General features: G+C 36.0%; 101 protein-coding genes and 1 tRNA gene (2 of these 102 cut by a window edge). 48 read left to right on the forward strand and 54 right to left on the reverse strand.

Annotation, left to right across the window (positions count from 1 at the left end; translation table 11 throughout):
• The 3 genes in view from GS03_RS07245 to GS03_RS07255 are tightly spaced (at most 10 nt apart) and all read left to right on the forward strand, a layout consistent with a single transcriptional unit that may run on beyond the window.
• On the forward strand, window positions 1-958 hold the 3' portion of the coding sequence (locus tag GS03_RS07245) for an FAD binding domain-containing protein (RefSeq protein ID WP_136151878.1). The gene continues 449 nt to the left of window position 1, outside the view; the window shows 958 of its 1,407 coding nt (coding positions 450-1,407); its start codon lies off the left edge, out of view; the stop codon is at window positions 956-958.
• Complete coding sequence (locus tag GS03_RS07250) at window positions 955-3,204, forward strand: xanthine dehydrogenase molybdopterin binding subunit (RefSeq protein WP_136151879.1); 2,250 nt, start codon at window positions 955-957, stop codon at window positions 3,202-3,204. Before GS03_RS07245 ends, GS03_RS07250 begins: the two co-directional genes overlap by 4 nt.
• 10 nt (window positions 3,205-3,214) lie before the next feature.
• Window positions 3,215-3,778, forward strand: coding sequence for a DUF4256 domain-containing protein (locus GS03_RS07255; RefSeq protein ID WP_136151880.1), 564 nt, complete (start codon window positions 3,215-3,217; stop codon window positions 3,776-3,778).
• Window positions 3,779-4,070: 292 nt separating this feature from the next.
• On the opposite strand, the gene GS03_RS07260 is transcribed toward GS03_RS07255, so the two are convergent.
• The 5 genes from GS03_RS07260 to allB form a co-directional block, all read right to left on the reverse strand.
• Window positions 4,071-5,405: a DUF6986 family protein gene (locus GS03_RS07260; protein ID WP_136151881.1), complete on the reverse strand. Its 1,335-nt coding sequence runs from the start codon at window positions 5,403-5,405 to the stop codon at window positions 4,071-4,073.
• 89 nt (window positions 5,406-5,494) lie between these two features.
• The gene (gene uraD / locus GS03_RS13375; protein ID WP_210726605.1) at window positions 5,495-6,337 is read right to left on the reverse strand and encodes a 2-oxo-4-hydroxy-4-carboxy-5-ureidoimidazoline decarboxylase; all 843 of its coding nucleotides are present in this window, start codon (window positions 6,335-6,337) and stop codon (window positions 5,495-5,497) included.
• Window positions 6,338-6,344: 7 nt separating this feature from the next.
• Window positions 6,345-7,763 carry a urate hydroxylase PuuD gene (locus GS03_RS07270; protein WP_210726606.1) on the reverse strand — a complete coding sequence of 473 codons (1,419 nt, stop codon included), beginning with the start codon at window positions 7,761-7,763 and terminating at the stop codon, window positions 6,345-6,347.
• Between the two features lie 3 nt (window positions 7,764-7,766).
• Window positions 7,767-8,786 (reverse strand): allantoicase, encoded by a 1,020-nt coding sequence (gene alc, locus GS03_RS07275; RefSeq protein ID WP_136151882.1) that lies wholly within the window; start codon window positions 8,784-8,786, stop codon window positions 7,767-7,769.
• Window positions 8,768-10,093: an allantoinase AllB gene (gene allB, locus GS03_RS07280; RefSeq protein ID WP_168710284.1), complete on the reverse strand. Its 1,326-nt coding sequence runs from the start codon at window positions 10,091-10,093 to the stop codon at window positions 8,768-8,770. Before allB ends, alc begins: the two co-directional genes overlap by 19 nt.
• A gap of 202 nt (window positions 10,094-10,295) precedes the next feature.
• Here allB and GS03_RS07285 point away from each other — a divergent pair, with 202 nt between their 5' ends.
• The 15 genes from GS03_RS07285 to GS03_RS07355 all read left to right on the forward strand — a co-directional run bounded on the left by GS03_RS07285 (window position 10,296) and on the right by GS03_RS07355 (window position 23,147).
• Window positions 10,296-10,721, forward strand: coding sequence for a response regulator (locus GS03_RS07285; protein WP_136151884.1), 426 nt, complete (start codon window positions 10,296-10,298; stop codon window positions 10,719-10,721).
• A 54-nt stretch (window positions 10,722-10,775) separates the two neighbouring features.
• Window positions 10,776-11,684, forward strand: a complete 909-nt coding sequence (locus tag GS03_RS07290; RefSeq protein ID WP_136151885.1) for an XdhC family protein — start codon at window positions 10,776-10,778, stop codon at window positions 11,682-11,684.
• Window positions 11,681-12,850: a molybdopterin molybdotransferase MoeA gene (locus GS03_RS07295; protein ID WP_136151886.1), complete on the forward strand. Its 1,170-nt coding sequence runs from the start codon at window positions 11,681-11,683 to the stop codon at window positions 12,848-12,850. The genes GS03_RS07290 and GS03_RS07295 overlap by 4 nt, the downstream gene beginning before the upstream one ends.
• Window positions 12,851-12,895: 45 nt before the next feature.
• Window positions 12,896-13,642: a sulfite exporter TauE/SafE family protein gene (locus tag GS03_RS07300; RefSeq protein WP_136151887.1), complete on the forward strand. Its 747-nt coding sequence runs from the start codon at window positions 12,896-12,898 to the stop codon at window positions 13,640-13,642.
• The gene (locus tag GS03_RS07305) at window positions 13,642-13,884 is read left to right on the forward strand and encodes a MoaD/ThiS family protein (protein ID WP_136151888.1); all 243 of its coding nucleotides are present in this window, start codon (window positions 13,642-13,644) and stop codon (window positions 13,882-13,884) included. Before GS03_RS07300 ends, GS03_RS07305 begins: the two co-directional genes overlap by 1 nt.
• 12 nt (window positions 13,885-13,896) lie before the next feature.
• Entirely contained in the window at window positions 13,897-14,925 is a 1,029-nt protein-coding gene (locus GS03_RS07310) for a HesA/MoeB/ThiF family protein (RefSeq protein ID WP_136151889.1), read from the forward strand.
• Entirely contained in the window at window positions 14,912-15,358 is a 447-nt protein-coding gene (locus tag GS03_RS07315; RefSeq protein WP_136151890.1) for a molybdenum cofactor biosynthesis protein MoaE, read from the forward strand. Before GS03_RS07310 ends, GS03_RS07315 begins: the two co-directional genes overlap by 14 nt.
• 1 nt (window position 15,359) lies before the next feature.
• Window positions 15,360-16,274, forward strand: coding sequence for a bifunctional molybdenum cofactor biosynthesis protein MoaC/MoaB (moaCB, locus tag GS03_RS07320; protein WP_136151891.1), 915 nt, complete (start codon window positions 15,360-15,362; stop codon window positions 16,272-16,274).
• The gene (moaA, locus tag GS03_RS07325; protein ID WP_136153088.1) at window positions 16,261-17,268 is read left to right on the forward strand and encodes a GTP 3',8-cyclase MoaA; all 1,008 of its coding nucleotides are present in this window, start codon (window positions 16,261-16,263) and stop codon (window positions 17,266-17,268) included. The genes moaCB and moaA overlap by 14 nt, the downstream gene beginning before the upstream one ends.
• 354 nt (window positions 17,269-17,622) lie before the next feature.
• On the forward strand, window positions 17,623-18,330 hold the full coding sequence (aqpZ, locus tag GS03_RS07330) for an aquaporin Z (protein WP_136151892.1): 708 nt from the start codon (window positions 17,623-17,625) through the stop codon (window positions 18,328-18,330).
• A gap of 74 nt (window positions 18,331-18,404) precedes the next feature.
• Window positions 18,405-19,007 (forward strand): alpha-ketoglutarate-dependent dioxygenase AlkB family protein, encoded by a 603-nt coding sequence (locus GS03_RS07335; protein ID WP_136151893.1) that lies wholly within the window; start codon window positions 18,405-18,407, stop codon window positions 19,005-19,007.
• Between the two features lie 33 nt (window positions 19,008-19,040).
• Complete coding sequence (locus GS03_RS07340; protein ID WP_136151894.1) at window positions 19,041-19,865, forward strand: sterol desaturase family protein; 825 nt, start codon at window positions 19,041-19,043, stop codon at window positions 19,863-19,865.
• A gap of 107 nt (window positions 19,866-19,972) precedes the next feature.
• Entirely contained in the window at window positions 19,973-20,245 is a 273-nt protein-coding gene (locus tag GS03_RS07345) for a TIGR03643 family protein (protein WP_136151895.1), read from the forward strand.
• A gap of 135 nt (window positions 20,246-20,380) precedes the next feature.
• Complete coding sequence (locus GS03_RS07350; protein ID WP_136151896.1) at window positions 20,381-22,294, forward strand: M61 family metallopeptidase; 1,914 nt, start codon at window positions 20,381-20,383, stop codon at window positions 22,292-22,294.
• Window positions 22,295-22,430: 136 nt separating this feature from the next.
• Window positions 22,431-23,147 carry a DUF4369 domain-containing protein gene (locus tag GS03_RS07355; RefSeq protein ID WP_136151897.1) on the forward strand — a complete coding sequence of 239 codons (717 nt, stop codon included), beginning with the start codon at window positions 22,431-22,433 and terminating at the stop codon, window positions 23,145-23,147.
• 26 nt (window positions 23,148-23,173) lie between these two features.
• Here GS03_RS07355 and GS03_RS07360 read toward each other — a convergent pair whose 3' ends face one another.
• The 5 genes from GS03_RS07360 to GS03_RS07380 form a co-directional block, all read right to left on the reverse strand.
• Window positions 23,174-23,671: an SRPBCC family protein gene (locus tag GS03_RS07360; protein ID WP_136151898.1), complete on the reverse strand. Its 498-nt coding sequence runs from the start codon at window positions 23,669-23,671 to the stop codon at window positions 23,174-23,176.
• Complete coding sequence (locus GS03_RS07365) at window positions 23,668-23,988, reverse strand: ArsR/SmtB family transcription factor (RefSeq protein WP_136151899.1); 321 nt, start codon at window positions 23,986-23,988, stop codon at window positions 23,668-23,670. The genes GS03_RS07360 and GS03_RS07365 overlap by 4 nt, the downstream gene beginning before the upstream one ends.
• Before the next feature lie 127 nt (window positions 23,989-24,115).
• Complete coding sequence (locus GS03_RS07370) at window positions 24,116-24,517, reverse strand: DUF1801 domain-containing protein (protein ID WP_136151900.1); 402 nt, start codon at window positions 24,515-24,517, stop codon at window positions 24,116-24,118.
• A 19-nt stretch (window positions 24,518-24,536) separates the two neighbouring features.
• Complete coding sequence (locus GS03_RS07375) at window positions 24,537-25,526, reverse strand: hypothetical protein (protein WP_136151901.1); 990 nt, start codon at window positions 25,524-25,526, stop codon at window positions 24,537-24,539.
• Window positions 25,527-25,959: 433 nt separating this feature from the next.
• Entirely contained in the window at window positions 25,960-26,253 is a 294-nt protein-coding gene (locus GS03_RS07380; RefSeq protein ID WP_136151902.1) for a putative quinol monooxygenase, read from the reverse strand.
• 399 nt (window positions 26,254-26,652) lie between these two features.
• Between GS03_RS07380 and GS03_RS07385 the strand changes: the two genes are divergently transcribed.
• From GS03_RS07385 to GS03_RS07395, 3 genes are all read left to right on the forward strand, one after another.
• Window positions 26,653-28,839 (forward strand): B12-binding domain-containing radical SAM protein, encoded by a 2,187-nt coding sequence (locus GS03_RS07385; RefSeq protein ID WP_136151903.1) that lies wholly within the window; start codon window positions 26,653-26,655, stop codon window positions 28,837-28,839.
• 115 nt (window positions 28,840-28,954) lie between these two features.
• Window positions 28,955-31,063, forward strand: a complete 2,109-nt coding sequence (locus tag GS03_RS07390; RefSeq protein WP_136151904.1) for an ATP-binding protein — start codon at window positions 28,955-28,957, stop codon at window positions 31,061-31,063.
• Window positions 31,050-31,925: a TorF family putative porin gene (locus GS03_RS07395; RefSeq protein ID WP_136151905.1), complete on the forward strand. Its 876-nt coding sequence runs from the start codon at window positions 31,050-31,052 to the stop codon at window positions 31,923-31,925. The genes GS03_RS07390 and GS03_RS07395 overlap by 14 nt, the downstream gene beginning before the upstream one ends.
• Here GS03_RS07395 and rimO read toward each other — a convergent pair.
• The 3 genes from rimO to GS03_RS07410 all read right to left on the reverse strand — a co-directional run bounded on the left by rimO (window position 31,922) and on the right by GS03_RS07410 (window position 35,910).
• Window positions 31,922-33,223, reverse strand: a complete 1,302-nt coding sequence (gene rimO / locus GS03_RS07400) for a 30S ribosomal protein S12 methylthiotransferase RimO (protein WP_136151906.1) — start codon at window positions 33,221-33,223, stop codon at window positions 31,922-31,924. The genes GS03_RS07395 and rimO overlap by 4 nt on opposite strands.
• A 117-nt stretch (window positions 33,224-33,340) precedes the next feature.
• On the reverse strand, window positions 33,341-34,891 hold the full coding sequence (locus GS03_RS07405; protein ID WP_136151907.1) for an OmpP1/FadL family transporter: 1,551 nt from the start codon (window positions 34,889-34,891) through the stop codon (window positions 33,341-33,343).
• Between the two features lie 77 nt (window positions 34,892-34,968).
• A complete protein-coding gene (locus GS03_RS07410) occupies window positions 34,969-35,910 on the reverse strand; it encodes a hypothetical protein (protein WP_136151908.1) in 942 nt (313 codons plus the stop codon).
• Window positions 35,911-36,010: 100 nt separating this feature from the next.
• Here GS03_RS07410 and proS point away from each other — a divergent pair, with 100 nt between their 5' ends.
• The 3 genes from proS to rpsT all read left to right on the forward strand — a co-directional run bounded on the left by proS (window position 36,011) and on the right by rpsT (window position 38,045).
• Entirely contained in the window at window positions 36,011-37,489 is a 1,479-nt protein-coding gene (gene proS / locus GS03_RS07415) for a proline--tRNA ligase (RefSeq protein WP_136151909.1), read from the forward strand.
• 78 nt (window positions 37,490-37,567) lie between these two features.
• Window positions 37,568-37,639 (forward strand) — tRNA-Glu (locus GS03_RS07420).
• A 154-nt stretch (window positions 37,640-37,793) separates the two neighbouring features.
• Window positions 37,794-38,045, forward strand: coding sequence for a 30S ribosomal protein S20 (gene rpsT / locus GS03_RS07425; RefSeq protein ID WP_136151910.1), 252 nt, complete (start codon window positions 37,794-37,796; stop codon window positions 38,043-38,045).
• A gap of 53 nt (window positions 38,046-38,098) precedes the next feature.
• Here the strand turns inward: rpsT and GS03_RS07430 are convergent, their stop codons facing one another.
• Both GS03_RS07430 and GS03_RS07435 read right to left on the reverse strand, forming a co-directional pair.
• The gene (locus GS03_RS07430; protein ID WP_136151911.1) at window positions 38,099-38,509 is read right to left on the reverse strand and encodes a response regulator; all 411 of its coding nucleotides are present in this window, start codon (window positions 38,507-38,509) and stop codon (window positions 38,099-38,101) included.
• Between the two features lie 7 nt (window positions 38,510-38,516).
• Window positions 38,517-40,238 carry a PAS domain-containing sensor histidine kinase gene (locus GS03_RS07435; RefSeq protein ID WP_136151912.1) on the reverse strand — a complete coding sequence of 574 codons (1,722 nt, stop codon included), beginning with the start codon at window positions 40,236-40,238 and terminating at the stop codon, window positions 38,517-38,519.
• 162 nt (window positions 40,239-40,400) lie between these two features.
• Here GS03_RS07435 and typA point away from each other — a divergent pair, with 162 nt between their 5' ends.
• Window positions 40,401-42,197 (forward strand): translational GTPase TypA, encoded by a 1,797-nt coding sequence (gene typA, locus GS03_RS07440; protein ID WP_136151913.1) that lies wholly within the window; start codon window positions 40,401-40,403, stop codon window positions 42,195-42,197.
• Window positions 42,198-42,363: 166 nt separating this feature from the next.
• On the opposite strand, the gene GS03_RS07445 is transcribed toward typA, so the two are convergent.
• The 10 genes from GS03_RS07445 to GS03_RS07490 all read right to left on the reverse strand — a co-directional run bounded on the left by GS03_RS07445 (window position 42,364) and on the right by GS03_RS07490 (window position 56,803).
• Window positions 42,364-43,275: an alpha/beta hydrolase gene (locus GS03_RS07445; RefSeq protein WP_136151914.1), complete on the reverse strand. Its 912-nt coding sequence runs from the start codon at window positions 43,273-43,275 to the stop codon at window positions 42,364-42,366.
• 7 nt (window positions 43,276-43,282) lie between these two features.
• Complete coding sequence (locus GS03_RS07450; protein ID WP_136151915.1) at window positions 43,283-45,301, reverse strand: T9SS type B sorting domain-containing protein; 2,019 nt, start codon at window positions 45,299-45,301, stop codon at window positions 43,283-43,285.
• Window positions 45,302-45,330: 29 nt separating this feature from the next.
• Window positions 45,331-50,454 carry a T9SS type B sorting domain-containing protein gene (locus GS03_RS07455; RefSeq protein WP_136151916.1) on the reverse strand — a complete coding sequence of 1,708 codons (5,124 nt, stop codon included), beginning with the start codon at window positions 50,452-50,454 and terminating at the stop codon, window positions 45,331-45,333.
• Between the two features lie 84 nt (window positions 50,455-50,538).
• Window positions 50,539-51,378 (reverse strand): ABC transporter permease, encoded by an 840-nt coding sequence (locus tag GS03_RS07460; protein ID WP_136151917.1) that lies wholly within the window; start codon window positions 51,376-51,378, stop codon window positions 50,539-50,541.
• Between the two features lies 1 nt (window position 51,379).
• Window positions 51,380-52,276, reverse strand: coding sequence for an ABC transporter ATP-binding protein (locus tag GS03_RS07465; protein WP_136151918.1), 897 nt, complete (start codon window positions 52,274-52,276; stop codon window positions 51,380-51,382).
• A 51-nt stretch (window positions 52,277-52,327) separates the two neighbouring features.
• Window positions 52,328-52,588, reverse strand: coding sequence for a hypothetical protein (locus tag GS03_RS07470; protein WP_136151919.1), 261 nt, complete (start codon window positions 52,586-52,588; stop codon window positions 52,328-52,330).
• Between the two features lie 136 nt (window positions 52,589-52,724).
• Entirely contained in the window at window positions 52,725-54,563 is a 1,839-nt protein-coding gene (locus GS03_RS07475) for a BamA/TamA family outer membrane protein (RefSeq protein ID WP_136151920.1), read from the reverse strand.
• Between the two features lie 145 nt (window positions 54,564-54,708).
• Window positions 54,709-55,767, reverse strand: coding sequence for a nucleoid-associated protein (locus GS03_RS07480; protein WP_136151921.1), 1,059 nt, complete (start codon window positions 55,765-55,767; stop codon window positions 54,709-54,711).
• A gap of 46 nt (window positions 55,768-55,813) precedes the next feature.
• Entirely contained in the window at window positions 55,814-56,173 is a 360-nt protein-coding gene (locus GS03_RS07485; protein WP_136151922.1) for a four helix bundle protein, read from the reverse strand.
• 93 nt (window positions 56,174-56,266) lie between these two features.
• Window positions 56,267-56,803 (reverse strand): plasmid pRiA4b ORF-3 family protein, encoded by a 537-nt coding sequence (locus GS03_RS07490; protein WP_136151923.1) that lies wholly within the window; start codon window positions 56,801-56,803, stop codon window positions 56,267-56,269.
• Window positions 56,804-57,216: 413 nt separating this feature from the next.
• On the opposite strand from GS03_RS07490, the gene GS03_RS07495 reads away from it, so the two are divergent.
• The 8 genes from GS03_RS07495 to GS03_RS07525 all read left to right on the forward strand — a co-directional run bounded on the left by GS03_RS07495 (window position 57,217) and on the right by GS03_RS07525 (window position 63,581).
• Window positions 57,217-59,358 carry a TonB-dependent receptor gene (locus GS03_RS07495; RefSeq protein WP_136151924.1) on the forward strand — a complete coding sequence of 714 codons (2,142 nt, stop codon included), beginning with the start codon at window positions 57,217-57,219 and terminating at the stop codon, window positions 59,356-59,358.
• A gap of 191 nt (window positions 59,359-59,549) precedes the next feature.
• Window positions 59,550-60,170, forward strand: a complete 621-nt coding sequence (locus GS03_RS07500) for a tetratricopeptide repeat protein (RefSeq protein ID WP_136151925.1) — start codon at window positions 59,550-59,552, stop codon at window positions 60,168-60,170.
• Between the two features lie 25 nt (window positions 60,171-60,195).
• Window positions 60,196-60,369 (forward strand): hypothetical protein, encoded by a 174-nt coding sequence (locus tag GS03_RS13345; RefSeq protein ID WP_168710285.1) that lies wholly within the window; start codon window positions 60,196-60,198, stop codon window positions 60,367-60,369.
• Window positions 60,370-60,390: 21 nt separating this feature from the next.
• Window positions 60,391-61,722: a 2TM domain-containing protein gene (locus tag GS03_RS07505; RefSeq protein ID WP_136151926.1), complete on the forward strand. Its 1,332-nt coding sequence runs from the start codon at window positions 60,391-60,393 to the stop codon at window positions 61,720-61,722.
• 90 nt (window positions 61,723-61,812) lie between these two features.
• Window positions 61,813-62,112: a 2TM domain-containing protein gene (locus GS03_RS07510; protein ID WP_136151927.1), complete on the forward strand. Its 300-nt coding sequence runs from the start codon at window positions 61,813-61,815 to the stop codon at window positions 62,110-62,112.
• On the forward strand, window positions 62,105-62,425 hold the full coding sequence (locus tag GS03_RS07515; protein ID WP_136151928.1) for a 2TM domain-containing protein: 321 nt from the start codon (window positions 62,105-62,107) through the stop codon (window positions 62,423-62,425). Before GS03_RS07510 ends, GS03_RS07515 begins: the two co-directional genes overlap by 8 nt.
• Entirely contained in the window at window positions 62,418-62,729 is a 312-nt protein-coding gene (locus GS03_RS07520; RefSeq protein ID WP_136151929.1) for a 2TM domain-containing protein, read from the forward strand. The genes GS03_RS07515 and GS03_RS07520 overlap by 8 nt, the downstream gene beginning before the upstream one ends.
• A gap of 96 nt (window positions 62,730-62,825) precedes the next feature.
• Window positions 62,826-63,581 (forward strand): LytR/AlgR family response regulator transcription factor, encoded by a 756-nt coding sequence (locus GS03_RS07525; RefSeq protein WP_136151930.1) that lies wholly within the window; start codon window positions 62,826-62,828, stop codon window positions 63,579-63,581.
• Between the two features lie 4 nt (window positions 63,582-63,585).
• On the opposite strand, the gene GS03_RS07530 is transcribed toward GS03_RS07525, so the two are convergent.
• Entirely contained in the window at window positions 63,586-64,137 is a 552-nt protein-coding gene (locus tag GS03_RS07530) for a dihydrofolate reductase family protein (RefSeq protein ID WP_136151931.1), read from the reverse strand.
• Window positions 64,138-64,338: 201 nt separating this feature from the next.
• Between GS03_RS07530 and GS03_RS07535 the strand changes: the two genes are divergently transcribed.
• Both GS03_RS07535 and GS03_RS07540 read left to right on the forward strand, forming a co-directional pair.
• Window positions 64,339-64,824: a TlpA family protein disulfide reductase gene (locus tag GS03_RS07535; protein WP_136151932.1), complete on the forward strand. Its 486-nt coding sequence runs from the start codon at window positions 64,339-64,341 to the stop codon at window positions 64,822-64,824.
• 6 nt (window positions 64,825-64,830) lie between these two features.
• Window positions 64,831-65,436 (forward strand): thioredoxin family protein, encoded by a 606-nt coding sequence (locus GS03_RS07540; protein ID WP_136151933.1) that lies wholly within the window; start codon window positions 64,831-64,833, stop codon window positions 65,434-65,436.
• A gap of 62 nt (window positions 65,437-65,498) precedes the next feature.
• On the opposite strand, the gene GS03_RS07545 is transcribed toward GS03_RS07540, so the two are convergent.
• The 5 genes from GS03_RS07545 to GS03_RS07565 all read right to left on the reverse strand — a co-directional run bounded on the left by GS03_RS07545 (window position 65,499) and on the right by GS03_RS07565 (window position 77,434).
• Window positions 65,499-72,209: a choice-of-anchor D domain-containing protein gene (locus GS03_RS07545; RefSeq protein ID WP_168710286.1), complete on the reverse strand. Its 6,711-nt coding sequence runs from the start codon at window positions 72,207-72,209 to the stop codon at window positions 65,499-65,501.
• A gap of 353 nt (window positions 72,210-72,562) precedes the next feature.
• Complete coding sequence (locus GS03_RS07550) at window positions 72,563-73,582, reverse strand: COX15/CtaA family protein (protein WP_136151935.1); 1,020 nt, start codon at window positions 73,580-73,582, stop codon at window positions 72,563-72,565.
• A gap of 2 nt (window positions 73,583-73,584) precedes the next feature.
• On the reverse strand, window positions 73,585-75,006 hold the full coding sequence (locus GS03_RS07555) for a CCA tRNA nucleotidyltransferase (RefSeq protein ID WP_136151936.1): 1,422 nt from the start codon (window positions 75,004-75,006) through the stop codon (window positions 73,585-73,587).
• 13 nt (window positions 75,007-75,019) lie between these two features.
• Complete coding sequence (locus GS03_RS07560) at window positions 75,020-75,586, reverse strand: L-threonylcarbamoyladenylate synthase (RefSeq protein ID WP_136151937.1); 567 nt, start codon at window positions 75,584-75,586, stop codon at window positions 75,020-75,022.
• 3 nt (window positions 75,587-75,589) lie between these two features.
• Window positions 75,590-77,434, reverse strand: a complete 1,845-nt coding sequence (locus GS03_RS07565) for an LTA synthase family protein (protein ID WP_246034022.1) — start codon at window positions 77,432-77,434, stop codon at window positions 75,590-75,592.
• 394 nt (window positions 77,435-77,828) lie between these two features.
• On the opposite strand from GS03_RS07565, the gene GS03_RS07570 reads away from it, so the two are divergent.
• The 4 genes from GS03_RS07570 to GS03_RS07585 are packed head-to-tail and all read left to right on the forward strand — an operon-like array spanning window position 77,829 to window position 81,805.
• Entirely contained in the window at window positions 77,829-78,644 is an 816-nt protein-coding gene (locus tag GS03_RS07570) for a glycosyltransferase family 2 protein (protein ID WP_136151939.1), read from the forward strand.
• Window positions 78,645-78,672: 28 nt separating this feature from the next.
• Window positions 78,673-79,488, forward strand: coding sequence for a glycosyltransferase family 2 protein (locus tag GS03_RS07575; RefSeq protein ID WP_136151940.1), 816 nt, complete (start codon window positions 78,673-78,675; stop codon window positions 79,486-79,488).
• 8 nt (window positions 79,489-79,496) lie between these two features.
• Window positions 79,497-80,648 carry a polysaccharide pyruvyl transferase family protein gene (locus tag GS03_RS07580; RefSeq protein ID WP_136151941.1) on the forward strand — a complete coding sequence of 384 codons (1,152 nt, stop codon included), beginning with the start codon at window positions 79,497-79,499 and terminating at the stop codon, window positions 80,646-80,648.
• 41 nt (window positions 80,649-80,689) lie between these two features.
• Window positions 80,690-81,805: a glycosyltransferase family 4 protein gene (locus tag GS03_RS07585; RefSeq protein WP_136151942.1), complete on the forward strand. Its 1,116-nt coding sequence runs from the start codon at window positions 80,690-80,692 to the stop codon at window positions 81,803-81,805.
• A 26-nt stretch (window positions 81,806-81,831) separates the two neighbouring features.
• Here GS03_RS07585 and GS03_RS07590 read toward each other — a convergent pair whose 3' ends face one another.
• The gene (locus tag GS03_RS07590) at window positions 81,832-82,647 is read right to left on the reverse strand and encodes a 2,3,4,5-tetrahydropyridine-2,6-dicarboxylate N-succinyltransferase (RefSeq protein ID WP_136151943.1); all 816 of its coding nucleotides are present in this window, start codon (window positions 82,645-82,647) and stop codon (window positions 81,832-81,834) included.
• Window positions 82,648-82,763: 116 nt separating this feature from the next.
• Here GS03_RS07590 and GS03_RS07595 point away from each other — a divergent pair, with 116 nt between their 5' ends.
• The 6 genes from GS03_RS07595 to GS03_RS07620 all read left to right on the forward strand — a co-directional run bounded on the left by GS03_RS07595 (window position 82,764) and on the right by GS03_RS07620 (window position 87,704).
• Entirely contained in the window at window positions 82,764-83,636 is an 873-nt protein-coding gene (locus GS03_RS07595) for a copper resistance protein NlpE N-terminal domain-containing protein (RefSeq protein ID WP_136151944.1), read from the forward strand.
• 7 nt (window positions 83,637-83,643) lie between these two features.
• On the forward strand, window positions 83,644-84,060 hold the full coding sequence (gene ruvX / locus GS03_RS07600; protein ID WP_136151945.1) for a Holliday junction resolvase RuvX: 417 nt from the start codon (window positions 83,644-83,646) through the stop codon (window positions 84,058-84,060).
• Between the two features lie 31 nt (window positions 84,061-84,091).
• Window positions 84,092-84,679, forward strand: coding sequence for a peptide deformylase (gene def / locus GS03_RS07605; RefSeq protein WP_136151946.1), 588 nt, complete (start codon window positions 84,092-84,094; stop codon window positions 84,677-84,679).
• 144 nt (window positions 84,680-84,823) lie between these two features.
• Window positions 84,824-85,303: a DUF5606 family protein gene (locus GS03_RS07610; protein WP_136151947.1), complete on the forward strand. Its 480-nt coding sequence runs from the start codon at window positions 84,824-84,826 to the stop codon at window positions 85,301-85,303.
• A 107-nt stretch (window positions 85,304-85,410) separates the two neighbouring features.
• On the forward strand, window positions 85,411-86,184 hold the full coding sequence (gene mazG, locus GS03_RS07615) for a nucleoside triphosphate pyrophosphohydrolase (protein WP_136151948.1): 774 nt from the start codon (window positions 85,411-85,413) through the stop codon (window positions 86,182-86,184).
• A gap of 71 nt (window positions 86,185-86,255) precedes the next feature.
• Window positions 86,256-87,704: an APC family permease gene (locus GS03_RS07620; protein ID WP_136151949.1), complete on the forward strand. Its 1,449-nt coding sequence runs from the start codon at window positions 86,256-86,258 to the stop codon at window positions 87,702-87,704.
• 52 nt (window positions 87,705-87,756) lie between these two features.
• On the opposite strand, the gene GS03_RS07625 is transcribed toward GS03_RS07620, so the two are convergent.
• From GS03_RS07625 to rluF, 6 genes are read right to left on the reverse strand one after another with little or no spacing between them, the layout of a single operon-like run.
• Window positions 87,757-88,986: a peptidylprolyl isomerase gene (locus tag GS03_RS07625; protein WP_246034196.1), complete on the reverse strand. Its 1,230-nt coding sequence runs from the start codon at window positions 88,984-88,986 to the stop codon at window positions 87,757-87,759.
• A 48-nt stretch (window positions 88,987-89,034) separates the two neighbouring features.
• Complete coding sequence (locus GS03_RS07630; protein WP_136151951.1) at window positions 89,035-90,165, reverse strand: peptidylprolyl isomerase; 1,131 nt, start codon at window positions 90,163-90,165, stop codon at window positions 89,035-89,037.
• Window positions 90,158-90,745, reverse strand: coding sequence for a gliding motility-associated peptidyl-prolyl isomerase GldI (gldI, locus tag GS03_RS07635; RefSeq protein WP_136151952.1), 588 nt, complete (start codon window positions 90,743-90,745; stop codon window positions 90,158-90,160). The genes GS03_RS07630 and gldI overlap by 8 nt, the downstream gene beginning before the upstream one ends.
• 4 nt (window positions 90,746-90,749) lie before the next feature.
• Window positions 90,750-91,754 (reverse strand): DHH family phosphoesterase, encoded by a 1,005-nt coding sequence (locus GS03_RS07640; protein ID WP_136151953.1) that lies wholly within the window; start codon window positions 91,752-91,754, stop codon window positions 90,750-90,752.
• Between the two features lie 60 nt (window positions 91,755-91,814).
• The gene (gene crcB, locus GS03_RS07645; protein ID WP_246034030.1) at window positions 91,815-92,174 is read right to left on the reverse strand and encodes a fluoride efflux transporter CrcB; all 360 of its coding nucleotides are present in this window, start codon (window positions 92,172-92,174) and stop codon (window positions 91,815-91,817) included.
• A 19-nt stretch (window positions 92,175-92,193) separates the two neighbouring features.
• Window positions 92,194-93,018: a 23S rRNA pseudouridine(2604) synthase RluF gene (gene rluF, locus GS03_RS07650; RefSeq protein WP_136151955.1), complete on the reverse strand. Its 825-nt coding sequence runs from the start codon at window positions 93,016-93,018 to the stop codon at window positions 92,194-92,196.
• Window positions 93,019-93,134: 116 nt separating this feature from the next.
• Here rluF and GS03_RS07655 point away from each other — a divergent pair, with 116 nt between their 5' ends.
• Together GS03_RS07655 and GS03_RS07660 are read left to right on the forward strand one after the other, a co-directional pair.
• Window positions 93,135-94,007: a cyanophycinase gene (locus GS03_RS07655; protein ID WP_136151956.1), complete on the forward strand. Its 873-nt coding sequence runs from the start codon at window positions 93,135-93,137 to the stop codon at window positions 94,005-94,007.
• Between the two features lie 5 nt (window positions 94,008-94,012).
• The gene (locus tag GS03_RS07660) at window positions 94,013-94,855 is read left to right on the forward strand and encodes an isoaspartyl peptidase/L-asparaginase (RefSeq protein WP_136151957.1); all 843 of its coding nucleotides are present in this window, start codon (window positions 94,013-94,015) and stop codon (window positions 94,853-94,855) included.
• A 55-nt stretch (window positions 94,856-94,910) separates the two neighbouring features.
• On the opposite strand, the gene GS03_RS07665 is transcribed toward GS03_RS07660, so the two are convergent.
• The 16 genes from GS03_RS07665 to thrS form a co-directional block, all read right to left on the reverse strand.
• Entirely contained in the window at window positions 94,911-96,431 is a 1,521-nt protein-coding gene (locus GS03_RS07665) for a DUF4394 domain-containing protein (RefSeq protein ID WP_210726607.1), read from the reverse strand.
• A 179-nt stretch (window positions 96,432-96,610) separates the two neighbouring features.
• Window positions 96,611-97,444, reverse strand: a complete 834-nt coding sequence (locus GS03_RS07670) for a GNAT family N-acetyltransferase (protein WP_136151958.1) — start codon at window positions 97,442-97,444, stop codon at window positions 96,611-96,613.
• A gap of 33 nt (window positions 97,445-97,477) precedes the next feature.
• On the reverse strand, window positions 97,478-98,731 hold the full coding sequence (locus tag GS03_RS07675) for a DUF418 domain-containing protein (protein WP_136151959.1): 1,254 nt from the start codon (window positions 98,729-98,731) through the stop codon (window positions 97,478-97,480).
• Complete coding sequence (locus GS03_RS07680) at window positions 98,718-100,055, reverse strand: APC family permease (RefSeq protein ID WP_136151960.1); 1,338 nt, start codon at window positions 100,053-100,055, stop codon at window positions 98,718-98,720. The genes GS03_RS07675 and GS03_RS07680 overlap by 14 nt, the downstream gene beginning before the upstream one ends.
• A 5-nt stretch (window positions 100,056-100,060) precedes the next feature.
• Window positions 100,061-101,356 carry a DUF418 domain-containing protein gene (locus GS03_RS07685; protein ID WP_210726608.1) on the reverse strand — a complete coding sequence of 432 codons (1,296 nt, stop codon included), beginning with the start codon at window positions 101,354-101,356 and terminating at the stop codon, window positions 100,061-100,063.
• A gap of 56 nt (window positions 101,357-101,412) precedes the next feature.
• A complete protein-coding gene (locus tag GS03_RS07690) occupies window positions 101,413-101,865 on the reverse strand; it encodes a nuclear transport factor 2 family protein (RefSeq protein ID WP_136151961.1) in 453 nt (150 codons plus the stop codon).
• 9 nt (window positions 101,866-101,874) lie between these two features.
• Window positions 101,875-103,050, reverse strand: a complete 1,176-nt coding sequence (locus GS03_RS07695) for a DUF1624 domain-containing protein (RefSeq protein WP_136151962.1) — start codon at window positions 103,048-103,050, stop codon at window positions 101,875-101,877.
• A complete protein-coding gene (locus tag GS03_RS07700; RefSeq protein WP_136151963.1) occupies window positions 103,047-103,493 on the reverse strand; it encodes a VOC family protein in 447 nt (148 codons plus the stop codon). Before GS03_RS07700 ends, GS03_RS07695 begins: the two co-directional genes overlap by 4 nt.
• 300 nt (window positions 103,494-103,793) lie before the next feature.
• Entirely contained in the window at window positions 103,794-104,537 is a 744-nt protein-coding gene (locus tag GS03_RS07705) for a hypothetical protein (RefSeq protein ID WP_136151964.1), read from the reverse strand.
• A gap of 165 nt (window positions 104,538-104,702) precedes the next feature.
• Entirely contained in the window at window positions 104,703-106,541 is a 1,839-nt protein-coding gene (locus GS03_RS07710; protein ID WP_210726609.1) for a histidine kinase dimerization/phosphoacceptor domain -containing protein, read from the reverse strand.
• A 128-nt stretch (window positions 106,542-106,669) separates the two neighbouring features.
• Complete coding sequence (locus GS03_RS07715; RefSeq protein WP_136151966.1) at window positions 106,670-107,407, reverse strand: LytR/AlgR family response regulator transcription factor; 738 nt, start codon at window positions 107,405-107,407, stop codon at window positions 106,670-106,672.
• 171 nt (window positions 107,408-107,578) lie between these two features.
• Window positions 107,579-110,497, reverse strand: coding sequence for a M16 family metallopeptidase (locus GS03_RS07720; RefSeq protein ID WP_136151967.1), 2,919 nt, complete (start codon window positions 110,495-110,497; stop codon window positions 107,579-107,581).
• Between the two features lie 374 nt (window positions 110,498-110,871).
• Window positions 110,872-111,216: a 50S ribosomal protein L20 gene (gene rplT, locus GS03_RS07725; RefSeq protein ID WP_126745177.1), complete on the reverse strand. Its 345-nt coding sequence runs from the start codon at window positions 111,214-111,216 to the stop codon at window positions 110,872-110,874.
• Window positions 111,217-111,393: 177 nt separating this feature from the next.
• Entirely contained in the window at window positions 111,394-111,591 is a 198-nt protein-coding gene (gene rpmI / locus GS03_RS07730; RefSeq protein WP_136151968.1) for a 50S ribosomal protein L35, read from the reverse strand.
• 29 nt (window positions 111,592-111,620) lie between these two features.
• Entirely contained in the window at window positions 111,621-112,118 is a 498-nt protein-coding gene (gene infC / locus GS03_RS07735; RefSeq protein WP_210726627.1) for a translation initiation factor IF-3, read from the reverse strand.
• A gap of 76 nt (window positions 112,119-112,194) precedes the next feature.
• Window positions 112,195-114,141, reverse strand: a complete 1,947-nt coding sequence (gene thrS / locus GS03_RS07740) for a threonine--tRNA ligase (RefSeq protein WP_136151970.1) — start codon at window positions 114,139-114,141, stop codon at window positions 112,195-112,197.
• 240 nt (window positions 114,142-114,381) lie between these two features.
• Here thrS and GS03_RS07745 point away from each other — a divergent pair, with 240 nt between their 5' ends.
• Window positions 114,382-115,343, forward strand: the start of a protein-coding gene (locus GS03_RS07745; protein ID WP_136151971.1) for a T9SS type A sorting domain-containing protein. 1,525 nt of this gene lie beyond the right edge of the window; 962 of the gene's 2,487 nt are visible here — the first part of the coding sequence; the start codon lies at window positions 114,382-114,384; its stop codon lies off the right edge, out of view.

Consider the following 115,343-nt stretch of genomic DNA (forward strand, 5'->3'; position numbering starts at 1 on the left):
AGCATCAGCAAAATTGGCTGAAAAACTTCAAACCAAAGATAAAAATAACGCAATGTCGTGGCTGGTTGCCAACGAATTTGTCCCCGATTATTTTTTAGATATTGAAACAAGAGTAAAGGCAATTCAAACGCCGCTTGTCATTCCCGTGCAGACGGGAATCCCAATTGGTGGTGGGACTGATTTATACGTTCAGAAGCATGATGAATTGCACGATTACGATTTGGATTATTTATTCGACAAAAGTGAGTTAAACGGAATTTCATTTGACGGAAATGCTTGTGTTTTAAAATCATCAGTTACGGTTACCGATTTGATGGAGAATGAAAGATTGTTAGAAACGATTCCGAATTGGTACAATTACTTGAAATTACTGTCGTCAACACCAATCCGAAACATCGCAACCATAGCGGGAAACATTGCCAACGGTTCGCCGATTGGGGATTTTACGATTATTCTTTTGGCAATGAAAGCACAACTGACATTGACCAATAAAGAAAATGATAGCCGAAAAGTAATGCTGAAAGATTTCTATTTAGGCTACAAAACTTTAGATAAAAAAGCAGACGAAATCATAACTGAAATCGCTTTTGAATTGCCAACCAACGAAACGCAATTCAATTTTGAAAAAGTCTGCAAAAGACAATATTTGGATATTGCCAGCGTGAATTCGGCAATGACAATTTCAAATAGCGGAAACACGATTACCGAAGCACATGCTTCTATGGGTGGAGTAGGACCAATTCCGACATATCTGGCGAAGACCAGCGAGTTTTTGGCAAACAAATCAATAACTGTTTCAGTCATAAAAGAAGCGGAACAAATCCTGCAAACCGAGTTGTCACCAATTAGCGATGCCAGAGGAACAGAGGCCTACAAAAGATTATTGGGACGCCAATTGTTCTTCAGCCATTTCATCACACTTTTTCCTGAAACCATTAAAATGGACCACTTACTATGATTAATATAGACGCACATAATCACGTAAAAGGAAAATCTATTTACCTCGACGATATTCAGGAAGTACAAGGGACTTTGTACGCGCTTCCGTTTGATGCAACTGTCGCTCATGCCAAAATCAAAAGTATTGATTTGAATGCTGCTTTAAAAAGTCACGGAATTGTTTCAATTCTAACAGCTAAAGATGTCACAGGTTTAAACCAAATAGGAGGCATCATTCCTGACGAACCTTTATTTGCCGAAGATGAAGTTCACTTTCGTGGACAGGTAATCGCTTTAATCGTTGGGACTTCAGAACATCATTGCCGAATGGCTTCGAAACTGATTAAAGTCGAATTCGAAGAACTTCCCGTAATTGTTGACCCAAGAGAAGCGCAGGCAAAAGGCAAATTAATAATGCCTCCGAGACAATTTAAACTCGGAGATACCGAATCTGCCTGGGCCAAATGCGAACATATTTTTGAAGGCAGAAGTGATGTCAACGGACAGGAACATTTATACATAGAAACACAAGGCGCTTACGCTCGTCCAAAAGAAGACGGAAGCATTGTCATATCATCATCCACGCAAGGCCCAACAGCTGTTCAACGAATGGTGGCGCAGGTTTTGGGAATCCCAATGCACAAGGTAGAAATCGATACGGTTCGACTTGGCGGTGGTTTTGGAGGAAAAGAAGATCAGGCAACTCCTTGGGCAGTAATGGTAGCTTTGGCTTGCCAGATGCTGCACAAACCCGTAAAAATGTCGATGCATCGTATGGATGACATGCGCATGACAGGAAAACGTCATCCGTATTCAGCTGATTTTAAAATTGGTTTGGATAAAGATTTAAAAATCATTGCCTACGAAGTAACGCATTATCAAAACGCAGGAGCTGCAGCCGATTTATCACCAGCGGTTATGGAACGAACCTTATTCCATTCGACCAATGCGTATTTTGTTCCGAACGTGATTGCGAAAGCATACAGCTGTAAAACCAATCTGCCTCCAAACACTGCGTTCCGTGGATTTGGAGGACCGCAAGGAAAATTTGTTATCGAAGCTGCGATTGTTAAAGCAGCTGAATCTTTGGGCGTAAGCCCGGCAATGATTCAAAAAGCAAATCTGGTTAAAGACGGCGATGAGCTATCGTATGGACAAATTCTGCAACAGGTAGAAGCGAGCAATACCTGGGAAACCTGCATGAAAAGCTACGATTACGAGTCACAAAAAAATAGAGTAGAAGCTTTCAATAAAACTAACGCCCGATTCAAAAAAGGATTGGCGATTCAACCGATTTGCTTTGGGATTTCGTTTACCAATACGATGATGAACCACGCTCGTGCTTTGGTACACATCTATCACGATGGAAGTGTTGTAGTAAGTACCGGTGGCGTTGAAATGGGGCAGGGTTTGAATACCAAAATGCTACAAATCGTTGTAGAGACTTTAGGCATTAAAGCTGATAAAGTCAGATTGGAATCAACTAATACGTTGCGTGTTGCCAATACGTCACCAACAGCAGCAAGTGCAGGAGCCGACCTAAACGGAAAAGCTTTGTTAATGGCTTGCAACGCTTTGTTGGAACGATTAAAAGCGGTTGCCCAAAAAGAATACACTGACCAAATCATTGAAATCAAAGACGAAATGGTGTATGCGAATGAAACCAAAACCGAAATGAGTTGGAAAGACTTAATTTTAAAAGCATTTACACAAAGAGTTGCGCTTTCTGAAAATGCACATTACGCCACACCAACCATTCATTACGATAAAACCAAAGAAAAAGGACATCCGTTTGCATACCACGTTTACGGAACTTCGATTCACGAGGTTACGGTTGATTGCCTAAAAGGAACGTATGAATTTGACAGTATCAATATCGTTCACGACTTTGGGAAAAGTATGAATAAGGACATCGACAATGGTCAGATTGAAGGCGGTTTGGTACAGGGAATTGGTTGGATGACGTTGGAAGAAATTATATATAACGACCAAGGTCGATTGGTTTCGAATGCGTTATCGACATACAAAGTGCCAGATATTTATTCGGTGCCAAAGCAAATCAATATTCAACATTTGGAAACAGAAGGTCATGAACTCGCTATCAAAAAATCAAAAGCAGTAGGTGAGCCACCATTGATGTATGGAATTGGTGCTTATTTCGCGATAAGAAGTGCAGTAAAAGCTTTTAATCCAAATGCTGATTTGGCTGTCAACGCGCCCTATACTCCGGAAAAAGTGCTAATGGACTTATATAGAAAATCATAAATATATAGCTATGGGAACTAAAAAGCAATTGTCAGCAGAGCAATCTTCAGCACTTCTCAATCTATTGAAAGAGCGTTTTGAGAAAAACAAGAATCGTCACAAAGACCTTGAATGGTCAAATGTGCAGGCAAAGTTAGAAGCGAATCCTGAAAAACTTTGGTCACTCAACGAAATGGAAAGAACCGGCGGTGAACCCGATGTTGTTGGTTATGATGCGAAGACTGACGAATATATTTTCTATGATTGCTCTGCCGAAAGTCCAAAAGAACGCAGAAGCATTTGTTACGACCAACAGGCATTGGATTCGAGAAAAGAATTTAAACCAAAAGACAGCGCTATGAATATGGCAGCTCAAATGGGTGTTGAAATCTTAACTGAAGAACAATATAGAGAACTACAGCAATTAGGAAACTTTGATTTGAAAAGCTCTAGTTGGGTAAAAACACCTGATGCTATCAGAAAATTGGGTGGTGCAGTTTATTGTGACCGTCGTTATGACACAGTTTTTCTATACCATAACGGAGCAGAATCGTATTATGCTGTGAGAGGATTTCGTGCTGTGTTAAGGGTTTGATAGACAAAAAAGGTTGTTAAAAATTCTAATCAATAAAACGGTAATGACATGAATATATTGGATGAATGGTGGAAACGGCTTCTTATTAGTTTCGCTTTAGGAGGAATAATTTCAAAAGTTCTGGGTCAGTTAACAATTAGGAAAGTTGAAATTAGTGCGCTTCTCATTGCAGTCATTTTTTATATAGTGTTGACCCGAATGTATAACAGAAGTCAAAAGGGAACGGAAAACGAATCCGAAAAATAAAAAAACCGCATCAATTACTGATGCGGTTTTTTTATTTAGAAGCTGATTACTTTCCAGCTCTGTTTTCTAATATCTTTTTAAACGAACGACCTCTTATTTCATCTAAAGTCAAGCCTGTTGCCAGAACTTCTTCTTCAGTAATCGCACCGCTGTTCAACGCTCGAAGGAAATAATTTAGTAATCCTTGTCCGGTTGCAGCATCGTCAAATACATCTCCGATTAGTGTTGCTCGTGCTGCTTTTTCCACAAAGGTTTTCAAACGATCAACGGCATCGTCATAGCTTTCCAAAAAGAACGCATACACCGCCGCATAACGCATTGGGAATTGGGCAGGATTTAAATCCCAACCTTGATAATATCCATTCCACAACGAGTGACGAATGTGGTCGTATCCTTTTTTCCATGCTCTGTGAACCACTTCCATGTTTTCTTTTTCCTGTGCCGGAGTCAAGTCACCACGGTGCGGACCAATAGGCATCGTATTCGTAGCACCATCACTCAACCAGATTCCGGTGTGAGCCAAAGCTACTTTGGTTACATGGTGCGCAAAATCGCAAACTGGATGATCCATTTCCTGATATTTCGCCGTGATGCTGCAGCTTGCGGTATAATCGTAAGTTCCGAAATGCATCGCGATACATCTTCCTTGTGCCGCTTTTATAAAACGGTATAACGGATTTGTTCCGGCAATATCCATAATGGCTTGGGTAGTTTCTACCATCATTTCCATTTTTAATACGCCTTTGGCTAAGCCTAATTCTTCTTCTAAAATTGTCATGAAGTTTGCCAGCGTTTCAGGTTGTTCAGGAATAGTAACTTTTGGTAACATCACCACAAAGTTGTCAGGCAGTTTTCCACCAGTTTCTTTTACCAAAGTGGTCACAAAAATATCCAGCGTTCGCAAACCTCTTTCCTTCATTTCTTCGGTAAACGGTTTGACACGAATACCAATAAAAGGTGAAAGCGTTTTGGCTGCCATTCCTTTGGCAACTTCTTTTGCTGTAGATTCAGCGGTTGCATCTTCTTCTTCATTACTACGATTTCCGTAACCATCTTCGAAGTCAATACGGAAATCTTCAATAGCCTCTGATTTTAATTTGGCCACGACCTTATCATAAATGCGTTTACTGAAATCATTTCCGCCAGTCAAACCAAAAGCTTTTCCAAAAACTTCGTGGTTTGGTGCATAGGTTTCTAATATTTCTAAAGCACGGTGTCCCAATGCAATCGGCGCATCCGATTTGAATAAGTTTGCTCCGCCATACAAAGTGTGTACCGGTTGGCGGTCGCTTCGGTCGCCCGGATATATTTCGTTGAAAGTTGTATTGGCTTTGCTTAAACTGTTGAACAATTGTTCTTTTTTATTACTCGGAATCGTCATAATAATTATATTTTTTGGTCTATTCTCTATGTTCTATGTTCTATTTTCTTTTCTTTTCTTTTCTCTTGCTTCTTGCTTCTTTTCTCTTTTTAACTTCCTCGGTAAGTACTATATCCAAAAGGATTAACCAACAAAGGAACGTGATAATGTGTTTCGTCAAAAGTGCTGAAAATGATTTCTACTTTTGGGTAAAAGGTTTTTTGTCCTGAATAATATTTTCCGGTATCGAAAACCATTTTATAGGTATCCGGCTTTAGGTTTCTTTCTTGTGCCAATAAATCGGGAATTCTACCGTCACTGTTTGTAATGCCTTGCGCGATGGTTTGCCAAACGTTATTTCTGAAAGCTTGTAATCTTATCGAAATGTCTTTTCCCGGAATTCCGGTTGAAGTATCTAAAACGTGTGTGGTGATTTGGCTTACTTTAAGGAAACTGAAATCGCTGTCAGGCAGCATCTTTTTGAAACGGATGATAGAGATTTTCTGCTGTTCGCCCATAGCGATGTGTAGTTCTTCTTCCGCTGTGTTTTGCAAGCGGTCATTCAGTAAAGCCAACATTTCTGTTGCTGATTTTCCGGTAGCACATACAATGAAGATGAATCCGTTTTTGTTTTCATAATCGGAATTGGCTTTCGCCAAAGCTTCAATCGTTTCAGTTGTCGCCACTGCAACGCTGGCTTGTTCTTTACCTGCAAACTTCTCGGTTAAGCTTTTTACATCGCCAATTTTCGGATGATGCGTAAACGATTCTCTCCAATCAACTTCACCACATTCGTCATACCAGATTTTGGAAGACAAATCCACCAATTGTTTTTCAGAAACAAAAGGGAAGTGCTTCATCATCGCATCAGCCCATTTATTGGAACCACAACAAGCGAATAATTCCTTTTTTGCAGTTTCTTCGGGCAACTTATTAAATGCTAATAAATTCATATTGTCATTATTTTAGGCTCGCGCCTTGTTCAATCCAACAGCGAATCGTGTTTCGTTCTTCTTCGGTGATGTTGGTTTTATTATTCTGAGGCATCGTTTTGGTCACAACCACACGCTGCATAATCAAATCTCTTTTGGTATAAATATCCTGCGGTGTGTCATATTTCACGCCATTTGGAGCTGTTGTATAAACATCGTCCGTTGGAGCAGAAGAGTGGCATTGGGTACAACGCTTTTGGATAATTTCATTTACTTCTGTAAAGCTAACTTCTTTTTTGCATTCATACGGATTTGTACTTGGTGCCGAAATAAAACAGGCAGCTAATAAAATTACCACAGAAACCGGAAGTATCCAAACGTTGAGATGCTTTTGTTCTTTTAGATTTAGATAGTGTTTTACACCAGCTGCTCCAAGGGAAATTATCGCCAGCATCAACCAAGGATATTCATACCCAAAGGTAGACGGAAAGTGATTGCTCACCATCACAAACAAAACAGGAAGTGTAAAATAATTGTTGTGTAGTGAACGCGCTAATGCTTTTTTACCCAGACTTGGATCTAAAGGAATTCCTAAATTGGCACAACGCACCATTTCTTTTTGTCCCGGAATAATCACAAAGAACACATTGGCCACCATAAGACTTCCAATCATCGCTCCAAAATGGATGTAAGCGGCACGCGCACTAAATACGTGACAATAGAACCAGGCAAACGCAATCAGAAAAGCAAAACCAACCAATGCAAACGCCAATTGATTTTTGATTAATGATGATTTGCACATTTTGTCATAAATCAGCCAGCCAACTATAAACGAACCAACTCCAATTAATATTCCTTCTGTTGCCGTGATATCTAATACATTCTTATCTATCAGGAAAGCTGAAGCATTGAAATAATAAACCACAAACAACAAACAAAACCCGGACAACCAAGTAAAATAAGCTTCGTATTTGAACCAGTGCAAGTGTTTCGGAATCGTCTTTGGTGCAACTTTATATTTCTCCAAATAATAAAATCCGCCGCCGTGAACAGCCCAAAGGTTTCCGGCCAATTCATCACGGACATCTTCAGTACGGTTTAAAGCATTTTCAAGGAATACAAAATAAAACGAAGCGCCAATCCAGGCAATTCCGAAGGTAATGTGCAGCAAACGGATGACAATATTCAGCCATTCCATCATATGCGCTTCCAATGGCGTTCCCTCAACAACAATATACGTATTGAAAAGGATAGCAACAATCATCAACAATATTCCGGCGTAGATGTAATTCTGGCTCGTATTCCGGATATCTTCGTCGCCTTCAGGATTTTTTTGAGATTTTCCTTTTAGGAAGCTGGGCATTTTGTATGACATATAACCCAGCGTAATTAACACGCTGAATTCAATCACATACAAAACGATTATTATAAATGTTCCTACTGACACTAGTTAACTGATTTTACCAAACAATCTTAAACGACTGATTCCACCATCAGGGAAGATGTTCAATCGAACGTGAGTGATGGCGTTATGACTACTAATTTCTTTTACAAATTCGTGTTCGTTGTCGGCACTTAATTTTTGCTGAGGTAACAAAGTCTGCCAATTGCCAGCATTAATAACAGCATCGTCATTATCGCTTACGCAGCATTCAATCGAGCAACTATCAGGATAATTTCCTTTGAAATGGCAAGTGTCAACAACGATTTTGTCAACTGTTCCTTTGTGAGCCAGTTTCAGAATAACCCAGTCACGATTGTTTGGCGTACGGTTTCTTTTGGTTTCCCAACCGTCGCCCATATTCGCACCACGATTTGGCATAATCAAATTACTCATCGCGCTAAAGAACATATCATTGCAGGCAATCGCTTGTCCGCCGTTAATCGCGGCAGCCAAATCTATAGTATCATTAGCAGAAACAGCGTCCCAGTTTTTGAAAACTTCGCCATAAACTCTGAAACGCGCAACGCCGCCATCAGGATAAATATGCAGACGCAAATGGGTAAAGATTTCATCGCTTTCGCATTCGTAGAAATTCTGTGAACCCGCATCCAAATGTGATTGAGGCAGAATCTCTTTCCATGCTAAATGTTCCCAATCCGTAATTCCTTCAGCATTTGGCAAATTAATGGCTTCAACTGAAGCATGTGGCGGATGATTCCCCAAAAAGAAATTGGTGTCGATATCAAAACCCTTAATCTTTCCCGAAGTTGCCAATTGGATAATCGCCCAATCGTGTCCCGGAGTCCTTTTTCTGCGGCTTTCCCAACCGTCCATCCATTTTCCTCTGTCAGTGTATTTGTCGTGTATGAATATGCCACGTGTTGGCAGAATTAGGTTTTCTTTTTCGGCAAAGAAATCATCGGTAGCATATAAAACCTTTCCGCCTAAACGTTCTGCGGCTAAGTCGGTAAGTGCTGTAAATGCTGGTGATTCTTTTATAATCTCGGTTACTTTTGCAAAAGCCATTGTCCTTTATTTTTGTTTTGTATTGATTTATTGTGATAAACAGTTGTGCCATTTACTATAGTTTCAAGCACTTGACCGTTTAAGTTTTGCGCAATATATGGACTTATTTTATATCTGAAAAAAATGTCCTCCGCTTTTACTAAATCGATTGCGTCAGGATTCCAGATTACAAAGTCGGCGTCGTTATCAATTTGGATTGTTCCTTTGGTTGAAGCCTTAATAAAAGCAGCTGGTTTTGAAGTCACTAACGGAATAAATTGATCCAATGACATTGTATTTTTAAGTGCCGTCCATGAAGCAGTCAACAAGAATTGAATGCCTGCAATTCCGCCCCAGGCTTTTTTCAGATTGCCGCTTTCCATTTCCTTAATGTTTGGCGGAGCAGGCGAGTGGTCGGTTGTAATGAAGTCCAAAACTCCTGAAGCAAAAGCGCTTTTCAATTGTTCATTATTTGCCTTTTCCCGAATTGGCGGTGCGCATTTGTAAATGCAGTTTCCGTCAGGAATATCTTCCGCATTAAAGAAAATATATTGTGTACAGGTTTCGGCTGTAATCGGTAAGCCTTCTTTTTTTGCAGCTTCAATTTTAGATAACGCTTCCGCAGATGCGACATGAACGATATGAACGGGACAATTGTGTTTGCGGCACATTCTAATCATCAAATCGATGGCGTCATTCTCCCATTTCTTTGGACGACTCGCTAAATAATGTTGGTAGCTTGTTGGATTATTTTCGAAATCACATTCAACTTCGGTATCATATAATTCGCAGTGCGCTAATAAAGGAATATTATATTTTGCAATGATTGGCATTGCTTCGTCTAAATCTTTTTCGGTTACATTCGGAAATTCATCAATACCGGAATGTGTCAGAAAGCATTTTACGCCTACAACTCCGGCACCAATAAGTGATTCTAAATGTGGAGCATTTCCGGGAATCAATCCGGCATAAAAACCAACATTGACATTCATTTTGCCTTTTGAGGCTTCCAGTTTTTGGTTAAAAGCATCAAGTGTTGTCGTAACCGGACTCGCATTCAAAGGCATATCAATAATAGTCGTAGAACCTCCGGCAGCTGCAGCCTGAGTAGCGGTTTCAAAACCTTCCCATTCGGTTCTTCCGGGTTCGTTGATATGAACATGAACATCAATAACGCCTGGCATTATAACCGCATTGCCATAATCTTCAGCATCATCCAATTTTTTGAAATCAATGGAAATGATTTTTTCGTTGGTAAAACTTATGGTTGCTGGTTGTAGTTTATTTTCAACCCAAACTCGGTTGCTGTATATTTTTCTTTCGTGCACGATTTTTTATTTTGGATTTACCAGAAAGGCAAACATACAAACTTAAGGATAAAAAGTTAATTTTTGAAATCAGAAATAATTATGGATTCCATCCTATGTAAGTTCTGACTTAAAGTTTAAAATGAGTTGTAAGAAAGCAGTCTGTATCAGATATTAAAAGCGTAGTTTAGCCGACGGATAATTTAATTTTCAAAAAGACTTTATGAATAAAAATGGACCAATAATAGTTATTGAAGACGACATGGATGATCAGGAACTGATGGCGGAAGTATTTGAGGAATTAGGTTATAAAAATGAAATACTCTTTTTTGGAGATGGTGAACTAGCGCTCGATCATTTAGTAAACAATCATGTAGAACCTTTTATTGTGTTTTCGGACATCAATATGCCCAAGTTAAACGGAATGGAACTTAGGGAAAAAATCCATAACAATGAAGATTTAAATCTTAAATGCACTCCGTATTTATTTTTCTCTACAAGTAATGAACAGCAACATATAATTGATGCATATTCAAAATCAGTTCAGGGTTTTTTTGTCAAGCCTCGTACTTATGATGATTTAAGAAAAACATTAAAAACGATAGTTGAATATTGGAAAACATGTGTCTCTCCAAATTATGTTAAATAATATTTCTATAACTTCGTTTTTTCAAACATAGTAGTCGTTTCATAAACCGAAACAATGATTTTAGATTTTTATAGAAGCGTTTCCCAAAGTCTTCAATCCGAAAAGCGATTGGTACTGATGGTTGTGATTGCCAATGAAGGCAGCAGTCCGGGACGAAAAGGTTTTAAGATGTCAGTTACTAAACACGGAATGTTCGGAACGATTGGCGGCGGAATCATGGAACATAAGTTGGTGGAATATGCACAATCGCTTTTGGACAAACCAACTTTTCAACCATTTATAAAACACCAAATCCACGATAAATCGGCACCCAAAGACCAATCGGGAATGATATGTTCGGGGCAGCAGACGATTGCTTTTTATGATATTAAAGCTGATTTTCTTCCGTTGGTGAATCAAATTATAACGGAAGAAAATTTCGAGATTACATACAACAATTTCGGAATTAATGTCACTTCCGAAAACCCGGAATGGTCGTTTACCGAAACCAATTCGCTACCACAAAAAGTCTATATCATTGGAGGCGGACATGTAGGTTTGGCGTTGAGCGAAGTGCTTTCACGTATGGATTTTGAGATTCATATTCTTGATCATCGCGAGAATTTGAATACGATGATGCAGAATAACTTCGTGCATTCAAGACAAACCGTCGAATTTGAACAAATTCAAAATTATATTCCAGAAGGAAATGATGTTTATGTAGTGATTATGTCGTTTGGTTACCGAACAGATGATATTATCATTCGCAGGTTAATCGACAAAAAATTCAAATACATTGGACTGCTTGGAAGCAAGGAAAAAATAGCAACACTGTTTTCAAAAATGGTTGAAGATGGTTTTGATAAAGATAATATTGCCAAAGTCTATGCGCCAATTGGCATTGATATCAAAAGCGAAACAACTCAGGAAATCGCGATTAGTGTTGCCGCACAGTTAATCAGAGTTAAAAACCAAAACAGATGATTTCTACTTCCGAAGCCTTTTCGATTCTTGAAAATCTGAATTATTCCAAAAGAGTAGTAGAGCTTTCGCTATTGGAAGCACGTAATCATGTTTTAGCTGAAACGGTTTATTCGCCAATCAATATGCCGCCGTTTAGACAGGCAACGATGGATGGTTTCGCGATTGCGTTGCACGATTCGTTACAGTATGAAATTGTTGGTGAAGTCAAAGCAGGTGATTTCTTTACAAATGAATTAAAGCCCGGTCAAGCCGTAAAAATATTCACTGGTGCCGCTGTTCCCAATTCGGCTCAGGCTGTAATCCAGATTGAGAAAGTTAGCGTTACGAATTCTGATTTGTTTCTTCAAGAAAATATAAAACCGGAAACCAATATCCGTCAACTCGGCGCACAGATTACTAAAGACGCAGTTGCTTTGGAAGAAGGCACGTTTTTAAACCCGGCAGCAATCGGGTTTTTAACGGGATTGGGGATTACCAAAGTCAAAGTATTTCAAAAGCCTTCTGTTGGAATTGTTGTAACCGGAAATGAGCTGATTTCAGCAGGTGAAAATTTGCCAAACGGAAAAGTGTACGAAAGCAACACAATAATGCTGCAAACGGCTTTATTTGATGCAAATTTTAATACTGTTTCGCTTTACAAAGTCAACGATGATTTTGAAAACACGAAAAGCACACTAAAAAAAGCAATCAATGAGAATGATGTTGTCTTGGTTTCGGGTGGAATTTCTGTTGGTGATTATGATTTCGTAGGCAAAGCTTTAGAAAGTTTAGAAGTCGAAACGTTGTTTTATAAAGTCAATCAAAAACCAGGAAAACCTTTGTTGGTTGGGAAACAAAACGATAAACTTATCTTTGCCTTACCCGGAAATCCGGCAGCGAGTTTGACTTGCTTTTATGTGTATGTGTTGCCAACACTGCAAAGACGTTCGGGAATAAAACACACTTATGGTTCACAACTGAAGAAGAGTTTAGCTCATGATTTTACCGTTGATAATCCGCGTAGTCAGTTTTTGAAAGCCTTTATTGTTGATGATGAAGTTACGATTTTATCACATCAGGATTCGGGAATGTTGAATTCGTTTGCTCTTGCGAACGCTTTGGTTTATGTTCCAAATGGGAATTATCAATTGTCAAAAGGCGATAAAGTTTCGGTTTATCTTATCTAAAATCATAATTGTCTTTATATTTACGGTTCGTTAATTTTTACAACTATGCTTGCTGGCGAACTCATTCAATCTCCGTTATTACTCATTTTATTGCTGCTTGTAGCATTTTTATATGCCAGCGTCGGTCATGGTGGAGCAAGTGGCTATTTGGCTTTGATGAGTTTGTTTGCGTTTCCGGTTACGTATATGAAACCAACCGCTTTGGTGTTGAATATATTGGTTTCGGCTATTTCTTTTTATTTTTATTATCGTGAAAAGAAGTTTGAAAGGAAATTGTTTTATCCTTTTGCCATAACCTCAATTCCATTCTCTTTTTTAGGTGGAAGCCTTACGATTGAAACGCACATCTATAAAATCATTTTAGCCACGGTTTTATTATTTGCCGTAGGAAGATTAGTTGGTATATTAGGAAAACAAAAAGGAGAATTAAAACCAATAAACATTCCTTTAGCCTTATTCATTGGAGCCGTAATCGGATTTTTATCAGGATTGATAGGCATTGGTGGCGGTATCATCTTGAGTCCGGTGATTTTGCTTTTGGGTTGGGCAGATATCAAAAAAAGCGCAGCAGTTTCGGCTTTGTTTATTTTGGTGAATTCTGTTTCCGGGCTTTTCGGATTTGTGTCCAAAGGTGGAATCCTGCCAATTTCTTCGCTATCTTTGATAGCCGTAGTTTTGGTTGGTGGAATTCTCGGAGGTTACTTCGGAAGCAAAAAAATGAACGTTCAAATGTTGCGAAATGTTTTGGCTTTGGTTTTACTGATTGCTATCTTTAAATTGTACACAACCTAATGGAAATTACAGTCAAATATTTCGGAATTTTAGCAGATATTACCAAAAAAAAGGAAGAGTCATTTTTTATCGATGATGAGTCAAATACGTTAAAATTGCTACAATCAAAAATTGAAATAAAATATCCTAAAATACTGGTTATTAATTATTCAATAGCTGTAAATAAAAAATTCTTACAAAATGATATTTCGTTAAAAAACAACGATATAATTGCTTTTTTGCCGCAGTTTGCCGGAGGTTAAAATTTAAACAAAATGAAACGATACGAAAGACAAATTGTCATGCCTGAAATTGGAATTTCAGGGCAAAAAAAACTAGCCGAAGCCAGAGTTTTAATTATTGGCGTTGGTGGTTTGGGTTGTCCTGTTTTGCAAAATCTTGCTGGTGCCGGAGTTGGAACTATCGGTCTTGTTGATGGTGATGTTGTAGATGAAACCAATTTGCATCGGCAGTTTCTATATTCGTTGAATGATTGCGGTAGAAATAAAGTCGAAGTTGCTGCTGAAGTTACTTTAAAACAAAACCCGGAAGTAAGCATAATTCGGTATTCAGAATATTTCGCCAAGCAAAATTGCCTTGAAATTGTTTCTGATTACCAAATCATTATCGATTGTACAGACAATATTCCGACACGCTATCTGATAAACGATGTAGCAGTGGCAAAAGGAATTCCGATGGTTTATGCTTCGATTCATAAATTCGAAGGGCAGCTTTCGGTTTTCAATTATAAAAACGGACCAACTTACCGTTGTTTATTTCCGGAAGATGATCGGTTAGAAGTCATTCCAAATTGTAACGATTCGGGAGTTTTGGGAGTTTTACCTAATGTTTTAGGAACGCTGCAGGCGAATGAAGTATTGAAAATTATCCTGGAAATCGGAGAAGTTTTGAGTGGTGAATTATTATTGTATAATAGTTTAGATAATAGTTTTCAAACTATTAAAATTCAAAAAGATACAAATTTAATAAACGAAAATAATTTTATAAATAAAAGCATCTCGATAACCGATTTTTTCACCAATGATGATTCGCTGATAATTGATATCAGGGAAGAATATGAAGAACCAAAATTGGATTTGGAAACTATCAAAAACGTACCTTTGTCACAGTTAGATAACTTCCTGAAAGACGTTGATTCAAACCAAAAAATAATTCTGGTTTGTCAACACGGAAACAGAAGTGAACTAGCTGTTGAATATCTTATAAAAAAAGGATTTATCAATGTTTTTCATTTGCAAAACGGAATAGAATCTTTAGAGAGAATAAATAATGACAACAGATAAACCTAAAAAAACAACATTCATTCAGGGAGCAATTTCCTCACAGTTCATTGGAAATTCCGTTGCGAAGCACCAAAGTAAAACCACTATTGGCGCGCACAATATTTTCCTTGGTCAGGTTCGTGCCGATGAAATTGATGGCAAAACTGTTGTGGCAATTGATTATTCGGCTTATGAAGAAATGGCGGAGCAAAGTTTTTACGAGATACGCGAAGCGGCTTTCGCCAAATATCAATTAACTTGTATGCATATTTATCACAGCTTAGGAGTTGTAAAAACGGGCGAAATTTGTTTGTTTGTCTTTGTTTCTGCGCCACGAAGAAAAGTAGTTTTTGAAGCGTTAGAATTTTTGGTAGAAGAAATAAAACAAAAAGTTCCGGTATTTGGTAAGGAAATCTTTGAAGACGAAAGCTATACCTGGAAAAAAAACACATAAAATGGTTGATATCACACATAAAATCACAACGTTAAGAACTGCGACGGCACAAGCCATTGTAACCGTTGGCTCGGCGGAAACGATTCAGGCAATTTTGGACAAAAAAGTTCCAAAAGGCGATGTGTTGGAAGTGTCGAGAACTGCTGGTTTATTTGCGGTTAAAAACACCTCAAGCGCAATTCCGGACTGTCATCCAATACCAATTGAGTATACCGGAATACATTTCGAGTGTTTGAAAGAAAGCATCAAAATTGAAGTTACGGTAAAGACGATTTACAAAACCGGTGTTGAGGTTGAAGCCATGCATGGCGCGTCAATTGTAGCGTTGACGATGTATGATATGTTGAAGCCAATTGATAAAAACGTTGAAATTTCAACTGTAAAATTACTCCACAAAAAAGGCGGAAAATCAGATTATGATGTAAAGCAAAGCCCAAGCTTAAATGTGGCTGTTTTAGTTTGTTCTGATAGTGTTTCGGCCGGAAAGAAGAAAGACAGCGCAGGTAAAATCATTACAGAAAAGCTTGAAAAAATAGGGTTGACGATTGCTAACTATGACATCATTCCCGACGAAATAAAAGAAATTCAAAATAATGTAAACCAGCTTTGCAATAAGAAAACGGATTTGATTATTCTGGCTGGCGGAACCGGTTTGTCTAAAAGAGATATCACTCCGGAAGCCATTATTCCTTTGATTGACAGAAGAATTCCGGGAATTGAAGAAGCTATTCGCTCGTACGGACAAGAACGCACTCCGTTTGCGATGTTGTCCAGAAGTGTTGTTGGGTTTAAAGGACAGACTTTGCTTATGGCTTTACCTGGTTCAACCAATGGCGCGGCAGAATCAATAGATGCAGTTTTTCCGTCTGTATTGCATTTGTTTCAATTGTTGAATGGTTTTGATCATGGAAAATAATAGTCTTTTGCAGGATACATTCGGACGCAAACACGATTATTTGCGCATTTCGATTACGGAACACTGTAATTTGAGATGTACGTATTGCATGCCTGAAGACGGAATCTCGCTTACGCCAAAGTCGCATTTGATGACGGCTGATGAAATTGTTTCCATTGCGCAAACCTTTGTCAATCTTGGTGTGACTAAAATCAGATTGACTGGTGGTGAACCTTTGGTTCGGAAAGATGCTAGAGATGTTATTTTGAGATTGGGGAAATTAGGTGTGAATTTATCCATTACGACTAACGGAATTCTTGTTTCCAACTTTATTGAAACGTTCAAAGAAGCCGGAATTAAAACCGTAAACATTAGCATTGACAGTTTGGTAAAAGACAAGTTTAACCAAATTACCAGACGTGAATATTTTGATATTGTTCAGAAAAACATTGATTTATTGCTGAGGGAAAAATTTAATGTTAAACTTAACGTAGTTTTGATTAAGTCATTTAATGACAATGAAATACTTGATTTTATTGCTGTGACAAAAAGCAAAAATGTTCAGGTTCGTTTTATAGAATTCATGCCGTTCAGTGGTAACCAATGGGATAAGTCGAAGTTGGTTTCGTATGCCGAAATTTTGGAAACCATACAATCGAAATATACCATTTCCGAAATCGAACGTTTGCAAGATTCGCCAAATGATACTGCCAAAAACTTCAAAATTAATTCGCATCTGGGAAGCTTCGCTATCATCAGTTCGGTTACGAATCCGTTTTGCAGCACCTGCAACCGCATTCGTTTAACGGCTGACGGAAAGCTAAAAAACTGCTTGTTTTCAAATTCTGAAACATCACTGCTCGAAGTTCTTCGTGCCGGTGAATCTATCATTCCATTAATTGAACAAAACCTGCTTTCTAAAAAAGCGGTTCGAGCCGGAATGGACGACGACTTGAAATTCCAGAATCCTGAACTATTTTCTCAAAATAGAAGCATGATTGCCATTGGCGGATAAATTATTTTCAGTGACTATCGGAAAGATTACATCAAGCAAAGAAGATGGACTTGATGCTTGCATAAATTTTCAAAAAGCTTTGTGTCTTAGTGACTTTGCGAGATTTAACTGGCTCGCAAAGTCACTAAGACGCAATGAAAATTCACTAACATGTCAGAAAGAAACTTTGGTATAAAGTTTCCGATTGTCATTTAATTTTCTTTTCGATTCAAACACCAAATTCATAATTCGTAATTCATAGTTAGTTCAGAACCTTGTTAATAAGTTTGCTTCAACTCATTTTATAACAAGTAATTTCCTTTCTAATTTTAGTTTACCAACCAATCGTGATTTTCACGACTTAAAACTAAACTTATGAAAAAATTATTTGCAGAATTTTTTGGTACTTACTGGCTTGTCTTTGGCGGCTGTGGAAGTGCGTTGTTTGCAGCAGGAATCCCTAATTTAGGAATCGGATTTGCCGGTGTTGCTTTAGCATTTGGATTAACCGTTTTGACAATGGCTTATGCTGTTGGTCATATTTCTGGTGGACATTTCAATCCAGCGGTTTCTTTCGGACTTTGGGCAGGAGGAAGATTTTCAGCAAAAGAATTGTTGCCATACATTGTTTCGCAATGTGCCGGAGCGATTGCAGCTGCAGGAACACTTTTCTTTATCTGGTCCGGAAAAACAGGTAACGTTATCGACAATACCAAAGCCGGTGCTTTTGCCTCCAACGGTTTTGATGCTTTTTCTCCCGATGGTTATTCGATGATTTCCTGCTTTGCAGCCGAATTCGTTTTAACAGCATTCTTTTTGCTTATAATTTTGGGAGCAACCGATAAATTCGCCAACGGAAAATTTGCAGGCGTTGCTATTGGTTTGGGCTTAACATTAATTCACTTGGTGAGTATTCCAATTACAAATACATCCGTAAATCCTGCTCGTTCTTTATCACAGGCTATTTTTACTGGTGGTGAACCATTAAATCAGGTTTGGTTGTTTTGGGCAGCACCAATTGCCGGAGCAATAGTTGGTGGTTTCATCTATAAAATGTTATTACAGAAATCAGATACTGAATAAATAAATTTACCTAACCAATGTCTTTAAGAGAAAAAGAGCGAAATCAATCCTCTTTTTCTCTTTATTTTTGTGTTATGAATTCACTTTTCTCCAAAGAGCCATTGCATTTTTCCTTGCCGGATGCCGACATTGACTATTATCCTAATTTCTTTGAAAGCCATCGCGCTAATGAGTTTTTCGAGAAACTAAAAAACGAAATTCCGTGGCAGCAGGATAACATCACTGTTTTTGGAAAAACACATCCACAACCCAGATTGACGGCACTTTTTGGCAACGAAGGAAAACCATACGGTTATTCAAATATTGTAATGCAGCCACATCATTGGAATCCGTTATTGATGTTTATTAAAAATGAAATTGAGGAAATCTGCCAGGAAAACTTTACCACAGTTTTGCTCAACTATTATCGCGACGGAAAAGACAGCAACGGCTGGCATGCCGATAATGAAAAAGAATTAGGACGAAATCCAGTTATTGCTTCGGTGAGTTTTGGTGCCGAAAGGTATTTCCATTTGCAGCATAATACGATTAAAGAACAAAAGCTGAAAATCAATCTGGAACACGGAAGTTTGCTTATTATGAAAGGTTCGACACAGCATTTCTGGAAACATCAAATTCCGAAAACAGCTGCGGCAATTGGTCCAAGAATAAATCTGACTTTCCGAATTATCAAATAAGTAGTTTTGTTATATTTGATAAAAAAACTAATCATGGACGAGATTATAAATTATTTTTCTACGATTCCGTCTTCGCACAGAGCGCTGATTTTAGCCGGTGGAATTGCTTTCTTTTGGCTGATAGAAACGGCTGTTCCCTTTTTTAAATTCAGTTATGACAAATGGCAGCACGCCGGAATCAATATCTTTTTTACAGTTACCACCATAATCGTTAATTTCTGTTTGGCCATTATTTTATTAAAAGCGGCTGATTGGGCAACCGAAAATCATTTTGGATTTCTAAACTGGTTACCCGAATTCAATATTTGGATTTATACGATAATTGGTTTGCTACTTTTGGATTTAATCGGAGCTTATTTAATTCATCTGATAGAGCATAAAGTCAAATTTTTGTGGCGGTTTCATTTGATACATCATACTGATACCTGGATTGACACGACTTCGGCCAACAGGCATCATCCGGGCGAAAGTGTGTTGCGGTTTATTTTTACGACGCTCGGTGTTTTGATTGTCGGTTGCCCAATGTGGATGGTTTTTTTATACCAAACTTTATCCGTTGTGGCGACACAATTTAATCATGCTAATATCACTTTACCCAAAAAACTCGATAGGATTCTAAGCTATTTTATTGTTTCTCCCGATATGCACAAAGTCCATCATCATTACGTTTTGCCTTATACCGATAGTAATTACGGCAATATTTTCTCGGTTTGGGACCGATTGTTCGGCACTTTTAAAACACTTGACAGAGAGAAATTAGTTTACGGCGTTGATACACACATGAAACCCGAAGAAAATAACAAACTTTCAAATTTGTTGATGATACCTTTTCAAAAAAGGCGTTCACCGAATTCTTAAGATTAAAAAAAAATAATATTGATGTTTGCAAACTAATTATTTTTTTTACTAATATTGAATTACGAATTAACCACTAACATTCTTAGTATTTAAATGCTTTTACAGAAATGAAAAAAAGTAGACTAGTTGAACTTGACAACGAAGAATTAGAACGAGTTGTCAGCATGGCTCAGGAGGAAAGAAAGCCTTTTGAAGTAATTAAAGAAGAATTTGGGCTTACTGAAAATGAAGTTACCGAATTAATGCGCAAACGCTTACCAAAAGACAAATTTGAACTTTGGAAAAAGAAAGCAGCCGGAAGTAAGCCAAAACCAAAGCCAATCATTGATGACTTTGATGATTTAGACAGCAAATACTACATCAAAAATAAATTTGACTAATAAAAAAACTCTTGTTCAACAAGAGTTTTTTTATTTAATACTGCTAATGATTTAGTTAATCATATCTAAAAAAGTAAAAAGAGGTGTAACTAATAATTACATTTGGGGACATATTTGAAAAATAAATTTTTAGTAATGAAGAAACTAATTGTAAGTGCCCTTTTTGCTTTAGCTGTTTTCGGTTATACTGCAAATGCACAAATGAAATCGGTGGCAAAAAAATTACCAGCCAAGGAACAGTCAAAAACGATTGTAAATTTAAATCAGGTGATTGCCGTTATTGATTTAAACAAAATAAAAGACGATAAGGTTGGTGTGACCATAACACCTCCAAAGTTCAATTCAAGGGAAATTATTTTCCACATTCCAAAGACAGTTCCGGGAACTTATTCTACAGATAATTACGGAAAACTAATTGATGATTTCAAAGCATTTGATAAAAGCGGAAAAGAATTAGCAACGACTAAAACCGATGATAATTCATGGAAAATTTCCAATGCCAAATCGTTAGCAAAAGTGACTTATTATGTAAATGACACTTACGATTCTGAAGTAGGGAAAGGCTTTATGAAGGAAGATATATTTTCGCCTTCCGGAACAAATATTTTAGAAGGTAAAAACTTCGTGGTAAACAATCATGGTTTTGTGGGTTATTTTGAAGACAAAAAACAACTAACCGAGATTCCATATAAACTTACTATTCTACATCCAAAGGATCTTAAAGGTGCTACTTCTTTAATAGACTCTGATAAAAGCGATACTGTAGATACCTTTATGGCAAGCCGTTATTTTGATTTGACAGATAATCCAATTATGTATTCTAAATCAGATTATGAAACGTTCATGGTTGACGGAATGGAGATTGTTTTCAGTGTTTATTCTCCAAATGGCGTGCATTCTGCAAAGGAATTATTGCCTGATTTAGAGAGAACAATGCGTGCTCAAAAAGCATTTTTAGGCTCTATAAATAACAACAAAAGATATACTGTTTTATTGTACTTATCGGATGATGAAAAAAATGATGCTAAAGGTTACGGAGCATTGGAACACCATACTTCAACAACTGTAGTTTTCCCTGAAAGTATGGATAAAGAAAGCTTGGAGGAGCAATTAAAAGATGTAGTGTCGCATGAGTTTTTCCACACCGTAACGCCGCTGGCTATTCATTCTAAAGAGATTGAATATTTTGATTACAGCAACCCAAAGATGTCAAAACATTTATGGATGTACGAAGGCGTAACCGAATATTTTGCTAATTTATTTCAGGTAAATCAAGGGCTGATTACTGCAGACGAGTTTTACGAAAGAATGGTTGAAAAAATGAGTCATGCTAAGAGAATGAACGATACGATGCCGTTTACTGAAATGAGTGCCAATGTTTTGGTTGCACCCTATAAAGATCAGTACTTAAATGTATACGAAAAAGGCGCTTTAATTGGGATGTGCATTGATATTATCATTCGTGAAAAAAGCGATGGTAAAAAAGGAATTTTAAACCTAATGAAAGATTTGTCAAATATGTATGGCGTAAAAAAATCTTTTGATGATGAAGAACTTTTTGGTGTAATAACCAAACTGACCTATCCTGAAGTAGGCGAGTTTTTAAATACCTATGTTGCCGGACCAACACCAATTCCGTATGACGACTATTTTGCTAAAGTGGGCGTTCACAAAGCTAAAGTACAGGTACAGGCAAATCCATTTTTGAAAGATCAAAAAATCCCATTCATCACGGTAAATCCTGCTACAAAAGAAATTATGGTAGTTCCTGGTGGAAAGTTGAATAGTTTTATGAATACTTTGGGCTTAAAAGGCGGTGATACTATTATGGCATTTAATGACAAACCGTATAATCTTGACAATATTTACGACCTGATAATGATAAGCCAAGGCTGGAAAACAGATGATGATATCAGTGTTAAAATTAAAAGAGATGGTGTTGAGCAAACCATAAAAGGAAAGGTAAAATTAGATTTTGATGAAGTCGAAGGATATACATTCACAGACGAATCAAAAAAGGGATTAAATAAATATTGGTTAAAAGGATAAATTTCCTCGTCACTTCGAGTTTTCAAAAGCTTTGATTTTGAAAGTATCGAGAAGCAACTTCAAATCCTCAATTTGTTCATCAGATTGAGGATTTTTTTGTATTATTGCCACCCTTAACGAAGTTAAAAATTAAAACATGCGTAAATCAATTCTTGCCCTATTTTCAATCTTACTTTTAATCGGTTGTTCCGAAAAAGAATCATCCAAAAACTTTGTGTTAACCGGAAATATCAAAGGATTAAAAAATGGCACCTTATACATTCAAAGAGTAAAAGACACAACGCTTGTTGCCATTGATACTATAAAAATTAGTGGTGACTCTCATTTCACCAGCGAATTTGATTTGCAATCGCCTGAAATGCTGTATTTGTTTTTGGATCGTGGCGTAACCAATTCGTTAGACAATAACATTCCGTTCTTTGCCGAGAAAGGAAAGATGAATATCGAAACGTCATTAGATTTCTTTACGGCCGATGTTAAAATCACAGGTTCTAAAAATCAGGAACTTTATGATGAATACAACAAAGTGGTTTCGAGATTTGTCGATCAGGATTTAGACTTGATTGAAAAAAAATACAACGCGATAATAGCCAAAAAGACAGAAGAAGTCAATAAAATAGAAGAACAACAAAAGGCAGTCTTAAAAAGAAAATACCTCTATACTACCAATTTTGCTGTAAACCACGGCGATTATGAAGTGGCGCCTTATGTGGCTTTGGCTGAGATTTACGACATCAATTTAAAGTTTATGGATACCATCCAAAAATCGATGACGCCTAAGGTTTCTAAATCACTATATGGTAAAAAACTAAACGATTTTATTGCTGCCAGAAAAAAGGAAGAGAATAAATAAGTTTCCGGCAGCAATTTTTCTTTTAGTTAGCGTTGCGATAATGTTGCAAATAATTCATCCAGGCTATTCAATGTCATTGTAAATCCTTCTTTGAAGCCCATTTCAATCATTTTCTCCATGCGTTCAAGCGATTCATTATAAATACTGATACTGACTTTTGTCTTTCCGTTTTGTTCGCTAAAATTCAAATCCCATTCCGAACCCGGTAATTGTGGATTTTCTTCTGCATCTGCAAAAGCATTCAACATTTTGAAATTGGTTTTAGGACTAATAGAAGTATATTTCTGAATAGACCACATCTCTAATCCATCAGGACTTACCATCGCGTAAAATCTACGGCCACCAACTTCAAAATTCATAATTTTTGTTTTAGATGCCCAAGGTTTTGGTGCCCACCATTGGTCAAGAATTTCCTGTGTGGTAAAAGCATCCCAAACCAACGAAAGGTCGGCAGCAAATTCTCTGTCAATAAATACCGTTTTTGTTGCTTTGTCAACGGTAAAATCAAATAGCAAATTGTTCATTTTTTCTGTTGTTTAATAGTTGATAATACTTTGTCGAGTTGATTGAATCGGGTTTCCCAAATTTCCCTGAATTGGGCTAACCATTTGTCAATCTCTTTCATCTTTTCAATTTCAAGTGAGTAGAAAATTTCCCTGCCTTGTTGTTCCTGTTTTACAATTTCGCATTCTGTGAGTATGCGAAGGTGTTTGGAAACCGCTTGTCGCGTGGTATTGAAATTTTCAGCAATGGCGTTCGGTGTCATTGCCTGCAATGCAATTAAGGTGATAATGCCACGTCTTGTTGGGTCGGATATCGCCTGAAAAATATCTCTTCTCATAATGTTTCGTTTTTATATATGAAACCAATCAGTTGCAAATATATGCGCAACTATTCGGTTTCGCAAATTTTTGACGTTAAATTTTTTAAAATGTTGAAAAGTTCCTTAGGATTATGGGACTGAACAGTTATTTTTCTATTTGGTCAATCCAGTTGTTTATGGCTTTTAGTAGCTGGGTTTCTTTTTGATTTACGTCTTCTACAGAAGCAAGTTCGACAATCTTTCTGCCATCGGGATAATCTTTTCCGCCTAAGCCAATAGCAGCATCAATGGTATTTCCGGTTGGGAAAACGATTAGGATTTTTCCGCGATGCAAATTGATAACTGCCAAATCACGTTTGTATTCTTTGGGATTAAATGCTTTCATTTCGCCACTGTAGTAAAAGCTTGGCGAATTCCATTTGATATGTTCCGCAATTTCGGGATTGGCATTTAGAAAAATATCCCGTAGTTTTTGAACAACATCCCGACTTGGGACTTCAATCCCATTTATATGTTCGGTAACGGTTTGCGATTTTCTGTCTGACATTTTGGTTTTCAATAGTTTGTTACAAACCGCTGTTAGCTGTAGTTTTTCTTTTCAGTAATTGTAGAATCATTGGAAAAGTTAAGAACACAAGCCATATCATTGTGTGCCTTGGTAATATTTGATATTTATAATTTAACAAATAAATTGTTCCAGAGTAAAAAATACAAAATAACGAATGACTAATTAATACTTGCTGATCTGAATACCTATCGATGTGATCTTCCTTATTTTCTTTGAGGTCATTTTTATAATTTCCATTTCTGCTCGGAAGAAATGCAGCTAGGAGCATATAATTTTGCATTATATAAACTGCAGAGACGCCTAAAAGGAAATATTGAAGTCCAATATAAAGTCCTTGTGATAAATATGCTGTTGTTTCAATATCTTGGTTACTAAAAACTCTAACTATATTGTCAGTTGCAAAAGCAAACATTACGATAGAACTCCATATACTCAACGCTAATCTATTGGTTTTGGTCAGTTGAATATTTGTAAAGGCATTCACAATTGAGAATGCCGAAAAAACAAATACAATGCTCAAGACTATTAATGCAAAAATATTATGATAATTTGTAAATCCATAATCAATACACCAATATATTAATGATATAGACAGGAGCAGAGTTAAGCCTTCGCTCAATTTAGCAGTTACTTGGTCTTTGCTATATATGGCAAAAGCTATGGTGAAAAAGAAAATAAAAGTATATGGCCAACTTTCAATATGATTTTCAAAAATATAATCATGTTCTCTTTTACCAGGAAGAAAGTTAAGTAGGCTAAAAAAGTAAGCTCCTAAGAAAATCGATATTACATTCTTCAAACTATTTATAACCCTGTAGCTTTCAAAAAGTAATCCTGCAAATAAAGCAAGTAAGCTAACTGAGAAAAGTTTTCTGTCACATATAGAAGCTCTGTAGCCTATATATATTGTAAATGCTAAACTAAAAACGCCTACAATAATTATAATTGTTGTCAAGTCAAAACCGGCTGATTTCTTTTTATTTGTCAATAGTACTTTTGTGTTTTAAAATTTCAGTTAACGTTAGGCCGCTTCACGATGTTGACGGAAAAGCGGAATGAGTTCTCTCTGCCAAGATAGAACTTTCTTCGTGAAAACAAAATTTCAACTTACCGAAAACTCGGCAATATCTTGAAACGGCGGTTGGTGGCAGTTGCTGCTTATTTGGTTCCTTTAGGTTTCCAAAGCATTGTGCAGCCGAGATAAATTCGCTGACCCTTTTGTTGCGTTTTCCACTTTAATTAACCCAATATTTATTCGCTTATCGTTTCGGGGCGGCGATAACCAGAAGTCTTGAGGTTAACCTTGTTCGAATAACTCAACTTCCATCTTGCACAAATGTGTCTGCAAAGAGTGGGGCTCAAGCTATTGCTGGCCCCATCTATTTGAAGTGTTTAAAAATTAATAAATAATGTTTAAATTTTTATTTTATCGCTAATAAATCTACCATTTCTAGTACTGGGTCTTTAGCAAGTAGTGCAGAAGCATTCGCCATTAATGCCTTTGCGATTTCCCCATTTAAGTGAGCCGTTCTTCCATCTGTCGTTTCAAACGTATCGAATATACCAAAAGTTGAAGGTCCAATTTGTAAAGCATACCATCGTATTGTTCCAGGCTCGTCTTGGGCTAGCGGTAAAGCTGACTTCAAGAATTCCATTACTTCGCTTTCTTTACCTGGCTTTGCTTCTAACCTAGCTAATATTGCAAACTTTTCCATGATTTTAAATTTAAATGTTATTAAGAGGTAAAAATCAACCTCTTACCAAAGGTAACCTTTAAATATGTACTACACATATAAAACGCAGTAAATGAAGTTTACATTGACTATTTTTAAAACAAAGTAGTTATGACGACATGAAAAGAATGGTTGAAGTCGGATACAATATTGGTCTACACGTTCACGGAAATTGCCACCAACTTATATATAACCGCAACAAACCACACTAGGTTTCTATTTAACTAGCTCGTTGCCATTTTATAACGTATTATCTCTCAAATATAATTCTTTTTTACAAAAGTTAACTAGTTAGCACAAAACATATAAACAACAGTTTTACGTTTTTACATTCCAAAACTTTATCTTTACCCACATAAGTTTGTACTTTAAAATCCCATAATGAAAGACCTTCTTTTAATCACGCCACCGTTTACACAGCTCAACACGCCTTATCCGGCAACGGCCTATTTAAAAGGTTTTTTAAACACCAAAAGCATTACTGCTTTTCAAATGGATTTGGGCATCGAAGTGATTTTAGAACTCTTTTCAAAAGAAGGATTAACAGCATTATTTGCACATTCAACAATCAACAACCAAGATCCAAACTTAGCGCGAATCTATTCCTTACGCCAGGACTACATCAACACTATCGATTCAGTCATTGCTTTTCTACAAGGAAAAAATCAAACGCTGGCGCGACAAATCTGTGCCGGAAATTTTCTTCCCGAAGCTTCGCGTTTTGAGCAGTTAGACGATATGGAATGGGCATTTGGCTCGATGGGAATGCAGGACAAAGCCAAACATTTGGCCACGCTTTATCTCGAAGATTTATCCGATTTTATAAAAGAAGCGGTTGATGAAAACTTTGGCTTTAGCCGTTATGCCGAGCGATTGGGCAGAAGCGCCAATTCGTTTGACGAAATGTACAGTCATCTGCAAAACGAACTAACCTATATAGATACAATTTCATTGCAAATTTTGGAAGAAAGACTCAAGCAAGTCCAGCCCAAATTGGTATTGATTTCGGTTCCGTTTCCGGGAAATTTATACAGTGCTTTTCGTTGCGCGCAATTCATAAAAAAACTATTTCCAGAAATTAAAACAGCCATGGGCGGTGGTTTTCCAAATACGGAACTCCGCGATTTAAAAGACAAACGCGTTTTTGAATTCTTTGATTTTATTACGCTTGACGATGGAGAATTACCTGTAGAATTGCTTCACCACAATGTTTGTCACGCTGAGCCTGTCGAAGCGCTTTATAAAAGAACATTTCTCCTCGAAAACAACGAAGTAATCTATAAAAACAATTCAACCCAACCCGATTATAAACAAAGCGAAGTTGGTACGCCGGATTATTCGGATTTGCTTTTAGACGACTATATTTCGGTTATCGAAATCGCCAATCCGATGCACAGTTTGTGGAGCGATGGCCGTTGGAACAAACTGACGATGGCGCATGGCTGCTATTGGGGAAAATGTACGTTTTGTGATATTTCTTTGGATTATATAAAACTCTACGAACCGATAGCCGCCAAAACATTGGTCGACCGAATGGAGGAAATCATTGCCCAAACGGGAGAAACCGGTTTCCATTTTGTTGATGAAGCAGCGCCGCCGGTATTGATGCGCGAAGTGGCATTGGAAATACTTCGCCGGAAATTAACCGTTTCCTGGTGGACGAATATTCGTTTTGAGAAAAGCTTTACTGCCGATTTGTGTCTGTTGTTCAAAGCTTCGGGCTGCATTGCTGTTTCGGGCGGATTGGAAGTTGCTTCAGACAGATTATTGGAACTAATCCAAAAAGGAGTAACGGTAGAACAAGTGGCGCAAGTCACCCGCAATTTCACCGAAGCCGGAATCATGGTGCATGCCTATCTGATGTATGGTTATCCAACACAAACCGTTCAGGAAACTGTTGATAGTTTGGAAATGGTGCGCCAAATGTTTGAGCTGGGAATTCTGCAGTCGGGTTTTTGGCATCAGTTTGCCATGACAGCGCACAGTCCGGTTGGAATGTTTCCTGAGGAATTTGGAGTAATTCCCGAAATGAATGAAATTAGTTTTGCCAACAATGATATACAGTTTAAAGACAAAACCGGAATCAATCACGATAAATTTAGCTTTGGACTAAAGAAATCCTTGTTCAATTTTATGCACGGAATTTGTTTTGATTACGAACTTCAGGATTGGTTTGATTTCAAAATTCCGCATACAAGCATTCCGTCTGATTATATTGTTTCCTGTTTGGAAAGAGATGATCATTTTGCAACAAAACCTTCAGCAAAAATCATTTGGATAGGAGGAACCCCACTAACGGAGATTTTTACAAAATCCAAAAAAGGCAACTCTTGGGAAATGATGAAATTGACTTTTCACGATAAAAGAGAAACGGTTGAAATATCTTTAGAAAAGGACAAAGCGGATTGGTTTATACATACCCTGAAATCGCTTACTATTTCAAATCAGAAAACTACCACTTTTTCGCAACTCAAAACCAATTTTGAAAATCAGTTTGAAGATTTTGAATTATTTTGGTATTCAAAACCCTTGAATACACTGAGAGAATTTGGTTTGCTGGTAATTTAATCTTTTTCACAAATTCTTGATAACTTGTTAATTGTTTTTGTTCTACCAACAATTATCTCTATCTTTTAACGCCTATTTTTAGAAGCTAAACAAAAGTTAATTTGCTGAAATAATTATGAAGGTCAAAAAGACATTTCCAAAAATACTTTGGTTAATATTTTCCTCAAGTATATTTTTTATACTACTATATTTTGCCTTATTCTATTACACTAAAAAGGCCGAAAAACAAGTTTATACCACTACTATTGAACAGTTCAACAACGAGGTTACGAAGTTGCTTGAAGTTAACTCCAAACCCATACTTGTTGCGATTAAGAATGATACCAACTGGGATGAATTTATAAACTTTATTACGACAAAAGATACCAATTGGTATAACGAAACCATTGGTACTGAGTTAGAAATTTATGAAGCGGATTATTTGGGCGTTTATGATGCCGACATGAATTTTATCATAAGAACGCCAACGCCTAAAATAAAAACCATTGACTTTATTCCGAAGAAGGAAATGGAATTGCTAAAAAAAGTTGGGATAAATAAATTCTACCTCAAAATTCCCGAAGGAATTGCAGAAGTTACCGGCGCAGCCATTCATGCATCAAACGATCCGACAAAAAAGAAGACACCAACATCAGGATTCTTTTTTGTCGTTCGGTTAATGGATAAAAAATACATTAAGAATCTGGAAGAATTGACAAGTTCTTCCATAATATTTACTGACAAGAATGTTGCTTTGCCAATTGAAAATCATAAAATTTCTGCTTTGTATACCTTAAGAGATTCAAATAATCAATTTGTTGGGAAGCTTTTATTTAAAAGAAATTTTGAGGTGTATTTTGAAAATGCCCTTACTATATTATTTGTCATTATCGTGGCATTTGTTATAAATCTTATCGTTAATTTAATCTATACCCGAAAGCTGGTTTATTATCCACTCGATTTGGTTCGAAGAGCGTTAGAATCGGGAAACAGAAGAGCGATTAAAGAATTGAAGAATACGACTGGTGAGTTTAGTTATATTGGAAATTTATTCGAAGAAAACAGCAATCAAAAAATTGAGCTAATCAAAGCAAAGATAAAAGCTGAAGAAAGCGACCGGTTGAAATCATCCTTTTTGGCCAATTTATCGCATGAGATACGAACTCCGATGAACGCGATAAATGGTTTTACCGAATTGCTTCTTAACACTGAAATTAGCGAAGCTGAAAAGCTGGAATATTTGAATGTCATTGAAAAGAGTGGAAGGAATTTGGTTGGTATTATTGACGATTTGATTGAAATGTCAAAAATTGATTCGAATCAGCTTACGCCGAATTTAACTGTAGTCAATCTGGAATCCTGCATTAATGAACTTTATGAAACCGTTAAAGTTACGATTAAGAATAAAGACATTGATTTTAAGTTAATCCAGCCCAAAACGCCTGCGAAGTTCAATATTATAACTGATGATATTAAACTGAAACAGGTTATCATTAATTTGCTGACCAATGCGCTTAAGTTTACGGAAAGAGGTTCGGTTACTTTTGGTTTTGAAATTGATGAAGAAAATGAACTAATCAATTTCACTGTAAAAGACACCGGATTAGGAATTGATGAAGATAATCACAAAAATATCTTTGACCGATTCAAGCGTGTGGATAGCGACATTTCGATTAAAGTTGGTGGTTTAGGATTGGGATTAGCTATTTCAAAAGCCTACATCGATTTACTTGGAGGAACAATTACGTTAGATTCAAAAGTGGGCGAAGGTTCGACATTTTATTTTTCAATTCCGTTGAAATATTCAATAGTCGAGCATATCACGGTAAAACAAATCAATGATGTTGAAATTCAAAAATCAGAAGGAGAAACCATTTTGATAGCCGAAGATGACAACATCAATTTCTTGTTGTTTCAGAAGATGATGCAGAACAAGAATTACAAAATCATAAGAGCGATAAATGGTCAGGAAGCGGTTGATATCTGTCTCAATAATCCAAATATCGATTTGGTTTTGATGGATATTAAAATGCCAATCATGACGGGTTTTGAAGCGATGGAACAAATCAGACCGATACGTCCAAATCTACCAATAATAGCGCAAACAGCGTATTCGTCTTCAGAGGATAAGATAAAAATTGAAGAAGCAGGATTTAATGGTTACCTGACAAAACCATTGAGCAGGGAGAATTTATTTGAAATGATAAATAAGTATTTAGACAAAGAAAACTATGATGAAATATAAGCTGCTGATTCTTCATCTTATCGTTACTTCTGCTTCAGTATTTGCGCAGGAAACACAGCCTGCAACAGATACACTGAGTGTTGAGAAAGAGAAAAAATTATCATTAACTCTTGATGTTGTCAGCCGTTATCTTTGGCGCGGACAATGTTGGGGCGGTGACTATGTTGCGGTTCAACCGACAATAGAATATGCTGTTACGCCAAAATTAACTTTGGGTTTTTGGGCAACAACCAATTTCAAAAGTGATTATTTTTATCCTGATGGCGTGACATCTTATAAAGGTTATCAGGAAATTGATTTTTATGTGACCTATCAGCTTAATGACTTTTTACAGTTGCAGGTTTGGGATTATTATTGGCCATCGGTAGAAAAAGTGGAAGGCATTAATAACGGCTTCTTCAACTATGGAAAAGATGGCGTAAAAACCGTTGACGCGATGTTGTATTTTGATTTTTCAGAAGGATACAAATACCCGTTTAATGCCACGATAAGTACACTTATTGCCGGAAATGATTTCCGTTATGACAACAATGGTGAAAATCCAAAGCAGAACTTTACAACCTATCTTGAATTGGGTTATACCTTTACGCTGTTTGAAAAATCAACTTATAAAGCCATACAGGGAATAACACTTGATCCTGTTATTGGGGCGGTTTTGAATAACAAAGCAGCTTATTACAGTTATGCCGATTATGACAAGGTTTCGCTTTGTAATTTGGGAATAAAAGCTACCAAAGAAATTGATTTAGGAAAAGGAATCACAATGCCATTGTCTTTGAATTATGTTCACAATGGCGCAACGCAAAACACGGAAGCCTTTGGTAAAAATTTTGTTGTAGCCGGAATCAGTTTTAGCTATTAAGCCGGTTCGCCATAAAGGTCGAATTCGGTAGCATCAATAATCTTTACATTGACAAAATCGCCCGTTTTTACGTAGAATTTTGAAGCGTCAATCAGCACTTCATTATCTACATCCGGACTGTCAAATTCAGTTCTTCCGATGAAATATTGGCCTTCTTTTCTATCGATAATGCATTTGAAAGTTTGTCCTACTTTTTCCTGATTTAAATCCCAGGAAATTTGCGATTGTAAATCCATTATTTCTGCAGCACGCGCTTGTTTTACTTCTTCGGGAACATCGTCTTCCAATAAATAAGCATGGGTGTTTTCTTCGTGAGAATAGGTAAAACAACCTAATCTTTCAAACTTCATTTCCTGAACCCAGTCACGCATGATTTCAAAATCTTCCTGCGTTTCTCCAGGATAACCAACAATCAAAGTTGTTCTAATTGTCATTCCCGGAACTGCTGCACGGAAATCTTTTAATAATTTGGTTGTTTTTTCTTTAGTCGTTCCGCGACGCATCGATTTCAAGATATTATCTGAAATATGTTGTAACGGAATATCGATATAATTACAGATTTTTGGTTCGCGTTTCATCAAATCCAAAACATCCATTGGGAAACCTGTTGGAAAAGCGTAATGCAAACGAATCCATTCGATGCCTTCTACTTTTACTAAGTTTTCTAACAACTCGGCAAGGTTTCTTTTTTTGTATAAATCCAAACCGTAATATGTCAAATCCTGAGCGATAAGAATCAATTCTTTTACGCCATTTTTAGCTAAACCTTCGGCTTCTTTTACCAACTTCTCGATAGATTGCGAAACGTGTTTTCCACGCATAATCGGAATCGCGCAAAAGCTGCATGGTCTGTCGCAACCTTCGGCAATTTTGAGGTAAGCGTAGTTTTTTGGAGTCGTAGTCAAACGTTCACCCAATAACTCGTGTTTATAATCGGCGCCAAGTGCTTTTAACAAGAGCGGTAAATCGGTTGTTCCAAAATATTGGTCAACATTTGGAATTTCTTTTTCTAAGTCGGGACGATATCTTTCAGACAAACATCCGGTAACGAAAACCTTGTCTACGATGCCATTTTCTTTTTTATCAACGTACTCCAGGATAGTATTAACCGATTCTTCTTTGGCATTATTGATAAAGCCGCAAGTATTGATTACTACAATATTTCCCTCCTGCTCGTGCACCACATCTTTGCCGCTTGCTTTCAGTTGGCCCATCAAAACCTCACTGTCGTAAGTGTTTTTGGAACATCCAAGTGTAATAACGTTGATTTTGTTTTTCTTTAATGACTTAGTTCTCATAGACTTAATTCCGTTTATTTAGAAGGCGTGCAAAATTACGCTTTTTATTTCTAATTAAATTGTTAAAATAAAAAACCACCTCGAAAGAAGTGGTTTATTGATTTCATTTTATCAAAATTAGAAGTTAATAGAGTAACTAATAACGATGTTGTTATTGTATCTACTTATTCTTGCCGGGTCATTCATACCGGAAGAAACTAATGACTGATTCATATTTCTGTGTTCATAAGAATAAGCTAAGTCTATTTTGTTTTCACCAAAACTATAACCTACACCAGCTGAGTAACCGGTTAAATCTCCAAAAGGTTGATCTACTTTATAAGGACTTTGGTCAAAATGATAACCGCCTCGCAAAGAGAATTGTTTGATTTTGTATTCGCCACCAACTCTGACTTCAACAGCATTATCTAAATTATTTTTCAGGAATTGATTTAGGCCAACATATGGGTATTCATTTTTTGGTTTGAATCGGGTAGTGCTATAATCTTTTGTAGAAACATCTACACTCAATATTCCTTTTTTACCAAAAAGATAAGCCATGCTTCCAGTCCATTTTGAAGGAGTTTGTATTTTGTAAGGTGCATAAACATTGATAATATCAGGATCAGCGACATAGGTACTTGAAACAGAGTTAGTGCTGTAATCAGATTCAACATATTGTGCTAACTCATCTGTTAATCGGTACCACGTTGGAGATTCATAAGCCAAACCTACTCGGAATTGCGGAACTATTTTAACTATTGCACCAAGATTAAATGAAAAACCTGCGCCATAGGTGTGAAGCTGGTTATCAAAACGGATATAAGACACTCCGTTGGCAGCCAGGCCGTCATTTTGCTCAATTAGAGATGTTGTTTTCACATAATCTGTAAAATGAGCATTAATATTCAGCCCTAAAAACAAAACATCTTTGTATTGAGTAGCAAAGTTTCCAATGATCTTGCCGTTGTATCCTGTTGAAGTGTAATAATTTTGTTGCGAATAATTAGCGGCTGGCACATTACTGCTGTAGGTGTTAGGTGAATTAGAATCAAATAAATAAGTTGAATATCCTAAAAATGCCTGTTGAGCCTGAAAACCGTTTACATTAGGATAGCTCGAATCAGGTAATGTTCCTAAATAATCATATAACTCATAAAAAGTCTCATCGGGTTGTATTGTCAATAGCTCTAAAGGAATTCCACCATTGGCATTTGCCTGATTTGTGAAATAATTCCCAATAGAATTGTAAGGGTTAATTCCGGCAGAAAAAATACTGTTGTTAAAGTTGTTTGCGTTTTCATAATTGAAAGCTATAGCAATTTTTTTCCAATTGGATTTACCACTAGAGTCATTAAATACAAAAACAACTCCTGCCTGATTTAAATCCAAAGAACCGTCATTGTCTTTTGTTCTTGTGCCATAATATAGTGAACTGTTTTTGGCGTTATAAATACTTCCGGTTACAGTAGCGAAGTTATTGTTAAAAAAAAGTGACCCTGCCGGATTTTGATTGAGTGCAGATAAGTCGCCTCCAACTGCTCCAAAAGCACCGCCCATTCCTCTATATCTTGCAGAACCTGTTAAGTTTTCAACTGCATAACGAAGAGCATCTTCTGGCGTTGTTTCTTGGGCTCTTAATGCTGAAAAAGTTAATACGGCAATGATGATAGTAATATTTTTTTTCATAGTAATTTATTTTTTAGTCAAAAAAATATCTATGCAATTTGTTCAATAACATAGATATTTTTCACTTTTAAATCTTTTTATCTTCTTCCACCACCAGATGAGGATCTTCCTCCACCGCTACCTCCTCCATAACTTCCACCACCATATGATGAAGATGAACGTGTATTTGAACTTGGAGTGTAGGAGCGCACCGAAGATTCGTTACTGCTACTTCTTGTTGGTTGTGTATAAGAGTTAGTTCTTGTTTGATTATAACTATTGTTTCTAACAGGTTGTTCTGCTGAAGAAGTTCGTGTGTTATTATAATTGTAATTGGTATTTCTTGTTCCGGATGCTGTATATGAACTGTTTCTTCCGTTATTATAATTATAACTTCTGGTGCCACCATTTCTAACACCATTTCTGTTTCCATTTGAAGAATAGGTATAAGCAGAGCCTCTTCGACCTCCGTTATAATAATAGTTGTTATGATAATTATTTCCATACCAATTATTACAATAAGCTCCATAATAGCCACCATACCAATTACCCCAACCTATATTCCAGCCAATGCCCCAACTTGGCCCATACCAACTGTTCCAACCCCAGCCCCAACTTGGTCCATACCAGTTATTCCAGCCCCAGTAATTTCCGTACCAGTAGTTATTCCAATAACCATAACCCCAATTGCTGTCATAAACATTTACGGTTACGCTTTGTGGATTATTTCCCCAACTTGAATTATTTGAATTGTAATTTTCTGTTTTTTTAATAGAATCGTTATATACAGTGCTGTAATTATCAACATCAGTAAATGCCTGAGAATCTTTATTTAAGTCGCTAAAGTATTCTTGATATTTGTCACTTTGAGAATTGTCTTTATTTGAAACTTCTCTTTTGTTTTGCGAGTTTCCGTAAACTCCATCATTATCATAGTAAGAACTATTTTGATAAGAGCCACATGAGGAAACTACAACTGCGATTAATCCAAATAGTGAATAAATGGATAATCTTTTACCGGAAAAATAATAAGTTTTCATATCTATAGCATTTTTATTGTTGGACTATACAAAAATAGTTAGTTTTGCCGAACTATTTAGTTAAAATTAGTTAAACAATTTTTATGCCAAAGTATTCAATATGAGCAAGGACTTAACAAAAAGAGCAGAAGATTATTCAAAGTGGTATAACGAACTAGTTGTCAAGGCAGATTTGGCCGAAAACTCTGGTGTTCGCGGTTGTATGGTTATCAAACCATATGGCTATGCTATTTGGGAAAAAATGCAGGCTGAATTAGACAGAATGTTTAAAGAAACAGGACATAGTAATGCTTATTTTCCTCTTTTTGTGCCCAAAAGTATGTTTGAAGCTGAAGAAAAGAATGCAGAAGGATTTGCTAAAGAATGTGCTATTGTTACTCATTACAGATTAAAAAACGATCCTGATAAACCGGGAAAATTAATGGTTGACCCAAATGCTAAATTGGAAGAAGAGCTTATTGTTCGCCCAACTAGTGAGGCAATTATTTGGTCAACATATAAAAACTGGGTGCAATCCTATAGAGATTTACCATTATTGATTAATCAATGGGCCAATGTGGTTCGTTGGGAAATGAGAACCAGATTGTTTCTTAGAACTGCTGAGTTTTTGTGGCAGGAAGGTCACACCGCACATGCTACTAAGGTAGAAGCTATTGAAGAATCTGAAAAAATGATGCATGTTTATGCAGATTTCGTTGAGAACTTTATGGCTATTCCGGTAATCAAAGGGTTGAAAACTGAAACTGAACGTTTTGCCGGTGCAGAAGAAACCTATTGCATCGAAGCTTTAATGCAGGATGGAAAAGCATTGCAGGCAGGAACCTCACATTTTCTTGGACAAAATTTCGCCAAAGCTTTTGATGTTAAATTTGCTAATCAGGAAGGAAGACAAGAGCATGTTTGGGGAACATCATGGGGTGTTTCAACTCGTTTGATGGGCGCATTAGTAATGACGCATTCTGATGACAATGGTTTGGTTTTGCCACCGAATTTGGCTCCAATTCAAGTGGTAATTGTTCCGATTTTTAAAACAGATGAAGAGTTTGAAGCTATTTCAGCAGTTGCTAATGATTTAGTTGCTCAATTCAAAAAATTAAGAATCTCCGTTAAGTTTGATAACAGAACTACTCAAAAACCTGGATTCAAATTTGCCGAATGGGAACTAAAAGGTGTTCCTGTCCGAATAGCTGTTGGACCAAAAGATTTAGAAAATGGAACTTTTGAAATCGCAAGAAGAGATACATTATCTAAAGAAGTCAAGCCAAAAGAAGGAATAGTAACTTATATTTCAGATTTACTGGAACAAATACAAAGTGATTTATTTAATCGTGCTTTGGAATATAGAAATACGCATGTGACAGAAGTAAATACTTTTGAAGAATTCAAAGATGTTTTAGAAAATAAAACAGGCTTTATCGCTGCGCATTGGGATGGAACTCCGGAAACGGAGGAAAAAATTAAGGATTTGACTAAGGCAACCATCCGTTGTATACCATTAAATAGAGTAGAAGAAGAAGGAAAATGTATTTTTTCCGGAGCTAAATCTACTGGTAGAGTGCTGTTTGCAAAGGCTTATTAAAAAAATATAGAAAAAAATTATCTAGTCTCTTGCGAAAATAAAAAATAGTTGTATTTTTGCATCCGCATTGAGAAAGATGGCCCGTTCGTCTATCGGTTAGGACGCCAGGTTTTCATCCTGGTAAGAGGGGTTCGATTCCCCTACGGGCTACAAATTAGTTGTAAATTAGTTTTATAAAACAAAAGTTCAGTGTCTCGAAATTTTGTTTTATTAGTTAAAACCAAAGTGATTATTTTAATTGTGGGAGGTTTTTCTTTTTTAACTAGTATTTTATTAATTACAATTAAATTTAAATTACAAGAAAATGGCAAATCACAAGTCAGCTTTAAAAAGAATTAGAAGTAACGAAAAGAAAAGAGTATTAAACAGATACCAACACAAAACTACTCGTAATGCTATTAAAGCATTAAGATTAGCTACAGATAAAAAAGATGCTTCTGCAAAATTATCTGCTGTTGTTTCTATGATAGACAAATTAGCTAAGAAAAATATCATTCATGATAACAAAGCAGCTAACTTGAAATCTAAGTTAACTAAACACGTTTCAAAACTATAATTGAAACTACTTTATACGAAAAAAAAGTCCCGATTTATTCGGGACTTTTTTATTTATGGAAATTGAGTTTTTAAATTTTCTAACATCTCTTTTGTTATGGGTTTTGATAAAAAGCCTATAACAGGGTAAGTCTTAGACCTATTGATGTCATAAGGGTCAATAGAAGATGAAAGAACTATAAATCGGGTTGAAGTAAATACATTATCATAACGCTTACGCATATACGTTTCCAAAAACTCCCAGCCGTCCATTACGGGCATGTTTAAATCTAAAAGCACCAACTTTGGGTACACGATGGAATCGTTGACTTTTCTTTCTTCAAATAACGCATCGAAGTAATCAATTGCTTCTACACCATTTTTAGCCGTAATTATTTCTTTGGCAAATTCAACCCTCTCAACCACTTTTCTGCAAAGCATGAGCGTAATTGGGTCATCATCTACACAGAGTATTTTATCTAACATAAATTACTTAATTATACTTAAAAACAATTGTAAAAGTAGTTCCTTTTCCAACAGTACTGGCGACAGAAATTGTTCCTCCCATACTTTCTACTTGTGATTTAACTAAATACAGCCCTAATCCTTTACTGTCGGGATAATTGTGGAATCGTTGGTATAGACCAAAAATCTTATCCATGTTCTTTTCTAAATCTATTCCTATTCCGTTGTCTTTGAATGTTATAACTAAGTTATCGTCTACGACTTTTGTTCCAATGTTAACTCTTAATTGTCTACTCGGATCGCGATACTTTATAGCATTCGTTAGTAAATTTAGAAAAATACTTTCTAAATACGACTTGTTTATATCTAAAATAGTGACATCTTCTAAATCAATTTTCAAAATAGGTTTGTTGACACTAATCAGGAAACTCAATTGGTTAAAGACGTTTTCGAAAACATCCTTAATCAAAACTTTTTCTTTTTGTATTGAAGGATTGTCTTTGATGATAATTACCTTAACTAAATCATTTATCGTTTCATTTAACAAATGTGTTGATTTTGAAAACCCGGTAATTATTTCTTTTAATTCAGGATCTTCAATCGTGATGTCTTCAATAAGATTCAGCAATCCGGTTAAATTGGATAAAGGCGCTCTCAAATTGTGCGAAGTGATATAGGAGAACTGTTTTAAATCCTTATTATTTTGTGTCAGTTCTCTAATAAGCTGTTCTCTTTCTTTTTCCTTTTCTTTCTCTTCGGTTACATCTCTTTGAATTGAAATCCAGTGCGAATGTTCACCTTCTTTATCCGTTACAGGAATCATCGAGAAGTTAACCCAAAATTCTTCACCATTCTTTTTGTAACTTATCGTTTCAATAAAACATTCTTTATATTCCTGAATGGCTGTTTTGAGTTTGTCAAATTCTAAAATATCTGATTTTCTTCCAAAGAACATTTCAGGCGATTTTCCAATAACTTCTTCAGCCGGATAACCTGTCATATCCGTAAAAGCAGAGTTGACGAATATAATATTTGGAATGGCACTTTTTGAAGTGTCAATATCCGTAATCATGACGGCATCTTTGGTTTGTGTAATTACCGTTTCGAGTAGTCGAAGTCGTTGTTCCTCTTCTTTTTGTTTGGTGACATCCTGAATCGCTCCAATCATTCTGACCGGTTTTCCACTGGCATCTTTAACCAAAAATCCTCTGTCAAAAACATATTTATAACTGCCATCAGCACATTGAAAGCGGTATTCATCCTGCCATTTCTCTGTTTTTTGTTCCAGAAACGAATAGAGTTTAACCGACATTTTTAAACTGTCTTCAGGGTGAATCCGGTCAAACCACCATTTCGACGTTGAACCTATATCTTCTTTTTTGTATCCAAAAACACCTTGAATTCCTTTATTCCAAATAAAACTGTCGTCTTCCATTTTCCAATCCCAAATGGTGTCACTTGTCGCTTTGGCTACAATGTCATATCGCTCGTTTGATTCTTTGATTTCAATATTCGTAAGTTGTAGTTTTTCAAAAACTGATTTATTCCTCATTTCATTCTGATACAAAATGAATTTTAAAACTAAGCCGGAACAAACAATGTAGAGTAAATCTTTGGTGTAACTGTATTTAAGTAGTGATTCGTCAGCCGATTCATGAAAATAAATGACAAATAATTTATGGCCAATTATCGCCATAAACATTAATATAAGGACATAAATTAATGTAATTTTATTTGAATTATTTTTCATTACTCCAAATATATAGAATTTCAAATAAGTTTTAAAATTTAACCAAAAACTTATTAATGTTTTTATAAACTCAACTTCCGCTTTTATTAAAAAGTAAACTAATTGGTTATTGGTTTTTTATCTAAAAATAAAGTGTACCTTTGCACCTTCAAAAAAACACAGATGGAATCTATTAGAAACATTGCTATTATTGCTCACGTTGACCACGGTAAAACTACGTTGGTTGACAAAATTATGTATCACTGTCAGTTATTTCGTGAAAACGAAAACACAGGTGATTTAATTCTTGACAATAATGATTTGGAGCGTGAAAGAGGAATTACAATTACTTCTAAAAACGTTTCAGTTGTATATAAAGGAACAAAAATCAACATTATTGATACTCCGGGTCACGCCGATTTTGGTGGAGAAGTAGAACGTGTATTAAACATGGCTGATGGAGTTTGTCTATTGGTAGATGCTTTTGAAGGTCCAATGCCTCAAACGCGTTTCGTGTTACAAAAAGCTATCGACTTAGGATTAAAACCATGTGTGGTAATCAATAAAGTTGATAAAGAAAACTGTACTCCGGAAGAAGTGCACGAAAAAGTTTTCGATTTGATGTTTGAATTAGGTGCTGAAGAATGGCAGTTGGATTTTCCAACCGTTTATGGTTCGGCTAAAAACAACTGGATGTCTGATGATTTCAGAAATATGACAACAAACATTGAACCTTTGTTGGATATGGTTGTTGAACATGTGCCAGCTCCAAAAGTTTCTGAAGGAACACCTCAAATGTTAATCACATCTTTAGACTTCTCTTCATTCACCGGTCGTATCGCGATTGGTCGTTTGGAAAGAGGCGAATTAAAAGAAGGAATGCCAATTTCTTTGGTAAAAAGAGATGGTAAAGTTATAAAATCAAGAATCAAGGAATTGCACACTTTTGAAGGTCTTGGACGTAAAAAAGTAGAAAGCGTAATTGCCGGAGATATCTGTGCCATCGTTGGAATCGAAGGTTTTGAAATTGGTGATACTATCGCTGACTTCGAAAATCCGGAAGCATTGCAGACTATTGCAATCGACGAGCCAACAATGAGCATGTTGTTTACAATTAATGACTCGCCATTCTTTGGTAAAGAAGGGAAATTTGTGACATCACGTCACATCAGAGATCGTTTGACCAAAGAGCTAGAGAAAAACCTTGCGATGAAATTAGGTGAAACAGATTCAGCTGATAAATTCATGGTTTTTGGACGTGGAGTTCTTCACTTGTCAGTTCTTATTGAAACAATGAGAAGAGAAGGTTACGAATTGCAGATTGGACAACCACAAGTTATCATCAAGGAAATTGATGGTAAAAAATGTGAGCCAATCGAAGAATTAACTATCGACTTACCGGAGCATTTATCAGGTAGAGCGGTTGAATTCGTTACTATCCGTAAAGGAGAAATGCTTTCTATGGAAGCAAAAGGCGAGCGTATGATTATTAAATTCAACATTCCATCTCGTGGAATTATTGGTTTAAGAAATCAATTGCTTACGGCTACTGCAGGTGAAGCAATCATGGCGCACCGTTACATCGGTTACGAACCATACAAAGGAGAAATTCCCGGACGTAACAATGGTTCATTAATCTCTATGGAAAACGGAAAAGCAATTCCTTATTCAATCGATAAATTGCAGGATCGTGGTAAATTCTTCGTTAATCCAAACGACGAAATCTACGAAGGTCAGGTTATCGGAGAAAATTCTCGTAGCGATGATATGAGTATTAACGTGACTAAGGCTAAGAAACAATCTAACGTTCGTTCATCAGGTAATGATGAGAAAGCCAGAATTATTCCACCAATCATTTTCTCTTTAGAAGAAGCGTTGGAGTACATTCAAAAAGATGAATATGTAGAGGTTACGCCAAAATCTATTCGTTTGAGAAAAATCTATCTAACAGAAAACGATAGAAAACGTAATAAAATATAATTTGTATTCACAATAAAAAGAAACCCTTTCAGTAATGAGAGGGTTTTTTATTGGAAGCTAATCCGGCTGTCCGCTATATCTGTCATTGCGAGGTACGAAGCAATCTTTAATGGGATTGCCGCGGTTCTCTCGCAATGACAGGATGCCGCTTCCATCCGGGCTAGGGTTATTTCTTCAACAGGAATTCCAGCGGAATATGCAATCGTTTTTGCCAAGCTTCTTCCGAATGATTTTCTCCGGGAAAGAATTTAGTAATCCAGTTCTCTGAAGTAAATCCTTTTTCATTCATAATGATATCGACTTTTTGTTGTAACGGCGGATACATGGCATCTAAAGTCTGGTCGCCATAATCAAAGTAAATCCGATTCGTTTTAGGATTCGGAAGTTTCTTTCTCAAATAAGCATAAAAAGCATCAGGAATCGGATTGTTTTCAGAAGCAAAAACGCCGGGCCAATGCGTCGATATACAAGCGGCAGCACCAAAAACTTCAGGATATTCACAAATCGCATACATCGAAATCAATCCGCCCATACTCGAACCCGCAATAAAAGTATTGTCTTTATCGGTCAGTGTTGAAAAATTGTGATCAATAAAAGGTTTCAATTCCGTCACTAAAAATTTCAAATACAAATCGGAGTAAGGTTTAAAAACCGCTGTTGTTCTGCCGGCTTTTTGCAATTGAGCCGTAATCGTATCTTTTTGCGTTTTCGTTAAATTTTCATATGGTTTCTGCGGAAAGTATTCTGGGTGTCTTTTTTCGGATATGTTCCAAATCCCAACCACGATAAATTTTTTGACTTTGCCTTCCGAATTCAATTTTCCGGCAGTTTCATCCACTTCCCAAGCTTGCTTGTTCCAGGTTGTGGATGCATCATACAATGCTTGCCCATCATGCATATAAAGCACAGCATATTTTTTGTTGGGAGAATAGCCATCAGGAAGCCAGACATCTACATTCCGGGCATCTACATATTGTGATTTGAAATTTGGGAAACGTTCAATTTTTCCGGAGGTAACTTTTATTTCCTGAGCCGTTGAAACCATTCCAATAAATATAAAAAACGCGACTACTTTCATAATTGTATTATCTTTTTAAAGTAAAATGTCCTCTGGCGCTTCGGCCGTCTTCTAATTGAATATTATACCAATAATCATCAGCGGGCATTGTTTTTTCATTAAATTTTCCATCCCAACCCAAACCATTTGTACTAATTTGTTTTAATAATTTTCCGAAACGGTCATAAATATAAATTACAGCACCTGCATTATGGGACAAAGGATTGATATCTTTTATATTCCAATAATCATTAAAACCATCACCATTTGGGGTAAAATAGTTTGGTATCTGTATCAGATAAAATTGCTGCTCCACAGTTCCACAACCGTTTTTGTCACGAACATAAGCAGTATAAACCAAACCGCTTAAATTATTGAAGACAGGGCTATTCTGAAAATTAATCCCATCAATAGAATATTCATAGCTTCCAGTGCCAGATGCAATAATTTCAACAGAATTATTTTCATTGAAATCATGTACGATAATGTTATCAATAGTGGCGACTTCTGAACCGATAACAGTAAAGGTTTTTATTTTAGTACAATTAGCTGCATTTTCAATATTAACCCTGTAAGTTCCTGGCGCAGTAACCTGAATGGATTGTGTTTCATCGCCTGCGATGGTGTCCCACGTATAATGAAAGAAACCACCATCAGCTGTTAACGTTATGGGATCATTATTGCAAATACCAACAGTTACATCTGAGATAGTTTCGGGAAAAATATGCATGTTTAAAGTAACAGGAAAAGCGGGATAACAATTGCTGTTTTCTATTTTTGCGTATATGATTTGTTGAAATGCAGTAGTATTCCGAAATGAATCAAGTAGAGGAGTTGCACTGGTTGGACTATTATAAAAACGAACCTGATACCCCGCTGGCAGATTCGAAAATAATGTCGGAACGAGGTAGCTTAAGAAATCAATAGTAGAAATTCCGTCCTGTAGCGCATCTACATCACAAAAAGTATACGTATCCTTATCAATTATAAGTTGTGGTGCAAAATCCAAATCGATATCTGCCACAGTTGTGCAGGTTGGGGAATAAGTTGTAGTAAGGGAATAGGTTCCGTTTTGGGCACTCGTATAGGGTGGATTAAAATTCAATGTCGCGGCATTTTGTCCCGGAATTGGATTCGTGTTGAAATTCCATTGGTAACTCAAAGCACCTGGTGCTGTTCCGTTTAAAGTCAAACTTTCATTTGGACACACTGGATTATTATTGGCAAAAGTTCTGTCCGATCCCAAATCTACTCCAAAAGAAAAACTGCTTCCTTTTAAGAAAATTGCCGAATCGTATCTGTAATTTCCTTCATCAGCAATGACTAGCTTTATATGATATTGATGACCGGAAAGCACAGCTGATTGTGCTGTCAGGACTACGGTTTGACCATTGAAATTTGTTGGATATTCGGTTGGGTTAAAAGCATCAAAATACTGTTCGTTTTGTGCAGAACACGCACCCGGAATATCCGGATGCACACTTGTTACCTTAACGGGAATGGTTGTACTGGGAATTAAAGCCAGATTTTGATAGGTTGGACTTCCGACTTCCTTTAGTAAAAAAGCAAACCCATCAGAATAGATGCAGGTTGCAGTTCCATGATATTCTTCTGAGGCAAAAATATAATCAAAACTAATCTGATTTCCCAAAGGGATAAAATCGAATTCCAAAACAGTTGCGTTTAATGAATTGCTAATGCTTAAGGCTGCATTCAAATCAGCGTCACCGGTCCAACCCATTCCACCTCCATCATCAGATATAAAAGTATTTGGACCTTGTGCATCGATAATTTTTCCGGTACTAAGAATTACTCCTTCAGCAAAGGGAAAAGTTGAACCGTTAGCATTAAAGTATCCCCAGCTGTTTTCGCCTGTAGCAAAATTACCACCTGATACCGAAACATTGGTAACAGATGCACAACCCGAGTTTATCAGGACGTTCTCTATTAGCTGAAGCGGAGTATAGGTTTCATCTGTAGCAATGTATTGAGCAGAAGCTACACCATACATTAATAAAAGTAAGAGATGAAATTTTTTAAAAAACATTGTGGGTTTTATAGGTAGGCAAAGTTACACTATCTTTTTAAAGTAAAATGCCCTTTGGCACTTCGTCCATCTTCAAATTTGATATTATACCAATAATCATCCGCAGGCATTGGGTGCCCGTTGAATGTTCCGTCCCAACCTGCACCTGTTGTACCAATTTGTTTTAATAATTTTCCGAAACGGTCAAAGATGTAAATTGTTGAGCGATAATTAAATTGGGCACTAACACCTTTTACATTCCAATAGTCGTTATAACCATCACCGTTTGGTGTGAAATAATGTGGAATTCCTAGTACAGCAACGGTAACCGGACCAACCGAACCACAGCCGTTTTTATCACGGACATAAATTTCGTGAAGTCCCATAGGAACATTTTCAAAGAAATTGCTGTCGCGATAGGGTCCGTTGACATCATCAATAGCAAATTCATACTGACCTAAACCTGTTACGTTAACGGTGATTGTATTAATCTCAGCCAAATCGACCACATCAATAGACTGAATGGTGGCTATCTCGGAACCGGTAACCGTAATTACTCTGGTTTTGGTGCAACCATAAATATTGGTAACATCAACACTATAGGTTCCGGGTGTCGTTACTAAAAAAGTTGGACCTGTAGCACCATTCGCTACATTATTGGTGTACCATACAAACGAATAATCTGAAGTTGGCGTACCATCGAGAATTCCGGCATCAATCAAAGCTTGTGTTGCAGGCAAACAGATGATAATGTCTTCCTCTAAATCGATTTTCGGAGTTGGATAAACAACAAAAGGTATTGTTAGCTGAGCCGTACATGTTGTATTGATCTGATTTTCAACAACGACTCTAACATTTTGAGTTCCTGTTGTAAATGGATTTGGCAACGGACTTGGAAGTGGATTATTGTTTTCGTCAAAATAATAAACATTTACCCCAGTTTGGCTTCCAAGAATGGTTGATTGAAATGTTGAAGTGTCAAAATCGTGCAATCCATTTTGGTCAACAGGATTAATTTCTTCATCACATATTGAAGTCAGACTAGAAGAAACGGCAAATGCTTCAGGCAAATCATCCACAATGAACTCCAGCGTTTCATCATCAAAACAAGGTTGTCCTCCAGTTTGTGTGTTGTTGTTTTCTACTCTTATAGTAATAATTTCCGAACCGTTTACGTAGAATGGATTTGGTAAAGGTGTTGTAAGTTGGGTACCGTTGGCTCTGAAATACTTAACGTTTACACCGGTTTGCCCATTCAAAACAGCAGCTTGAATTGCCGAAGTATCAAAACCATAAATTCCATCCTGATTGTCATCACAATGACGAAGAAGATTCAGAGCATTTATAGGATTAGCTGTTGGCAAAGCTTCTACAACAACATCGAATGTTTTAAATCCATAACAGGAATTGTCTAAAGTACTTTCAACACGAACCCAAATTGTTTGTGTATTTGGGTAACCGATGTTTCGATAAGTTGTAGTATTCGTTATTTCCAATGAATTCCCTAAAGCATCGGTTTCGGCAAGGAAATCGGCTTCGTTTTTATAATATTTTATACTGTAATTAGTACTTGGTCCCGGCAGAAACCCAAGTAAACTATTGGTTATGCTGGTGAAATTATATGGTCCGGAGATTCCGTCTCGGTCATCATTAACGGCATCCAAATAGTCATCACATAAATATTGATTTGGAATGACATAGCTTGGCGGAATTTGGGTTACCGACACCATCAAATCAATTCGGGCTACTCTATAACAACCGTTGCTGTTTTCAACTCGGGCATAAACACTTGCATTTCCGGAAGTGAAAGCAATAGGATTAGCAATTAAAAACGCACTGTTTTCAGTATTTGCGGCGGCAAGAGTTGTATAATAGGTGAAGGTTTCAATCAAATAATTGGCCGAAATGACATCGTTTTTTTGCGTCAGATTGAAAGTTGAAATTCCGTCAGTATCATCATCACATTGTTTTAAAGAGATTGGAGTTGTGATAACTGGCAACGGATAAGTTGTTAGTACAGCTGCCGATGAATATAATCCACAAGCATTTCCATTTTTGATTAAATACACACGATACTGATAACCAACCATTGATGGCGTTACATTCGAAACCGTTAATGCAGTTGTAGCAGCACCGGAATAAGTAGCATTGTTAAAAATCAGCGACCAGGTTGCTCCACTATCAGTTGAAACTTGCCATTGATAAGTAGTGACAGTATTTGTACTGATAGTAAAAGTTACACTTCCTAGCTCACACGCTGAAGCACTTTGTGGTTGTGTGTTGATTACTATTGGCGCAGCAGTTGTATAATCCGCATTTGGATTTCCATATCCGATTCCGCTTGTTACTAATCCGTTGTTGGGATTAACTGTTGGAGGCGTTGTTCCGCCCAATAATCCATCGAGATTGCTATCTAAATAACCTGCTTCGATTACGTCATTACATAAATCATTATCACTATCTAATTCAATGGCATTGTAAATTCCATCAGCATCAGTGTCGGCAAGTACATAAATAGGTTTAATAATCCCACTATCAGCAGCAGTTTCCAATGTATTGAATAATCCGTTGGTACCAAAATTACTGCCGTCAATTGTACCATTGCTATCCGCATCAGTCATATTGAAGCCGGCTTCATCTAAATCGTGAATTCCGTCATTGTCTGAATCTAAATCTAAGTAATTCAGAACTCCATCAGCATCTGTGTCAGTAGCAACGATTCCGTTACCAAAAGCATCATCAATTCCGTCTCCATTAACATCAACATGCGAAAGTGTTGTACTGCTTTGTGCCTGAGCTTCGTATAAATCGGCAATGGAATCATTATCGCTATCCAAATCGTTTTGATCTGCAACGCCATCAGCGTCTGAATCTTTTGGAATGCAGGTTGCAATTAAACGTAGTGCAACTCTGCTTGTGCTTGTGTCTGAAAGATTGATGTTGGTTATGATAATCGAATTTATCAAATTTCCTCTGATGGAAAAAGTCCCGGTTCCGGCGGCTAATGAAACGCTGCTATTCAATCGGAATCGGATTTCAAAAGAAGAATATTCAGTGATGCCGCTTTCATAAATCCCATCATAATTAGTGTCAATCAAAAGTTCATTGTTTGGATTTAAAACAGTCAATGTTTTATTTACGGGACAAGTTATTCTGATTTCTGTTGAAGAGGTAAATAAATCGGTAGCATTGGCGACGGTAGCATATTCTATCGCTAAACTTATTGGCGTGGTGAAATTTGAAACGGTATAACTTACTGTGTTTTCTTTTCCTTGTGCAGCTTCTGTTACAAAATTTCCAATAGCGTCACCAACAATAGGAGTTGCAGATGGTGTTGCTGTTCCTGAAAAAGCAATTGCTCCGGTATAAGGATTATTGTAACTTGCTCCTACAGCAATTGTTCCTGCAGTCGTATTGGTCAGATTGAAATTTTGATCACCAAATGATTCCGTGCAATTTGTAATTCCGTCGTTGTCATTGTCAAGGTCAATATTATCATTTACGGCATCATTATCACTATCGTTTGGGCAAGAACTCACGGGAATATTGTCTGAGTCTTTTGGAGTGGTGCAGCCGGCAATAGTTGCTGAAACATAATAATATCCAGGACCAAGACCTGTCGGAGCATTCAAAGGTTGGTACGTATTATTCGTAGCACCTGGAATTAGACTTCCATTAAAATACCATTGAAATACGTCAAAAGGGCTAAGTGAATTTACACTTAGAACTGAGTTTGGAATACAACCCAATTGCGTTACATCAACTTCGTTAAAGGATATTTCGGGTTTGAAAGTAAAACCGGAATAATATCCGCCAAAGGTTGCAGCTTGTTCAGAACCATAAGCAGCTAAATACAATTCGCCGGTTGAGTATACAGAAACATTACCCGTTAAACCAGTCAGTACATAGGTTTCATAATTTGCATTTCCGGTTACGGTTAAAGGTCCGTCTACATTTACTCCAATTCCCGCTAAACCTGCCAAAGTATAGTTTGTACCATTAATAATAAAATTGAGAGTAGCACCAGTAGTTGTAACTAAGGTTACTCTTCCTGTAAACTGACGGGTACCAACAAAATCAATAAATGGAATATTGTCAATTACCCTTGGAGTTTGGCAACTTAATGGTGGTACAAAAAACAGCTCCTGATTTCTTTGATCTACAGCACTACCATCACCAACACTTTGATAGGCAAAGATTTTATGGGTTGAACTAACATATAAGTTTCCATTGGCAGTATAATCAGCTCCGGTTAATGCCAAATATTCACCGGCAAGGATATTATAAACAGGTGCAGAGCCGTTTAATGTTATCTGAGTGTCTTCATCAGCTACCAAAAGGATTTTTTCTACAGCGTCAATTCCGGTGCTTTTTATAAAAATATAATCATTTGTAATCAATCGTTCTGCAGGAACTATTTGATCAAAACCTAAATCAAGATTTCCTGTGGCATTGGTTCCACCAAAAGAACCGCAGTTTACTGCAATTGGCTTATCTGCTAATACCAAAGAACCAATTAATCCATTCCTATTGGCATCATTTGGTCCTTGAACCGCCATGACATAACTTTCGCCTCTGTTTAAAACGATGCTATAAGGGTTGCTGCCTGTTCCACTATTAATTAATTGCACTCCGGTTCTAATGCCACTAAAATTGACAGTTGTGTTATTCTCAGTTGCTAAAACAGTAACAAAAGTATAATGGATTTCAGAATAACCCGGTACTAAATTATTTTCAAAGGCTCCAATTCGGAAGCGAAGTCCCAGTGAAGCCAAACCTTTTGATACTAATTCTCCAGCTTGATTGCCGCTTACGTCAGTAAGTCTGGCTGAGACATAGACTAAATCATCAGCTTCAACAATATATCCTTTATTGTTTAAAACGGAACTTACTAAACTTGTATCAACACTTAGTTGAGTACCACTACCAAAACCAACACTATATACATAAGGAACATTTCTGGAAACAGTTCCTGTGATTACATTACCTCCAATTTCTATAATCCTGAAATTGACCGGATTTACGTTTGGTGTTGAGATGTATAAAAATTGTTCATCAGGAGTTACATTTGCTGAACAGGAAAGAGCTGGGATATAATGGGTTTTACTAAATTGTGAAAAACAATTTAACGAAAAAAGTAAAACAAAAAGTAAATAGTAGGACTTCATTTTCATTCGCTAAAATTAGCAAATAAATAAGAAAACATAAAGAGAACTTGGTCTATTTATGTTTTCTTTAAGAATTGATTGATGATTGAATTATAAATCTCTCTTCTTGATGATTTTATAGGATAAGAAAATGAATAAAGCTGTCCAAAGCAAAACAACTAAAACCGTTGAAAAATGAACGCTGTAATCTTTTGTATTGTTCACCCCGATTTGTTCGCCAATTGTTTTGACAGCGCTTAACCTACTTCCTGGTTCAACAATTAAATTGGACATTGCTTCAAGAGGCATGTAGCTATAAAATTTATCGAGGTTAGGAGTGACACCATTATAAAAATTATATTTAATTATGGCATGTGATATATTTTCACCTAAAAACCAGACGAATAAAAAACCTATTGCAAAAGCAGAACGCTTTATTAAAACTCCGAGAAATAAACAAAATGAGAAGAATCCAACCAGTTTGACAAAGTATCCAAGTAAATATTCCAAGTCTGAAAATACGATTCCTAATTCGTTGAAAGAAGAAAAACTATACCCTAAAATCAATGACATTACAAAGACAAAAAGGGTAGAAACAAAAGCAAATAAAACAACTGTCAAAAATTTGGATAACACAAACTCCTGTTTGCTCATTCCATCAATAAGGTTTTGTTTTAAGGTTCCATAACTGTATTCATTTGCCATCATTGACACAATAACTACAGCCAGAAATATTTTCAACAATGCCGCCACATAAGTGTTAAAATGCCAAATAAAAGGGAAATTAAAAATGCCCTGATCTGCCAATCGGATATGTATTGGACCTATGTCAAATTTAATGGAAGCAATCAGGGATAAGCAAGTCAATAATATAAAATAGGTTAACGTCAATATCCTACTGGCGCGGTTTTTCCAGATTTTTTGTAATTCTATGGCGAGTAATCTTTTCATATTAGTTTTTTGTTAATTCAAGAAATTGTTCTTCAAGACTCACTTTTTTAAACACCAAATGATTGAGATAAATTCCTTTTTCTGCCAAATAGCGATTCAAAAGTGAAGCATCAAATTGGGTTTTAAAATGTACAATAACTTTTCCCTCTGCTTCCGAAATTTTTTCAACTTCAGGATGATTTTTTAGTGTTTCTATGAGAATGGAATTATTATCAGCCTGCAATTCAAAAAAGCCAGCCTGATTAGTCATGCCATCAACAGTACCACTATATAGAATTTTACCAAAGCGCAAAACCAAAACATGACTGCACACTTTTTCGACTTCGTCCAATAAATGAGAAGCCAATAAAATTGTAGTCCCTTGTGAAGCAATCAAACGAATAATATCGCGAATTTGATGGATTCCCTGTGGGTCTAAACCATTAGTTGGTTCATCGAGAATTAAAATTTCAGGGTCATTTAAAAGGGCAGAGGCAATAGCTAATCGTTGTTTCATTCCTAAAGAAAAGGTTTTGAACTTGCTGTCTTTTCTATCAATCAGCCCAACAACTTCAAGCTTTTCATTTACTTTGGAATAATCAATGTTTTTTATTTTACAAACCAATTCCAGATTTTCTTTGGCTGTCATGTAAGGATAAAAATTCGGACGCTCAATAATGGCTCCCACTTTTTTTAGTGCTTCATGTGTTTGCATAGTTCCGTCAAACCAGCTGTAATCACCGGAAGTTTTGTTGACAACATTTAATACAATACCCAAAGTTGTAGATTTCCCGGAACCATTTGGTCCAAGAATTCCATAGACATTGCCTTTATGTATTTCGAGAGAAACGTTATTTACGGCGTGAATTTTACCGTAACGTTTGTGAAGGTTTTTGATAGAAAGTATGGTAGATTCCAACGACTAGTTTTTTAAGGTTTTGAATAGGACGATAAAAACCTTATTTTGTTACTAGTCTTTTCGAAAGTAGAATTTGGACAGAAATTGTTTCTTTAAATTCAGATAAAAAAGCGTCTCATTGATGTCTTTAAGTTTTGATGTCAATGTAATTTTTTCACCTCTCATATCGTTTGTTACCTGCATTTTACAAGTTTTGCATTCAAACTCACTAAAATGGTTGTTTACTTTTTTAGTTTCAACAAAGCGATGTCCAAGTAAGGAACAGCGATAATTTTTTTTCACCATTCCATCTGTTGTGTAATTTGTTTCCATGAAATTAGAGTTTAGGTTTGGTGAAATAAACGTACTAAGATATTGACGAAATGCCAAAATTAATCGATGAAATACATCATTTTGGCAGTTTGGAATTAATATACTTACAAATTATTAACGCAAAACACACATTGTCTTAATTATAAGGGACTATTGTTGGTTCACCAATTTGGAAATCCGGCAAGGACAAATCATTGTTTTTAAAAGTGTTAGTTTTGAAAAGATTGGATCCCTGATAAGGTATAGAAGGATAAAAAGAGAATGAAATTTGAAAACTATTAAAAACTAAATAATCATTATTTATTAAAGCACCCAAACTGAAAATAGAGTAAACTTTATCATTAAAAAACCTGTTGGTATCATCACCAAGCAATCCCAAAGTCATGTTAAAAAAAGGGCTGAAATGGAAACCATGCCAATTGCCAGGAAGATATGTTTGTGTCTGAAAAGAGGCGAAGAGTTTTTTGGTTCCGTTAAGCAAAGGATTGTCAAAACCAGAAATTCCATTCTCATTAGAAATCGTAACACGATCTTTTATAATTGAAGCTCTATGATTTCCAAGTACTAATGTTGGTTTAATAAATTGCCTTATTTTCCAACTTCCAAGAGAAAGTAAATTCGTAAAATAATTGGCTTCAATTCGCAACGTTGTTTCTTCGCTATGACCATTTTTGTTAAAACTTCCCCATTCAATATTTGTTCCCAAATAACCAAAATTGAAATAATGACCATAGGCAAATCTTCCGCTAAAATAGGCTCTCTGGTTATTATTTTTATCCTGAAATCCTCCAGTTATAGCATAAACCTGACCATAAGGGACGTCTTCAATTATGCCAAAATTGAATAAGTATTTTTCTTCCGCAAACTTTTGTGTGTTGAGACCAATGGTAGCTAAATATAATTTTTCGGAAGCAAAAAACTTTGATGGATCATATTGTAGTGTTGGTTTCTTAGAGTAAGCTACATTTTTATATCCAAAAGTGGTAACAAGATTTGTAGTTCTGAAATCTTCACTTTTTCCTCCAAAGATTTTGAATGAATGACCAAACCAATACTGTTGTGTTTGCAATTTGAAAGTTTGATTCGCAAAAGTACCTGTAGCATCAGGAAGCGAATCAACATAAAACCTATTTTCATAATAGGCACCACCTGCCAATCTTGTCAATGGCGAGAAAAATTGTCTTTCAATTCTGGCGCTTCGGGTTACGTTATCATACAAATCATTCTCGTAAGCAAAGGTCGTTTTTATATAAGTGTTTTTGATGTTGTTTATGGTATAGCGGGCTTCATAAGCTTTTTTCCCGTCATCAAATCTTCGTGAAAAGTTATTTTCAATCTCATGACCTAAACCAACAAAGTTTCTCTCGGTTAAATCAAAATTACCTTTTGAACTCGAAACCGCGCCTGTTGGAATCAAGCTCCACGAATCTAAGACGCGTACAGAAATATCAACAGAATCTTTGCTATTCGGGATTTCAATAGGTTTAATAATTACGCTTCTAACGTAGCGTTGCTTTCTGATTAAACGCTCTGATTCTTTGGCTACAAGAGAATCTAAAGGTTCGTTTTTTTTGAAAAGTAATAAATTTCGAATCGTCCAATTTTTGGTTTTCATGTGCAAAGCATTTCCGAATTTCTCAAAACCTTTTTCGGGTTGGTCTTTGTAATTATCAACAGCATAACCAAATGGGTCTAAAGTTTCAATCCTAATATCTCTGATGATTTTGCCTTCGCTTCTGTCAAATGACTTTTTGATAAAAAACCTCTTTCGGGAGTTTTTTTTAGCAGCAGCAGAACTTCTTTTGGATTTGAATAACAAACGATAAACAAACTTATTGAGTTTATTTTTTTTGGAAAGTTTTTCGATGTTTTTATAAACTGTAACCGAATCGTTGCCGCTGTTTTTTTCCTGCGCCTGAGAAATTTGGCAGGTAAATAATAAAAATAAAAAAAAGGAGAGATACTTAAATTTCATAGCATGTATTCGGAATGAACAAATATAATAGCTTTTACCAATCTTAATTTATATAATTAACAGTTTTATTTATATCTGATAAGCATTAAAAAATCCCCAACTGCTTTTAACAATTGAGGATTATATTTTATACGATTGTAAATCTTTAGGACTTTTGCTCTTTATTGAAATACACTAAGTAGTAATACATTTGTTTTTCTTCATCCCAACCTTTTTCTACAAATTTCTCGGCACTTTCAGGATTGATAAAGTCGAGTTTTATTTGGATATTGGTGTCCAGATTAATTACGTTTTTAATAGATCTTCGGGCATCAGAAACCGCATTATTTGCAATTGGAAACGAAGTAACATCTTCAATACTATATTTCTCACCTTTATCAACTTTATAGTTTTTGAATTCCGGGATTAAGTCGGGATTATCCAAAACCTCATTCAGGAAATTGCTTTCTTCAAATTGATCGTTTTTGGCAAAATAATTCACCGAACGATTCATAAACATTACTTCTTCTTTTTTGTCTTCGGCAGGAAAAACAACATCTTTAGCAAATCCCTGGCAGAATTTCAAATACTTTTTGGTAATGAAATTTTCATCCTGAAACGCATCAACAGAAAGAAAATGCTCCAACCAATAGCGTGTGTCATAACGATTGCTGTCGACACTTAAAATCTTGTAGCCTTCTTCTTTTTTATAATTGAAAATCAGGCAGCCTTTGTCTAGTTTATTCAGATTGATGCCTTGTTGCAAAATCATTTCAAGCGATTTTCCTTTTTCTTCAAACTGCATAAAATCAGACATGATTTCACTTTTGAAAACACCAATAGCATCAACAACATTGTTATCGATACTTAAGTTGGTTAAATAGGTCACATAAACTTCTCCGTTCTTAATGTGCGGGTGATTTGATTGCTCAAAAAGATGGTTCGTAATCTTCTTTGAAACTTCGTGAATTTCACTTGGGTTTGTGAAAATTTCCGTTGCCAAGTTGAACATATCGTTGTATTCCAAATCAACTTCGTGGGCAAACTGAAAATAGTTCTCTTCTTTTTCGCGAAAGGATTTGAAGAAATATTCCTTTAGTAACGGAACAATTTCGTCATTTAAATTATAAGGCTGCTCCGAGAGAAATACCGATTCATTTCTGTTTTTGTTTCCAACTCGGTGTATTGATAAACTCTCAATATGAGTGTTAAATAGGTTGATCATTTTGGTTTAAAGGTTCTAAGTTGCTAAGGTTCTGAGGTTCTAAGTTTTAATCTCTTTCTTTAATTTTTTTGATAAAAGAAACCAACATTCTTTCTAACTCTCTGGTGTCTTCGTATATTTTATTAAATTCTAATTCTGTTAAGTATTCTATATTTTTCCCGATTTCTAATTGTGTTTGCAATTCAAACAATGAAGCAATGGATACGTTCAGAAATCTTAGGTATTCTTTGTTGCTGTCTCTTCCAAAACCTTCGGCGATGTTACTTGGAATCGATATTGAGCTTCGTCTTATTTGTGATGTTAATGTAAAAATTTCTTCTTTTGGAAAATTTTTAGTTGCAATGTAAATGTTTGTTGTTAATGTCATGGACTTTTGCCATATCTGAAGATTTCTAAAATTGCTCATTTTTATAGTTTTTAAATTTATTAAAGATAATAAAAATCTTATAAATTTAAAACCTTAGTACCTTAGCAACTTAGAACCTTAGCTCCTTAACAGCTAATTCCAATTCTCTTCAAATCCGTAATCTTCAAAACTGTCATCACCACCAAAAGCATCCAAATCATCATCATCTAAATCATCTTCAAATTCAGAATAGAAATCTTCACTTTCCGCTTCGAACTCTTTTTCAGGCGCAATGGCAGGCAATTCACCATGAGAAAACAACAAACTCGGATAGGTTTCTCCGGCTTCAGCTTCTTCAACGGCAGCAAGTTCAACTAAGAATGTCCACATATTGATAAAATCATACACGTAGATAATTTTCGTTTGGTCTTCACCAAGCAACAGATTTAAGGTGTAATCGCTCATTGTTTTTTGCTCGCCGGGAATATCACCTGTATCAAACATCGGAATCTCTTCTTCCTGATTCCAGGTGTCATCACAAGTATAAAACGAAGCCACTTCTAATCCGTCAAAACCAAAAGCATTAACGATGGCGTTGTGTAAATCTTCTAAAGTATCTTCTTCCTGAATGGCAATATCTCTGAAAACATCTTCTTCTGCATCAAGAATAGCTCTGAATTTATAAATCATAATCGTAATTTTTATAAGCGAGCAAAGATAAATTATAATTCATCAATTACGAATTGCTAATTGCTAATTGTTGAAAAGATTTTGCATCCTGAAAAACATCGACGAAAAGCATCAGATTTTGATTTTTTGTATGTCTATCGAGTTTTGCGGTAGTTTACCGATTAAGTTAGATTTAGAATTGGCGAACAACTAATTTAGCTTCAGTTAATTAGAGAAACAACAAGAAAACTACTGAGTAGTATTCTTTTAAAGATAAATATCCTGTCAGATAATTAATAATTCAAACGAAAAAATCCTGTTCTAATCGAACAGGTTTTTTTTTGCAGTTCATCCCCAAAAAATAACAATTCGGTAAACTTATATTGTATAGTTTTAGTCCTTGATACAACTTTGCTGCATCAAAATTAAAACACATGAAATCTCTTTGCACTCTAACATTTCTACTAATTGCTTTTATCAGCAACGCACAACAAACCATTTCGGGAACTGTAGTCGATGAAAAAAACAAGCCGGTTGTTGGTGCTAATGTTTTTATAGATGGTACTTATGATGGAGCTTCGACAGACGACAAAGGGAATTTTAATTTTAAAACCACAGCAGTTGGAAATCAACTTTTGGTGGTTAGTTTTTTGTCGTATGAAACTATTAAAGTTCCGATAGAAGTTGAAAAATTCCAGAACCAAACGGTTAAACTTAAAGAAAGTGTCAATACGCTTGATGCCGTTGTAATAACTGCCGGAACGTTTAGCGCCGGAGAAAAAAGCAGGGTTTCGGTTTTGAAACCTTTGGATATAGTAACCACTGCCGGTTCCGCAGGAGATATTATTGCAGCTTTGCAGACTTTGCCTGGGACACAAAACGTTGGCGAAGATGGCCGATTGTTTGTTCGTGGTGGCGAAGCTGATGAAACACAAACTTTCGTTGACGGAATTCGGGTAGCTCAGCCTTATGGTGCGACGACCAATAATTTGCCAACACGCGGGCGATTTTCTCCGTTTTTGTTTAGCGGAATTTCATTTTCTACTGGTGGTTATTCGGCTGAATATGGAGAAGCATTATCTAGTGTTTTGTTATTGAATACACAAGATGAAGCTGATCAAAATAAAACGGAAATTTCGCTTATGACTGTTGGTTTGGGATTAGGCAATACACAAAAATGGAAAAAAAGTTCGTTGAGTGTGAATACGGCTTATATAGATTTAGCGCCATATCAAGTAGCTATTCCGCAGGATGTTGATTGGAACAAACCTTTTCAATCGCTGTCAGGTGAAACCGTGTATCGTTATAATTTCAATAATGGAATATTCAAAGCGTATGCTGCTTTTGACGCTTCCCGTTTCGATTTAAATCAGGAAGATATCAATCAGCCGGAGAAAGTGAGAGTCAATTTGAGAAACAATAATTTTTACTTCAATAGTTCCTATAAAGGGAATTTTGGTGGGAACTGGCAAATTTTTACAGGATTAAGTTATGGTTATGGCCAGAATAAAATTGGCATTGATGCCAATGATGTAAACAACGCGGAACACGCTTCACATCTGAAATTAAAATTCACTAAAAAACTTTCAGACAAAGTAAAGTTGAATTTCGGAACCGATTATTTTATCACCAAGTTTGACGAGGATTATAATACGACTTTCAAAAGCGGTTATGATTCTAATATAGCGGCTGCTTTTACGGAAGCGGATATTTTCTTCTCTAAAAAGTTTGCAGCAAAAGTTGGGGTAAGAGCTTCGACCAATGATTATATAGATGAAAACAGCATTTCACCAAGAGCATCTTTGGCGTATAAAGTTTCAAAAAACAGTCAGTTTGCTTTTGCCTACGGAAATTTTGAACAAACGCCACGACAAGAGTATCTGAAATATTCAGGTGATTTCAAAACAGAGAAAGCCGCACATTATATTTTGAACTATCAATATGCAAAAGCAAGCCGAACGCTTCGCACCGAAGTCTATTTCAAACAGTACAACGATTTGATAAAATACGATACTGAAAACGTGCAATTCGATTCCCAATTTTCAAATAACGGAGAAGGTTATGCCAAAGGATTGGATGTTTTTTGGAGAGATGGTAATAGCATAAAACATGTTGAATACTGGATATCCTATTCTTATATCGATACCAAAAGAGATTATAAAAATTATACTGCCGAAGTAACGCCAAGTTTTGTTTCAACACACAGTTTGTCATTGGTCACTAAATATTGGATTAATGATTTGAAATCGCAATTAGGTTTTACGCATCAGTTTAGTTCAGGAAGACCATATAATAATCCGAATGAAACTGCTTTTATGAATGGAAAAACAAAATCGTATAACAGTTTAAGTTTCAGTTGGGCTTACTTATTATCGCAACAAAAGATATTGTATTTCTCGGTTTCGAATATTTTAGGAACACAAAACATCTTTGGTTACAACTATGCTGATACGGTAAACGGAAATGGGATTTATGACAGAAAAGCAGTAACACCAACTGCCGATAGATTTTTCTTCGTAGGTTTCTTTTGGACGATTAGTGATAATAAGAAAGATAATCAACTTAAAAATCTTTAAAGGATAAGGGACTAGGGAAAAGGGATTAGAAAGACTTATCTCTTATTACTTATCCCTAATCCCTAAATCAACAGTTCATCCATCAAAAATGACAGTTCGGTAACTATAAATTTTTAAGTGACCAAAACCAATATACTTTTGAACCATAAATTAAAAGAGTTTTAATCATCATAAATCTAAACAGCAAAATCATGAAAACAATTTTTACATCAATCGCAATTTTTATCTGTTCGCTATTATCAGCACAAACTCAGTATGAGCAAGGAATGGGAAAAGCAATGCAACTTTGGGGAGCAGGAAATGACACTGAAGCGGTTGCCACTTTTGAACGCATCGCATCCGTAGAAAAAACAAATTGGTTGCCAAATTACTACATAGGTTTCATCTGCACTATCGATGTTTTTCAGGCCAAAGACAAAACAAAAATTCCGGCACTTTTAACCAAAGCACAAGATGCTATTGACAACGCAACAGTTATTAGTCCGAACAATCCCGAAATTATGGTAGTTCAGGCAATGCTTTACACTGCGATACTGATTCAGGATCCAATGACAAACGGACAGAAGTATGGTGGGTTGGCAATGGAACAATACGACAAAGCATTAGCAATTGACCCAAAAAACCCTAGAGCGGTGTTCTCAAAAGCCGAGTTTGAAATTGGTGGAGCCAAATATTGGAAAACGGATACCAAGCCAATGTGTGAGGCAATCGCTAAATCAATTGAACTTTTTGCTAACTTTAAACCTGAAACGCCTTTTCATCCAAATTGGGGTGCAGACAGAGCACAACAAGCATTGATAAGTTGTAAATAAACCTAAACTTTTAAATAATATAACCATGGAAAATCAACAAAAAGACACTAACAAAATCGCAGGAGCTATATTCGTAGGATGTATGTTTATCGGAATTGCAGTAGGAATGCTAATGCATAAAACGGGAGTTGGAACGCTAATCGGAATAGGCGTTGGATTTTTAGCTTCTGCGATGTACAGGTCAGAAAAGAATAAATAAAATTTTTTTAAAATTTCAGAAATGAAGCAATTAGTAAAAGAAATTCCAAGAGCAATTATTCTATCAATAGTCATTTTTTTTGTACTGTTATTGATAAGGCTTATTACAGGAAATACGATTCGGTTTGACTATGGATTCTTGGTGTATTTTGGTTACACTATGCTATACGGACTTTCGTTATATTTTGCTAATGCTGCAATTTTCATCTATTTAGACAAAGTTTTTAAAGCCAATCGGTTTACGCCCAAAAGGATATTAATTGGATTCTTAGCTTCTTTTCTGATTTCGATTTTGGTTATTTTTTTACTGCGAATTTTTGAAGATGTACTAGTCGAAGGAATTTCATTCAGCGCATTCTTAAGTAAGGAACAGTTGTCCAATTATCTTGTAGCCATCATTTTGACTTTCATCGTTACTTTGGCTTTCCACGCATTTTATTTTTATAAAGCATACGCTGAAAGCAAAGTTAAAGAACAAAAGATTATCGCCGGAACAGCTTCGGCGCAATTTGAAAGTTTAAAAAACCAAATCGATCCGCATTTCCTGTTCAATAGTTTGAATGTGTTGAGTTCGTTGATAGAAGAAAACCCGGATAATGCACAAAAGTTCACTACTTCCTTATCTAAAATCTATCGCTATGTTTTAGAGCAGAAAGACAAAGAACTGGTTTCGGTTTCAGAGGAATTGGCTTTCGCCAAAACGTATATGAATCTTTTAAAAATGCGTTTTGAAAATAGTATCACTTATGAATTGCCTGAAGGTTTTGACAATCCGGAAGCCAAAGTTGTACCGCTTTCGTTACAACTTTTATTAGAAAATACGATTAAGCACAATGTGGTTAGTGAACAAAAACCATTGCATATTAAAATTTATATCGAAAATAATTATCTCATCGTTGAGAACAATCTTCAAAAGAAAGAAGTGCTGCAGGATAGAAGAGGCGTTGGCTTGCAAAACATCGTCAACCGTTACGGACTGATTTCGGAACGTAAAATGCTGATTGAGGAAAGCCCTGATTTTTTTAAAGTAAAAATTCCAATATTAACAAAACAGATTGCTTTTATGGAAACACAAAATATATACAACGAAAACATGGCTTTTATGCGGGCCAAAGATCGCGTAGAAAAACTCAAAGGATTTTATGGCAATTTGATTTCATATTGCTGTGTGATTCCGGTACTGGTATTTATAAACCTAAAAACAGGAGGATTTCAATGGTTTTGGTTTCCAATGTTTGGATGGGGAATGGGAGTAACGTTCCATGCATTCGAAACTTTCGGCTACGGAAAATCCTGGGAAGAAAAGAAAATTCGGGAAATTTTAAACAAAGACAAACAAACTAAATATGAATAAAAAAGGTGCTAAGGCACTGAGTGGCTAAGGTTCTAAGTAAAAAAACATCAGAGTCTCAGAGCCTCAGAACCTCAAAACCTCAAAAAAAATATGGAACAATTTAATCAAGAATTCGAAAGATACCAACGTGCTCAAAAGCAGGTTGAAGAAATCAAAGGTTTTTACGGACATTTACTTTCTTATGTATTAGTGATGCTCTTTCTTATGTTCATCAACTTAAGATATTCACCACAATATTTGTGGTTCTTTTGGCCAATGTTAGGTTGGGGAATAGGACTGTTATTTCACGGACTAAAAGCGTTTAACTACACGCCATTCCTGGGAAAAGAGTGGGAACAAAGAAAAATAAAAGAATTTATGGATCAGGAAAAACAAAACAAATATGAATAATTATAGCCTAAGTCCGGACGAAATAAAATACCAGCAGGCATTAAAACGTGTCAAAAGGATAAAAGGATTTTATACACATGCTGTAGTTTATGTAGTAATTAATATTGTAATCATCTTTTCAAAAATTAATTTTACAGGCAATGGTACCTGGAATTTTGAATTGAGAAATTTATCCACAGCATTTTTTTGGGGAATCGGATTACTCGCACACGGAATGTCAGTCTTCATGCCAACATTGCTAATGGGCAAAGACTGGGAAGAAAGAAAAATAAAAGAGTTTATGGATCAGGAAAAACAAAATAAATATGAATAATTATAACCTAAGTCCGGACGAAATAAAATACCAGCAGGCATTAAAGCGTGTCAAAAGAATCAAAGGATTTTACTCGCATTTGGTGGTATATGTTGTAATCAATGTGATGTTGCTTATTGTGAATTATAAAAATTCAAGTGAAGGCTGGAGATGGGAAATGTTTGTTACTCCTTTATTTTGGGGAATCGGTGTACTGGCGCACGCACTTTCCGTTTTTCTGCCAACCATACTCATGGGTAAAGACTGGGAAGAAAGAAAGATTAAGGAACTAATGGAAAAGGAAAGACAAAATAAGTGGGAGTAGAAAGGTGCTATGGCACTAAATAGCTAAGGTTCTAAGTAAAAAAAACCTCAGTACCTTAGAGCCTCAGAACCTCAGAACCTCAGAACCTCAAAAAATATGAACATCATCATCATCGAAGACGAAAAACCCGCAGCACGTTTACTACAGCGTAAAGTGGAGAAATTAGGTTTGCAGGTAAATCAAATGCTGCATTCTGTGGAAGAATCCATTCATTGGTTTAATTCGAATCCGCATCCCGATTTGATTTTCCTTGACATACAATTATCCGATGGTTTGTCGTTCGAAATCTTTGAAACCATTGATATCAAAAGTGCAGTGATTTTCACGACGGCTTATGACGAATATGCGCTGCGTGCTTTCAAACTGAATAGCATTGATTATTTGCTTAAGCCAATTGACGAAGACGATTTAGAAACCGCTGTCAACAAATTCAAAGCGCGAAATATCAGTGCGCCCAATTTGTCGCTCGACTTTGAAATGATAAAGAAAATGCTGGTAAACCCAATGGACAGAAACTACAAAAAACGTTTCACTATCAAAATGGGACAGCAGTTAAAGATGATTAACATTGAAGAAGTAGAATGTTTCTATAGCGAAAACAAAGGAACCTACCTACACACTTTTGACAACCGTGATTATCTTCTAGACAACACTTTGGAACAACTCGAAACCGAACTTGACCCAAAGGATTTCTACCGTGTTTCCCGCAAATTCATCATCCCGATGAAAGGAATAAAAGAAATCCAGATTTACAGCAACTCAAGATTAAAAGTCATTCTTCCCACTTATAAAGACGATGAGGTTATTGTAGCACGCGAACGGGTGAATGATTTTAAGGAATGGTTGGGTTAATTGTTTACTCTCGTATCGGCTCATAATAAAATACTGTTGCACCTGAGCTTAGTGATTTTGTCTTAATGAGTTTCAACATAATTTTGTCCGTGATTTGGTCAAAAAGGAATAGCCCTTTCCCTTCAATGATAGGGTGAATACAAATTTGTAATTCGTCAACAAGATTGCTGTTTAAAAGTTGAATAATCAAGCTCCTACTTCCAACAAGTATGTCCTTATCTGCTTGTTGTTTGAGCTCCATGACTTCTTCTTCAAGAGGTCTTTTTACAAGTTCTGCACTTTTCCAGCCAGTGTCTTTTAGTGTGTTGGAAAAAATAAGTTTTTGAATTTTGTCTATTGAAATTGCAAAGTCGTCCATTGATTTTTTACCTGAAGGATTTTGCAATAGTGTTTGCCAAAATTGCATGAGTTGGTAGGTTGTTCGTCCATACAGAATTACTCCTGCATTATCTACTAGGTCAGAATAATGTTGATGCAGTTCTTCGTCTGCAATTCCTGTCGTATGGTCGCAAACACCGTCAAGTGTCATATTGAATGCTGCAATTACTTTTTTCATATTTATTTTTTACTGTCTGTTTGTGGGTTGTCCTACAATGACCGCTAACTCATAAATAAACACATGTCCATTTATAATAGTAAAAATAACAAAAAATAGTACAGAAATAGTTTCTTAAACTCAAACGGTATGGTAAAATTTTGTTAAGTAGTTTCCAACCTTGACGCTAAGTTAGTAAATTCGTCAGGCTTAACTTTTTCAATGAAACAACTTTTACTTATATCCTTTTTCTTGACCATTGTTCAAACATCGATAGCGCAGGAACTTGCGGTATATGATAGGTTTGCCAATTTTGAAAAAGCCATTATCAAAAATGATGATAAGATATATGTGATTAATTTTTGGGCAACCTGGTGCGCGCCCTGCATCAAAGAGTTACCGTATTTTGAAAAACTGCATCAGCAAAATAAAAACGTAATAGTAATTCTCGCCAGTCTTGATAGCAAAAAAGATATAGAAAAGAAACTTATTCCGTTTGTCAAAAGAAGAAAAATAACCGCTCAGGTTGTTTCTCTAAATGATAAAGATTACAACAGCTGGCTCCCAAAAATAGACCAGGATTGGTCAGGTTCTATTCCGGCAACATTCATTTTCAGCGGAAATCAAAAGCTGTTTGCCGAAAGAGAATTTGATAATTTCAACGAACTTAACGACTATGTCAACACATTTATTAATCAAAAAAAATAATTTATTATGAGAGCTATTCCATTAGTTTTTGCATTTGTTTCTTCCTTTCTAATAGGAGAGAGTATGGTTTCTGAAGGGTATCAACCCGGAGATAAAGCCACTGATTTCAAACTAAAATCAGTTGACGGAAAAACCTATAGTATGTCCGATTACAAAGACGCTAAAGGTTTTATAGTAGTGTTTACGTGCAATACATGTCCGTTTGCGATTAAATATGACGACCGTGTTAATGCTTTGGCCAAAAAATACAAATCCAAAGGCTATGTGCTCTTAGCCATAAATCCGAATGATCCCGATGTGCAACCGAAAGATGCTTATAATTTGATGCAGGCGAAAGCCAAAGACAAAGGATTTGTTTTTCCGTATTTGGTTGATGAAGGGCAAAAGATTTATCCGCAATATGGCGCAACGAAAACACCACATGCCTTTTTACTCGATAAAAATTTAGTGGTTAAATACATCGGAGCGATTGATGATAATTCGGATGATGCTTCAGCAGTAAAAGAGAAATATCTTGAAAATGCTATCGCAGCATTGGAAAGTGGAAATGATCCATCTCCGGCAACGACAAAAGCCATTGGCTGTTCGATAAAAACAAACAAGAAAGTATAAAAAAGTCCCGATTTAATCGGGACTTTTTTTGTTAACCTTGCTAACCTATCTAAAGCAACCGTTTATTTAATCAGTATTTTTTTAGCGATGATTCCTTTATCTGTACTTACTTTTACAACATAAGTTCCCTTACTAAGCCCCGAAGCCGATAGTTGAATACTATTTTGGTTTTCTTTGTCCGCTGTCCAATTCATTATATTTTGCCCTACCATATTGAACAGGGCAACCGATTTCACAGTGGTATCCTCCAACTCATTTTTGATGTTTATCATATTGTCCGCCTGCGAATGGGTTAGCACAATTCCATAGTTTACTGTATCATCCTTTAGTGTACTAAGTGACGTTGGGCTCTGCATAAATCGCAATGAAAATCTGTTTTCAAAGGTTCCAACCGGCAAACTAACTTTAAAATTTTCTGATTTAATACTGTTGTAGGTGTCGTCTTCACTGTCATAAATGTATATCTCCTGACGGTCATTAAAATTTTCCAGTGAATCGAGTCCAATAGTAATAGTTCCCGCAGTGGCGTTTTTAACACCCAAAGGATAAATGTTGTTCGGATTGAAATAACCATCACCGTTAATATTCAATTTATCAGTTCCGTTAATGAAATACATATCATTAGTAAGCGTCTCAATGCTTAAACCATCATAACCCGCATCATATCCTGAAGTGGCATGTTCGTTCATAAAACCTAACAGGATTTGTCTGTGATAATTGTCCTTTGAAGTATATCCTAATCTTATTTTTGTAAATTGTTCCTGCTCAATAGGGTCAGGTCTATTATTATGCATCGGATCAGCAACAACATCCCTTCCTGCTCTATCCATTCTGAACATAGTATAAGAATTGACTGCGTCTTCTTTGATAAATAACCTTTGACCATTGTTAAATGTAATTGTTCCACCACTGGCCGAACCTGTTACAAAGAATCCCTGCCCAACCGGAATGAATCTTTTTGGAATTTTACTACTTGAACCCGCTCCACTTATCCCTGCCGGAGCAACCGGTGGTGTTCCGCCCGTTTTTGTATAGGTGGCATAACCGCCCTGATATTGAATAGTCATATGCGAAGTATTTGTGTTATAATGCTCCCACAGGTATAATGTTCCAGTTATACTCGAAGCATTGTCATCAATAAACTTATCGGCATCAATAGCAGATGTGTAAGGATTTCCACAAAGGTTTAGATTATTGGGACCAACTGTCGAAGTAATAGTCCCATTATTTGGCTTACCAAAAAAAGTATAATTTTGATTAGCCGCTGCTGAACCACATCCTTTGAGAGTATATCCTTGTCCTGGCAATAATGTTCCGTTAGGTCCAACCTGCGACCAGTTGGCATAGTTATTTGTTGAGTTTTGGAATTTAAATATCCAATAGCTGCTTAGGGTGATAGGCGTCGTTGGTGATCCATTATAACCACTAACCCAAGTAATGTTTTGTGGGGTTGATGTAGTACCGTCTTTCATAACCCCTCCAACTGTATAGCCATTGTTGTTGGATGTTGTGTTGATAGTACTAACAGGAGAACTCCAATAATTGTAATTGTATAGATTTGATTGTCCTTGTTGGTCTCTTTCTATATATCCTGCACTTGTAACATCTAAATCACTTGTGCTATTTTGTACTAATTGTGATTTTCCTTCCAAATCTATTTTCCCGTTTAATGACAACCACCAAGTATTGTTTAGTGCTTGGTCACCATTTACAGTCAGACTTTTGCCAGAATCCACTATTAAACCTAGATCTGTTCTAGAAACAGTGGTTGTGTTAAGGTGTTTTACGTTTACAATAGTACTGTAATTATTTACATCAGTGCCTTGAATGTCTTTGGTGGCATCGGTAACTGCTGTGGCTAAATCTCCATCAGCAATTGTTACAAAAGGCATTGGTGCTTGTTGTAAGTATATGTTTTTGTGATTGTATAGTTTAGTTCCTGTAACATCAATAACAGAAGATGTGGTTAAATTATCTAAAATATCATCTTTATACGCATCCATTCTATAATAACGCAACAGATTAGTAAACGTTAATGCTCCTGAAGTTGAGGTTGTTAGGTCTTGGGCTATTTCTTTTCCTGTAATATAAGCTCCTGTTAAATTTGTATTGGTACCTAATTCTTGGTATACCATTCGCTGTACTTGATCGTCTGTTAGTCTAACATTAAATACACGTACTTCATCTACTTTTCCTTTAAAGAAATTGGTGCTAGTACTTGGACTTCTGCCTATTGTTAATAATGAGGCATCAACAATAGCACCTGTTGGTGTTGTTGAAGTTGCAACTTTAACTCCGTTAACATACAAATTTAAATTGTTTGCACTATAAGTTGCTGCAACATGATACCATCTTGACATATCTAAAGCAGTTGGAGAACTTATTGTAGTACCATTACAGGTTACTTGTACAATTCTACTGCTATTCACTTTCAAATTGAAACTGTCTTGTCCAACTATAAAACCTGTACTAGAGAAAGCACTATTTAGGTCAATCCAAGCCATTAGAGATCCTGCAGAACCTGCTAAAACGGCTACGTCTTGAGCGTAATCATTTCGACCATCAAAATCCAGGAATAGGCTTTTGTTTAAATTTCTTGGTGAGCCTTTAGCAGTTGTGTCATTATCAAATGAATCCAAAATACCATCTTTGTCTATGTCTGTAGAACCATCAAGAATACCATCATTATTTGCATCTATAACTTTTGGGGCATATATTAATTTGTTGTTGGCAATATCGTAGATTCCTGCACCACTTGATGTGATATCTAAATAATCGGGAGTTCCATCTCCATCTGTGTCTTTTGTAATTGCTTGATTTAGATTTCCGTATTGGTCGCTAAAAGAATTTCCGGCACCTAAACTCTTGTCAAATAAATCTAAAATACCATCTCCAATAAGCTCTGCAGTTCCATTACCATCAGTGTCTTTGGATCTGAAAGTTTCGGTGTCTGATCCATCTCCTAGACCATTGCCAGTGATGTCACCATCTCCATTGGTGAAAGTTGATACTCCCGTATTGTCTGGTCCTTCATCTACATCAAAGACACTGTCATTATCACTGTCTAAATCTAAATAATTAGGTACACCATCTCCATCAGAATCTATTGCTGCTAGTGCAGCTGAAGCTTCGGCACTATTATGAAGGCCATCTGCATCAGCATCTGTCCATGTTGCATCAATTTTTCCTCTGCCGTTGCTTAAGCTTCCTAATCCTGCTTCAACTACATCAGAAACACCATCATTATCACTGTCTAAATCAAATATATCGGCAACTCCATCATTGTCATAATCACATAGAGATTGTGTAATTAAGATGTCGTCAATAGCTAAGTCGTTTCCAGAACCACCAGGAGCATTGTTGATAAATACCACTTTGAATGAATTTACACTTAAGTTTAAAGAAGCAGTAAATTGCTTCCAGTCGGTAGAGGAAGGTGTAGTAGCAGATGGCGCAATATCACCAGTATTTATGGTTTGCAATACAACATCACTCATGTCTCTAAATTCTACTTTAATATTAGGTCTTGTTCTAGAACCAATGCCACTTGCATCGGCACGGTCTAAATTTATAACCCAAAAGCTGTAAGTAATGGGTACACCAGGTAAAGCACCTGTGATTGTGGCTGTGTAGAATGTACCTGCAGTTGCTGCAGCATTAAACATTGCCATTCTACCATTTGTATCTCCTGTTGTATGGTCTTCTCCAGTATACCATTGTCCTGCTGCCCATGTTGCAATTTGTGCACTTGGTCCTACTGTATATTCTCCGTCATCTAAATTAGTACTGGTTGTACTTGAACAAGTTGCTCCACTACCAGTACCGGCTTCATAGCAATAAGTGGTTTCTGCTGTATAGGTAGTATTAATAGTTACTCTGCTTGCTCCTGCTCCAAAGTCTTCATTCAAGAATTTATAATTGGCCTTGGTTCCATTGGCCAGATTACAATTTGTTTCTTCCGTAGTATCTGTTATTCCATCATTGTCATCATCTGTGTCAATATTGTCATTGATGCCATCACCATCACTGTCATAGAAGGTTTGGCTTCCTACACCTTGTATGTCAAAATTATAAGGATTTTCGTTAGCGTCATTATTTACAATAGTAATTGACGCTACTTTTGTCCCTATACTGCTTGGGTCAAATGTTATTGTAAAAGTTGTACTTGCTCCTGCTGCTACTGAAGCACTTGTTGATGTAGTATTGACTGAAAATTCGGCTGCACCAGTTCCAGATAATGTAATGGTTCCAATTGTTAAAGAACCAACTCCTGTATTTTGAATAGTATAGGTTTTAATTATTGATCCTATGGTGTAATCTTGTGATCCAAAATCAGTATAATCAGTTGTTGTTGGGGTTGTATCTCCATCAACAATTGTTGTCGAATTGGCTACAACATTTATCTCTTGCTCCGCACCTGTTCCTTGAATGTTAAAATTATAAGGGTTTTCGTTAGCATCATTATTTACGAAAGATATTGCAGCGGTTCTTACTCCCAGAGCACTAGGGTCAAAGATCACTGTAAAAGTAGTACTTCCTCCAGCTGCTACTGAAGCACTTGTTGATGTAGTGTCTAATGTGAAATCTGCAGCATGGGTTCCTGATAACGTAAAGGCACCAATTGTTAGAGTATCTCCTCCAGTATTTTGAATAGTATAGGTTATTGTTTTTGTTCCTGAAGTATAATTTACTTGATCAAAATCAGTATTATCAGTAAGGGCAGGGGTAGTGTCTCCATCGGCAATTGTTGTAGCATTTCCTAAAACATTTATTTCTTGTTCGGTTCCTGTTCCTTGTAGAGCAAAATTATATGGATTTTCATTTGGATCATTATTCACAATGGATATAGCGGCAGTTCTTATTCCTACAGCACTTGGATTGAATGTTACTGAAAAGGTTGTAGAACTACTTCCTCCTAATGAAGAAGCTGGAGCAGCCGTAAGGGTGAAATCAGCAGCATTAGTTCCTGAAAATGAAATGGCTCCAATTGTTATCAGACCACCACTGCCCGTGTTTTCAATGGTAAAAGTTTTTACAACAGTTCCTGAACTGACACCTGTTGAACCAAAATCAGTTCCTTTAGTTAAACTTGTGCCGGTGTCTCCATCTGAAATACTTGATCCATTGACTCCGACAACATTTATATCTGCGTTACCAGATAATGCTGTAAGGGTAAAGGTGTACGGATTTTCATTACTGTCATCATTTGGTATTGATATGATTACTGTTCTTAAACCAGTTGACGAAGGAGTGACTGTTACGACAAAAGTGGCACTTGCTCCAGCAGCTATTGCAGTTGAAGTAGGAACAGAAGCTGAAAAATTGGCTGAGTTGGTTCCGCTAAAAGTAATGGCTCCAGTAATATTTAATGTCGCCCCACCAGTATTTTGTATAGTGAATGTTCTCGTATATGAAACGCCACTGGTTACAGGTCCAAAATCAGTATAATCAGTAGTAGAAGTAGCACTATTACCGTTTGGGATTGAAGTTGGAGTTGAACCTCCTTGAATATTAATTTCTGCAGGACCTGTTGATCCCGTTCCTGTAAGGGCAAAATTATACGGATTTTCATCCCCATCATTGGTCACAATAGAAATAGTTGTAGGATGAGTTCCAGCAGCAGCTGGCGAATAGGTTACGGTAAATGTAGCACTACCACCACTAGTTATAGGGGAACTTGGAGATGTGTATGTGTAATTGGTAACATCGCCTAAAGTTATTGCACCAATAGTCAAATCAGCTCCTCCTATATTGTATATAGTGAATGTTCTTACTACTGGCGTAAGAACGGCTGTAGAACCAAAATCAGTATGATTGGCTAATGATGTTCCTGCAGCATTATCAACAATGTTAGCACCGTTTCCTTGAATGTTAATTTCAGGCACTGCTGTTCCTACTCCTGTAATATAAAAATTATATGGATTTTCGTCAGTGTCATTTGTTACGATAGATATAGTTGAATCTTTTGTCCCTCCAGTTGTAGGGTTGAAAGTAACTACAAAAGTGGTCGATCCTCCGCCAGCTACCGAGGCAGCTGGTAGAGTTGTAACAGTATAGTTTGTAGGATCTCCAAAAGTTATCGCTCCTATTGTTAAAGTGCCAGTACCTGTATTTTGTATGGTATAAGTGCGGGTTACGCCTGTTCCAGTATTGGTTGTGCCAAAATCAGTATGATTTGTTGTTGAAGCTGTTCCTGCTCCAGAGTTGTCAACTATATTCGTGCTGTTTCCTTGAATATTTATTTCTCCAGGTGTTGAATTATCTATTACTTGAATTTTAGCAATCTCCATAGTATTACTACAATACACATAAATAGTCCCTGCACCGCCTGTGTAGGTAGCCGTTAGAACATTCGTATATGGAGATGGACTAGCAGAGGTGTATGACGCTAAAACAGAAGTGCCATCAGAAATAGAAGCTGTACGGCCAGTTGAACTTGTTCGCACCCATATTTTTACAGTAGAAGCTCCTGTAACTGAAAAAGACACGGCACGGTTTGTCGGTAATGGTCCTGTTATACCCGCAAACGTCATAGCTCTTGTAGAAGTAAAACCATCACTATAAGTATATGCAGAAGCAGCAATAGCACCTACAGTAGACCCAGATGAAATTATATTCAAGCCAGTGCCTAAATAATTAGCAGTATTAGTGCTAACACCTGCTGTTGATGTCCAGACACCTGTATCGGAAAAATCCCAAGTTCTATTTTGAGCGTTTGTTAATGCTGTTGCTAATAGCATTAGTAATATCAATAAAAGTAATTTTTTTTTCATAATCGATATGCGTAAAAGATAATGAATTCGTATTTGGTTTACTTTCTTAAAATAAATTATGGAATGTGTTTTTATTTCATCTTGAAAACATTGTGCAATCGATTGCATAAAAATTGCAACTGTTACAAACTTAGAAAAAAATATTGTTTTAAATTGTTATTTTTGCATTATTTATCAACATTTTTTTTATATAATGCTTTTTTTCTTATAAAAACATGAAATGTAATCGGAAAAAGACGATTTTTTATGAGAATAAGTCAAGTGAATGTCATAAAAACATTAAATAATTCTCACAAAAGCTAGTTGTTTGACGCTAACTTTTTTAAAATCAGGCTATAAAGGATTAAGATTTTTTACTTACTCAATCGATGAAGGGTAAATGTCATAGCAGTAAGCAGGAAAAACGCAGTAATCTGATGAATCAATCCCAACCAAAGCGGAACGCTGTAAAGCAACGTGAAAACGCCTAAAGTAAATTGCAAAAAGACAATTAGTACTAAAGCATTCAATCCGTTTTGTTGTTGAACTGTTAAAGTATATTTTTTGCTCTTGAAGTATAAAAATAATATCAATCCAACCACAACATAAGCCATAGTCCTGTGTATAAACTGAACACCGCTTTTGCCTTCGGTAAAACGTGTTAACCAGGAATCTTTTTCTAAAGAAATACTTTCATGGAAAAATTGTCCGTCGCTCATTAATGGCCAATGATTGTGTATCAAACCGGCATTTAAACCAGCAACAAATCCACCATAAATAATTTGGATTAAAAGAAAAATCAAAGTAATTCGAGCCAATTTTTTCAACTCAACAACCACAAATTTCTTTTCAGGATACATCAAATCTAAAGCAACCCATAGTGTATATGCAAAGGTGATGAAAGCAAAAGTTAAGTGTAAAGCCAAACGAAAATGACTTACGTCGGGATTGTCAACCAAACCGCTTTTTACCATAAACCAACCAAAAAAACCTTGCAAAGCACCCATTCCTAAGAGCACGAAGCATTTATTCAGCGTCGCTTTATCAATTCGTTTTTTAATCAGGAAATAGAAAAACGGAACGATGAAAACTAATCCAATAATTCGACCTATAAAACGGTGAAACCATTCCCAGAAATAAATAAACTTATAATCAGCAAGCTGAAAGTCGTTATGAATGTTGATTTTTTGATACTCAGGAAACTGCTTATAAGCATCAAAAGCCTGCTGCCATTTTTCTTCTGTCAAAGGTGGCAAAGTATCGGTAACCAAATGCCAGTCGGTCATTGATAAACCCGAATTTGTCAAACGGGTAATTCCGCCAACGACAACCATGATAAATACTAAAACACAACCTGAAAGTAGCCAGTAAATAACGGCTTTGTCTTTTTTCATTTTTAAACTTTTTTCAAACCTAATTTCTCCGCGCGTTGCAAAACAAAATCATACGCTGCTTGATATTCATTCGGAATTTCACCTTCGAGAATTGCTTCTTTTACAGCTTCTTTTAAAACTCCGATTTCACGTGATGGTTTTAAATTGAAGAGTTCCATAATTTCTTCACCAGAAATTGGAGGCTGAAAATTACGGACATGATCACGCTCTTCGACTTCAATTATTTTTCTGCGGACAATATCAAAATTGTTGTGATACTTTTTAAACTTAGCTGGATTCTTAGTCGTGATATCCGCTTCGCATAACGTCATCAGATTATCAACATCTTCTCCGGCATCAAAAACCAAACGACGCACAGCCGAATCGGTAACAATATCTTCTGAAAGTACGATTGGTCTTGAACTCAGCATCACCATTTTGGCCACAAATTTCATCTTTTGATTCAACGGCATGTGCAATCTTTCAAAGATTTTCTTTACCATTTTTCCGCCAAGGAATTCGTGTCCGTGGAATGTCCAGCCTTGTTTTTTGCTGAAACGTTTGGTTGGTGCTTTTCCAATATCATGTAGTAAAGCCGCCCAGCGTAACCAAACATCATCTGTATTCGGACAAATATTATCAACGACTTCGAGTGTATGATAAAAATTGTTTTTATGCGTATGACCTTCAATTTCTTCTACATTATTCAAAGCCGTAAGTTCAGGAAGAATAATATCTAAAAGTCCGGTTTTGTATAAATGTAAAAAGCCAATCGATGGTTTTTCAGTAGATAGAATTTTATTCAATTCGTCCACAATTCGTTCACCCGAAATAATCTTAATCCGTTCTTTATTTCTTTCGATTGCCTTTAATGATTCGGTTTCAATCACAAAATCCAATTGCGTCGAAAAACGAATCGCACGCATCATTCGAAGCGGATCATCAGAATAAGTAATATCTGGATTTAAAGGTGTTTTGATAAGTTTGTTTTCCAAATCGGCTAAGCCGTTGAATGGATCAACCAAATCACCATAATTATTTTGATTTAATGAAAAAGCCAAGGCATTAATCGTAAAATCACGACGGTTTTGATCGTCTTCCAATGTTCCATTTTCAACAACCGGATTTCGGCTGTTTTCAGAATAGCTTTCTTTTCGGGCACCAACAAACTCGATGTCGATTTCTTTGTAACGAAGCATTGCTGTACCGTAGTTTTTGAAAACCTGAACTTTTGGTTTGTGTGGTAATAATTCGGAAACTTTTAAAGCCAAATCAATTCCGGAACCAATGGCAACAATGTCAATATCTTTCTTAAAATCGCGCTGCAATAAATAATCACGTACAAAGCCACCAATCACATAGCTTTCGAGCTTAAGTTCTTGTGAAGCTTTTGAAATGATTTCAAAAATTTTATTGTCTAATGCTATTTTGAAGTTTTTTGACACTAAATATGATAAGTTACTTGCGAATAATTTTCACCTGATTGTCCAGCGAAAGCTTTATAATCGTTGACGGTTTATCGCAAATTTTTTCGTGGTGCAAATTTACTACATAGTCAACACCTTTTATAATTTCGGGACTAATTTCTTTGAAAGATTTTGGTGTAAAATTCCCGGAGATATTTGCCGAAGTCGAAACCAAAGGTTTTTTCATGCGTTCCATCAGTTTAAAACAAAACGGTTCTTTCACCAATCGAACACCGAGCGTTTTGTCATCCGCAATAATATTCGCTGCTACATTTCGTGGATTATCCAAAATCAAAGTCGTTGGTTTCTCCGATAAATCCATGATTTGCCAGGCAGTTTCGGGAATTTCCTTGAAAACATTGTACATCATTTTTTCGCCATTCATCAAAACAATCATGCTTTTAGATTCTTCGCGTTGTTTTAAAGCGTAGATTTTTTTTACTGCTTCAGCATTCGTCGCATCACAGCCAATTCCCCAAACGGTATCAGTAGGATAGAGGATGATGCCACCATTTTGGATGACTTCGAATGCTTTGTGTACTTCTGAATTTATATCCATTGCTTAATGCTTTACAGTCTTTTTTTTCGCTTTTAAATCATTGCCTTTCATCGTATAATACCACGCCAAAGCCATTAGTTTGTTGTGTTTTAGCTCCAAATTGCTTTTCTTTAGATTGATTTCTTTGAACGTGTTTAAATCAATTTTTTCGATGTTGGCATCTTTTGGGAAATAATACAAATCATTGCCTTCAATCATTTTGCCAAAAGCGATGCCTTCGTTTTTCCCTTTGGTAAACATCGATTCACCAAAACTATAATACTCAAAACCTTTTGGCGCAATCATTTCAATAAGTGTCGGCATAATATCAATATGGCTTCCTGGAGTCAAATTGAGTGATTTCGGAATTGATTTTCCGTACATGATATAAGCAACCGATGATTTCTCGTAAAGGTTTGGTTTGCTGTTGATGAACTTCCTCCCAAAATGATCACCGGTAAAATTGAATATAGAACCTGTAAATTCTTTTTCGGCTTTTCTAACAAAATCGCCAAGTGCTTTGTCTCCATACCAAAGATGTCCTAATTCCTTCAGATTCATCGCTCCGTCATAATATTTTTTCATCGCAGCCGGAAAATCATCAGTCGATTTATAGGGAAAACCTTTGGCTTCCAAATCAACGGTATATGGTGCGTGATAGCTTGTCGTCAGTATGATATTTAGCGAATATTTATTTTTATCCGTATTTTTCATTACTAAGTTGAAGAGTTTTTCATCTTCAATTCCCCAACCGCCTTTATCCGTTTCTCCACCACCATCAACACCGGAAATAATTCGGTCAACGCCATAATATTTGGATAAATCGCCTATGTTTTCCCATGACAAAAATCCACCGTAATAGAAGTTGGTTTCGTAGCCCAATTTTTTAAACTGTGTAAAAATCGATGTTTCAAAAGGTTCTCCAGCCATTCCGATATGACTTAGGTTAATACCACAATTTGGCACGTTGGTCATTATGGCTCCAAAGGAATCAATAGTCGTATTTCCGGATGGTAAAAAGTGGCTGAAATGTGTTCCGTTTTTGGCAATGGCTGTCAGATTATCCGAAAAGTGAAATGGTCGGTATTTATCCATCAATGGCCACGAATCGTAACTTTCCATCACGATAAGGAATATCTGTTTTGGTTTTTCGATTGTTGGGCCCTGAGCAGTTTTTCGGACAACGTCAGTAACTTTATCCTGCGGAAAAGTTGCTTTAAAAAGTTTGTCATCCATGTATGGATTTTTGTTGCCTACTTTATTCAGTCGGTTAAAATCCTTGATGGCATATCGTAATGACCTAAACGGATTGACGATAGTTTTATTTAAAAAATTATCATGAGAAACGCCAGAGTATTGTCTTAGTGCCGGTATTGAAGAAAAAGAACCGCGGATTCCTGAGACAAACAAAAAAAGGAAAATAATAACGATTACGTAGTTGCTTTTTTTGAAGTTGATTTTGGATAATAAACCATAAATACGTTCTTTTTTTTCAAAATAGTTGAAAATATAAATGCCTAAAATAATGGTCAGAATGATAATCAAACTATTTAAAATTGGGTGAAAATCAACTAGAATTGTATTTAAAACAGCTTTTTTATCGTCATACAATGCTAAGAAAAGAAAGTGATTAAATTGATCACCATATTCTTTGAAATAGTTAATGGTAACCACACAAATCAAGGTCGAAAGTACCACAAAAAGAACCTGATGAATTTTTCTTGTGACAGTAATTATTTTGAATTTATTAAAAGGAGAAAAAACCAGAAGAAACAAAAGCGGAATCATTAAGAAGTAGGCAATTGCTGTACAATCAAACCGAAATCCCATTAAAAAAACATTAAATAAGTCTTTGATATTCAATTCCATAGTTATTTTTTTGTAAAAAATAGCTATAAAAATTATTCTAAAAAGAGTAAAAAATAACACTCCAAAAAACCAAAAGAATATTAAGTTACTGAGTTCTTTTAAAAAACCTTTCCGTTTAAGTTCAAATGCCATGCTTTTTTTTAGATTGTTAGTTTTGATTTGTGAAGCTTTATTCAATTTTAGTTTCTCTTCCGGGAAATGTAGTGTCCTCTAATAGATAATGAACATACGTATTTATGAATTTTTGGTAAAATTAGTTTTTTTTTTTAAGTTCAGAAGTATTAAGTCATTATGTTATTAAATCTAGTTACACGATTGTTTGAGATAATATTCTGCAAAGACTTCTGCTTGCTTCCTTATATAAAATCCAATTTATTCTTTATGTTTGTATTGTATGAAATTGTCAATAATTATTTCCACATATAATTCAGAAGAATGGTTGCACAAAGTGTTGCTAGGTTATACTATTCAGACAGAAAATGATTTTGAGATTATTGTGGCAGATGATGGCTCAACCAATAAAACCAAAGCCGTTGTTGAAGGTTTTGCAAGTAAATTTAAGAATCCCATCATACACGTTTGGCATGAAGACAATGGTTTTAGAAAGTGTAAAATTCTGAATCAGGCCATCCTAAAATCCAATTCCGATTACCTTTTGTTTACCGATGGTGATTGCATTCCCAGAAAAGATTTTGTGGCAACTCATTTGAAATCAAAAGAAGCAGGCTATTTTCTTTCGGGTGGTTATTTTAAGCTTCCTATGTTTATTTCAAAAGCCATTTCGGATTCGGATATTCTTGACCAGAAATGTTTCCAAATTCCATGGTTGAAAAAACAAGGCTTAAAGATTAATTTTAAATGGACAAAGCTGAGTAACAATGCCTATTTTGCGGCATTTATGAATTGGCTGACACCAACAAAACGTTCCTGGAACGGTCATAATTCTTCCGGATTTAAATCGGATATTTTAGCAATCAATGGGTTTAATGAACTACTCGATTATGGAGGAGAAGACAGGGAAATGGGAGAGCGATTGTTCAACAATGGTTTGCTGTCAAAACAAATTCGGTATTCTGCTATTTGTGTGCATTTGGATCATCCGAGAAGTTATGTCAATGAAGAAAAAATTGAAATTAATAATGCCGTTAGAAGATTCAATAAAAAGAATAATATAATCTGGATTGAAACTGGAATCGAGAAACACAAATAATGTGTAATTTTGCCACAATTAATTAAGTATGACACTATCTGTTATTTTTAGCACGTATAATTCAGAGGAATGGCTCGAAAAAGTAATTCTTGGGTTTAGCGTACAAACTTTTAGAGATTTTGAGATTATCATAGCCGATGATGGTTCGAGAGCGGCTACCAAAGAATTAATTGATAGATTACGTGCTGAGATATCCATTCCAATAATCCATGTTTGGCAGGAAGACAAGGGTTTTCAAAAATCTCAAATCCTCAACAAAGCAATACTTGCCGCCACTTCCGATTATTTAATTTTCACTGATGGCGATTGCATTCCGAGAAAGGATTTTGTTGAAGTTCATCACAATTACAGAGAAGAAGGTTATTTCCTTTCGGGAGGTTATTTTAAACTACCTATGTCTATCTCTAAGGCAATTACCAAAGAAGATATTCTCCAGCAAAATTGTTTCAACCTCAATTGGCTTAGGTCTCAAGGGCTGAAAAGTAGTTTTAAGAATGTAAAGTTTATCGCTTCCGGATTTTTGAGCAAAGTCCTCAATTCTGTAACACCAACGAATGCTTCCTGGAATGGTCACAATTCTTCAGGATGGAAAAAAGATTTGATGGAAGTCAACGGTTTCAATCAGGAAATGCAATATGGCGGTCAGGATCGGGAACTTGGAGAGCGATTATTTAATAAAGGACTCAAGTCAAAGCAAATTCGATACTCAGCTATTTGTGTTCATTTAGACCATAAACGAGGTTATGTAAACGAGGAAACCTGGAAGAAAAACAAGGGAATACGGGAAACGACGAAGAAGGAAAAGGTAATTTGGACAACTCACGGAATTAAAAAAAGCAATTAGCAACAACTATGGCAAAAAAGAATAGAATTTTAATAACAAATGCATATGCTGTCAACAATGGAGACATGGCTTTGGTAGTTGCATTGCTTCAGGCTCTCAAAAATAAAGGTTACGATGTGTCGATAGCAACATTTCATTATAAATTTTTGAAAAGCAAATACCCACAACTTCCATTGTTAAGAGAATTGTTGGATTATAAGCTTCCGATTAATGCTACTTTCTTTAAAAGATTTTTTCTAAAATTGAATTATTTAGTAAACAATAAGTACAAAGATTTTGAAGTTTATATTGGAAGTCCGGGCGGCTATATGAATTCGTATTATGGATTAAAAAAATGTTTATTACCATTAGTAGCAGCAAAAAAAAGCAATAAAAAAACGGCGGTATATTCCCAATCAATTGGACCTTTAAACCAACGTGATACCAATCTTTTATCTGAATATGGAAAGTCGATAGATATGTTTTTGGTTAGAGATGACTATTCTAAAACATGTGCAGAAACAGCATTGCCAAGTTCTAAAATTTTACAGACAAAAGATGCCGCTTTTCTTTTAAAGCCAAGAAAGTCAACAGCTAAAGATTCAAAATTAGTTGCCATTTCAGTGCGTTCATGGAAACATGACAACAGAAACATGAACCTCTATTATGAGATGATGCAGGCAATTAGTGAAAGAGTTTTGGAAAATGGATTTGATGTGGAATTCATTTCTACCTGTCAAGGTGTTGAGAATTATGTCGATGACTCAAAAACGGCTTCAATAATAAAAGAATTGATTATTAAAAAGAATGAAAGTTATCAAAATAGGGTAAATGTTGATTCTCAGTTTTACAGCTATTTTGAGTTGGTGGATATTCTCAATTCAAGATACACTTTTGTTGTTGGAACCCGATTACACATGTGTATACTTTCTCTTATTAACGGTACACCGGCATTTAATATTAGTTATGAAATAAAAGGGAAGTACTGTTACGAATATTTAGGTTATCAGGATTACTCTGTGGATTTTAATGAGACAATGGAAGAAGTGTCAAGGAAATTTGATTTCTTTTTAAATAATGTCAACGATTTGAAGAACTCTGTTTACGAAACTGTTTTGCCGGTACATGAGGAAAGTATCGAGTCGTTAAATGTTTTTTTAGAGAAAATGGAAATGAATTAAATTAGCTTCTGAATTTATTTTTAACACTATAAAATTGCACTATGCGTATTTGTATCACCCGTTCGAGTCGGAATGCTTACTCCGAAACTTTTATTCGGGACCAAATTGCTGAATTTTCAAAACTGGCAGAGGTTTATACCATTTATAGTGGACGACTTCCTGAGAAAAAGGAAAATGGCGCTTTATTAAACTCAAAACTTTTTTGGCTGCTTCATAAAATCGTAAAAGGATTTGTTGGAAGGAATAATTACTTTGGGAATTACGGCGTAAAAAAATACCTTATTGATAATAAAATTGACCTTGTTTTGGCAAATTACGGAATGCCGGCTTCACATCTTATGCCTGTTTGCAAAAGCCTGAACATTCCTTTACTGGTGATTTTCCACGGACATGATGCCACAGATATAAAGCTGATAAACGAATACCGTAGCAAATACAAAAAGCTTTTTGATTACGCTTCTTACATTCTTCCGGTTTCACAAGACATGAAAATTGGGTTGATAGCGTTAGGCGCAAATCCGGATAAAATAAGGGTAATTCCGTGTGGTGTGAATTCGGCTAAATTTAAACCTGAAGAAAGCAATACAGAGAGAAAGAACTTTATCGCAGTTGGACGTTTTACCGAAAAGAAAGGGCCGTTGCATACTATAAATGCATTCTATAAAGTGCTGCAAAAGTTTCCGGACACCAAATTAGTCATGGTTGGCGGAAAATCAGACCTTTTTGAAAAGTGCGAAAAACTGGTAAACGAATTGCATATAAATGATTCCGTAATTTTTACGGGAATACAGAATTCAGAGGAAGTAGCCAATTTAATGAAAACTTCTCTGGCTTTTGTTCAGCATTCCATCACCGCACCAAACGGAGATATGGAAGGAACTCCGGTAGGTATTTTAGAAGCAAGTGCATCAGGACTTCCTGTTGTTAGTACGTTACACGGTGGTATAAAAGAAGCTGTCATTCATGGTCAAACAGGCTTTTTGGTTCCTGAAAAAGATGAAAACGCCATGGCGGATTTTATGATTCAACTTTTGGAAAATCCCGAAAAGGCAAAAGAAATGGGAGTAAAAGGACGAAATCATATCATCGAAAATTATCTTCAGGAGAATCAAATAAAAAAAATCTATGAACTCGCTAAAGAAGCAATAAGTTCATAGACTTTATTTTATAAAAACGTAACGGATTATACTGCTACATCATATTCTCTCAACGCATTGTTAAGCGATGTTTTCAAATCGGTAGATGGTTTTCTGGTTCCGATAATCAAAGCGCAAGGCACCTGAAAATCGCCGGCTGCAAATTTCTTAGTATAACTTCCCGGAATTACAACAGAACGAGCTGGCACAAATCCTTTATATTCTTTAGGTTCACTTCCTGTAACATCAATGATTTTTGTTGAGGCAGTCAGACAGACATTAGCACCAAGAACCGCTTCTTTTTCAACACGAACACCTTCAACAACGATACAACGTGAACCAATAAAAGCGCCATCCTCGATAATAACGGGAGCAGCTTGTAATGGCTCTAAAACACCACCAATTCCAACACCGCCTGAAAGATGCACATCTTTACCAATTTGGGCACAACTTCCAACGGTTGCCCATGTATCAACCATAGTTCCTTCGTCAACATAAGCACCAATATTCACATAACTTGGCATCAAAATCACACCTTTAGAAATGTAAGCGCCATATCTTGCGGTTGCTGGTGGAACCACACGGATTCCTTTTTCGGCATAACCTGTTTTTAGCAACATTTTATCATGGTATTCAAAAATTCCGGCTTCCCAGGTTTCCATTTTCTGAATTGGGAAATACATCACTACCGCTTTTTTTACCCATTCGTTTACCTGCCAACCGTTAGCAGTTGGTTCAGCAACACGCAAAGTGCCTGAATCAAGTAATGCAATGACTTCCCGGATGGTTTTTAAGGTAGTTTCGTCTTTTAATAATTCTCGGTTATCCCAAGCTTTTTCAATAATGGATTGTAAGTTGTTCATGGATTTTGAATTTGATGTGCAAAGATACTTTTTTTAAACGATTGTTAAAATTGAATTTTATTTAACTTTAACTTATGAATTGATTTGATATTTTTGGTCAACTAATTTCCAGCCAGATGAAAAAAACTATTTTACTGCTTCTGATAACAATGGCATTTGTAAGTTGTCAAAAACAAACAGCCAGAGATAAAAAACCGGATGCTGCTATTTCGTTTAAGAATTCTTCAGATTATATTGGAGTTTACAAAGGAATTTTACCTTGTGCCGATTGTCAGGGTTTAAATACTGAAATTGCCATCAATGAAAATGGAACTTTTTGTATTAAAACAAAATACGAAGGAAAAGGCGATAAAGTATTTGAGTTAAAAGGGAATTTCACATGGAATAAAGCAGGGAATATGATTATTTTAAGCACTATAAAAAATGCGCCGAATAAATATTTAGTGGGTAAAAATACGTTGACACAGCTCGACATATCGGGTAGAAAAATCACCGGCAATTTGGCTGAAGAGTACATATTATCAAAACAACCAACTGATACAAATTCTATCGAAACAGTTCAGGAAAATACTCATGCAACGGTTAATTTGAATAACAAAATGGAAGCTACAACAGTCATTAAAAAAGTAAACCCTGCAATTGGCAGATTTACTTTGGCGGAAACCAAATGGCGATTAGTTTCATTAAATAAAACGAGAGTAATCCAAAAGGGAAATAAAACATACTTCCTGAAAATGAATTCCAAAGATGCCCGATTTAGCGCGTTTGCAGGTTGTAACAGCATTGCAGGAAATTATGTTATGCCGTCATCTAATAAACTCGATTTTTCAGAAGTAATAATGACCAGAATGGCATGCCCTGATATGACATTAGAAGATAATTTTGGGGCAATGCTGGTAAAGGTAACAAGCTATAAATTAGATAAGGAAACTTTGACGTTCTTTGGTGAAGGAAAAATAACTTTAGCTAAATTTGAAGCGATTAAATAAAAAATAAATGTCAAGAATTCTCGCCATCGATTATGGAATCAAACGCACCGGAATTGCTGTCACCGACGAGTTACAAATCATTGCTTCCGGACTGACAACGATTCCATCGGAAACGGCGATTGCTTTTTTGACAACTTATTTTTCAAAAGAGAACGTTTCCAAAGTACTTATTGGCGAACCAAGACAAATGAATGGCGAACCATCGGAAAGTACGCCAGTTATAGAAAAATTTGTTGCTGCTTTTAAAATCGCTTTTCCCGAAATGAAAATTGAGCGCGTAGACGAACGCTTTACTTCCAAAATGGCGTTTCAAACGATGATTGATAGTGGACTGAAAAAGAAGCAGCGTCAAAATAAAGGTTTGGTTGACGAAATTGCAGCAACGATTTTACTTCAAGATTATCTGACACGAAAAATGATTTAATTTCCCTATTTTTGCAAAAAAAAATCAAAAAATGATTATTCCTATTTACGGTTATGGTGAGCCGGTTTTGCGACAAGTTGGAGAAGAAATTTCTCCTGACTATCCTAATCTTTCGGGCATTATTGACAATATGTATGACACTATGTACAATGCTTTTGGTGTTGGATTAGCCGCGCCACAGGTTGGTTTGCCTATTCGTTTGTTTATAATTGATACTGAACCTTTTAGTGATAGCAATGATTTGACAAATGAAGAGCAGCTGCAATTAAAAAACTTTAAAAGAACTTTTATCAATGCCAAAATGATTCTGGAAGATGGCGAAGAATGGGGATTTAATGAAGGCTGCTTAAGTATTCCCGATGTTCGTGAAGATGTGTATCGCAACGAAAGAATAACCATCGAATACAGTGAAGCCGATTTTGTCAGAAAGACTGAAGTCTTTGATGGCTTGATTGCCCGTGTTATCCAACATGAATATGATCATATCGAAGGAGTTTTGTTTACCGATAAAATTTCGACCCTGAAAAAAACATTGATTAAAAAGAAGTTGCAGAACATCATGGATGGCAAAGCTTTCCCTGATTACAGAATGAAATTTGCCAATAAAAAAGGAAGATAGGGCCGAAACAAAACACCCGAGCTTGCGAACGGAGCGCAGCTAATCCAGTGAATTGTTTTGGTGAGGAGCCAGGAGAAGCTGAGAGTTTAGCAAAGTTGAAGCCACATAAAAATAACATAGACATAAAAAAAAACAAATTATAAAATGAACGTAGAAAAAATATTAGCCATTGCGGGAAAACCAGGATTGTTTGAATTGAAATTGCAAACCCGTTCGGGCTTTTTAGCAGAATCATTACTAGACGGAAAGAAGATCACAGTTGGATTGAGAAGTAATGTTAGTTTGCTTTCGGAAATATCAATGTACACTTATTCAGAAGAAAAGCCTTTGGTTGAAATTATGAGAGCTATTGCTATCAAAGAAAATGAAGGGCCAACAGCGGTTTCACATAAAGATGACAATGCTAAATTGATCGCTTATTTTCAAGAGATTTTACCAGATTATGACGAAGACAGAGTTTATGCTTCTGATATCAAAAAAGTATTGAACTGGTACAATATTCTTCAGGCAAAGGGAATGGTTTCAAAAGAAGAACCAAAAGTAGAGAACGCTGAAGCAATAAAAGAAGAAGTGGTGGAAGAGGTTAAAGCTGAAAAAGCGGCAAAGCCGAAAACCAAAAAATAGTTAATTACTTTCTAATAAATATAAATCCTATTGCTGAATTCAGCGATAGGATTTTTTATTTTTATAATGTTTTGAGTTAAACATCATAAACCTCATACACTTTCAAAATGAATACACGTCAACAGCAACTAGAAGCATTCAACAGATTACTTGACATCATGGACGATTTGCGTGAAAAATGTCCGTGGGATAAAAAGCAAACGCTCGAAAGCCTCCGTCATCTTACCATTGAAGAAACCTATGAATTGGGCGATGCAATTTTGAATAATGATTTACCCGAAATCAAAAAGGAGTTAGGCGACTTGCTGCTGCACATTGTTTTTTATGCTAAAATTGGTAGCGAAACCAATGACTTTGATATGGCTGATGTCTGCAATGATATTTGTGACAAATTAATCCATCGTCATCCGCATATTTATGGCGATGTTATCGTTGCCGATGAAGAAGAAGTAAAACAAAACTGGGAAAAACTCAAACTAAAAGAAGGCAAAAAATCAGTATTAGAAGGTGTTCCAAAGAGTTTACCGGCTTTGGTAAAAGCAAGCCGAATTCAGGATAAAGTAAAAGGAGTTGGCTTCGATTGGGAAGAACCACATCAGGTTTGGGACAAAGTGCAGGAAGAATTACAGGAATTGCAGGAAGAAGTCAAAGTTGGAAATCAGGACAAAATAGAAGCAGAGTTTGGTGATGTATTATTCTCAATGATTAATTACGCCCGATTTCTAAAAGTAAATCCAGAAGATGCCTTGGAACGTACCAATAAAAAATTCATGAAGCGATTTATGTATCTCGAAAGCAAAGCCAGCGAACTCGGAAAACCATTAATGGATATGACTTTAGCAGAGATGGACGTTTTCTGGAATGAAGCTAAAAAGCTTTAGTCTTTTCTCTTTCTTCTTTGCTCTATTTTCTTTCACTATATTTGAAATTAACAACTAACCAATAAACCAACATGTCTGAAGAAAAACATCATTTACAGCGTTCATTAGGATTAATAGATGCGACAAGTATAGTCGCGGGTTCCATGATAGGTTCCGGAATTTTTGTCGTAACCGTTTATATGGCGCGCGATTTAGGTTCGGCAGCATGGATTTTAATCACTTGGGTAATCACAGGATTGCTAACCATGTCGGCAGCCTTAAGTTATGGCGAATTGGCCGGGATGATGCCAAAAGCAGGCGGACAATTTGTATACATTCAACGCGCCTACGGAAAACTGGCTTCCTTTCTTTATGGCTGGACGGTTTTTACGGTAATTCAAACAGGTGTAATTGCGGCGGTAGCCGTTACATTCGCCAATTATACTGCTGTTTTCTTTCCGTTTTTACAGGATGAGATTTTCAAGGTTGGAGACGTTTTTGTTTTTAAAAACAGCCAGATATTGGCTATGCTGTGTATCATTCTGCTAACGTATATCAACACCAAAGGAATCAAAAATGGTAAAGCGATTCAGTTAATTTTTACGTCAGCTAAGTTAATTGCGCTTTTTGCATTGATTGCTTTTGGATTGTATATTGGTTTCCACACAGATACTTTTTCCAATAATTTTACCAATACATGGGAAGCAAGTAAAACCGTTTTAGATGAAACAACTAAAACCGTAACCGTTACAAAACTTACCGGAATTGCCTTGGCAGGAGCTATTGGAGCTACAATCATTAACTCTTTGTTTTCGAGTGATGCCTGGAATAATGTGACTTTTATTGCTGGGGAAATCAAGGATCCAAAAAAGAATATTCCGCGAAGTCTGTTTTTGGGAACATTGATAGTTACGGTTATTTATATTTTGGCTAATGTTGCTTATTTGGCTTTATTGCCATTAAATGGATCAGTAGATGGTTCGGTAACCGAAAACGGAATTATGTTTGCTGCTCAGGATAGAGTAGGTACGGCGGCAGCCAATATGATAATGGGAAATATTGGTGTTTTTGCTATGGCAGCATTGATTATGGTTTCGACTTTTGGATGCAACAGTGGATTAATTTTATCAGGAGGAAGATTGTTTTATGCAATGGCTAAAGACAGTTTGTTCTTTAAAGGAGCAGGCGAATTAAACCAACACGATGTTCCGGCTAAAGCGCTTTGGTTCCAATGTATTTGGGCTTGTATTCTTTGTTCCTCCGGAAAATATGGAGCTCTGTTGACGTATGCTACTTTTGCGTCCTTACTTTTTTATATCCTCACGATTTACGGAATATTCATTCTCAGAAAAAAGGAACCCGATGCCGAAAGACCATACAAAGCTTTTGGTTATCCATTAATTCCGGCACTGTATATAATTTTAACGGCAGCGATTTGTGTTGCGCTGTTAATCAATGACACGCTGAGCACTGGTTTGGGATTGGGAATTGTCGCAATCGGAATTCCGGTTTATTATCTGTTTCTCAACAAAAAGGAATAAAAAAAGCCCCGATTTGAAACTTCAAATCGGGGCTTTTTTTTAATCGTGTTTATTATTGTTTTGCTACTGGTGCTGGTAGTGTTTCCAACATTTCAACTTCAAAAATAATGTTCGAGTTTGGTGGAATTACATTTCCGGCACCTCTTTCTCCATATCCTAATTTTGATGGAATGTAAACCAATGCGGTATCTCCATAATTCATCAAACTTAATGCTTCAAGGAATCCAGGGATTAGACCATCTTTCTTTCCGTAAGGGAAAGGAAATGGTTGGTAACCGTTTTGTTTCGCTCTGTTTTCATCATATTTACCACACTCTTTATTTACGCTTTCCATGCTGCTGTCAAAAAGGCTTCCATCTTCTAAATAACCTGCATAATTAATATAAACATTGGTTCCGTCTGCTGGTTTTTTACCTGTACCCGCTTTAATGATTTTATATTTTAAACCGCTGGCAGTTTCAGTTGCAGTAGCTTTGGTGTCATTTAAATATTTTGCTTTTGCCGCAATAACAGCACCGAACTTAGCATTGTATTCAGCTTTTTTCTGTGCTTCTAACTCAACTTGTTTTTTTTGATTTTCAGCAGCTATAGCAGCTTCCTTTGCATCTTCAGCAGCTCTGTTTGCCATATAATCTGCGAACACTTTTGGCGCATCAAATTTCTTAGCATCGGCACCTTTTCTAACAATAGTGATTTTATTCATTACGTCATCCTGAGCAATTTTATTTACTACATCTTGACCAGTAATTACGTAACCAAAAATAGTGTGTTTATTATTTAACCAAGTTGTTTCTTTATGTGTAATAAAAAATTGAGAACCATTTGTTTTTGGACCCGAATTTGCCATTGCCAAAATTCCGGCTCTGTCAAATTTCGCATCGGTAAACTCATCTTTAAAAGCATAACCGGGACCGCCAGAACCATTTCCTTGTGGATCACCACCCTGAATCATAAAATCTGCAATTACTCTGTGGAATTTTAAACCGTTATAAAATGGTTTTCCTTTTAGTTTTTCATCGGCTACTGAAGCATTTGTTCCTTCGGCAAGCGAAATAAAATTGGCCACAGTTACAGGTGTTTTTTGATATTCTAACTGAATAAGAATTTTACCTTTTGATGTTTCAATTTCAGCAAATATTCCCTGATCAGTTGAAGGTGTTGCAGCTTTTTTTTCTGTTACAGTAAACTTTGTTGCATTTGAATTTGCTGCCGGTTTCTTTTTAGTTTGTGCTGTGGCGCTTATCATGCCAAGACAAATCAAAAGAAGAATGTTGAATTTAATTTTCATGATTTATTAATTTATTACTTATGGTTTATTAATGATTATAATTTACTTTTTTAATTCTACTTCAAAAATTAAGTTGGCATTAGGCGGTATCACATTTCCTGCGCCTTGTTCTCCGTAACCAAGATTGAATGGAATAAAGAAAACTGCTTTTTCACCCTTTTTTAATTTACTCAATCCTTCTATAAAGCCCGGAATCATTCTGTTTGAACCTATTACATAAGGTAAAGCCGAATATCCGTTTTGCATCGCTCTTTGTTCGTCAAACTTACCAAATTCTTTTGCAACATTTGGGCTGCTCGTATCAAAAAGCGTTCCGTCTTCCAAAAACCCGGCGTATTCTATTGATACTGTTTCACCATCTTTTGGCTTATCTCCATTCGATTTTTGAGTGATTTTAAATTTAAACCCAGAAGACGTTTTGGTTGCAGATTTCTTTAACTCGTTAAAAAATAAAACTTTATGCTCTTTTACAACTTTGTATTTTGCGTCGTAGATTTTTTTGTTTTCTTCATCAATGGCAAGCTGTTTCTTTTGATTTTCAGCTTCCGTTTTGAAATAATCATTAAAGGTTTTTACGGCATCAAATTTTTTAACCGCTTCTCCTTTTCTGATAATTTTTACGGTTTTGATATAATCATCCTGAACAATTGAATTGGCTACAGTCATTCCGTCTCCAACAACACAACCAAAAACAGAATGTTGTCCGTCTAGCCAAGGTGTATTTTTCAAAGTGATAAAAAACTGGCTGCTGTTTGTATTTGGACCCGAATTTGCCATCGATAAAACACCAGGCTTGTCGTGTCGCAAATCCGTAAACTCATCTCTGCATTTGTAACCTGCATCGCCAGAACCATTTCCTAAAGGATCACCAGTCTGAATCATAAAATCATCTTCATCGCCATTTGATTTAGAGATAACGCGGTGAAATTTTAAGCCGTCATAAAAAGGTTTTCCTTTAAATTCTTTGGATACAAATTGGTTTTTACCTTCGGCTAACGTCACAAAATTTGCTACAATAACTGGAGCCTTTTGGTATTCAAGTTCTAATAAAATAGTTCCTTTTGAGGTTTCAATTTCGGCATATAAACCATCTTTTAAGTCTTTATATTCGTCTTTACAGGAAGTAAGACTCAGCGTAACAATCGCTAAAAGAAGATAAATCTTTTTATTCATTTTTTGGTAAATTAACTTGAGGTGTTATTTTTTCTTTTGGTTTAAAATCATTCAAAGTAACGGTGCAAATGATAGGTTCGTTTGACTTGATAAGTTTGTTATCTCCATGATAACCATAAGCCATGTGCGATGGAAAAAGGAAAGTTACTTTTTCATTTTTACGCATTAATTTGATTCCGTCACGCAATCCCATCATGATATTTTGTTTGTCTACATGATACGTTTGTGGGCGTAATTCAACTTCTGAATACACGACATTGCCTTTCAAATCCATGATTTCATAATCAAACTGAGCCACATCTCCTTTTTTTGGACGAAGTGTATCTTTCTCATTTTTGATTTGGTAATGATACCAATATCCTTTTTTTGATGCCAGGTATTGTATTTTTGGATTGCTCTTAATGATAGAGTCAATTTTTCCTTCTTCACCGGCGATTAATTTTTTATTTCTTGCCGCCGATTCTTTCATAAATGTTCCCGATGAACGTGAAATCGGCATTCGGGCTTGCTGCTGTTGTTTGCAACTTAGGAAAGTTACAAAAACTACAAAAAGCAACAGTATTTTCGATAGTTTTTCCATGCTCTTAGATTGTTATTTTTGAAATTAAATCTTCAAATTTATTGGTAGTTGCTTTCATGCTTTCATTTGATTTTCCCCCGGCAGCATTGATATGTCCGCCACCATTGAAATGTTCTCTTGCAAATTGATTTACATCAAAATTGCCTTGTGAACGGAACGAAATTTTAATAATATTTTCATCTTTATGCTCGATAAAAATCGCAGCAAAATTTATTCCTTTTATAGTCAAACCATAGTTTACAACACCTTCAGTATCGCCTTTTTGATAATGAAACTCATCCAGTTCTTTCTGCGAAAGCGTGATATACGATGTTTTATATTCAGGAAAAACTTTTATGTTTTGCAAAGCTCTTCCAAGAAGTTGTAATCTGTTGGCTGAATTATCATCAAACAATAGATTGTGAATCTCACTATTATCAATACCCAAATCAATCAGTTCAGCAACAATTCGGTGTGTTGTACTCGTTGTTGACGGAAAACGAAACGAACCCGAATCGGTTGTAATTCCGGTATAAATACATGTCGCAATGGTTTTATCAAGCACAGCTTTTTTATCCAAAAACGAAATCAGATTATAAATCATCTCACAAGTTGAGCCAATCGCAGTATCAGAATAGGTAACCGTTGCATACGTATCAGGCTTTTGATGATGATCAATCATAATCATTGGAGCCGAAAGTTTGTTTAAAACCTGTTCCATTTCGCCTGTTCTGTGCAACGCATTAAAATCTAAAGTAAAAACCAGTTCGGCTTCATTCAATATTTTAGCGCAATTTTCTCTGTCATTTTCATAAATCAAAACCGTTTCTGAACCTGGTAACCAAGCTAAGAAATTTGGGAAATCATTCGGAGAAATTACGGTTGGTTTGTGATTTAATTTCAAAAGAAAATGATACAAAGCCAAGGTCGAACCCATAGCGTCTCCATCAGGACTTCGGTGTGGAATAATGGCAATTTTTTTTGGTGTTGCCAATAAATTTTGAATGGCTAAAATGTCTTCTTTATTCATAGGTGGCGAATGTACTAAAAAATGAAATACAGTTTGTACAGATTAAGGAGATTTTAAGTTTTATTTGGCCAGTAAAAGACCTAACCAAACCGCAAAAAGTCCCAGAAGAATACTCAATGCCATGTATCCAAAAGCAATTAGCGAATTGTTGTTTTGAAACAGATTGAAATTCTCCATTCCAAAAGCTGAGAAAGTGGTATAACCACCACAAAATCCAGTTACTAAAAACCATTTTAATTGGCTGTCAGTCATATTGTTTTTTGCCAAAATTCCAATGAATAAACCAATTAAAAAGCAACCAATAACGTTGGTAATAAATGTCGCCAACGGAAATTGATTTGACCAAAATTTAGAAACTAAAACCGTTGTCAAATAACGAAGCACGCTTCCGATTGCGCCACCAATGGCTATGTATAGCATCGTTTTTAGCATTATTGATTTAGGAATTAGGATTGTTTTTTTTAATTTTTGGAATTATCTTTTTTGGATTGTTATTGAAGTTGTCATTACCATTGAAATTGATTTTTTTTGGCAAACTCGCTTCTTCGGTTTTGCTTGAAGGTTCAATCAGTTTGTTCAATTGTTTGATTTCGTCATCGGTCAATTCCCGATAACGACCAACATGAACATCCAATGAAATATTGATGATTCTGGTTCGTTTTAATGCCGTAACTTCATAATCAAGATACTCGCACATTCTGCGAATCTGACGGTTTAAACCTTGCGTCAAGATGATTTTGAAAACAAATTTACTGACTTGTTCGACTTTACATTTTCGGGTAACCGTGTCCAAAATTGGAACTCCGTTGCTCATTTTTTGGATAAATCTATCCGTGATTTGTTTGTTAACCGTAACTATATATTCTTTTTCGTGATTGTTTCGGGCACGAAGAATTTTGTTGACAATATCGCCGTCATCGGTCATAAAAATTAAACCTTCACTGGCTTTGTCCAAACGTCCAATCGGGAAAATTCGCTTTGGATAATTGATATAATCCACAATATTATCACGAACATTTTGGTTTGTAGTACATTCAATGCCAACGGGTTTGTTAAACGCCAGATAAACTGGTTTTTCTCTTTTTTCCCTAACCAGTTTTCCGTCCACGCGAACTTCGTCATCTATAGAAACTTTTGTCCCCATTTCGGGAACGATTCCATTGATGGTGATTCGTCCTTCTTCCAATAATTTATCGGCTTCACGGCGAGAGCAAAATCCCGATTCGGAAAGAAATTTATTGATGCGTGTCTGATTGATTTCCATTGGGCAAATATAGGATAATTTAAGAAATTCATTTTATTGATAAGTAAGTTAATAAATGGTTTCAAAAAAGTAAAAAAAAGGTTTGTAAGTAGTAAGATTTTGCTATTTTTACCCACATGAATATACAAGGAAAACTTATAATTATTGGCGGTGCTGTTGACAAAGGCAGTTTCACTGAGACGGATTTGGATAAAAATGCAGCAAAGAATTTAAACTTCTTTGAGGCAGGTATTTTAAAAAGAATCATTGACGAATCAAAACATAAAGGTAACTCTCGAATTGAAGTTATTACTACCGCTTCAAAAATTCCAAAAGAAATTGGTCCGGAATACGTAAAAGCATTACACTATTTAGGTGCAGACAACGTTGATGTTTTAGATATAGTACGTCGCGAACAAGCTTCTGAACCTGAAATTTTAGATCGTTTGAAAGCTGCTGATGTAGTGATGTTTACGGGCGGTGATCAGTTGCGACTGACATCTATTCTTGGCGGAACAGCATTCCACGACATTTTATTGGACAAATACCACAACGAAGATTTTGTCTATGCAGGAACTTCTGCCGGAGCAGCTGCGGCTTCTAATAATATGATTTATCAGGGAAGTAGTTCTGAAGCTTTGCTGAAAGGCGAAGTGAAAATTACCAGTGGTTTGGGTTTGATTGATGGTGTAATTATCGATACACATTTTGTACAACGTGGCCGAATTGGAAGATTATTTCAGGCAGTTGTTGGGAATCCAAAAGTACTTGGAATCGGACTTGGAGAAGACACAGGCTTGCTGATTACACATAATACAAAAATGGAAGCTATTGGTTCCGGATTAGTAATCATAGTTGACGGAAGGGAAATAAAAGACACCAATTTAACGCAAGTGGAATTGGGGCAACCGATATCGATCAATCATTTGGTTACTCACGTGATGAGCATCAATGACACTTTTGATTTGACTACTTTCAAAATGACTATTAAATCGTCACAATACGTTTAAGAAAAATGAAAGTTATAATTCACGGCGGATTTTTCTCTGAATCATCGACCAATCACGAAACAAAGGTTGCCAAACAACAGGCTTTGCTTCGTATTGTTAAAGATTCCTATGACTATTTGAAAACACATTCTGCTTTGGAAACTGTGGTTTATGCCACATCACTTTTGGAAGATGATGAATTATTTAATGCGGGCATTGGTTCGCAAATTCAGGCTGATGGAAAAATCAGAATGAGCGCATCTTTGATGGATGGTTCTACGATGAAAATGAGTGGCGTTATCAATATTGAAGAAGTAAAAAACCCGGTACAGGTAGCTGAAGTCTTATTGAATTATGATGATAAAGTTCTGGGTGGAAGTGGAGCAACCAACTTTGCCAGAGAGCATGGATTCAAACAATTTTCTACTGAAATTCCACAAAGACGTTCAGAATACGAGGCCAAACTTGCAGCAACCAGAATTGGAACAGTCGGCTGTGTAGCTTTAGATAAAGAAGGAAAAATTGCTGTAGCCACTTCAACTGGTGGAAAAGGTTTTGAAATTCCGGGAAGAATATCGGATTCGGCAACAGTGGCCGGAAATTATGCCAACGAATTTTGTGGTGTAAGTTTAACCGGCGTTGGTGAAGATATCGTGAGTGGAGCAGTGGCAGCTAAAATTGTAACCCGAGTTACAGATGGTTTTACGCTAGAAAAAGCTTTTGAAAAAACATTTAATGAATTACTTCCTTTTGATGGTTTTGCCGGAGCAATAGCCATCGACAGCAAAGGAAACATCTTTCATCAGGATTCGCATCCAAGCATGGTGTTTGCCAGTTTTGATGGCGAGAACGAAGAAGTTTTTAATTAGAAATAAACAAAAAACCCAATCAAAAGATTGGGTTTTTTGTTTTTGGCTTTTGAGTTTAGTTACCTAAGCCTACTGCAAAAGCTTTAATATTTCCTGCAGGGAAAGCTACCAACAAGGTTGCTGACCCACTAGTTTTATTTATGGTATAAATTCCGTTGTTTCCACCTACAGTTAGCAATGCATAAGCGGTATCTGTTGCTCCGCCAATGTCAAAACCACTGCCGGCTGTAACATCAACTCCCAACGTTCCTACGGAACTTAAGATTCCGCCATTAGGGTTACTTGATGAATATAACGTATCGGTAGCGGCATCAATATAGAAAAGTACAGTTGTCGTTGTACCTACATAATTGTTAGAATAGGCTACAGCAGATATATTTGGTGTTCCCGGGCTTAAGGCGATATCACCTGTTCCGATTAAGGTACCATCATTCGGATTAATACGGAAATTTTGACCAGTATTGCTTACCACACGGATACGATCAACCAGTGGATTAAAATCAAATCCGAATTCAGTTCCGCTAAGTGCTTGAGCAGGTCCGGTACCAACCATAGTGGCAGTCCCAGCTGTTCCCAATATATAAACCCTTCCTGTGCTACCCAAACCATAAAGCTGGCCGGTTGCCGGTCGTATATCAAGTCCCACTATGGTCTCAGAAACCTGAAGACCTGTTATTGCAACAATTTTGGAAGTTCCCGGAGTGTTAGGATTAAACAGTATTAGGTTGTTTGAAGCATCTACTGCAAAAGCTGAGGGAGCTGTCGGAATTGCTAAACCGCTTATTGAAGTTTCCAGCATTCCCAGGTCTGTTGCTGCCCCGGTTGTTAAATCAACCTGATATAGATGGTTCATTCCATCAACAGTTAAACTTGCAATAGCAGTACCATCTTCGGCATCAATGTCAAAACCACCGTTTCCAGTAATAGTACCTGTAATTCCAAGGCTTCCAACAGAAACAAGTACTCCATTATTAGGAGGATTTTGTAAATAAAGGGTACCTGTTGAGCTGTCAATGACATATAATGAAGTAGCAGTTGCCAGTGCTGTATTATTATTGTATGCTGCTGCTGCTATGCTAGGGCTTCCCGGATTTAGATTAGTATCAGTTGCAACTAAAACTCCTGTGTCAGGATTCAGCCTGAAGTTTATTCCTGTGGACGTAACTACACGTATACGGTCAACAGTTGGATTAAAATCAAAACCGGCAAGGGAAGCACTGGTCAATACAATAGGAAAGGCTGTTAAGCTTACCGGGGTTGCCATACCGTTGAAGGTACTGATGGTATAAAGCCTGCTGGTGCTGCCTAGTCCGTATAATTCTCCGGTAGCCGGTCGGAAATCAATACCGAGTAAGATTTCACTTGGTTGTAAGCCAGTTATGGCGGTAGTACTAATAGCATTGCCCGAATTGTTGGCATTGTATTTTACAAGGGCATTTCCCGCAGTATTAAGTCCGTAAAATTCAATATTCGGTTTTGACGAACCTGATGAATCACTATCACTGCTACAGCTTGTGAAAGTTGCTAGGATTAATGTTGTTAAAAGACAGCAAAGAAAATTCATTGTTGATTTCATAGTTTTGATGTTTTAAATGGTTATTAAAATTAGCTACGTTGTTAATAATAATTTGGTTTTCAAAAGTTCATTATAAACATCAGTAAATATAATTGAAATTGAAATTAAGAGTGTTTTAGAATTCCGGAATGAATTTATATAATTTCAATTAAAAAAATCCCATCTTTTGATAAGGATTACTATGCATTTAAGTACATTTCATATTGCGCAATGAATTTATTCAGTCCAATGTTTTGTAGAAAATTATTGGTTTCAGAATCACTCTCATCAACATTTATAATTACAATTACTGCTTCAGGAATTTGTATTTGCACTTCATAAAACAATTGATGTCCGATTGCTTTGTTTCTGAAATTTTGGTCAACACCAAATTGTTTTATTCTTAACGTATTTTTATCAAAAACAATATAGCCAATCAATCTTTCGTTATTAAATGCTCCAAAAGCTGAATGCATTTCAGGATTATTTTTTATGCAGAATAATGAATTTTGATACGCCGGTTTTTGATTCAGGAATTGTTTCACATCAGTTTCATTTGGCAAATCGATTGCTTTAATTCTGTAATCAGATTTCTTTGACGCTGAAATTTTTCCTTTGTAGCAAATTAACGTGCGCGAAATGGAATAACCCAAAGCTTCATAAATTTTCAATGTTTTTTTGTTTTCACAAATCACTTCCAATGTATGATTCTGAATTCCAATTTTATCCAATTGAGGAATCAAATAAGCATACATTTTCTCAGTAAGTTGTTGTCCGCGAAATTCTGGAATTGTTCCTGTTCCGGCATTATAAGCAAGGCTTGACGCTGAATCAACTCCAATTAAAATAAATCCGGCTAATTGATTATTCATTGTAACACCAACAGAATATTTCAATAAAATATTTTCGGATTTGATTTTGTCAGTCAAAAGCTTAACATCCAATTTAATTGGCACAAAATATTCTGCAAAAGCGCTATTAAAAGTTTCGACTAAAACTTCTAAATTGATGTTTTCTAAAGTATGAATCTGCATAAAGCTAAAACTCCTAATCTCATTTATCTTGATTTATTGATTTGAATTCACTCGGAAGGCTTGTCTTTTGTTATACGTTAGCGAACGCCAAACCCATTCAACTGGTCCGTATTGGAAATAGCTTAACCAAATTGTGCTGAAAATAATTTGGAAAACAAATACTAATATACCAAAAAGAGTCAAATATACCGGACCAACCTGACCCATATAACCCAATCCTGCTCCGAGGAAAACAAAATTGCCAATGAGTGAATGCATCAAATAATTGCTAAAAGCCATTTTGCCAACTGGCGAAATTAAGAGCAATATTTTGTGACCAATTTTGGTTTGAAAACTCAACATCAACAAACCAACATAGGCTAGTGCTAAAGGCGCAACTCCGATAGCATAGACAATGGTTTCGTACCAACCGTTTATTTTTAAACCAAAATAATCATCCTCAAAGTTTGACATATAATAAGCTAATCCAAAGTTAGCAGGCAATCCAATCAATAAACCAAGACCAATAGTCCAATACACGATTTTTTTGTTTTGTGCCAAATTCTTGTAAAAATCAGAGCGGCCAATGACATAACCAATTAGGAACATGCCAAGTACTTTTGGAATTCTGCTCACAAAAAATAAATAGCCATATCGATAAAAGAAACCGCTGATGTTGTTTTTAAGATGGTCAAACCAACTTGCATTCTGGATAAAATTGTCATAAGTCGCCTTACTATTGATTCCAGTGAGTTTTTCTCCCAATTGATCTCCGGTTTGATTCATTAATTCGGCCGGATAATTTAGCACAGGGAAAGTCATTTTTAACCAATACAAAACTATTGGTGAAAGAATAAGGATGACTGCAGTGATGAGTAATGTTTTATTTGAAAATTTGCGAAACGGCAATAATAGGAAACCCAACAAGGCATAGAAAAAAACGATGTCACCAATCCAAATAAGCAAATGCATTGCGCCAAGTAACAACATAAACAAAAGCCTTCTTTTGACTGTTGGCAAGGCATCAACCCCTTTGTCCAAACCGCGTTTGATTTGCAAAGCAATTCCCCAACCAAACAGCAAACTAAAGATAGAATAGAATTTCCCTTCGATAAACAAATGATGGAAAAAGCTCATCACATCATCCGAACCTTTCAGTAACCAAGGACTAGTAGGGTTATCTGAACCGTCATAATGACTTAGAAAATTCAGGTTGGCAATGAATATTCCCAAGATGGCAAAACCACGCAAAGCATCCATAAAGAGTTCACGTTCATGCGTTTTAATAGGCGTGCTAGTTGTTGTCATAATTATTCTTTTTATTAGTTCGGTTTAGCAATAAAAAAACAGGATACGAAAGCAATGTGATAATACTGATAGCAATCAAACTTTTACGGTCACTGTAGGCAAATCCTATAAATAAAGCTATTGAAAACAGGATCATGATTATTGAAGTCAAAGGATAACCCCAAGATTTGTGTGGCCTTGGTAAATTGGGTTCCAAAATTCGGAGTTTAATTAAGGCAGCATAAGCAAATCCCCAAACAATAACCGCCATAAACGCACCCAAAGAAAATAGTATTTCAAATGAGCCGATACAAATCAGGACAAAAGCGATTGAGGAAGAAATCAGAAGCGTTACTATTGGTGTTCCGCCTTTATTGACCGTTGTTCCCTTTTGGATAAAAAAACCATCCCGACTCAATCCAAATAAAATCCGAGCAGGAATCATCATGTAGGCGTTAAGTATTCCCAAGATGGAGAATACAGCGATTACGGTTATGATAACTCCTCCGTTTTCTCCAAAAACCACATTGGCTACATCTGAGGCTACGAATGTGGAATTGGCTAATGCGGAAACCGGTAAAACATACAGAAATGCCATATTCATAATGACATAAATCAGTATAACAACTATAGCTCCGGTATACAATGATTTGGGAATGTTTTCACTTGGATTTTCATCTTCTTCAGCAAAAAAGCAACCCGAACTCCAGCCTTCATATGTCCCCAAAACCATTTGAAGCGATTTGAAAAAACCAATAATCACACTCATTTCAAGAATGGAGGACTGATTTTCTATGGGATTAAATTTCACACCCGAATACATAAAGCAAGCTATTATAAATCCGACAAAAAATAAGACTTTGATGATACTTGTTAGTTGCTGCATGATGCTACCGCTTTTGACGCCGCTGGCATGAAGCAAGGTAAAAGCGATTAAAAGCCCGAGAGCGATAATGGTTATCTGACTTTTCAAAATTGGAAACAAGACCACCAAAAATTCACTAGTCACAATACAAAATAGCGCCGGTGCTAAGGAATTATTGATATAATCATACCAACCGGTTAAGAAGCCGGCGTAATTCCCGAAAGCTCTTTTTATATAGTTATAAGAACCACCGGCTTTGGGCAGCATAGTGGATAACTCGGCATAGGTTCCGACACCGATTAACACATACAGGCCGCCAACAAGCCAACAGGCAATAATAAGCCAATAATTATCGAGCACTCCGGCTATGGTTCCAGGTGTTCTGAGAATGCCGACGCCGATTGAACTTCCGACTAAAATGGCAATGCCAAAACCAACACCGAGAGCTTTTTTTAAGTGATTCTTTTTTTCATTTCCCATGAGGTTTATTGCTTTTTAAATGGATATTTTTTCAGATAACTCAAATATCGCCAACCCCATTCTAATGGTCCGAAGTAAAAATATTTTAGCCAAATCGGGCTAAGAATCAATTGGAAAATCCAAATAGAAAATACCACATATAACAATTCGTGACGTTGCAATTTACCGAATAATCCAAAACCAACTCCGGTAAAAACAATCATGCAGATGATGGAATGCATTATGTAATTGGTCAACGCCATTTTACCCACAGCAGCCAATCGGATTTTTAACCACATTAAGATAGGTGATTTGCAAAGTATCATTATCATTCCGATGTGTCCCATTGAAACAGTAACTCTTCCCAAATCATAAGTGAGATACGATTTTGAAAAGCCCAAGAAGGAAAAATCACTATCCAAAATCGTTTTGATTTCGTAATAATTCACGCTTAAACCAATGCCGTATCCAATTAACACCATGGTCAAATAAAAGCGATACGATTTTTCAGCCGTTAGTATTTTCAATTTAAAGAAAGCAATACCCAATAACATCATGCTCAAGACATCCCATAAATCATATCGAAACGTATCATGCATATTGAATTCATTGTTAACTGGTACTAAAAAAGCTACCACATCAAAGTATCCTTTGTGCATGTTGTCGTTATACTCTTGAACGCCTTCTGCTGATCTTTCTGATTCTCTTTTTTTCCATTTCTCGTCAGCTTCAATAAGCTCTTTAGTTAACTCTTTTCCTTGAGCTTTGTAGACTTTAATTTCTTCGACCTGACTTATTAATTTAACATTGTTAGTATAGTCGGAGTAAGTCCATAATACTCCTAAAGAGAATAATACAGCCGCAATACTAATTAATTTTTTGGGAGCCAAATTTCTAAACGAATACAGCAAAAATCCCATCAAAGCATAGTTGTATAAAATTTCACCAACCCAAAGCAACAAATAACCATGCACTAATCCGAAAACCAGCATCCAGCTCAATCTTCTGAAATAGATATTGGCAGCTTCGATTCCCGCGCCACTTTTTTCAAGGCGGTCTAAAAGGACAAACATTCCCACGCCAAACAAGAGCGAAAACAAACCCCTCATTGTACCTTCAAAAAACAGATTGGTAGTAATCCAGGTGATTAAATCCCATCCTTCATAACCGCCTGAAACGGTTGGGTCATCATAGGCTCTGGCGAGACCAAAACCATTAATATTCATCAGTAAAATGCCAAATAATACGATGCCTCGCATTACATCCAGGGATTGAATTCTGTAGTCGTTTTGCAATGGCGTAATTTCTGTTTCTGTTGTCATAAATTGGTTGGTTTTGGTTAGTGCTATTTTAACGAATCATATAATATATTATTTTGTTATGGTGTCTTTTTTATAAGTGTGGAATGTAATACTTTGATTTCCCATCTTTTTTCGTTTCTTACTGCAATGATTGTTTCCAACCAGTGGATAGAAATTTTTTGACCATTTCTTATTATTTCCGAATGGAGATTATAAGATGTCCAGGCGGTATTTTTATTGACTGTCGTGCTGATAAAATCAAAGTTATTAATCCGCTTGAAATCAATTGCCGTATTTAATTTTATCGCTTTTCGAATCAAGGTATCGCAATTCCAAACCTCTCCATATTCGTATAATACCAAATCTGCTGCACTTACTTTCTTTAAGGCAATGGAATCCCTATTAGACAAGGCTTCAAAAAATTCCACAACTATTTTCTGCACTTCTAATTGGTCTTTAGAAAGAAGTTTTTGTGCCTTTACTAAAGTTGAAGTAGCGAGTAAAATAATTAATAGTGTTAGCTGTTTCATTTTATCTTTTTATAAATAACTCAACCACCATTTTTCTTTGTGGGATTGTTTGTAAGCATCAAATTTTTTACATAAAGGATAAAGTAAAAGGATTACTAATATCCAAACGAGATAAACCGTAATCAGATTAAAACCATAGCCTTTCAATGATTCTACTTTGATAATAAATTTTGGCAACACCAATGCATTCCAGCCAAATCCTGTAAAATACGCTGCGAAAGCTGCCATAACGTGTATCAGATAAATGTGTAGAATATAATAGAAAAAAGGAACTCTACCGAAGACGCAAAAGAAGTCGACTACTTTGCCTTTTAGTTTTTCGGCATTAGCCAAAAAGAGAAGACTGCAACCTAGAGTTATCAGCAAATACAATAATGATGGTGGATATTTACTGACGTTAAAAATAGACATCAATGTTTTGGAAGTATTGCCATAATTAGTCCATTTTACCGGATCACCATAAGTATTCAAAGCAATAAGAATAACGAAAAGTACCAAACTGCCAATGCCTAAACCATTCAATATTTTTTTCCTTTTTGCTGCATCAAAACTGCTGTCGTAAAGCGAGCCAAAGCAATATCCCAATGACATTACGGCAATCCAAGGGATTAAAGGATAGGCTGTACGTAAATAATATCCCTCAGTCCATTCAAAAAGTTGTACTTCGTGAAGCAGGGACCATAAAACATTGCCTTCAAAATGAATGTTGTCCAAGAGATTGTGCCCAAAAATTATCACAAGGCTAAACGCCAGAATCAGTTTTTTTGGAAGATGAATCAACCCAGCTAAAACAATCATGCTTACGCCCAATTGCCAGATAGTTTGCAAACCGACATGTCGGAATTGAATATCAAATTTCCAGGCAAAAGAAATAATGATGATTTCGACAAAAACCAGCCATAGTCCGCGTTTGAATAAGAAACCTGATAATTCTGCAGGTGATTTTCTTTTACCGATCATAAAGGCTGAAGTTCCCGCCAAAAAGCTAAAAGCCGGCGCACAAAAATGCGTTATAAAACGGGTGAAAAAGATAGGCCATGACGTCTGTTCAGGATCAGTAGGATCAAAAAAGAAAGCAGAATAATGAAAATAATCCCTAACATGATCGAGCGCCATAATGACCATGACCAAACCTTTTAAAAGGTCGATGGATTGTATTCTTTGTTTTGTAATTGTCTCTATCATTTTGCAACGCTATTAACTTCAATCCAATAGCCATTCGGATCTTGAAAGAAAATTTGCTTAATTCCGTCTGCTCGAATATTTATTTTATTTGGTGTTCCGGGCCAATCTGAATAGGAAATATGTTTCTCTTCTAATCTTTTAACAAAGGCATCAAAATTGGAAGTATTCAATGCAAAATGAACTGCTTTATTAATCGTAACCGGTTCTTTCAGAATTGAAATCAGATGCAATTCTTTTCCTTCGCCAAAAGAAAACCAACGAATACCTTCTATTTTGGCTTTATTAGTGATTTCCTGCAATCCTAAAACTTCTTTGTAAAAAGCAGCTGATTCGTCTAGGTTTTTAACGGATAAGGCTAAATGATTAAAGGAAAAAGAACTTCCTTCCTGCGCTTGAAGTATTCCGAAAAATGGAAATACAATGAGTAATACAATTGTTTTCATTTTTTTGATTTATGAATTATTTACCACCCATTTTCATAAATGGTTTTAATAAACAACGATTTGAGGAGGAATAAAAGCAAAATCATTTTGTAGGTAAAGGATAGATTTTGCAACAGCTATTTCAAAAATAGGAATAATCTACTGATTTTCAATATTTTTTTTATGAAGCGAAGTTTATGAAATGAAAATAACACCAACATGATTTTAAAAAAGTTAATTGATTTTTCATTTTAATTTGGTTTTAAAAAAAACCCACAAGACGCTTGAAATCCTGCGGGTTTTTAGCAACACTAATTAGTATTATTTAGAGCTCAAATCAGCACGGTAAAAAATTAATTCACTCCAACTGTCGTTAGTATATTCACTAATATTATCAATGTAAAGATCAAAAGATCCTTTGCCGTGCACTTTTTCATAAGTTTCTTTAAATGGTTTTCTGAAACCTTCTGTTTTTTCTTTTAACCCTTGTTTAAATCTTCTGGCAATTGCAAATTGCGGAGCTCCTGAAGCATTAACCTCGTAAACTGCAACAGACATTCCGTCTGCAGCCCATACTTTTTTCAGATTTTTAAGCATTGTTAGCACTTTGGCACCACAACCTGGTTTTGGATAGATGTGATTAATTTGAACTTTATCGGAGTAATCGCCAACAGCTACAGTGCTTAATGAATCGATATACACAGAATAACCACTTGAACCTCTATCAGTTAAATAAATGGTTACACTTTTGTTCCAATCGTTGTTGTGGGCTTCATTGATATCGCCACGAGCGTCTTCTGATTCCCATGTTTTTGGACCTTCAACGACATGATAACCGCCGGCATCTGGACCAGAAGCGATTTCAAAAACACGCCATCTAACATCGCCAGTGTGGTATTTTTGAGCATGATTTGCCAGGGCTTTTTCAAATTCAAGCACCTTGTCAACTTTTGGAAATATGCGATTGGTAGAAATCACATTTTTGCTTTGGCTTATACCTAAAAATGGGATAAGCAATGACAGAAGAAATAGGGACTTAATCTTAAGTTGGAAATTGTTTTTCATAATTATTGGTTTTTATGTTAATAGAATCACTTTTAATTCTAACACTAAATAACTGATAATCATCTACGGTAAAAAGTAGGTTAGGACGAAACAGTTTAAAAACTGTCCGAAGAATGGGTTTTATTTATCGGAGGAAGAATTAATACTTTAGTCTTGATACTAAAGTTATGCAGCTTTCATTTTAAAATCGAAAATAAGTTTGGTTCCGTTTTGGTTTTCTTCGGTCATGGTTCCGTTGAGTTGTTGTGTAAGAAGCGAAACGAGTTGTCCGCCAAAGCCGGTTCCGTGGGTAACTCCCGATTTTCCAACACCATTATCGGCAATTTCCAGTCGGAGAATATCGTTGTCCTGTTTATGAAGTTTGATAGTGATAGTTCCTTTTTCTGAATTTGGGAAAGCATATTTGATGCAATTGGTCAACAATTCATTTACTATTAAGCCTAGCGGAACTGCGGTATCAATATCTAAATCGAGATTTTCCATAGCCAGTTGCAAGTCGATGCGTTGCTCTACACCAAAGCTATCGAGAATGCTTTCGCTCAAATTTAAAAAGTAGTCCTTCATCTCTACGGCTCCAAGATTAGTGCCTTGATATAGTTTTTGATGCACAATGCCAATAGAGTTTACACGATTTTGACTTTCTGACATGGCGTCTTTGGTATTTGGATCGTCAATTTGGGATGACTGTAACGCCAGCAAACTCGAAACTACTTCCAGATTATTTTTTACACGATGATGAATTTCTCTAAGAAGTAATTCGTTTTCTGCATTTTTTACATCCAACAAATGGTTTTTAGTTTCTAAATCGTCATTTAAATGAGCCAATTTTTTATTATTACTCTGTTTTATATAGTAAATACGATAGAGCGCAATCAGTAATAGAATTGTGATTATGAGGATAATGGTAAATATAGTTTGCTGTTGCTGTTTTTGAGACAATTTTTTGTCTTGTGCCAATAGGTTTATTTGAAGTTCATTTTCCTTTAAGCTTCTATCATTGATTTCTGTTTCATAATTTAGACTTTCTGCTTCGTATTGTTTAAAATAGAATAAGGCATTTTTATAATCTCCTTTTAATTCATAGGTTCCAGCAATAAACCCAAGAATATCAAGTGCCCGCTTTCTGCTTTGCAACATTTTATAGTTCTGATAACACTTTTTGTAAAAGTGAATTGCATCATCATACTTTTCCTGATTGCTGCTGATATCTCCTAATATACCATAAGCATAAGGGATATTAGCGTTTTTAGTAATGCCATAGCGAGCATAAATTTCTAATGCCTTCAAAATATTTTCTTTGGCTTGCCTATATTGTAATGTGGAAATTTTCGATTGATTTTTAGGCGGATAAGTATTCAAATCTCTTCCAACAGCACTGTAATACCATGCATGACTTTGTGGTTGCTTGATGTATTGCAAAACAAATTTTATTTTATTATTATATACATCTATTGAATCGCTATTGACATAAGAATAATACAATACCAAACCTCTGTAAATTTTGTAAAGCATCAACGCATTATTCTTAATTCCTTTATTTTCGTATGACTTACAACTTTCCCGAAGGTTGGCTAATGCTAAATCCTTCCCATCATAAGTTCGATATCTAAGATAAAAATATCCTTTCGCTGCTTTTGCCTTTGCAATATCATCTTCTGATTTAAACTCTGATGACAATGCTATTGCTTTTGAAACTAAGTTTAGCGCTTTTTTGCTTTCGCCATTTTCCAGTTTAATTCCTGCCCAAGCATACAAATAATCGAATTCCAGTTGAATGTTTGGTTTATTTTTTTTTGCAAGCTCCACATATTTCCAACCGATGCTTCCAATAGAATCTAAGGTATTGTATGTTTCATTTATTTGCAGATAATCAATTCTTTTTAAATAAATGGCAGCTATTTCTTCGTAAAAAAGACTTTCATTTTGTTTTAATGTATTTATTGCTTTTTCATAATAATAAACGCTTTTCTCGTAATTGTATTGTGGCATATCTTGATACCACATAGCCTTATTAATAAAATCATTACTAATTTTTAAAAGATTTGAATTGCTTATTGTACTATTGTTTTGGCACAACGCTACATTATACATAACTAGTAATATATATAGCAATTTCACTTTCATTTGACAGGTTATATTTTTTGAATGTGTTGTAGCAATTGCTTCTTTAAATCGGCACTTATCGGAATGGCTTTTTTGGCAATAACTACATGGCTGTTAGCTATTTCATCGATGTGAAATAAATTAATGATAAACGAACGATGGATGCGCATCAGATTATTTACCAGTAGTTTTTCTTCTAAATCCTTTAAAGTAGCCACCAGTAAATGCTCTTTGTCTTTGCAATGTATTTTACAATAATTTCGTTCGGCTTCAATGTATAAGATGTCTTGAATATTGACTTTCACCATTTTGTCATGACTGCGGACAAAAATAGCATCACTGAGTACAAAATTTTCTTCGGAAACTCCGTTCTCTTTTTTAGTATTTTCTTCTTCAATTCGTAGTACTGTCAACTCAATGGCACGTTGTAAATCGAGTTTTTTGAATGGTTTGGAAATAAACGCATACGGATTGACAGCTTTGGCTCTGTTGAAATGCGTTTCATCTGAATTGGCAGTCAAAAAAATGGTTGGAATTTTAAATTCCTTTTGAATTAAATGCGCTAAATCAATTCCATCCAAATCGCCTTTTAAATTAATATCCAGCAAAAGAATATCGGGTTGTTGTGCTCTGATAAGTGGTAAGACTTCTTCTGCTCTTGGAATAATTCCGATAACTTCATATCCTAAATGAGTAAGCTGCAACGAGATGTTTGCAGCAATAATCATTTCGTCTTCTACGATAAGAATTTTTATTTTTTCTTCCATAAAAACAAAGGATACAGTTAAATAATTAGAAATACATTTAAAATTATTATAAATATACTACAATAATTCAATCTCTGTTGTTTTTTTTAATTACCGAATAAATCCCAATAATAAAAAATCCCAATCTCATTAGAAACGAGATTGGGATTTTGCTTAATGCGGGATTCTTACTTAGTAATTAAAAATTTCTTCTAAGGATACTTCTTCAATATCGCCCAGTTTTTTTAGAGCTTCAAAATCCAGACTTTCTTTTTTACCAATGATGGCAGTGTTGTACTGTTTGGTTTTCACTTCTTTGTTAAAGAAATTATTAGTGGCATCCAAAGTCAAACCCTGTATGTCTTTAAAGATGTCTTTACGAATATCATAATCGAAACCAAGTTTTTTCAGGCTTATTTGGTTGAAGAAAATATTGGTTTTGATAATACGGCTGGATGCGATTTGTTTCAAACTCGATTCTTTAGCATTGTTAAACTGTTTGTCAATTTTTGGCATATCGGCCAACAAAGCATTAATGGCATCAACAGCCTGTGGTAATTTATTGGCTTGTGTTCCGATAGAAACGGTCATGTAATCGTTGAGGTTTTTGTCAGAAGCCAAACCATAATTGGCACGAGCTGAATAGGCTAATGATTTTGACTCTCTGATTTCCTGGAATACGATAGAAGACAATCCCGATCCAAAATACGAGTTGAATACATTTACTGTTCCTGCAATTCCGGCATTGTATTTTGCACCTTTGGCAACTCTGGTCATTTCTGTTTGAACCATGTCGTAATTGGCAAAATAAACTTTGTTAGTTGTTTCCGGTTCAGCATATTGTTTCGGAGTTGGAATTGCTTTGTTAGCGGCTAAATTATGGTGCTGCCCTAAGGCTGCAACTATCGGATTCAAGTCGTTACCATAGAATAAAATCTGGTGCTCATAGCTTGTCATTCCTTTAACCAAATCAGCTAGAGCATTGACATTCATTTCTTTTAATTCCGTCGCTGAAAGAATGTCTCTGAAACGGGAATCTTTACCATATTTAGCATAATTCACCAAAGCATTCAAAATACTTTCTTTACGTTTTTTAGCATTGGCTCTGCCGTTTAAAATGGTTTCCACTTGAGTGTCATAAACAGCTTGATCCGCTTTTACATTTTTTAGTAAATCTTCAAGCAGGGCAATTCCTTTTGGTAAATTGTTTTCTAATCCCGAAAGCGAGATGTAAGTCATGTCATTAGTGAAATTTACCGAATATGAAATTCCGATTTTGTAGAATTCTTTTTTTACATCTTCCGGGCTCATTTTATTGGTTCCCCAATAGTCTAACATTCCGGCTGCTAATTGCAATTTTTTATCGTGATCAGAACCCATGTTGAAAACATAGTACAGATTTGAAATGGTATTGGTATTGTTTTTTATAAAACTAATATTGGTATTTTTTACTTTTTTGGTTTGAATTGCTGATTTGAAATCAACAAATACCGGAGCTGAATCAGTTGATGTCAGCTTTGCAAAGTCTTTATAAAATTCTGATTGCGAATCTCTGTTTAACTGAACAGGTGTTATTTTTGGGTTAGATACGCGAACAAGCTTGTCATTCACACCTTTTCTTTTATAGATAATTACATAATTGTCCTTAAAGAAATCATTGGCAAACTTTACGATATCCGCTTTGGTTATTTTAGCCAATTCATTGACTTCGGATAAATTTTTCTCCCAACTGATGCTTTGTGTATAGTTTCTGTAGATTGAAGTTGCTAATCCGTCAGCAGTCTCGTAGGTTTTCATTACATCAAGCTTTCTGTTGTTTACAATCGCCTGAATCATCCATTCGTCAAATTCCCCTTTTTTTACTTTATCAATTTGGGATAACAATAAAGCTCTTCCTTCTTCCAGCGTTTGTCCTTCTTTAGTACTTAGGTTTAACCCAAAATAACCATATTCATTAAAGGTACTTGCGAAACCCTGAGCGCTCAATGCCAGTTGTTTTTGGTTGATGTTAAGGTCGATAAGACCAACATCTCCGGCGTTAGATAATATTTCAGAAGTCATATCAGCCAATAAAGCTTCTTTGGTTCCGGTGCCCGATGTTCTCCAGGCCATGGTTAGTCTTTCGGCAGTCGGACTTTTTACTTCTCTTGAAACTATTGAAGTCATAGGTTTTTCGGTCACTAATTTCTTCATCGGCAATTCTTTATATTTGAAAGAGCCAAAGTATTTATCGACCATTTTGATTGTTTTGTCAAAATCTAAATCACCAACCAAAATCACCGCCATATTATTAGGCACATAATACGTGTTGAAATAGTTATTAATGGCAACCATTGAAGGGTTTTTCAGGTGTTCTGATTTACCGATGGTAGTTTGTTGTCCGTAAGGCGTATCGGGAAATAAGGCACTCATTAATTCAAAACTAACCAAACGGGCGTCGTTGTCCTGAGAACGGTTGAATTCTTCGTAAACGGCTTCCAATTCGGTGTGGAAAAGACGCAATACTAATTCGGAGAAACGCTCTTTTTCAACCACCATCCATTTTTCTAATTCATTTGCCGGAATATTGTTTTTATAAACCGTTTCATATAAGTTGGTGTGGGCGTTAGTTCCTTTGGCTCCTAAAGATGAAATGAGTTTGTCATATTCATTGGCTATCGAATATTTTGAAGCTTCCTGAGAAACTTCGTCAATTTGTTTGTAAATCGCTTTTTTCTTTTCAGGATCGGTTTCTGCTTTGTGTTGTTCGTACAAATCTGAGATTTGAGCGATTAATTTTTTTTCAACTTCCCAGTTTTGCGTTCCTATTTTGCTGGTTCCTTTGAAAACCATGTGTTCTAAATAGTGAGCCAAACCAGTATTATCACTTGGGTCATTATTGGAACCGGTTTTTACAGGAATATAAGTTTGTATTCTTGGTTCGTCGGTGTTTTGGGCTAAATATACTTTTAGTCCATTTTTAAGTGTGTAAAGTCTAAGACCTGTGTTGTCATTTTTGACAATTTCATAAGTGTAACCTTGTGTGTCAGTTTTTTTTTCTGTCGAAAAAGTTTGTGCTGAAGATGTTGCTGCCACAAATAATAAGGTGCAGGCTAGTAGTGTTTTTTTCATGTGAGAGTTAGTTTTTTCAAAAATACAGATATTCTTTTTGATTGTATGTTAAAGTTAGTAGTGTGTATTGAAATTTTGTTACAGCCTTAAATTCAATAGGCTAAATGAAACTGAATTTGAAGTTCAAACGGTTTTGCGTTAGCGATTGCAGCAAGTACCATGTACTGCGGAAAGCGCGGCCCGAAGGGAAACGCCATAAAAAAATCCCAACCTTTCGACTGGGACTTTCTATTTGTAAGTAAGTTAAATATTTGATATTAAGAGGAGGAAGCCTGATGATCTTAAGGTGTTTTTGATTTATCAAAAACAAAAAGGCTAATCTTTCGACTAGCCTTTCTCTATTTATAAGTAAGTTAAATAAGTTGTACAAACGTTTATTTTACTTTTTTAAGTACTGCTTTGAAAGCTTCTGGGTGATTCATTGCTAAATCGGCAAGAACTTTACGGTTCAATTCGATTCCGTTAGCTTTTACTTTCCCCATAAACTGTGAATAAGACATTCCTTCTAAACGAGCTCCAGCGTTGATACGTTGAATCCATAAAGCACGGAAATTTCTTTTGTTCACTTTTCTGTCACGGTAAGCGTAGCACATTGCTTTCTCAACCGCGTTTTTAGCAACCGTCCAAACGTTTTTACGACGACCAAAGAAACCTTTGGCTTGCTTCATTATCTTTTTTCTTCTTGCTCTTTTAGCAACTGAATTTACTGATCTTGGCATAATTTTTCTGTTTTTTTGTAGCTGGCGTACCGAATTTAATCAAGGTAACTTTGTGGCCATACTCCAAGGTTATTTAAATAATTTTTAACCTAAAGAATTTTAAAATAGTTAAAAGGGAAAAGGCATAAGGCAAAAGTTTTAAAACTTATCCCTTTTTACTTTTCACTTATCCTTTATTTAGATGATTCTTAATTGTTGTTTGATGCTTTTCTCATCTGTTGGGTGAACCAAAGCAGAATGTGTTAAAGCTAACTTACGCTTTTTAGATTTTTTAGTCAGAATGTGACTTTTAAAAGCGTGTTTTCTCTTGATTTTTCCAGAGCCAGTTACTTTGAATCGCTTCTTAGCACTGGATTTTGTTTTCATTTTAGGCATTTTTTCCTAGTTTATTTAATTTAACTTACTTACTTTTTCTTTTTTGGAGCAATGAACATAATCATTCTCTTTCCTTCTAAAACCGGCATAGCTTCCACTTTTCCGTATTCTTCTAAATCTTGCGCCAAACGCAATAATAGAATCTGACCTTGCTCTTTATATATAATCGAACGTCCTTTAAAGAAAACAAATGCTTTCAATTTTGAACCTTCTTTTAAAAACTTCTCAGCATTTTTTCTTTTAAATTCGTAATCGTGCTCATCAGTCTGAGGACCAAAACGTATTTCTTTTACAACAATTTGTGTAGACTTTGCTTTGAGCTGTTTGTCTCTTTTCTTTTGTTCGTAAATGAATTTTCCATAATCCATTAATTTACAAACCGGAGGAACGGCATTTGGAGAAATTTCTACCAAATCTACTTCTTGCTCTTCAGCTAAACGTAGTGCATCGGAGAATTTAAATACTCCTGGCTCAATGTTTTCTCCTACTAGACGAACTTCTGAAACGCCACGAATTAATTCATTTATTCTGTGGGCTGCTACTTTTTCTACTCGAGGGCTATATCCTCTGTTGTTTCTAATTGCTATGGCTTTATTTTTTTAATTAAACTTCGAATGTTTTTAATGTTTTTCCTATTTCTTCATTCACAATTGCTGCAAATTCTTCAATAGTAACCGAAATATTTCCTTTTCCTTCCTGCCCTTGACGGCGTACAGAAATGGTTCCGTTTTTTGCTTCTTCCTCGCCAACTATCAGCATAAACGGGATTTTTTGAACTTCGGCCTCTCTAATTTTCTTCCCAATCGTCTCGTTGCGGTTGTCAATTAGGGCGCGAATTTCGTGATTTTCTAGCAATTCTAAAACTTTTTTCGCATAATTTTCATATTTCTCGCTTAAAGACAATATAATAGCCTGTTCCGGCATCAGCCAAAGTGGGAAGTTTCCTGCGGTATGTTCTAGTAAAATTGCAATAAAACGTTCCATCGAACCAAAAGGCGCTCTGTGAATCATTACCGGTCTGTGCAATTTGTCATCTGCTCCTTTATAGGTCAATTCAAAACGCTCCGGTAAATTATAATCCACCTGAATGGTTCCCAATTGCCATTGTCTTCCTAAAGCATCTTTTACCATGAAATCCAGTTTCGGACCATAGAAAGCTGCTTCACCATATTCTATTACGTAATTCAACCCTTTGTCGCTAGCCGCATTGATAATGGCCTGTTCTGCTTTTTCCCAGTTTTCATCACTTCCGATATATTTATCTCTATTTTCTTTATCTCTCAAAGAAACCTGAGCTGTAAAGTTTTCAAAGCCTAACGAACCAAAAACATACAATACCAAGTCGATTACATTTTTAAACTCCTTGTCCAATTGATCCGGAGTACAAAAAATATGGGCATCATCCTGAGTAAATCCACGAACACGAGTCAAACCGTGTAATTCTCCAGATTGCTCATAACGGTAAACTGTTCCAAATTCAGCATAACGTTTTGGTAAATCTTTATATGACCAAGGTTTGTTGTTGTATATCTCACAGTGATGCGGACAGTTCATAGGTTTTAGCAAGAACTCTTCACCTTCAGCCGGAGTGTGAATTGGCTGGAAACTATCAGCACCATATTTAGCATAGTGACCGGATGTAACATACAATTCTTTTTGTCCGATATGTGGCGTAACTACTTGTTCGTAACCTGCTTTTTTCTGCGCTTTTTTCAAAAACTGCTCCAATCTATCACGTAAAGCAGCTCCTTTTGGTAACCATAATGGCAAGCCTTGACCCACTTTTTGTGAAAACGCAAATAAGTCTAATTCTTTACCAAGTTTTCTGTGGTCACGACGCTTCGCTTCTTCAAGTAATTCTAAGTATTCAGTTAAATCTTTTTGCTTCGGAAACGAAATTCCGTAAACACGCGTCAATTGCTTGTTCTTTTCGTCACCGCGCCAATAAGCACCGGCAACACTCATGATTTTCATAGCTTTGATAATTCCGGTATTCGGAATATGACCACCACGACATAAATCGAAGAAATTAGCATGATCACAAAACGTTATCGTGCCGTCTTCAAGATTCGAAATCAATTCTGTTTTGTACTCGTTATTTTTGTAGATTTCCAAAGCTTCAGCCTTAGAAACCGGACGCATTTTAAATTCATGCTTCTCTCTCGAAACTTCTAAAACTCTATCTTCAATAGCTTTAAAGTCAGCATCGGTAATTTTTTTATCTCCAAAATCAACATCATAATAAAAACCATTGTCAATCGCCGGTCCAAGCGTCAATTTAATTCCGGGAAATTGCTCTTCCAAAACCTGCGCCATAACGTGCGAAGTCGAATGCCAAAAAGCTTTTTTGCCTTCTTTGTCATTCCATGTATATAATATAAGAGAACCGTCGGTGGTTAATTGGGTTTCCGTTTCAACTGTTGTGCCATTAAAAGCAGCCGAAATCACATTTCGGGCTAATCCTTCACTGATGCTTTTCGCAACATCCATCGGAGTTGTACCTTTCGCAAACTCCTTAACCGAACCGTCAGGTAGTGTAATCTTTATCATTATTATAAATTTAGCAAGCGCAAATATAACGGATTGATAAAGTACAAACAATAATTATTTTTAAATTAATTTATTAGTTCATGGATGTAATAAGGATTGGGTAATGTGAAATGGTATAGAAATAAAATAAATTCTGTGATTAGTAAAATTCTTAAGAATTTAATTACCTTTATATTTCTATCTATTATAGCAACCAAAAATAAACAACAGAAGCTAACTAATGCTAAATTAACTCAAGGAATGAAAAAAATTACACTACTTCTTTTTGTACTGTCAATCAAACTTTGTTTTGCTCAGGACGGACATATTGACCCTACGTTTAATCCAGGAGACAGAGGGAATGGTTATGGCGATGGGATGGGCACCTGCACGGCAATGGCATTGCAGCCTGACGGTAAAGTTTTACTTGGTGCATATGAGGATTTGTATAATGGTAGATATGACGGCAAAAGTTTTTTTCGCGTAAATGCGGACGGTGATGCTGATGCCACTTTTAATATTGATGGTACCGGCCCTATGTTTGGTGACGTGAATGCTGTTGTAGTACTTTCGAGTGGAAAAATACTCATTGCAGGAACTTTTACAAATTACAATGGTACGGCTATCAACAGGATTGCGCGCCTCAATGCTAATGGTACACTTGACGAGACTTTTACTGTAGGTGAAGGAGCTGATGGAGAAATAAGGTCAATGGCATTGTTGCCAAATGGAAAAATTGTAATTACTGGCGAGTTCACAAAGTATAATAACATTTCACGAACTAGGATAGCGGTACTAAATGTGGACGGGTCGCTCTATACTAGTTTTAATCCCAATTCAGGGCCTAATTATCCTGTCACTGCAGTAGCTGTGCAGGCAGATGGAAAAATTTTAATTTCAGGCAGTTTTACCTATTATAATGTAACTCCGGTTTCTTCTCTTGTGCGGATTAATGCCAATGGTTCAATAGATAATTCCTTTACTCCGCCAAATGCCATTCGCGGAAATATTAGTGTTTTAGCTAATGGAAAAATCTTGGGAATCAATACTGATAATCGTTATATTTACAGGTTAAACTCAACAGGAACGTTAGATAACACCTTTAATTTTGGTTACGCAGGAATTGAGTATGAATGTAGAAACATCTATCCGCTTCCGGATGGAAAGATTATAGCATCGATGTTATTCAAAAATGATATCTCATCGACCGACGATGATGTAAA

Origin of the sequence: Flavobacterium sangjuense, from assembly GCF_004797125.1 — a bacterium.
Taxonomy (GTDB): Bacteria; Bacteroidota; Bacteroidia; order Flavobacteriales; family Flavobacteriaceae; genus Flavobacterium; species Flavobacterium sangjuense.

What these genes read in the sequence shown, in the direction of transcription:
- GS03_RS07250 (WP_136151879.1), top strand. Translation starts at nt 955, where the DNA reads ATGATTAATATAGACGCACATAATCACGTAAAAGGAAAATCTATTTAC.
- GS03_RS07255 (WP_136151880.1), top strand. Translation starts at nt 3,215, where the DNA reads ATGGGAACTAAAAAGCAATTGTCAGCAGAGCAATCTTCAGCACTTCTC.
- GS03_RS07260 (WP_136151881.1), bottom strand. Translation starts at nt 5,405, where the DNA reads ATGACGATTCCGAGTAATAAAAAAGAACAATTGTTCAACAGTTTAAGC.
- uraD (WP_210726605.1), bottom strand. Translation starts at nt 6,337, where the DNA reads ATGAATTTATTAGCATTTAATAAGTTGCCCGAAGAAACTGCAAAAAAG.
- alc (WP_136151882.1), bottom strand. Translation starts at nt 8,786, where the DNA reads ATGGCTTTTGCAAAAGTAACCGAGATTATAAAAGAATCACCAGCATTT.
- GS03_RS07285 (WP_136151884.1), top strand. Translation starts at nt 10,296, where the DNA reads ATGAATAAAAATGGACCAATAATAGTTATTGAAGACGACATGGATGAT.
- GS03_RS07290 (WP_136151885.1), top strand. Translation starts at nt 10,776, where the DNA reads ATGATTTTAGATTTTTATAGAAGCGTTTCCCAAAGTCTTCAATCCGAA.
- GS03_RS07295 (WP_136151886.1), top strand. Translation starts at nt 11,681, where the DNA reads ATGATTTCTACTTCCGAAGCCTTTTCGATTCTTGAAAATCTGAATTAT.
- GS03_RS07300 (WP_136151887.1), top strand. Translation starts at nt 12,896, where the DNA reads ATGCTTGCTGGCGAACTCATTCAATCTCCGTTATTACTCATTTTATTG.
- GS03_RS07305 (WP_136151888.1), top strand. Translation starts at nt 13,642, where the DNA reads ATGGAAATTACAGTCAAATATTTCGGAATTTTAGCAGATATTACCAAA.
- GS03_RS07310 (WP_136151889.1), top strand. Translation starts at nt 13,897, where the DNA reads ATGAAACGATACGAAAGACAAATTGTCATGCCTGAAATTGGAATTTCA.
- GS03_RS07315 (WP_136151890.1), top strand. Translation starts at nt 14,912, where the DNA reads ATGACAACAGATAAACCTAAAAAAACAACATTCATTCAGGGAGCAATT.
- moaCB (WP_136151891.1), top strand. Translation starts at nt 15,360, where the DNA reads ATGGTTGATATCACACATAAAATCACAACGTTAAGAACTGCGACGGCA.
- aqpZ (WP_136151892.1), top strand. Translation starts at nt 17,623, where the DNA reads ATGAAAAAATTATTTGCAGAATTTTTTGGTACTTACTGGCTTGTCTTT.
- GS03_RS07335 (WP_136151893.1), top strand. Translation starts at nt 18,405, where the DNA reads ATGAATTCACTTTTCTCCAAAGAGCCATTGCATTTTTCCTTGCCGGAT.
- GS03_RS07340 (WP_136151894.1), top strand. Translation starts at nt 19,041, where the DNA reads ATGGACGAGATTATAAATTATTTTTCTACGATTCCGTCTTCGCACAGA.
- GS03_RS07345 (WP_136151895.1), top strand. Translation starts at nt 19,973, where the DNA reads ATGAAAAAAAGTAGACTAGTTGAACTTGACAACGAAGAATTAGAACGA.
- GS03_RS07350 (WP_136151896.1), top strand. Translation starts at nt 20,381, where the DNA reads ATGAAGAAACTAATTGTAAGTGCCCTTTTTGCTTTAGCTGTTTTCGGT.
- GS03_RS07355 (WP_136151897.1), top strand. Translation starts at nt 22,431, where the DNA reads ATGCGTAAATCAATTCTTGCCCTATTTTCAATCTTACTTTTAATCGGT.
- GS03_RS07360 (WP_136151898.1), bottom strand. Translation starts at nt 23,671, where the DNA reads ATGAACAATTTGCTATTTGATTTTACCGTTGACAAAGCAACAAAAACG.
- GS03_RS07365 (WP_136151899.1), bottom strand. Translation starts at nt 23,988, where the DNA reads ATGAGAAGAGATATTTTTCAGGCGATATCCGACCCAACAAGACGTGGC.
- GS03_RS07370 (WP_136151900.1), bottom strand. Translation starts at nt 24,517, where the DNA reads ATGTCAGACAGAAAATCGCAAACCGTTACCGAACATATAAATGGGATT.
- GS03_RS07380 (WP_136151902.1), bottom strand. Translation starts at nt 26,253, where the DNA reads ATGGAAAAGTTTGCAATATTAGCTAGGTTAGAAGCAAAGCCAGGTAAA.
- GS03_RS07385 (WP_136151903.1), top strand. Translation starts at nt 26,653, where the DNA reads ATGAAAGACCTTCTTTTAATCACGCCACCGTTTACACAGCTCAACACG.
- GS03_RS07390 (WP_136151904.1), top strand. Translation starts at nt 28,955, where the DNA reads ATGAAGGTCAAAAAGACATTTCCAAAAATACTTTGGTTAATATTTTCC.
- GS03_RS07395 (WP_136151905.1), top strand. Translation starts at nt 31,050, where the DNA reads ATGATGAAATATAAGCTGCTGATTCTTCATCTTATCGTTACTTCTGCT.
- rimO (WP_136151906.1), bottom strand. Translation starts at nt 33,223, where the DNA reads ATGAGAACTAAGTCATTAAAGAAAAACAAAATCAACGTTATTACACTT.
- GS03_RS07405 (WP_136151907.1), bottom strand. Translation starts at nt 34,891, where the DNA reads ATGAAAAAAAATATTACTATCATCATTGCCGTATTAACTTTTTCAGCA.
- GS03_RS07410 (WP_136151908.1), bottom strand. Translation starts at nt 35,910, where the DNA reads ATGAAAACTTATTATTTTTCCGGTAAAAGATTATCCATTTATTCACTA.
- proS (WP_136151909.1), top strand. Translation starts at nt 36,011, where the DNA reads ATGAGCAAGGACTTAACAAAAAGAGCAGAAGATTATTCAAAGTGGTAT.
- rpsT (WP_136151910.1), top strand. Translation starts at nt 37,794, where the DNA reads ATGGCAAATCACAAGTCAGCTTTAAAAAGAATTAGAAGTAACGAAAAG.
- GS03_RS07430 (WP_136151911.1), bottom strand. Translation starts at nt 38,509, where the DNA reads ATGTTAGATAAAATACTCTGTGTAGATGATGACCCAATTACGCTCATG.
- GS03_RS07435 (WP_136151912.1), bottom strand. Translation starts at nt 40,238, where the DNA reads ATGAAAAATAATTCAAATAAAATTACATTAATTTATGTCCTTATATTA.
- typA (WP_136151913.1), top strand. Translation starts at nt 40,401, where the DNA reads ATGGAATCTATTAGAAACATTGCTATTATTGCTCACGTTGACCACGGT.
- GS03_RS07445 (WP_136151914.1), bottom strand. Translation starts at nt 43,275, where the DNA reads ATGAAAGTAGTCGCGTTTTTTATATTTATTGGAATGGTTTCAACGGCT.
- GS03_RS07450 (WP_136151915.1), bottom strand. Translation starts at nt 45,301, where the DNA reads ATGTTTTTTAAAAAATTTCATCTCTTACTTTTATTAATGTATGGTGTA.
- GS03_RS07455 (WP_136151916.1), bottom strand. Translation starts at nt 50,454, where the DNA reads ATGAAAATGAAGTCCTACTATTTACTTTTTGTTTTACTTTTTTCGTTA.
- GS03_RS07460 (WP_136151917.1), bottom strand. Translation starts at nt 51,378, where the DNA reads ATGAAAAGATTACTCGCCATAGAATTACAAAAAATCTGGAAAAACCGC.
- GS03_RS07470 (WP_136151919.1), bottom strand. Translation starts at nt 52,588, where the DNA reads ATGGAAACAAATTACACAACAGATGGAATGGTGAAAAAAAATTATCGC.
- GS03_RS07475 (WP_136151920.1), bottom strand. Translation starts at nt 54,563, where the DNA reads ATGAAATTTAAGTATCTCTCCTTTTTTTTATTTTTATTATTTACCTGC.
- GS03_RS07480 (WP_136151921.1), bottom strand. Translation starts at nt 55,767, where the DNA reads ATGATCAACCTATTTAACACTCATATTGAGAGTTTATCAATACACCGA.
- GS03_RS07485 (WP_136151922.1), bottom strand. Translation starts at nt 56,173, where the DNA reads ATGAGCAATTTTAGAAATCTTCAGATATGGCAAAAGTCCATGACATTA.
- GS03_RS07490 (WP_136151923.1), bottom strand. Translation starts at nt 56,803, where the DNA reads ATGATTTATAAATTCAGAGCTATTCTTGATGCAGAAGAAGATGTTTTC.
- GS03_RS07495 (WP_136151924.1), top strand. Translation starts at nt 57,217, where the DNA reads ATGAAATCTCTTTGCACTCTAACATTTCTACTAATTGCTTTTATCAGC.
- GS03_RS07500 (WP_136151925.1), top strand. Translation starts at nt 59,550, where the DNA reads ATGAAAACAATTTTTACATCAATCGCAATTTTTATCTGTTCGCTATTA.
- GS03_RS13345 (WP_168710285.1), top strand. Translation starts at nt 60,196, where the DNA reads ATGGAAAATCAACAAAAAGACACTAACAAAATCGCAGGAGCTATATTC.
- GS03_RS07505 (WP_136151926.1), top strand. Translation starts at nt 60,391, where the DNA reads ATGAAGCAATTAGTAAAAGAAATTCCAAGAGCAATTATTCTATCAATA.
- GS03_RS07510 (WP_136151927.1), top strand. Translation starts at nt 61,813, where the DNA reads ATGGAACAATTTAATCAAGAATTCGAAAGATACCAACGTGCTCAAAAG.
- GS03_RS07515 (WP_136151928.1), top strand. Translation starts at nt 62,105, where the DNA reads ATGAATAATTATAGCCTAAGTCCGGACGAAATAAAATACCAGCAGGCA.
- GS03_RS07520 (WP_136151929.1), top strand. Translation starts at nt 62,418, where the DNA reads ATGAATAATTATAACCTAAGTCCGGACGAAATAAAATACCAGCAGGCA.
- GS03_RS07525 (WP_136151930.1), top strand. Translation starts at nt 62,826, where the DNA reads ATGAACATCATCATCATCGAAGACGAAAAACCCGCAGCACGTTTACTA.
- GS03_RS07530 (WP_136151931.1), bottom strand. Translation starts at nt 64,137, where the DNA reads ATGAAAAAAGTAATTGCAGCATTCAATATGACACTTGACGGTGTTTGC.
- GS03_RS07535 (WP_136151932.1), top strand. Translation starts at nt 64,339, where the DNA reads ATGAAACAACTTTTACTTATATCCTTTTTCTTGACCATTGTTCAAACA.
- GS03_RS07540 (WP_136151933.1), top strand. Translation starts at nt 64,831, where the DNA reads ATGAGAGCTATTCCATTAGTTTTTGCATTTGTTTCTTCCTTTCTAATA.
- GS03_RS07545 (WP_168710286.1), bottom strand. Translation starts at nt 72,209, where the DNA reads ATGAAAAAAAAATTACTTTTATTGATATTACTAATGCTATTAGCAACA.
- GS03_RS07550 (WP_136151935.1), bottom strand. Translation starts at nt 73,582, where the DNA reads ATGAAAAAAGACAAAGCCGTTATTTACTGGCTACTTTCAGGTTGTGTT.
- GS03_RS07560 (WP_136151937.1), bottom strand. Translation starts at nt 75,586, where the DNA reads ATGGATATAAATTCAGAAGTACACAAAGCATTCGAAGTCATCCAAAAT.
- GS03_RS07565 (WP_246034022.1), bottom strand. Translation starts at nt 77,434, where the DNA reads ATGGAATTGAATATCAAAGACTTATTTAATGTTTTTTTAATGGGATTT.
- GS03_RS07570 (WP_136151939.1), top strand. Translation starts at nt 77,829, where the DNA reads ATGAAATTGTCAATAATTATTTCCACATATAATTCAGAAGAATGGTTG.
- GS03_RS07575 (WP_136151940.1), top strand. Translation starts at nt 78,673, where the DNA reads ATGACACTATCTGTTATTTTTAGCACGTATAATTCAGAGGAATGGCTC.
- GS03_RS07580 (WP_136151941.1), top strand. Translation starts at nt 79,497, where the DNA reads ATGGCAAAAAAGAATAGAATTTTAATAACAAATGCATATGCTGTCAAC.
- GS03_RS07585 (WP_136151942.1), top strand. Translation starts at nt 80,690, where the DNA reads ATGCGTATTTGTATCACCCGTTCGAGTCGGAATGCTTACTCCGAAACT.
- GS03_RS07590 (WP_136151943.1), bottom strand. Translation starts at nt 82,647, where the DNA reads ATGAACAACTTACAATCCATTATTGAAAAAGCTTGGGATAACCGAGAA.
- GS03_RS07595 (WP_136151944.1), top strand. Translation starts at nt 82,764, where the DNA reads ATGAAAAAAACTATTTTACTGCTTCTGATAACAATGGCATTTGTAAGT.
- ruvX (WP_136151945.1), top strand. Translation starts at nt 83,644, where the DNA reads ATGTCAAGAATTCTCGCCATCGATTATGGAATCAAACGCACCGGAATT.
- def (WP_136151946.1), top strand. Translation starts at nt 84,092, where the DNA reads ATGATTATTCCTATTTACGGTTATGGTGAGCCGGTTTTGCGACAAGTT.
- GS03_RS07610 (WP_136151947.1), top strand. Translation starts at nt 84,824, where the DNA reads ATGAACGTAGAAAAAATATTAGCCATTGCGGGAAAACCAGGATTGTTT.
- mazG (WP_136151948.1), top strand. Translation starts at nt 85,411, where the DNA reads ATGAATACACGTCAACAGCAACTAGAAGCATTCAACAGATTACTTGAC.
- GS03_RS07620 (WP_136151949.1), top strand. Translation starts at nt 86,256, where the DNA reads ATGTCTGAAGAAAAACATCATTTACAGCGTTCATTAGGATTAATAGAT.
- GS03_RS07630 (WP_136151951.1), bottom strand. Translation starts at nt 90,165, where the DNA reads ATGAATAAAAAGATTTATCTTCTTTTAGCGATTGTTACGCTGAGTCTT.
- gldI (WP_136151952.1), bottom strand. Translation starts at nt 90,745, where the DNA reads ATGGAAAAACTATCGAAAATACTGTTGCTTTTTGTAGTTTTTGTAACT.
- GS03_RS07640 (WP_136151953.1), bottom strand. Translation starts at nt 91,754, where the DNA reads ATGAATAAAGAAGACATTTTAGCCATTCAAAATTTATTGGCAACACCA.
- crcB (WP_246034030.1), bottom strand. Translation starts at nt 92,174, where the DNA reads ATGCTATACATAGCCATTGGTGGCGCAATCGGAAGCGTGCTTCGTTAT.
- rluF (WP_136151955.1), bottom strand. Translation starts at nt 93,018, where the DNA reads ATGGAAATCAATCAGACACGCATCAATAAATTTCTTTCCGAATCGGGA.
- GS03_RS07655 (WP_136151956.1), top strand. Translation starts at nt 93,135, where the DNA reads ATGAATATACAAGGAAAACTTATAATTATTGGCGGTGCTGTTGACAAA.
- GS03_RS07660 (WP_136151957.1), top strand. Translation starts at nt 94,013, where the DNA reads ATGAAAGTTATAATTCACGGCGGATTTTTCTCTGAATCATCGACCAAT.
- GS03_RS07665 (WP_210726607.1), bottom strand. Translation starts at nt 96,431, where the DNA reads ATGAAATCAACAATGAATTTTCTTTGCTGTCTTTTAACAACATTAATC.
- GS03_RS07670 (WP_136151958.1), bottom strand. Translation starts at nt 97,444, where the DNA reads ATGCAGATTCATACTTTAGAAAACATCAATTTAGAAGTTTTAGTCGAA.
- GS03_RS07675 (WP_136151959.1), bottom strand. Translation starts at nt 98,731, where the DNA reads ATGACAACAACTAGCACGCCTATTAAAACGCATGAACGTGAACTCTTT.
- GS03_RS07680 (WP_136151960.1), bottom strand. Translation starts at nt 100,055, where the DNA reads ATGGGAAATGAAAAAAAGAATCACTTAAAAAAAGCTCTCGGTGTTGGT.
- GS03_RS07685 (WP_210726608.1), bottom strand. Translation starts at nt 101,356, where the DNA reads ATGACAACAGAAACAGAAATTACGCCATTGCAAAACGACTACAGAATT.
- GS03_RS07690 (WP_136151961.1), bottom strand. Translation starts at nt 101,865, where the DNA reads ATGAAACAGCTAACACTATTAATTATTTTACTCGCTACTTCAACTTTA.
- GS03_RS07695 (WP_136151962.1), bottom strand. Translation starts at nt 103,050, where the DNA reads ATGATAGAGACAATTACAAAACAAAGAATACAATCCATCGACCTTTTA.
- GS03_RS07700 (WP_136151963.1), bottom strand. Translation starts at nt 103,493, where the DNA reads ATGAAAACAATTGTATTACTCATTGTATTTCCATTTTTCGGAATACTT.
- GS03_RS07705 (WP_136151964.1), bottom strand. Translation starts at nt 104,537, where the DNA reads ATGAAAAACAATTTCCAACTTAAGATTAAGTCCCTATTTCTTCTGTCA.
- GS03_RS07710 (WP_210726609.1), bottom strand. Translation starts at nt 106,541, where the DNA reads ATGTGGTATCAAGATATGCCACAATACAATTACGAGAAAAGCGTTTAT.
- GS03_RS07715 (WP_136151966.1), bottom strand. Translation starts at nt 107,407, where the DNA reads ATGGAAGAAAAAATAAAAATTCTTATCGTAGAAGACGAAATGATTATT.
- GS03_RS07720 (WP_136151967.1), bottom strand. Translation starts at nt 110,497, where the DNA reads ATGAAAAAAACACTACTAGCCTGCACCTTATTATTTGTGGCAGCAACA.
- rplT (WP_126745177.1), bottom strand. Translation starts at nt 111,216, where the DNA reads ATGCCAAGATCAGTAAATTCAGTTGCTAAAAGAGCAAGAAGAAAAAAG.
- rpmI (WP_136151968.1), bottom strand. Translation starts at nt 111,591, where the DNA reads ATGCCTAAAATGAAAACAAAATCCAGTGCTAAGAAGCGATTCAAAGTA.
- thrS (WP_136151970.1), bottom strand. Translation starts at nt 114,141, where the DNA reads ATGATAAAGATTACACTACCTGACGGTTCGGTTAAGGAGTTTGCGAAA.